The sequence below is a fragment of the Streptomyces sp. P9-2 genome, from assembly GCF_051903975.1.
Lineage (GTDB): Bacteria > Actinomycetota > Actinomycetes > Streptomycetales > Streptomycetaceae > Streptomyces > Streptomyces cellulosae.
Genome location: NZ_CP192633.1, coordinates 3116198 through 3229373, shown reverse-complemented (window position 1 = coordinate 3229373; position 113176 = coordinate 3116198). Strand labels below are relative to the sequence as shown.

The 113176-nt window shown below is 72.9% G+C and carries 103 protein-coding genes, 1 pseudogene and 1 riboswitch (1 of these 105 only partly in view); of the genes and pseudogenes, 53 read left to right on the top strand and 51 right to left on the bottom strand.

The window, feature by feature from the left end:
- The 5 genes from thiO to ACQY0Z_RS14775 all read left to right on the top strand — a co-directional run.
- Positions 1 to 176, top strand: the end of a protein-coding gene (gene thiO, locus ACQY0Z_RS14795; RefSeq protein WP_439812390.1) for a glycine oxidase ThiO. The gene continues 991 nt to the left of window position 1, outside the view; only the last 176 of its 1167 coding nucleotides appear in the window; the start codon falls outside the window, past its left edge; its stop codon occupies positions 174 to 176.
- Entirely contained in the window at positions 173 to 394 is a 222-nt protein-coding gene (thiS, locus tag ACQY0Z_RS14790) for a sulfur carrier protein ThiS (protein ID WP_093767983.1), read from the top strand. Before thiO ends, thiS begins: the two co-directional genes overlap by 4 nt.
- Before the next feature lie 2 nt (positions 395 to 396).
- Positions 397 to 1191, top strand: a complete 795-nt coding sequence (locus ACQY0Z_RS14785) for a thiazole synthase (RefSeq protein ID WP_254588068.1) — start codon at positions 397 to 399, stop codon at positions 1189 to 1191.
- 155 nt (positions 1192 to 1346) lie between these two features.
- Entirely contained in the window at positions 1347 to 3275 is a 1929-nt protein-coding gene (gene pknB, locus ACQY0Z_RS14780; protein WP_254588069.1) for a Stk1 family PASTA domain-containing Ser/Thr kinase, read from the top strand.
- A gap of 48 nt (positions 3276 to 3323) precedes the next feature.
- The gene (locus ACQY0Z_RS14775) at positions 3324 to 4202 is read left to right on the top strand and encodes a deoxyribonuclease IV (protein ID WP_439812389.1); all 879 of its coding nucleotides are present in this window, start codon (positions 3324 to 3326) and stop codon (positions 4200 to 4202) included.
- 12 nt (positions 4203 to 4214) lie between these two features.
- Here the strand turns inward: ACQY0Z_RS14775 and ACQY0Z_RS14770 are convergent, their stop codons facing one another.
- Positions 4215 to 4862, bottom strand: coding sequence for a sulfite oxidase-like oxidoreductase (locus ACQY0Z_RS14770; protein WP_254588071.1), 648 nt, complete (start codon positions 4860 to 4862; stop codon positions 4215 to 4217).
- 184 nt (positions 4863 to 5046) lie between these two features.
- On the opposite strand from ACQY0Z_RS14770, the gene bfr reads away from it, so the two are divergent.
- Positions 5047 to 5565, top strand: coding sequence for a bacterioferritin (bfr, locus tag ACQY0Z_RS14765; RefSeq protein ID WP_254588072.1), 519 nt, complete (start codon positions 5047 to 5049; stop codon positions 5563 to 5565).
- A 106-nt stretch (positions 5566 to 5671) separates the two neighbouring features.
- On the opposite strand, the gene ACQY0Z_RS14760 is transcribed toward bfr, so the two are convergent.
- Both ACQY0Z_RS14760 and ACQY0Z_RS14755 read right to left on the bottom strand, forming a co-directional pair.
- Complete coding sequence (locus tag ACQY0Z_RS14760; protein WP_189896777.1) at positions 5672 to 5911, bottom strand: (2Fe-2S)-binding protein; 240 nt, start codon at positions 5909 to 5911, stop codon at positions 5672 to 5674.
- Between the two features lie 163 nt (positions 5912 to 6074).
- On the bottom strand, positions 6075 to 7430 hold the full coding sequence (locus ACQY0Z_RS14755) for a class II 3-deoxy-7-phosphoheptulonate synthase (RefSeq protein WP_189896775.1): 1356 nt from the start codon (positions 7428 to 7430) through the stop codon (positions 6075 to 6077).
- 235 nt (positions 7431 to 7665) lie between these two features.
- Here ACQY0Z_RS14755 and ACQY0Z_RS14750 point away from each other — a divergent pair, with 235 nt between their 5' ends.
- A complete protein-coding gene (locus tag ACQY0Z_RS14750; protein ID WP_078493144.1) occupies positions 7666 to 7722 on the top strand; it encodes a trp operon leader peptide in 57 nt (18 codons plus the stop codon).
- Positions 7723 to 7828: 106 nt separating this feature from the next.
- Positions 7829 to 9709 carry an anthranilate synthase family protein gene (locus ACQY0Z_RS14745; RefSeq protein WP_439812388.1) on the top strand — a complete coding sequence of 627 codons (1881 nt, stop codon included), beginning with the start codon at positions 7829 to 7831 and terminating at the stop codon, positions 9707 to 9709.
- Here ACQY0Z_RS14745 and ACQY0Z_RS14740 read toward each other — a convergent pair.
- The 5 genes from ACQY0Z_RS14740 to ACQY0Z_RS14720 form a co-directional block, all read right to left on the bottom strand.
- A complete protein-coding gene (locus ACQY0Z_RS14740; protein WP_254588074.1) occupies positions 9661 to 10656 on the bottom strand; it encodes a 2-hydroxyacid dehydrogenase in 996 nt (331 codons plus the stop codon). The genes ACQY0Z_RS14745 and ACQY0Z_RS14740 overlap by 49 nt on opposite strands.
- Before the next feature lie 292 nt (positions 10657 to 10948).
- A complete protein-coding gene (locus tag ACQY0Z_RS14735; RefSeq protein ID WP_189896770.1) occupies positions 10949 to 11977 on the bottom strand; it encodes a 6-phosphofructokinase in 1029 nt (342 codons plus the stop codon).
- Positions 11978 to 12106: 129 nt separating this feature from the next.
- A complete protein-coding gene (locus ACQY0Z_RS14730; RefSeq protein WP_254587882.1) occupies positions 12107 to 12784 on the bottom strand; it encodes a response regulator in 678 nt (225 codons plus the stop codon).
- On the bottom strand, positions 12781 to 14019 hold the full coding sequence (gene macS, locus ACQY0Z_RS14725) for a MacS family sensor histidine kinase (RefSeq protein ID WP_254587883.1): 1239 nt from the start codon (positions 14017 to 14019) through the stop codon (positions 12781 to 12783). Before macS ends, ACQY0Z_RS14730 begins: the two co-directional genes overlap by 4 nt.
- Before the next feature lie 34 nt (positions 14020 to 14053).
- Positions 14054 to 14878, bottom strand: coding sequence for a 1-acyl-sn-glycerol-3-phosphate acyltransferase (locus tag ACQY0Z_RS14720; RefSeq protein WP_189896958.1), 825 nt, complete (start codon positions 14876 to 14878; stop codon positions 14054 to 14056).
- Positions 14879 to 15095: 217 nt separating this feature from the next.
- Between ACQY0Z_RS14720 and ACQY0Z_RS14715 the strand changes: the two genes are divergently transcribed.
- Positions 15096 to 15893 carry an alpha/beta hydrolase gene (locus tag ACQY0Z_RS14715; protein WP_381728032.1) on the top strand — a complete coding sequence of 266 codons (798 nt, stop codon included), beginning with the start codon at positions 15096 to 15098 and terminating at the stop codon, positions 15891 to 15893.
- Positions 15886 to 16488, top strand: coding sequence for a hypothetical protein (locus ACQY0Z_RS14710; RefSeq protein ID WP_189896763.1), 603 nt, complete (start codon positions 15886 to 15888; stop codon positions 16486 to 16488). Before ACQY0Z_RS14715 ends, ACQY0Z_RS14710 begins: the two co-directional genes overlap by 8 nt.
- A gap of 6 nt (positions 16489 to 16494) precedes the next feature.
- On the opposite strand, the gene ACQY0Z_RS14705 is transcribed toward ACQY0Z_RS14710, so the two are convergent.
- The 6 genes and pseudogenes from ACQY0Z_RS14705 to ACQY0Z_RS14680 form a co-directional block, all read right to left on the bottom strand.
- On the bottom strand, positions 16495 to 17253 hold the full coding sequence (locus ACQY0Z_RS14705) for an endonuclease/exonuclease/phosphatase family protein (protein ID WP_254587885.1): 759 nt from the start codon (positions 17251 to 17253) through the stop codon (positions 16495 to 16497).
- A 103-nt stretch (positions 17254 to 17356) separates the two neighbouring features.
- Entirely contained in the window at positions 17357 to 18310 is a 954-nt protein-coding gene (locus ACQY0Z_RS14700; protein ID WP_033272963.1) for an ROK family glucokinase, read from the bottom strand.
- Between the two features lie 115 nt (positions 18311 to 18425).
- Positions 18426 to 18860: pseudogene (locus ACQY0Z_RS14695) on the bottom strand (DUF5304 domain-containing protein); the annotation flags it as partial.
- A 514-nt stretch (positions 18861 to 19374) separates the two neighbouring features.
- A complete protein-coding gene (locus ACQY0Z_RS14690) occupies positions 19375 to 20529 on the bottom strand; it encodes an ArsA family ATPase (protein ID WP_439812387.1) in 1155 nt (384 codons plus the stop codon).
- Between the two features lie 186 nt (positions 20530 to 20715).
- Positions 20716 to 21159 carry an SRPBCC family protein gene (locus ACQY0Z_RS14685; protein WP_019521993.1) on the bottom strand — a complete coding sequence of 148 codons (444 nt, stop codon included), beginning with the start codon at positions 21157 to 21159 and terminating at the stop codon, positions 20716 to 20718.
- Positions 21160 to 21299: 140 nt separating this feature from the next.
- On the bottom strand, positions 21300 to 22097 hold the full coding sequence (locus ACQY0Z_RS14680) for a metallophosphoesterase family protein (protein WP_439812386.1): 798 nt from the start codon (positions 22095 to 22097) through the stop codon (positions 21300 to 21302).
- 295 nt (positions 22098 to 22392) lie between these two features.
- On the opposite strand from ACQY0Z_RS14680, the gene ACQY0Z_RS14675 reads away from it, so the two are divergent.
- Positions 22393 to 24189, top strand: coding sequence for an AMP-dependent synthetase/ligase (locus ACQY0Z_RS14675; protein WP_254587889.1), 1797 nt, complete (start codon positions 22393 to 22395; stop codon positions 24187 to 24189).
- A gap of 184 nt (positions 24190 to 24373) precedes the next feature.
- Here the strand turns inward: ACQY0Z_RS14675 and ACQY0Z_RS14670 are convergent, their stop codons facing one another.
- Positions 24374 to 25516 carry a glycosyltransferase family 4 protein gene (locus ACQY0Z_RS14670; protein ID WP_189896755.1) on the bottom strand — a complete coding sequence of 381 codons (1143 nt, stop codon included), beginning with the start codon at positions 25514 to 25516 and terminating at the stop codon, positions 24374 to 24376.
- Positions 25517 to 25637: 121 nt separating this feature from the next.
- Between ACQY0Z_RS14670 and ACQY0Z_RS14665 the strand changes: the two genes are divergently transcribed.
- Positions 25638 to 26882 (top strand): glycosyltransferase 87 family protein, encoded by a 1245-nt coding sequence (locus ACQY0Z_RS14665; protein WP_439812385.1) that lies wholly within the window; start codon positions 25638 to 25640, stop codon positions 26880 to 26882.
- Positions 26883 to 27264: 382 nt separating this feature from the next.
- Here ACQY0Z_RS14665 and ACQY0Z_RS14660 read toward each other — a convergent pair whose 3' ends face one another.
- From ACQY0Z_RS14660 to ACQY0Z_RS14640, 5 genes are all read right to left on the bottom strand, one after another.
- Positions 27265 to 28455, bottom strand: a complete 1191-nt coding sequence (locus ACQY0Z_RS14660) for a hypothetical protein (RefSeq protein ID WP_439812384.1) — start codon at positions 28453 to 28455, stop codon at positions 27265 to 27267.
- A gap of 33 nt (positions 28456 to 28488) precedes the next feature.
- A complete protein-coding gene (locus ACQY0Z_RS14655; protein ID WP_439812383.1) occupies positions 28489 to 29502 on the bottom strand; it encodes an NlpC/P60 family protein in 1014 nt (337 codons plus the stop codon).
- A gap of 211 nt (positions 29503 to 29713) precedes the next feature.
- The gene (locus ACQY0Z_RS14650) at positions 29714 to 30754 is read right to left on the bottom strand and encodes a C40 family peptidase (RefSeq protein ID WP_189896750.1); all 1041 of its coding nucleotides are present in this window, start codon (positions 30752 to 30754) and stop codon (positions 29714 to 29716) included.
- Between the two features lie 232 nt (positions 30755 to 30986).
- Positions 30987 to 32330 carry an NYN domain-containing protein gene (locus tag ACQY0Z_RS14645; protein ID WP_189896748.1) on the bottom strand — a complete coding sequence of 448 codons (1344 nt, stop codon included), beginning with the start codon at positions 32328 to 32330 and terminating at the stop codon, positions 30987 to 30989.
- A 103-nt stretch (positions 32331 to 32433) separates the two neighbouring features.
- Positions 32434 to 32673, bottom strand: coding sequence for a hypothetical protein (locus ACQY0Z_RS14640; protein ID WP_019522002.1), 240 nt, complete (start codon positions 32671 to 32673; stop codon positions 32434 to 32436).
- 155 nt (positions 32674 to 32828) lie between these two features.
- On the opposite strand from ACQY0Z_RS14640, the gene ACQY0Z_RS14635 reads away from it, so the two are divergent.
- The 7 genes from ACQY0Z_RS14635 (at position 32829) to ACQY0Z_RS14605 (ending at position 39030) form a co-directional block, all read left to right on the top strand.
- Complete coding sequence (locus tag ACQY0Z_RS14635; protein ID WP_189896746.1) at positions 32829 to 33566, top strand: rhomboid family intramembrane serine protease; 738 nt, start codon at positions 32829 to 32831, stop codon at positions 33564 to 33566.
- Positions 33563 to 33844, top strand: coding sequence for an Lrp/AsnC family transcriptional regulator (locus ACQY0Z_RS14630; protein WP_189896744.1), 282 nt, complete (start codon positions 33563 to 33565; stop codon positions 33842 to 33844). Before ACQY0Z_RS14635 ends, ACQY0Z_RS14630 begins: the two co-directional genes overlap by 4 nt.
- A 136-nt stretch (positions 33845 to 33980) precedes the next feature.
- A complete protein-coding gene (locus tag ACQY0Z_RS14625) occupies positions 33981 to 34274 on the top strand; it encodes a small secreted hydrophilic protein (RefSeq protein ID WP_189896743.1) in 294 nt (97 codons plus the stop codon).
- The gene (locus tag ACQY0Z_RS14620) at positions 34216 to 35703 is read left to right on the top strand and encodes a sensor histidine kinase (RefSeq protein WP_430541750.1); all 1488 of its coding nucleotides are present in this window, start codon (positions 34216 to 34218) and stop codon (positions 35701 to 35703) included. Before ACQY0Z_RS14625 ends, ACQY0Z_RS14620 begins: the two co-directional genes overlap by 59 nt.
- Complete coding sequence (locus tag ACQY0Z_RS14615) at positions 35700 to 36362, top strand: response regulator transcription factor (protein WP_189896740.1); 663 nt, start codon at positions 35700 to 35702, stop codon at positions 36360 to 36362. Before ACQY0Z_RS14620 ends, ACQY0Z_RS14615 begins: the two co-directional genes overlap by 4 nt.
- Before the next feature lie 74 nt (positions 36363 to 36436).
- Positions 36437 to 37852, top strand: a complete 1416-nt coding sequence (locus ACQY0Z_RS14610; RefSeq protein WP_439812382.1) for an SLC13 family permease — start codon at positions 36437 to 36439, stop codon at positions 37850 to 37852.
- A 14-nt stretch (positions 37853 to 37866) separates the two neighbouring features.
- Positions 37867 to 39030: a glycerate kinase family protein gene (locus ACQY0Z_RS14605; RefSeq protein WP_439812381.1), complete on the top strand. Its 1164-nt coding sequence runs from the start codon at positions 37867 to 37869 to the stop codon at positions 39028 to 39030.
- Between the two features lie 254 nt (positions 39031 to 39284).
- On the opposite strand, the gene ACQY0Z_RS14600 is transcribed toward ACQY0Z_RS14605, so the two are convergent.
- The 6 genes from ACQY0Z_RS14600 to ctaE form a co-directional block, all read right to left on the bottom strand.
- Positions 39285 to 40658 (bottom strand): aminotransferase class V-fold PLP-dependent enzyme, encoded by a 1374-nt coding sequence (locus tag ACQY0Z_RS14600; protein ID WP_439812380.1) that lies wholly within the window; start codon positions 40656 to 40658, stop codon positions 39285 to 39287.
- A gap of 178 nt (positions 40659 to 40836) precedes the next feature.
- A riboswitch (SAM riboswitch) is annotated at positions 40837 to 40953 on the bottom strand.
- Positions 40954 to 41025: 72 nt separating this feature from the next.
- The gene (gene trpD / locus ACQY0Z_RS14595; protein WP_189896733.1) at positions 41026 to 42090 is read right to left on the bottom strand and encodes an anthranilate phosphoribosyltransferase; all 1065 of its coding nucleotides are present in this window, start codon (positions 42088 to 42090) and stop codon (positions 41026 to 41028) included.
- Positions 42091 to 42238: 148 nt separating this feature from the next.
- Positions 42239 to 43876, bottom strand: a complete 1638-nt coding sequence (gene qcrB / locus ACQY0Z_RS14590; RefSeq protein WP_189896731.1) for a cytochrome bc1 complex cytochrome b subunit — start codon at positions 43874 to 43876, stop codon at positions 42239 to 42241.
- Complete coding sequence (gene qcrA, locus ACQY0Z_RS14585; protein ID WP_189896729.1) at positions 43873 to 44931, bottom strand: cytochrome bc1 complex Rieske iron-sulfur subunit; 1059 nt, start codon at positions 44929 to 44931, stop codon at positions 43873 to 43875. Before qcrA ends, qcrB begins: the two co-directional genes overlap by 4 nt.
- Complete coding sequence (gene qcrC, locus ACQY0Z_RS14580; RefSeq protein WP_254587072.1) at positions 44928 to 45740, bottom strand: cytochrome bc1 complex diheme cytochrome c subunit; 813 nt, start codon at positions 45738 to 45740, stop codon at positions 44928 to 44930. The genes qcrA and qcrC overlap by 4 nt, the downstream gene beginning before the upstream one ends.
- 81 nt (positions 45741 to 45821) lie before the next feature.
- Complete coding sequence (gene ctaE, locus ACQY0Z_RS14575) at positions 45822 to 46433, bottom strand: aa3-type cytochrome oxidase subunit III (RefSeq protein WP_031019600.1); 612 nt, start codon at positions 46431 to 46433, stop codon at positions 45822 to 45824.
- Positions 46434 to 46648: 215 nt separating this feature from the next.
- Here ctaE and ACQY0Z_RS14570 point away from each other — a divergent pair, with 215 nt between their 5' ends.
- Positions 46649 to 47050, top strand: coding sequence for a response regulator transcription factor (locus ACQY0Z_RS14570; protein WP_189896726.1), 402 nt, complete (start codon positions 46649 to 46651; stop codon positions 47048 to 47050).
- Between the two features lie 74 nt (positions 47051 to 47124).
- Here ACQY0Z_RS14570 and ACQY0Z_RS14565 read toward each other — a convergent pair whose 3' ends face one another.
- The 4 genes from ACQY0Z_RS14565 to ctaC all read right to left on the bottom strand — a co-directional run bounded on the left by ACQY0Z_RS14565 (position 47125) and on the right by ctaC (position 51662).
- Positions 47125 to 48411 carry a L,D-transpeptidase gene (locus ACQY0Z_RS14565; protein WP_189896724.1) on the bottom strand — a complete coding sequence of 429 codons (1287 nt, stop codon included), beginning with the start codon at positions 48409 to 48411 and terminating at the stop codon, positions 47125 to 47127.
- A gap of 130 nt (positions 48412 to 48541) precedes the next feature.
- The gene (locus tag ACQY0Z_RS14560; protein WP_189896723.1) at positions 48542 to 48940 is read right to left on the bottom strand and encodes a cytochrome c oxidase subunit 4; all 399 of its coding nucleotides are present in this window, start codon (positions 48938 to 48940) and stop codon (positions 48542 to 48544) included.
- A complete protein-coding gene (ctaD, locus tag ACQY0Z_RS14555) occupies positions 48937 to 50673 on the bottom strand; it encodes an aa3-type cytochrome oxidase subunit I (RefSeq protein WP_033272941.1) in 1737 nt (578 codons plus the stop codon). The genes ACQY0Z_RS14560 and ctaD overlap by 4 nt, the downstream gene beginning before the upstream one ends.
- Positions 50670 to 51662, bottom strand: a complete 993-nt coding sequence (ctaC, locus tag ACQY0Z_RS14550; RefSeq protein WP_019522014.1) for an aa3-type cytochrome oxidase subunit II — start codon at positions 51660 to 51662, stop codon at positions 50670 to 50672. The genes ctaD and ctaC overlap by 4 nt, the downstream gene beginning before the upstream one ends.
- Positions 51663 to 51936: 274 nt before the next feature.
- Between ctaC and ACQY0Z_RS14545 the strand changes: the two genes are divergently transcribed.
- Positions 51937 to 53325 carry a cysteine desulfurase/sulfurtransferase TusA family protein gene (locus ACQY0Z_RS14545; RefSeq protein ID WP_347225632.1) on the top strand — a complete coding sequence of 463 codons (1389 nt, stop codon included), beginning with the start codon at positions 51937 to 51939 and terminating at the stop codon, positions 53323 to 53325.
- Positions 53326 to 53338: 13 nt separating this feature from the next.
- Here the strand turns inward: ACQY0Z_RS14545 and ACQY0Z_RS14540 are convergent, their stop codons facing one another.
- Positions 53339 to 54313, bottom strand: coding sequence for a carbohydrate kinase family protein (locus tag ACQY0Z_RS14540; protein ID WP_189896719.1), 975 nt, complete (start codon positions 54311 to 54313; stop codon positions 53339 to 53341).
- A gap of 130 nt (positions 54314 to 54443) precedes the next feature.
- On the opposite strand from ACQY0Z_RS14540, the gene ACQY0Z_RS14535 reads away from it, so the two are divergent.
- Both ACQY0Z_RS14535 and ACQY0Z_RS14530 read left to right on the top strand, forming a co-directional pair.
- Positions 54444 to 54653, top strand: a complete 210-nt coding sequence (locus ACQY0Z_RS14535) for a hypothetical protein (RefSeq protein ID WP_189896717.1) — start codon at positions 54444 to 54446, stop codon at positions 54651 to 54653.
- A 143-nt stretch (positions 54654 to 54796) separates the two neighbouring features.
- Entirely contained in the window at positions 54797 to 57091 is a 2295-nt protein-coding gene (locus ACQY0Z_RS14530) for a hypothetical protein (RefSeq protein ID WP_439812379.1), read from the top strand.
- Positions 57092 to 57178: 87 nt separating this feature from the next.
- Here ACQY0Z_RS14530 and erpA read toward each other — a convergent pair whose 3' ends face one another.
- Complete coding sequence (gene erpA, locus ACQY0Z_RS14525; protein ID WP_019522019.1) at positions 57179 to 57535, bottom strand: iron-sulfur cluster insertion protein ErpA; 357 nt, start codon at positions 57533 to 57535, stop codon at positions 57179 to 57181.
- A 286-nt stretch (positions 57536 to 57821) separates the two neighbouring features.
- Here erpA and nadA point away from each other — a divergent pair, with 286 nt between their 5' ends.
- Complete coding sequence (gene nadA, locus ACQY0Z_RS14520) at positions 57822 to 59006, top strand: quinolinate synthase NadA (protein WP_254587075.1); 1185 nt, start codon at positions 57822 to 57824, stop codon at positions 59004 to 59006.
- Positions 59007 to 59517: 511 nt separating this feature from the next.
- Here nadA and ACQY0Z_RS14515 read toward each other — a convergent pair.
- The 5 genes from ACQY0Z_RS14515 to ACQY0Z_RS14495 all read right to left on the bottom strand — a co-directional run bounded on the left by ACQY0Z_RS14515 (position 59518) and on the right by ACQY0Z_RS14495 (position 65934).
- On the bottom strand, positions 59518 to 62637 hold the full coding sequence (locus ACQY0Z_RS14515; RefSeq protein ID WP_254587076.1) for an efflux RND transporter permease subunit: 3120 nt from the start codon (positions 62635 to 62637) through the stop codon (positions 59518 to 59520).
- Between the two features lie 155 nt (positions 62638 to 62792).
- Positions 62793 to 63479: a response regulator gene (locus ACQY0Z_RS14510; RefSeq protein ID WP_189896712.1), complete on the bottom strand. Its 687-nt coding sequence runs from the start codon at positions 63477 to 63479 to the stop codon at positions 62793 to 62795.
- Between the two features lie 22 nt (positions 63480 to 63501).
- Positions 63502 to 64725: a sensor histidine kinase gene (locus tag ACQY0Z_RS14505; RefSeq protein WP_254587077.1), complete on the bottom strand. Its 1224-nt coding sequence runs from the start codon at positions 64723 to 64725 to the stop codon at positions 63502 to 63504.
- 109 nt (positions 64726 to 64834) lie between these two features.
- On the bottom strand, positions 64835 to 65116 hold the full coding sequence (gene pspAA, locus ACQY0Z_RS14500) for a PspA-associated protein PspAA (RefSeq protein ID WP_189896709.1): 282 nt from the start codon (positions 65114 to 65116) through the stop codon (positions 64835 to 64837).
- Positions 65117 to 65136: 20 nt separating this feature from the next.
- Complete coding sequence (locus ACQY0Z_RS14495; protein ID WP_275981171.1) at positions 65137 to 65934, bottom strand: PspA/IM30 family protein; 798 nt, start codon at positions 65932 to 65934, stop codon at positions 65137 to 65139.
- Positions 65935 to 66242: 308 nt separating this feature from the next.
- Here ACQY0Z_RS14495 and ACQY0Z_RS14490 point away from each other — a divergent pair, with 308 nt between their 5' ends.
- Both ACQY0Z_RS14490 and ACQY0Z_RS14485 read left to right on the top strand, forming a co-directional pair.
- Complete coding sequence (locus tag ACQY0Z_RS14490; protein ID WP_337662794.1) at positions 66243 to 66842, top strand: DUF3043 domain-containing protein; 600 nt, start codon at positions 66243 to 66245, stop codon at positions 66840 to 66842.
- An 86-nt stretch (positions 66843 to 66928) separates the two neighbouring features.
- Positions 66929 to 67606, top strand: a complete 678-nt coding sequence (locus tag ACQY0Z_RS14485; protein ID WP_189896707.1) for a methyltransferase domain-containing protein — start codon at positions 66929 to 66931, stop codon at positions 67604 to 67606.
- 40 nt (positions 67607 to 67646) lie between these two features.
- On the opposite strand, the gene ACQY0Z_RS14480 is transcribed toward ACQY0Z_RS14485, so the two are convergent.
- Positions 67647 to 67895: a hypothetical protein gene (locus tag ACQY0Z_RS14480; RefSeq protein ID WP_189896706.1), complete on the bottom strand. Its 249-nt coding sequence runs from the start codon at positions 67893 to 67895 to the stop codon at positions 67647 to 67649.
- A gap of 116 nt (positions 67896 to 68011) precedes the next feature.
- Between ACQY0Z_RS14480 and ACQY0Z_RS14475 the strand changes: the two genes are divergently transcribed.
- Complete coding sequence (locus tag ACQY0Z_RS14475) at positions 68012 to 69211, top strand: bifunctional adenosylcobinamide kinase/adenosylcobinamide-phosphate guanylyltransferase (protein ID WP_019522029.1); 1200 nt, start codon at positions 68012 to 68014, stop codon at positions 69209 to 69211.
- 341 nt (positions 69212 to 69552) lie between these two features.
- On the opposite strand, the gene ACQY0Z_RS14470 is transcribed toward ACQY0Z_RS14475, so the two are convergent.
- Entirely contained in the window at positions 69553 to 70602 is a 1050-nt protein-coding gene (locus ACQY0Z_RS14470) for a class I SAM-dependent methyltransferase (RefSeq protein ID WP_439812378.1), read from the bottom strand.
- 223 nt (positions 70603 to 70825) lie between these two features.
- On the opposite strand from ACQY0Z_RS14470, the gene cobT reads away from it, so the two are divergent.
- Positions 70826 to 71890, top strand: a complete 1065-nt coding sequence (cobT, locus tag ACQY0Z_RS14465) for a nicotinate-nucleotide--dimethylbenzimidazole phosphoribosyltransferase (RefSeq protein WP_381728207.1) — start codon at positions 70826 to 70828, stop codon at positions 71888 to 71890.
- Positions 71891 to 72171: 281 nt separating this feature from the next.
- Here the strand turns inward: cobT and ACQY0Z_RS14460 are convergent, their stop codons facing one another.
- Positions 72172 to 72912, bottom strand: a complete 741-nt coding sequence (locus ACQY0Z_RS14460) for a hypothetical protein (protein ID WP_189896701.1) — start codon at positions 72910 to 72912, stop codon at positions 72172 to 72174.
- 60 nt (positions 72913 to 72972) lie between these two features.
- On the opposite strand from ACQY0Z_RS14460, the gene ACQY0Z_RS14455 reads away from it, so the two are divergent.
- Both ACQY0Z_RS14455 and ACQY0Z_RS14450 read left to right on the top strand, forming a co-directional pair.
- Complete coding sequence (locus tag ACQY0Z_RS14455; RefSeq protein WP_439812377.1) at positions 72973 to 73773, top strand: adenosylcobinamide-GDP ribazoletransferase; 801 nt, start codon at positions 72973 to 72975, stop codon at positions 73771 to 73773.
- An 84-nt stretch (positions 73774 to 73857) separates the two neighbouring features.
- Positions 73858 to 74463: an RDD family protein gene (locus ACQY0Z_RS14450; RefSeq protein WP_189896699.1), complete on the top strand. Its 606-nt coding sequence runs from the start codon at positions 73858 to 73860 to the stop codon at positions 74461 to 74463.
- Here ACQY0Z_RS14450 and ACQY0Z_RS14445 read toward each other — a convergent pair.
- Positions 74423 to 75226 carry an endo alpha-1,4 polygalactosaminidase gene (locus tag ACQY0Z_RS14445; protein WP_189896698.1) on the bottom strand — a complete coding sequence of 268 codons (804 nt, stop codon included), beginning with the start codon at positions 75224 to 75226 and terminating at the stop codon, positions 74423 to 74425. The genes ACQY0Z_RS14450 and ACQY0Z_RS14445 overlap by 41 nt on opposite strands.
- Before the next feature lie 290 nt (positions 75227 to 75516).
- Between ACQY0Z_RS14445 and ACQY0Z_RS14440 the strand changes: the two genes are divergently transcribed.
- The 7 genes from ACQY0Z_RS14440 (at position 75517) to ACQY0Z_RS14410 (ending at position 86348) form a co-directional block, all read left to right on the top strand.
- On the top strand, positions 75517 to 77055 hold the full coding sequence (locus tag ACQY0Z_RS14440) for a leucyl aminopeptidase (protein ID WP_189896696.1): 1539 nt from the start codon (positions 75517 to 75519) through the stop codon (positions 77053 to 77055).
- A 227-nt stretch (positions 77056 to 77282) separates the two neighbouring features.
- Entirely contained in the window at positions 77283 to 78671 is a 1389-nt protein-coding gene (gene lpdA, locus ACQY0Z_RS14435) for a dihydrolipoyl dehydrogenase (protein WP_189896695.1), read from the top strand.
- Positions 78672 to 78732: 61 nt separating this feature from the next.
- The gene (gene sucB, locus ACQY0Z_RS14430) at positions 78733 to 80514 is read left to right on the top strand and encodes a 2-oxoglutarate dehydrogenase, E2 component, dihydrolipoamide succinyltransferase (protein WP_439812376.1); all 1782 of its coding nucleotides are present in this window, start codon (positions 78733 to 78735) and stop codon (positions 80512 to 80514) included.
- Between the two features lie 217 nt (positions 80515 to 80731).
- Entirely contained in the window at positions 80732 to 81355 is a 624-nt protein-coding gene (locus tag ACQY0Z_RS14425) for a GntR family transcriptional regulator (protein WP_189896691.1), read from the top strand.
- Positions 81356 to 81854: 499 nt separating this feature from the next.
- Entirely contained in the window at positions 81855 to 84557 is a 2703-nt protein-coding gene (aceE, locus tag ACQY0Z_RS14420; protein ID WP_189896690.1) for a pyruvate dehydrogenase (acetyl-transferring), homodimeric type, read from the top strand.
- An 84-nt stretch (positions 84558 to 84641) separates the two neighbouring features.
- Positions 84642 to 85628 carry a helix-turn-helix transcriptional regulator gene (locus ACQY0Z_RS14415; protein WP_189896688.1) on the top strand — a complete coding sequence of 329 codons (987 nt, stop codon included), beginning with the start codon at positions 84642 to 84644 and terminating at the stop codon, positions 85626 to 85628.
- Positions 85629 to 85826: 198 nt separating this feature from the next.
- On the top strand, positions 85827 to 86348 hold the full coding sequence (locus ACQY0Z_RS14410) for a DUF4240 domain-containing protein (RefSeq protein ID WP_189896950.1): 522 nt from the start codon (positions 85827 to 85829) through the stop codon (positions 86346 to 86348).
- Between the two features lie 209 nt (positions 86349 to 86557).
- Here the strand turns inward: ACQY0Z_RS14410 and ACQY0Z_RS14405 are convergent, their stop codons facing one another.
- A complete protein-coding gene (locus ACQY0Z_RS14405) occupies positions 86558 to 87469 on the bottom strand; it encodes a peptidoglycan recognition protein family protein (protein WP_439812375.1) in 912 nt (303 codons plus the stop codon).
- Positions 87470 to 87680: 211 nt separating this feature from the next.
- Between ACQY0Z_RS14405 and ACQY0Z_RS14400 the strand changes: the two genes are divergently transcribed.
- Positions 87681 to 88865 (top strand): MarP family serine protease, encoded by a 1185-nt coding sequence (locus ACQY0Z_RS14400; RefSeq protein WP_254586143.1) that lies wholly within the window; start codon positions 87681 to 87683, stop codon positions 88863 to 88865.
- 36 nt (positions 88866 to 88901) lie between these two features.
- Here ACQY0Z_RS14400 and ACQY0Z_RS14395 read toward each other — a convergent pair whose 3' ends face one another.
- A complete protein-coding gene (locus ACQY0Z_RS14395; RefSeq protein WP_189896685.1) occupies positions 88902 to 89393 on the bottom strand; it encodes a GNAT family N-acetyltransferase in 492 nt (163 codons plus the stop codon).
- A gap of 73 nt (positions 89394 to 89466) precedes the next feature.
- Here ACQY0Z_RS14395 and ACQY0Z_RS14390 point away from each other — a divergent pair, with 73 nt between their 5' ends.
- Both ACQY0Z_RS14390 and ACQY0Z_RS14385 read left to right on the top strand, forming a co-directional pair.
- On the top strand, positions 89467 to 90405 hold the full coding sequence (locus ACQY0Z_RS14390) for a TIGR01777 family oxidoreductase (protein WP_189896683.1): 939 nt from the start codon (positions 89467 to 89469) through the stop codon (positions 90403 to 90405).
- 183 nt (positions 90406 to 90588) lie between these two features.
- A complete protein-coding gene (locus tag ACQY0Z_RS14385; RefSeq protein WP_189896681.1) occupies positions 90589 to 91995 on the top strand; it encodes an NAD(P)/FAD-dependent oxidoreductase in 1407 nt (468 codons plus the stop codon).
- A gap of 502 nt (positions 91996 to 92497) precedes the next feature.
- Here the strand turns inward: ACQY0Z_RS14385 and ACQY0Z_RS14380 are convergent.
- Complete coding sequence (locus ACQY0Z_RS14380; RefSeq protein WP_439812374.1) at positions 92498 to 93961, bottom strand: regulator; 1464 nt, start codon at positions 93959 to 93961, stop codon at positions 92498 to 92500.
- Between the two features lie 273 nt (positions 93962 to 94234).
- On the opposite strand from ACQY0Z_RS14380, the gene lipB reads away from it, so the two are divergent.
- The 4 genes from lipB (at position 94235) to ACQY0Z_RS14360 (ending at position 97347) form a co-directional block, all read left to right on the top strand.
- Positions 94235 to 95053, top strand: coding sequence for a lipoyl(octanoyl) transferase LipB (lipB, locus tag ACQY0Z_RS14375; protein ID WP_189896677.1), 819 nt, complete (start codon positions 94235 to 94237; stop codon positions 95051 to 95053).
- A gap of 72 nt (positions 95054 to 95125) precedes the next feature.
- A complete protein-coding gene (gene lipA / locus ACQY0Z_RS14370) occupies positions 95126 to 96091 on the top strand; it encodes a lipoyl synthase (RefSeq protein ID WP_189896676.1) in 966 nt (321 codons plus the stop codon).
- A gap of 269 nt (positions 96092 to 96360) precedes the next feature.
- Entirely contained in the window at positions 96361 to 96561 is a 201-nt protein-coding gene (locus ACQY0Z_RS14365; protein ID WP_189896674.1) for an SCO2195 family GlnR-regulated protein, read from the top strand.
- Positions 96562 to 96642: 81 nt separating this feature from the next.
- Positions 96643 to 97347: a DUF4191 domain-containing protein gene (locus ACQY0Z_RS14360; RefSeq protein WP_189896672.1), complete on the top strand. Its 705-nt coding sequence runs from the start codon at positions 96643 to 96645 to the stop codon at positions 97345 to 97347.
- A gap of 131 nt (positions 97348 to 97478) precedes the next feature.
- Here the strand turns inward: ACQY0Z_RS14360 and ACQY0Z_RS14355 are convergent, their stop codons facing one another.
- Complete coding sequence (locus tag ACQY0Z_RS14355; RefSeq protein ID WP_189896670.1) at positions 97479 to 97946, bottom strand: RDD family protein; 468 nt, start codon at positions 97944 to 97946, stop codon at positions 97479 to 97481.
- Positions 97947 to 98156: 210 nt separating this feature from the next.
- Here ACQY0Z_RS14355 and glnA point away from each other — a divergent pair, with 210 nt between their 5' ends.
- Both glnA and ACQY0Z_RS14345 read left to right on the top strand, forming a co-directional pair.
- Positions 98157 to 99566, top strand: a complete 1410-nt coding sequence (glnA, locus tag ACQY0Z_RS14350; protein ID WP_189896668.1) for a type I glutamate--ammonia ligase — start codon at positions 98157 to 98159, stop codon at positions 99564 to 99566.
- A gap of 156 nt (positions 99567 to 99722) precedes the next feature.
- On the top strand, positions 99723 to 99983 hold the full coding sequence (locus ACQY0Z_RS14345; RefSeq protein ID WP_189896666.1) for an SCO2583/SCO2584 N-terminal domain-containing protein: 261 nt from the start codon (positions 99723 to 99725) through the stop codon (positions 99981 to 99983).
- Positions 99984 to 99988: 5 nt separating this feature from the next.
- Here the strand turns inward: ACQY0Z_RS14345 and ACQY0Z_RS14340 are convergent, their stop codons facing one another.
- From ACQY0Z_RS14340 to ACQY0Z_RS14315, 6 genes are all read right to left on the bottom strand, one after another.
- Positions 99989 to 102541: an FtsX-like permease family protein gene (locus tag ACQY0Z_RS14340; protein WP_439812373.1), complete on the bottom strand. Its 2553-nt coding sequence runs from the start codon at positions 102539 to 102541 to the stop codon at positions 99989 to 99991.
- Positions 102538 to 103281, bottom strand: coding sequence for an ABC transporter ATP-binding protein (locus tag ACQY0Z_RS14335; protein ID WP_439812372.1), 744 nt, complete (start codon positions 103279 to 103281; stop codon positions 102538 to 102540). Before ACQY0Z_RS14335 ends, ACQY0Z_RS14340 begins: the two co-directional genes overlap by 4 nt.
- 23 nt (positions 103282 to 103304) lie before the next feature.
- Positions 103305 to 103748, bottom strand: coding sequence for a hypothetical protein (locus ACQY0Z_RS14330; protein WP_189896661.1), 444 nt, complete (start codon positions 103746 to 103748; stop codon positions 103305 to 103307).
- Between the two features lie 170 nt (positions 103749 to 103918).
- Positions 103919 to 104596, bottom strand: a complete 678-nt coding sequence (locus tag ACQY0Z_RS14325; RefSeq protein ID WP_254586138.1) for a response regulator — start codon at positions 104594 to 104596, stop codon at positions 103919 to 103921.
- A complete protein-coding gene (locus tag ACQY0Z_RS14320; RefSeq protein ID WP_439812371.1) occupies positions 104593 to 105855 on the bottom strand; it encodes a sensor histidine kinase in 1263 nt (420 codons plus the stop codon). Before ACQY0Z_RS14320 ends, ACQY0Z_RS14325 begins: the two co-directional genes overlap by 4 nt.
- Positions 105856 to 106025: 170 nt before the next feature.
- Complete coding sequence (locus ACQY0Z_RS14315; protein ID WP_254586136.1) at positions 106026 to 106340, bottom strand: hypothetical protein; 315 nt, start codon at positions 106338 to 106340, stop codon at positions 106026 to 106028.
- A gap of 233 nt (positions 106341 to 106573) precedes the next feature.
- Here ACQY0Z_RS14315 and ACQY0Z_RS14310 point away from each other — a divergent pair, with 233 nt between their 5' ends.
- The 7 genes from ACQY0Z_RS14310 to ACQY0Z_RS14280 all read left to right on the top strand — a co-directional run bounded on the left by ACQY0Z_RS14310 (position 106574) and on the right by ACQY0Z_RS14280 (position 113001).
- Positions 106574 to 106933: an ArsC/Spx/MgsR family protein gene (locus ACQY0Z_RS14310; protein WP_189896654.1), complete on the top strand. Its 360-nt coding sequence runs from the start codon at positions 106574 to 106576 to the stop codon at positions 106931 to 106933.
- 139 nt (positions 106934 to 107072) lie between these two features.
- Positions 107073 to 107768 (top strand): hypothetical protein, encoded by a 696-nt coding sequence (locus ACQY0Z_RS14305; RefSeq protein WP_189896652.1) that lies wholly within the window; start codon positions 107073 to 107075, stop codon positions 107766 to 107768.
- Between the two features lie 302 nt (positions 107769 to 108070).
- A complete protein-coding gene (gene glnII, locus ACQY0Z_RS14300; RefSeq protein WP_347226593.1) occupies positions 108071 to 109099 on the top strand; it encodes a glutamine synthetase in 1029 nt (342 codons plus the stop codon).
- A gap of 281 nt (positions 109100 to 109380) precedes the next feature.
- Positions 109381 to 109950, top strand: coding sequence for a winged helix-turn-helix domain-containing protein (locus ACQY0Z_RS14295; protein ID WP_189896648.1), 570 nt, complete (start codon positions 109381 to 109383; stop codon positions 109948 to 109950).
- A 68-nt stretch (positions 109951 to 110018) separates the two neighbouring features.
- The gene (locus ACQY0Z_RS14290) at positions 110019 to 111029 is read left to right on the top strand and encodes an NAD-dependent epimerase/dehydratase family protein (protein WP_439812370.1); all 1011 of its coding nucleotides are present in this window, start codon (positions 110019 to 110021) and stop codon (positions 111027 to 111029) included.
- Positions 111030 to 111097: 68 nt separating this feature from the next.
- On the top strand, positions 111098 to 112363 hold the full coding sequence (locus ACQY0Z_RS14285; protein ID WP_439812369.1) for a sensor histidine kinase: 1266 nt from the start codon (positions 111098 to 111100) through the stop codon (positions 112361 to 112363).
- Positions 112348 to 113001: a response regulator gene (locus ACQY0Z_RS14280; protein ID WP_381730151.1), complete on the top strand. Its 654-nt coding sequence runs from the start codon at positions 112348 to 112350 to the stop codon at positions 112999 to 113001. The genes ACQY0Z_RS14285 and ACQY0Z_RS14280 overlap by 16 nt, the downstream gene beginning before the upstream one ends.
- The last annotated feature ends 175 nt before the right edge of the window (positions 113002 to 113176 follow it).

Below are 113176 nucleotides of genomic sequence, written 5' to 3'. Positions count from 1 at the left end.
CCGGCCTCGACGGGCTGCTCCTCGCCACCGGGCACCACCGCAACGGCGTGCTGCTGACGCCCGTCACCGGTGACGCCATGGCGCGGGTGCTGACCACCGGCGAGCTGCCCGACGAGGCCCTCCCGTTCACCCCCCGGCGCTTCGGCGCCCCCGTCCTCGCGGAGCAGTCCGTATGAACGCCCCGGTCACCACGGTCACCGTCACCGTCAACGGCGAGCCCCGGGAGTTCCCGCCCGGCACGGCCCTCGACCTCGTCGTCAGGTCGCTCACCGCGGCGCCCTCCGGGGTGGCCGCAGCCCTCAACGAAACCGTCGTCCCGCGCGCGCAGTGGCCCGCCACCCCCCTGTCCGAAGGGGACCGGGTGGAGGTCCTGACCGCCGTCCAAGGAGGCTGACCATGGCCGACGATCCCCTTGTCCTCGGCGGCCGGACCTTCACGTCCCGGCTGATCATGGGCACCGGCGGGGCGCCGAGCCTCGACGTGCTGGAGCGGGCGCTGGTGGCGTCCGGCACGGAGCTGACGACCGTCGCGATGCGGCGGGTGGACCCCTCGGTGCAGGGGTCGGTGCTGTCGGTGCTGCGCAAGCTCGGCGTGGAGGTGCTGCCGAACACCGCCGGCTGCTTCACGGCAGGCGAGGCCGTGCTCACCGCGCGGCTGGCCCGGGAGGCCCTGGGCACGGACCTGGTGAAGCTGGAGGTCGTGGCCGACGAGCGCACCCTGCTGCCGGACCCGGTGGAACTGCTGGACGCGGCGGAGACGCTGGTCGACGACGGGTTCACGGTGCTGCCGTACACCAACGACGACCCGGTGCTGGCGCGGAAGCTGGAGGACGTGGGCTGTGCGGCCGTGATGCCGCTGGGTTCCCCGATCGGCTCGGGCCTCGGCATCCGCAACCCGCACAACTTCGAGCTGATCGTGGAGCGCGCGGGCGTGCCGGTGATCCTGGACGCGGGCGCCGGCACGGCGTCGGACGCGGCGCTGGCGATGGAGCTGGGCTGCGCGGGCGTGATGCTGGCGTCCGCCGTGACCCGCGCCCAGGAGCCGGTGCTGATGGCGTCCGCGATGCGGAGCGCGGTGGAGGCGGGACGGCTCGCGCGGCGGGCCGGGCGCATCCCCCGGCGTCTCTTCGCGCAGGCGTCCTCGCCGGTCGAGGGCCGGGCGGAGCTGGACCCGGAACGGCCCGCGTTCTGACGCCGGACGGCAGCGTTCCGGCCCGCCGCCGGACCCGCCTCCCGGCCCGCGCACCGACCGTGTTTCGGACGCGGTCGGGTAACACAGGTCACAGGTCCGCTCCAACGGCGGTTGAACGGGCCGGGGCTGTCACCGCGGACTCGTAGACTCGCTGCGTGGACACGACCCTTCAGGACCCGCTGGTCGGGCAGGTGCTCGACGGCCGCTACCGCGTCGAGGCGCGGATCGCCGTCGGCGGGATGGCCACGGTCTACCGGGCCCTGGACACCCGCCTCGACCGCATCCTCGCGCTCAAGGTGATGCACCCCTCGCTGGCGTCCGACGCCAGTTTCGTGGAGCGCTTCATCCGCGAGGCGAAGTCCGTCGCCCGGCTGGCCCATCCCAACGTCGTCCAGGTCTTCGACCAGGGCACCGACGGGGGGTACGTCTACCTGGCGATGGAGTACATCCCGGGCTGCACCCTGCGGGACGTGCTGCGGGAGCGCGGGGCGCTGCAGGCGCGGGCCGCGCTGGACATCCTGGAGCCGGTGCTGGCCGCGCTGGGCGCCGCCCATCGCGCGGGGTTCGTGCACCGCGACATGAAGCCGGAGAACGTGCTGATCGGGGACGACGGCCGGGTCAAGGTCGCCGACTTCGGCCTGGTCCGCTCGGTGGACACGGTCACCAACAGCACGGGCACGGTGCTGGGCACCGTGTCGTACCTGGCCCCGGAGCAGATAGAGCACGGAACCGCCGACCCCCGCGTCGACGTGTACGCCTGCGGCATCCTGCTCTACGAGATGCTGACCGGCGAGAAGCCGCACGACGGCGACTCGCCCGCGATCGTCCTCTACAAACACCTGCACGACGACGTGCCGCCGCCCTCCGAGGTGGTGCCGGGTCTGGCGCCCGCGCTGGACTCGCTGGTCGCGGCGGCGACCGCGCGCGACGCGGGGGCCCGCCCGGCCGACGCGGTGGCGCTCTTCGCCGTGACCCGCGAGGCACGCGCCCGGCTCACCGACGAGCAGCTGGACGCGCTGCCCCCGCAGGCGCTGTCCGCGGAGCACGACAACGCCGACGACCGCACCAGCGTCATCCCACGCTCGCTCACCGTGCCGCGCCCCCTCCCCGTGAACGAGGACGACGACGGCGCGGACCGTGTCCACCGCACCAGCCGCTTCCGGTCCCCTCCCCCGCTGCCGCCCCGGCGCCGCACGGCCGTGCGGCGCGGCCCCGCCGCGATCGTCGTGGCCGTGCTGCTGGTGCTCGGCCTGGGCGCGGGCATCTGGTACATCAACTCCGGCCAGTTCACCAAGGTCCCGCCGGTGCTGTCGAAGACCGAGCAGCAGGCCCGCGACCGGCTCGCCGAGGCCGGGCTCGACGTGGGCGAGGTCGAGGAGGAGTACAGCGACACCGTCGAGCGGGGCAAGGTCATCAGCACCGACCCGGCGGCGGGCGTCCGCGTCCGCGGCAGCGCCTCGGTGTCCCTGACCGTGTCCAAGGGTCCGCAGACCGTACGCGTGCCCGACCTGGACGGCTACGCGCTGGACAAGGCGCGGTCGCTGCTGGAGGACGAGGGCCTGAAGCCGGGCATGGTGACCCGCGAGTTCAGCGACTCCGTGCCCAGGAATGCGGTGATCTCCACCGAGCCGGGCAAGGGCACCAAGGTCCGCGCGGGCACGGCGGTGAAGCTGACCGTCAGCAAGGGCAGCCCCGTGGACGTGCCCGACGTCACCGGCGACGACCCGGAGGACGCGCGCGCCGAGCTGGAGGAGGCCGGGCTCGAGGTGGAGATCGCCGAGGAGCGGGTCCACTCCGAGCACGACGCCGGCAAGGTGGCCCGGCAGACCCCGGGCGCCGGCGGAGAGGCCGCGGAGGGCGACACCGTCACCCTCACCCTGTCCAAGGGCCCGGAGATGGTCGAGGTGCCGGACGTCGTCGGCGACAGCGTGGACGAGGCCCGCGAGAAGCTGGAGGGCGCCGGGTTCGGCGTGAAGGAGGACCGCGGCCTGCTGGGCCTGTTCGGCGACACCGTCAAGGACCAGTCGGTGGACGGCGGCGAGACCGCGCCCAAGGGCTCGACGATCACCCTCAAGATCAGGTGACGGAGGGGGCCGTCCGGGTGACACGCGCGGCCGTGACACCCTTGACGGGTGAAGAGTCACCCGTCCGGCCCCGCCCGCAACCCGATCGGCAGTCACGTCCCCGTGGCCGGCGGTCTGCACTCCGTCGGCCTGTCCTACGCCCGTGACCTGGGCGCGGAGACCGTGCAGGTCTTCGTCGCCAACCCGCGCGGCTGGGCCACCCCCGTCGGCAACCCCCTCCAGGACGAGGCGTTCCGCGCGGCCTGCGCCGAGGCGTCGATCCCGGCGTACGTGCACGCCCCCTACCTGATCAACTTCGGTTCGCACACCGAGGCGACCGTGGAACGGTCGGTGGAGTCCCTGCGGCACTCGCTGCGCCGAGGCCGGGAGATCGGCGCGCTCGGCGTGGTCGTGCACACCGGCAGCGCGACCGGTGGCCGTGACCGCGCGGTGGCGCTGAAGCAGGTACGGGAGCACATGCTGCCTCTGCTGGACGAGCTGACCCGCGACGACGACCCGTACCTGCTGCTGGAGCCGACCGCCGGCCAGGGGGCCTCGCTGTGCTCCCTGGTCGAGGACCTCGGCCCGTACGTCGAGCAGCTGGACGACCATCCGAAGCTCGGCGTCTGCCTGGACACCTGCCACGTCTTCGCGGCCGGGCACGACCTGGCGGGACCCGGCGGCGCGCACCGCACCCTGGACGAGCTGGCCGCGACCGTCGGCGCGGGACGGCTGAAGCTGATCCACGCCAACGATTCCAAGGACGTCGTCGGCGCCCACAAGGACCGGCACGCCAACATCGGCGCCGGTCACATCGGTGAGGACCCGTTCCGGGACCTGATGACGCACCCGGAGACCGCGGGTGTGCCGCTGGTGATCGAGACGCCCGGCGGCAAGGAGGGGCACGCGGCGGACGTGGAGCGGCTGAAGAAGCTCCGCGAGGGCTGAGAGCCCCGGGTCTCAGAGCTCGGGGCCGTCCCCGGGCTCCTCCTGGTAGGAGTAGCGCTGCTCCTTCCAGGGGTCGCCGACGTTGTGGTAGCCGCGCTCCTCCCAGAAGCCCCGGCGGTCGGCGGTCATGTACTCCACGCCGCGGACCCACTTGGGGCCCTTCCACGCGTACAGGTGCGGCACGATCAGACGCAGCGGGAAGCCGTGCTCGGCGGTGAGCAGCTCACCGTCCTTGTGGGTGGCGAACAGCGTGCGCTCGGACGTGAAGTCCTCCAGCCGCAGGTTGGAGCTGAAGCCGTACTCCGCCCACACCATCACATGGGTGACGTCCGGGGCGGGCGGGGCGATCTCCACCACCGTGCGCGCCGGGATCCCGCCCCACTCCGCGCCGACCATGCTGAACTTGGTCACGCAGTGCAGATCGGCCTCGACCGTCGTGTACGGCAGCGCCGTGAACTCCTCGTGGGTCCAGCGGTGCTTCTCGCCGTCGGCGGTGGCGCCGAAGACACGGAACTCCCAGCGCTCCGGGCGGAACTTGGGGACCGGCCCGTAGTGGGTGACCGGCCAGCCCTTCTGGAGCCGCTGTCCCGGCGGGAGCTGGAGATCCGCCGCTCCTCGTGTCGCGCGCTCCCCCGATTCGCGTTCCGCCGGCTGACCCATGTCTCCATCCTGACAGACCGGTGGCCATGCTCCTGAACCGGGCCCCGAACAATCGGCTATTCAGGGCCATAACGGACCAAGTGTGGGATTACTTACTAAGTCAAGACTTACTGGAAGATCTTCCGCGCCGATGCAATCATGCGCCCCGACCCGCACATTCCCCCACGCGGAAGGAGCCCGTGCCATGCAGGGCGATCCCGAGGTCATCGAGTTCCTCAACGAGCAGCTGACCGCCGAGCTCACGGCGATCAACCAGTACTTCCTGCACTCCAAGCTCCAGGACCACAAGGGCTGGCACAAGCTCGCCAAGTACACCCGCGACGAGTCCTTCGACGAGATGCGTCACGCCGAGCTGCTCACCGACCGGATCCTGCTGCTGGACGGCCTGCCGAACTACCAGCGGCTGTTCCACGTCCGCGTCGGGCAGACCGTCACCGAGATGTTCCAGGCCGACCGCGAGATCGAGCTCGAGGCGATCGACCGGCTCCGCCGCGGCGTCGAGGTCATGCGCAACAAGAACGACATCACCTCGGCCAACATCTTCGAGGCCATCCTGGCCGACGAGGAGCACCATATCGACTACCTGGACACCCAGCTGGAGCTGATCGACAAACTGGGCGAGGCGCTCTACCTGTCGACGGTGATCGAGCAGACCCAGCCCGACCCCTCGGGCCCCGGGACGCACGGCTTCAAGACGCCCTGACGGCGCCGGGGAACCTGCGGGGCGCGCCAGGGCCTTTCGTTCGGATCACCCCGGCGTCGGCCAAGACGCACCGCGTCCCACGGCCGGCCTGATCCAGACGAAAGAGCTAGGCGGCTTCCGGGACCTCCGGCGCGACGTCGGCCACGAGCGGCTGCCCGCCCTGGTCGATGACCTGCCGCCGGGGGCAGGCGCCGCGGCCGAGCAGCGCCTGGATGCGCCGGACGCAGCCGCCGCAGTCCGTGCCGGCCTTGCAGGCGGAGGCGATCTGCCGGGGCGTGCAGGCACCGGCTTCCGCGTGGCTCTTCACCTGTTCCTCGGTCACGCCGAAACAGCTGCAGACGAACACGCGGGTCACCTCCCGACGAAGATCTGGGTCGTGCCGTACCGACCCTCCGTCGGTGAGGCAAACCTAACCTTACCTACGCCCTTCGCGGGCACGAAAGGGGGGTGGGGCGCCGTCCCGTGTGAGACACGCCCCACCCCCGACTTCCATCAGCCGGCCCCGCCGGTCACTGGTCCCGGTACATCTCCGCGACCAGGAACGCCAGGTCGAGCGACTGGCTGCGGTTCAGCCGCGGGTCGCACGCCGTCTCGTAGCGCTGGTGCAGGTCGTCGACGAAGATCTCGTCGCCGCCGCCCACGCACTCGGTGACGTCGTCACCCGTGAGCTCCACATGGATGCCGCCCGGGTGGGTGCCCAGCTCCTTGTGGACCTCGAAGAAGCCCTTCACCTCGTCGAGCACGTCGTCGAAGCGGCGGGTCTTGTGGCCGGAGGCGGCCTCGAAGGTGTTGCCGTGCATCGGGTCCGTCACCCACGCCACGGTCGCGCCGGACGCGGTCACCTTCTCCACCAGCTCGGGGAGCTTGTCGCGGATCTTGTCCGCGCCCATCCGGACGATGAACGTCAGCCGGCCGGGCTCCCGCTCCGGGTCGAGGCGGTCGATGTACTGCAGCGCCTCCTCGGCCGTCGTGGTCGGGCCGAGCTTGATGCCGATCGGGTTGCGGATCCGCGAGGCGAACTCGATGTGCGCGTGGTCCAGCTGCCGGGTGCGCTCACCGATCCACACCATGTGCGCGGAGACGTCGTACAGCTGACCCGTGCGCGAGTCCACGCGGGTGAGCGCCGACTCGTAGTCGAGCAGCAGCGCCTCGTGCGACGAGAAGAACTCGACGGTCTTGAACTCCTCCGGCTCCGCGCCGCAGGCCCGCATGAAGTTCAGCGCCTGGTCGATCTCCCGCGCCAGCTGCTCGTAGCGCTGGCCGGACGGCGACGACTTCACGAAGTCCTGGTTCCAGGCGTGCACCTGGCGCAGGTCGGCGTAACCGCCGGTGGTGAAGGCCCGCACCAGGTTCAGCGTGGACGCCGACGCGTGGTACATCCGCTTCAGCCGCTCCGGGTCCGGGACCCGGGCCTCCTCGGTGAACTCGAAGCCGTTCACCGAGTCGCCCCGGTACGTCGGCAGCGTCACACCGTCACGGGTCTCGGTCGGCTTGGAGCGCGGCTTGGAGTACTGCCCGGCGATCCGCCCGACCTTCACGACCGGCACGGAGGCGGCGTAGGTGAGGACGGCGCCCATCTGGAGCAGCGTCTTGAGCTTCGCCCGGATGTGCTCGGCGGACACCGCGTCGAACGACTCGGCGCAGTCGCCGCCCTGAAGGAGGAACGCCTCGCCTCGGGCGACCGCCGCCATACGGGCTCGCAGCTGGTCGCACTCGCCGGCGAACACCAGCGGGGGATACGACTCGAGGTCCGCGATCACATCGCGCAGAGCCTCGGCATCCGGGTACTCGGGCTGCTGCGCCGCGGGCAGGTTTCGCCATGTCGCCTGTGCGGCGACGCTCAGAGAATCAGCGTTCACGGTCACGAGCTCCACAGTACGCGGTCGCTTCGGGTGCCTTTGGCCTCGCTCATCCAGTGAGACGGCCCCGTCCGGCCTCGCGGACCGGACCGGATCCGCCATCCCCGGGGGGCGGGGAGCACACCGCGCCGAGCTGAAGCAGCGTCTCGAGCTTCGGGCCATCCCGGCGTCGGCGGGGAGCGCCCTGGGCAACGACGCCGAGGCTCACGCGTCCCGGTTGTCATCGTGTAGCGTGCTGTCCATGTTCGCGCACTCGACCCGCACCTGGTGGTGGACCGCTCATCCGGCGGCCCACTGACTGCGCGTACGCACCGACTTCGCGAAGGCCGCCCGAGGGGCGGCCTTCGGTGGTTTCCGGGGCCGTTCCTCACCGCTCACGACAGCGACGAAACGAGGAACGCCCCATGGACCTGGCACGGCTCCCGCACGAGGACCGCCCCTTCGCCCTGCTGCGCCGCCGCACCCCCGGCCACGACCACGACACGGTGGAGCTGCTGATCGGGCCGGTCGCCTCCCGTGACCGCCTGGCCGACCTGCCCGACGAGGGTCTGGCGCTGGTGCCCTTCCGGCAGATCCGCGAGCGCGGCTTCGACGTCCGCGACGACGGCACCCCGCTGCTGGTGCTGACGCCCGAGGAGCGGCACGAGATCCCCCTCGACGAGGCCCTGGCGGCGCTTCCCGCGCACGACGTGCGGGTGGAGGGCGGCGGCTTCGACGTCGGCGACGAGGAGTACGCGCGGATCGTCGGCCGGGTCCTCGACGAGGAGATCGGCCGCGGCGAGGGCGCCAACTTCGTGATCCGCAGAACGTACGAGGGTGAGATCCCCGGGTTCGGGCGGGCCGACGCGCTCGCGTTGTTCCGGCGGCTGCTGGAGGGCGAGCGGGGCGCGTACTGGACGTTCGTCGTGCACACCGGAGAGCGCACGCTGGTGGGCGCGAGCCCCGAAGTGCATGTGCGCGCGTCCGGCGGGACCGTCGTGATGAACCCGATCAGCGGCACGTACCGCTACCCCGCCGAGGGCCCCACCCCCGAGCACCTGCTCCGCTTCCTCGCCGACGGCAAGGAGATCGAGGAGCTGTCGATGGTCGTCGACGAGGAGCTCAAGATGATGTGCACGGTCGGCGACCGGGGCGGCGTGGTGATCGGCCCCCGCCTGAAGGAGATGGCGCACCTCGCGCACACCGAGTACGAGCTGCGCGGCCGCTCCTCGCTGGACGTGCGCGAGGTGCTGCGGGAGACGATGTTCGCGGCGACCGTCACCGGCTCGCCGGTGCAGAACGCCTGCCGGGTGATCGAGCGGCACGAGGCCGGCGGACGCGGCTACTACGCGGGCGCGCTGGCCCTGATCGGCCGGGACGAGGGCGGCGCCCAGACGCTGGACTCCCCCATCCTGATCCGCACCGCCGACATCGACGCGGCCGGACGCCTGCGGGTGCCGGTCGGCGCCACGCTGGTGCGCGGCTCGGACCCGGCCGGGGAGGTCGCGGAGACGCACGCCAAGGCGGCCGGGGTGCTGGCCGCGCTGGGCGTACGCCCGGGACGCCCGCGCGCGGAGGCCGTACGGCCGAAGCTGGCGGAGGATCCGCGCGTGCGGGCCGCCCTCGACGGGCGCCGGGCCTCGCTCGCGCCGTTCTGGCTGCGGATGCAGGAGCGGTCGGACGCGCTCACCGGGCACGCGCTGGTGGTGGACGCGGAGGACACGTTCACCGCGATGCTCGCCCATGTGCTGCGGGCGGCCGGCCTGGAGGTCACCGTGCGCCGCTACGACGAGCCGGGACTGCGGGAGGCGGTCCTCGCGCACGAGGGTCCGCTGGTGCTGGGCCCCGGCCCCGGCGACCCCTCGGACACGGCCGACCCGAAGATGCGGTTCCTGCGCGGGCTGACCGCCGAGGTGATCGCCGGCAACCGGCACGGCGTGCTCGGCGTCTGCCTCGGCCATGAGCTGATCGCGGCCGAGCTGGGCCTGGACATCGTCCGCAAGGAGGTGCCGTACCAGGGGGCGCAGACGGAGATCGACCTGTTCGGACGGCCGGAGACGGTCGGCTTCTACAACAGCTTCGTGGCGACGTGCGACGACGAGGCCGCGCGGGAGCTGGCCGCCCACGGCGTCGAGGTGAGCCGCGCGGCGAACGGCGAGGTGCACGCGGTGCGGGGTCCCGGTTTCGCGGGCGTGCAGTTCCACCCCGAGTCGGTGCTGAGCCTGAACGGCGCGGCCGTGGTGCGGGAGCTGATGGGTCAGCTGCGCGGCACCAGCACGTTCTCGGAGCGGCGGCCGGCGGTGTAGTCGAGGACGTTCTCCACGGTCGTCGCGACGATCTGGCCGACCGCGTCCACGGTGTAGTACGCCTGGTGGGACGTGACCACGACGTTGGGGAAGGTGACGAGGCGGGCCAGGGTGTCGTCGTCGACGGCCTCCAGGGACTTGTCGAGGAAGAACAGGCCCGCCTCCGCCTCGTACACGTCCAGGCCGACGCCGGTGAAGCGGCCGGCGCGCAGCTCGTCGACGAGGGCGGCGGTGTCGACCAGGCCGCCCCGGCTGGAGTTCACCAGGATCGCGTCGTCCCGCATGGTCTTCAGCGCGGTCGCGTCGATGAGGTGCCGGGTCTCCGGCAGCAGCGGCACGTGCAGGCTGACCAGGTCGGACTCGGCGAGCAGCTGCTCCTTCGGGACGTACGTCATGCCCAGCTCGCGGCAGGCCGGGTTCTCAGCGACGTCCCAGCCGAGCAGCCGCATGCCGAAGCCGTGGGCGATGCGGGCGAACGCCTCTCCGATCTTCCCGGTGCCGAGGACGCCGGCGGTGCGGCCGTGCAGGTCGCGGCCCATGAGTCCGTTCAGGCGGAAGTCGAAGTCGCGGGTGCGGGTGGAGGCGCGGACGATACGGCGGTTGACCGCCATGGCGAGGGTCCAGGCGAACTCGGCGACCGAGTACGGGGAGTAGGAGGAGACGCGGGCGACGGTGATGCCGAGGCGTTCGGCGACGTCCAGGTCGACGTTGTTGAAGCCGGTGGAGCGCTGGGCGACCATCCGGGTCCCGCCGGTGGCGAGGTTGGAGAGGACGTCCGGGCCGAGGTCGCAGTTGACGCTGGTGGAGATGATCTCGTGGCCGGCGGCGATGGGTGCGGTGTCGTTGGTGAGGAAGACGTCGAGGGGGTGGACGGGGTGGTGGTTCGCGAAGGCGCGGGTGATGAGGGGCTTTTCGTCTGCCTGGACGCCGAAGGCGAGGATCTCCACGGGCCCCTCCGGGGGTTTGGGGTGGTTTGCTTCCCTGTTCCGTGAGGATACGGGGCCGTGGGTGGGGGTGCCTTGGGCCGGTTGGGTCCGTGCGCGGTGTCGGTGCGGGGGGTGTTGCGCAGCCCGGGGCTTGCGGGGTGCCGCCACGCCCACCCTCCCCCATGCTCGGCTTCGCTCAAGAGCGGGGCCCCCATCGCCCCTGCGGCACGATCGCCCGCGGCTGGGGTGGCGGGGCGCCCCTCAGGGGCGCGGGGAACTGCGCGATCAGCCTCGGACTGCCCGCGGCCGGGTGCTACCCGAAGAAGACCCCCACCTCCTCGTAGAGGGACGGCGGGACCGTCTTCAGGTGTGCCGTCGCGTCCGCCATCGGGACGCGGACGATGTCCGTGCCCTGGAGGGCGACCATCTTGCCGAAGTCCCCGTCGCGGACGCAGTCGATCGCGTGGAGACCGAAGCGGGTGGCGAGCCACCGGTCGTGGGCACTGGGCGTGCCGCCGCGCTGGACGTGCCCGAGGACCGTGGTCCTGGCCTCCTTCCCCGTGCGTTTCTCGATCTGCTTGGCGAGCCACTCGCCCACCCCGGACAGCCGGACGTGTCCGAACGCGTCCAGGGACTGGTCCTTGAGCACCATGTCGCCGTCGCGCGGCACCGCCCCCTCCGCGACGACCACGATGGGGGCGTACGAGGCGCGGAACCGGGAGGTCACCCACGCGCACACCTGGTCGACGTCGAAGGGGTGCTCGGGGATGAGGATGACGTTGGCGCCGCCGGCGAGGCCCGAGTGGAGGGCGATCCAGCCGGAGTGGCGGCCCATCACCTCGACGACCAGGACGCGCATGTGGGACTCGGCGGTGGTGTGCAGCCGGTCGATGGCCTCGGTGGCGATGCCGACGGCGGTGTCGAAGCCGAAGGTGTAGTCGGTGCCGGACAGGTCGTTGTCGATGGTCTTCGGCACGCCCACGCAGGGGACGCCGTACGCGTCGGCGAGGCGGGTGGCGACGCCGAGGGTGTCCTCGCCTCCGATGGTGACGAGGGCGTCCACGCCCAGCGCGGCGAGGTTGTCCTTGATCCTGCGGATGCCGTCCTGCTCGTTGAGGGGGTTGGTCCGTGAGGAGCCGAGGACGGTGCCGCCGCGGGGCAGGATGCCGCGGACGGCGGGGATGTCGAGGGGGACGGTGACGCCGTCGAGGGGACCGCGCCACCCGTCCCGGAACCCGGTGAACTCGTAGCCGTACTCCTGTACGCCCTTGCGGACGACGGCCCGGATGACGGCGTTGAGCCCGGGGCAGTCGCCGCCTCCGGTCAGTACTCCGACCCGCATGGAAGTGTCCCTTCGCCATGGCCGACGGAATGCCGTTCGTTCCCACCTGGCACGGTAAGGGTGACCGGGGTCACATCGACATGGCCGGGACGGTAAATACCGGAAAGAACAAGCGCGTTGGACGCGCTCCTACTCGTCGTCCAGGCCGCGCTCGATGGCGTACCGGACGAGTTCCACGCGGTTGTGGAGCTGGAGTTTTCCCAGGGTGTTCTGGACGTGGTTCTGCACGGTGCGGTGGGAGATGACGAGGCGTTCGGCGATCTGCTTGTAGCTCAGGCCCTTGGCGACCAGGCGCAGCACCTCGGTCTCGCGCTCGGTGAGCCGGGGCGCCTTCTGCTCCTCGCCGCCGGCGGCGGGCGCGGCCGGTTCGGAGGCGAGGCGGCGGTACTCGCCGAGGACCAGTCCGGCGAGGCCCGGGGTGAAGACCGGGTCGCCGTCGGCGGTGCGGCGCACGGCGTCGCGCAGTTCCTCGGTGGAGGCGGACTTCAGCAGATAGCCGGTGGCGCCGGACTTCACGGCCTCCAGGACGTCGGCGTGCTCGCCGCTGGCGGAGAGCACCAGCACGCGGACGGAGGGGTCGGCGGCGACGACCTCCTTGCACACCTGCACGCCGGGCTTGCCGGGGAGGTTGAGGTCGAGGACGAGGACGTCGGGTGCGGCGGCCTTGGCGCGGCGCACCGCCTGGTCGCCGTCGCCTGCCGTGGCGACGACCTCGAAGCCGGACTCGGAGAGGTCGCGGGCGACGGCGTCGCGCCACATCGGGTGGTCGTCGACCACCATCACCCTGATCGGTGTCGTCCCGGTCATCGCTGTTCCGCCTTCCCCCGTGGGTCGTTCGTCTGCTGCTGGTGCCTCGGCACCCGGAGTTCGACCTCCGTGCCCTGGCCGGGCACCGAGATCACGTCGGCGCTGCCGCCGAGATCGCGCAGCCGGCCCCGGATGGACAGGGCGACGCCGAGCCGTCCCTCCCCCTCGGCCTGGGCGAGGCGTCCCTCCGGGATGCCGGGGCCGTCGTCGCGGACGGTGACGATCACCTCGTCCGGTTCGTCCTCGACCAGGATCCAGGCGCGGGCCTGCTCCCCGGCGTGCCGGCGGACGTTGTCGAGGGCGGCGCCGACGGCGGCGGCCACCTCGCGCGCGGCCTCGCGGGCGAGCGTCACGGGCGCGCCGGGTTCGGCGAGGCTGACCCGGGCCCCGGCGTGCGGGGCGAGCAGGGACCGCAGGTCCACCGGCCCGTCGTGGTCCGGCTCGTCCTCCTCCACGCTTCGTACGACGGCGCCCTGGGCGGCGTCCTCACAGGCGCGGGAGACGGGGACGAGGCCGCCGGAGACCAGGGTGCGCAGCGCGACCTCCTGCTCGCCGGCCATGCGGCCCAGCTCGGCCGCCTCGCCGCCGATGACGGCGCCGCGCCGCTGCACCATCGCCAGGACCTGGAGCACGCCGTCGTGGATGTCGCGGGCGAGGCGCTCCCGTTCGCGGGTGGCGGCCTCGATCTCCAGCGCGCGGGCGAGGGTGCGCTCGGAGGCGCGGGCGACCTCGACGACGTAGCCGATGGCGATGGAGGCGACCCAGACGAGGACGACGTTGTGCACGGTGTCGCGGGCGGGGGTGCCGCGCTCGACGAGGTTGGCGACGGCGACGAGGGTGGAGGCGAGGGCCGCCCAGCGCCAGCCGCCCTTGACGGCGAAGGCGAGGACGGATCCCGCGGTCCATATGGACGGCAGGGTGGGTCCGCCGTCGTGGACGCGTTCGGCGGCGTCGGCGAGCGGGGTGATGAGGATGCCGGTGAGGGCGATGGTCAGGTCGGCGGCGAGGAACGGCTTGGTGCAGGCGGCGGCGCTCGCGACCTTGGGGAGGGTGGCGAGGGTCCACACGCCGAGCACGGCGAAGTAGGCGACGGCGAGCCAGGGGCGGGTGAAGCCGTCGTGGGCGGCGGCGAACAGGCCGATGGCGTAGATCATGGTCAGGACGCGGTAGCCGGTGAGCGCGCGCCACAGCGGCTGCTCGACCGACATGCGCATGACTCTGTCGCGCTGGGCCATGTCCCCCCCACTCCCCCGGTGCGTGCCGGGCCCGCTACCGCTCGGCCGGTCCCCCGGCCTGTCCCCGGTCCGTCTGCTCCAGGGACGCCCTGAGCTTCTCCGCCTGTTCCTTGTCGGCCCGGGCGACGGCGGCCCTGGCGGCCTTCTCCGCTTCCCGCTCGGCCTTCTCGGCTTCCTTCTCGGCCTTGGCCGCCTCGGCGAGCTGCCGCTTCATGGCGGTGGCGTACATGTCGACGTACTCCTGGCCGGACAGCTTCATGATCTCGTACATGACCTCGTCCGTCACCGCGCGGAGCACGAAGCGGTCGTGCTCCATGCCCTGGTAGCGGGTGAAGTCGAGGGGCTTGCCGATCCGGATGCCGGGGCGCATCAGCTTGGGCATGACCTGGCCCGGGGGCTGGATCTTCTCCGTGTCGATCATGGCGACCGGGACGACGGGCGCGCCGGTGGCGAGCGCCACGCGCGCCAGGCCGCCCGGCTTGCCGCGGTAGAGGCGGCCGTCGGGTGAGCGGGTGCCCTCGGGGTAGATCCCGAACAGCTCGCCGCGCTCCAGCACCTCTATGCCGCTCTTGATGGCGGCCTCGCCGGCGCCGCGTGCCCCGGAGCGGTCCACGGGGAGCTGGCCGACGCCCTTGAAGAAGGCCGCCGTCATCCTGCCCTTGACGCCCGGGGTGGTGAAGTACTCCGCCTTCGCGATGAAGGTGACCTTGCGGTCGAGCACCGCGGGGAGGAAGAAGGAGTCCGAGAACGACAGGTGGTTGCTGGCCAGAATGGCGGGGCCCTCGGCGGGGACGTTCTCCAGGCCTTCCACCCAGGGCCTGAAGGCGAGCTTCAGCGGCCCTCCGATGGCGACCTTCATCGTGCCGTACAACAACCGAGTGCCTCCTGTGCGTGTTGTTCAGACCATATCCCGGAGCGGTGCGGAAGGCCCCGACGGCCCTGGTCGGTGTCAGTGCGGTCGCGTACGGTGAAGGTCCTGCAATCCCTGTGCCGGTCCCGCGCCGGCCGAGACGACGTGCCGGACCGTCGACGTGTCCGGAAAAGTCCCAGGAAGTCCCAGGAACAGGAGGCCGAAGGTGCCGCTCCTGCCCGGAGCCGAGCCGTTCCGCCACGAGGGCGGGGAGACCGCCGTGCTCCTCTGCCACGGCTTCACCGGTTCGCCGCAGTCCATGCGCCCCTGGGCGCAGCATCTCGCCGATCGCGGTCTGACCGTGTCGCTGCCGCTGCTGCCCGGGCACGGCACCCGCTGGGAGGACCTGGGGGTGACCGGCTGGCAGGACTGGTACGCGGAGGTGGACCGCGAGCTGCGGCTGCTGCGGGACCGCTCCGCGCGGGTGTTCGTGGCCGGGCTGTCGATGGGCGGCGCGCTGGCGCTGCGGCTGGCGGCGCGGCACGGGGACGCGGTGAGCGGGGTGATGGTGGTCAACCCGGCGAACAAGGTGCACGGGGTGGCGGCGCACGCCCTTCCGGTGCTGCGTCATCTCGTGCCGGCGACGAAGGGCATCGCGAGCGACATCGCCAAGCCGGTGACAAGGGAGCTGGGGTACGACCGGGTGCCGCTGCACGCGGCGCACTCCCTGCGGAACTTCTTCCGGCTGGTCGACCGTGAGCTGCCGCAGGTCACGCAGCCGCTGCTGCTGATGCGGAGTCCGCAGGACCATGTGGTGCCGCCGGCGGACTCGGCGCGGATCCTGTCCCGGGTGTCGTCGGTCGACGTCACGGAGGTCCTGCTGGAACAGAGCTACCACGTGGCGACGTTGGACCACGACGCGGAGCTGATCTTCCGGGAGAGCACCGCGTTCATCGGCCGGCTCGCACCCGGCGCCGTCAGGGAGCCCGGTCTCGGCAAGGAAGGGACGACCGCAGGTGGCTGAGCACGACTCGGACCGTGAGGGCCGCGAGCCGGAGGAGAGGGGCGTCCCCTTCGACGAGGCCGCCGCGTGGGAGGCGATCGTCGCCGGGTACGGCGAGGAGCCGCCGGACCCGCCGGGCGCCAAGCCGTTCAAGTCGGTGGAGGACCTGGCGCTGCTGGAGTCCGAGACCAACGACGCGGACGACTCCGACGGGGTGGACGGCGCGGGGACCAAGGCGCCGCCGCGGAAGGCGGAGGAGGAGCCGCCGGCCAGGCCGCTGGGCGGCTCGGTGGCCTTCGCGCCGGGGGTCGGGCCGCGTGACTACAGCGTGGCGGAGCCGGCGGAGGAGGACCTCGACGAGAGCGACGAGGGGCATTTCGTGCCGCCGGAGCCGCCGCCGCTGCCGGAGGCGGACGTGACCTCCAAGTTCGCCTGGCTGGGGGTGCTGGGCGCCCCGGTGCTGCTTCTGCTGGCGATACTGCTGGGCTGGGAGATGACGTGGTGGCTGACCACCGCGTGCATCGGCGGTTTCCTGGGCGGCGCGGTCACGCTGGTGATGCGGATGCGCACGGACGACGAGGACGACGGGGACCCCGGCCGGGGCGCGGTGGTCTGACCCCGCTCACACGGCCGCCGGGACCTTGAGGGCGGCGAGGACGGGCAGGTGGTCGGTGGCCGCCCGCAGATCCGCCTCGGTGACGCCGGGCTGGTCGTACGGCACGCCGCAGCCCAGTACTTCGACGCCCTTGGTGACGAACAGGGCGTCGATGCGCTTGGGCGGTTCGGTGTGCGTCCAGGTGTGCTCGCCGCCCCAGGGCGCGGCGGTGCGGCAGTCGGTCAGGGTGCCGGCCAGCCGCCGGAAGGTGCGTCCGGCGGGCTCGTCGTTGAGGTCGCCGCCCGCGACGGCGTGCTCCACGCCCATCCCGGCCACCCGGTCGAGGAGCATCCCGCCCTGCTCGTACCGCTCGCCCTTGTCCAGCGAGAGATGGCAGCTGAGCACGCCGAGCCGGGCGCTGCCGAACCGTACGACGGCGGTGGCGAAGCCGCGCCGGTGCCGGCCGGGGGTGAGCGGCAGCAGCACGTCCTCGGTGCGTTCGACGCCGGCGCGCAGGGAGCACAGCAGGGCGGGCCCGGCGGCGGTGGCGCCGCCGGAGAGGATCACCAGCCCGGAGTCGGAGGCGAGCTTGGCGAGTTTCTTGCGCCAGCGGAAGAACCGCGGCGCCTCCTGGAGCAGCACCAGGTCGGGCGCGCAGGCGCCGATCACCCGGGCGAGGGCGGCGGTGTCGTCCTTCATGGAGCGGATGTTGTAGCTGAGCACCCGGACGACGGCCGACCCGTCGGCGTCGGTACGGGACCCTGGCAGCAGCTCGGTCGTCGCCATGCGGATCAAGATACGCCGCTGCCGCTACGGCGGCCCGGGAACGGCGACGCCCGCCGTTCCCCTCAAGGGGTCGGGCGGGCGCCGGCCGGGTGCCGATGGGCCGTCACATGACCGGGTCGGGCTCGCGGGCGAGGTCCGCCGCGCCGACCAGGCCGGCCTTGTTGCCGAGCTGGGCGCCGAGGACGTCGGCCACGGGGCGCCAGTTGCCGCCCACCAGCCAGCGGCGGTACGACTTGCGGATCGGGCCGAGGACCAGTTCGCCCTCGTCGGAGAGGCCGCCGCCGACGATGAACGCGGACGGGTCGAACAGGGAGGCCAGGTCGGCCAGGCCCGCGCCGACCCAGCGGGCCAGCTCGCGGTAGGAGTCGACGGCCACCCGGTCGCCCTGGCGGGCGGCCATGGAGACGTGCTTGCCCTCGATGCCCTCGGGGGTGCCGTCGCCGAGCGAGAGCAGCGTCTGGGCCTGCTCGGGGGTGGCGTTGGCGCGCTGCTTGGCGTAGCGGACGAGGGCGCGGCCGGAGGCGTACTGCTCCCAGCAGCCCTGCGAGCCGCAGCCGCACAGCAGGCCGTCCGGCACCATGCGGATGTGGCCGAACTCGGCGGCCACGCCGAAGTGGCCGCGGCGCAGTTTGTTGCCGATGATCACGCCGCCGCCGAGGCCGGTGCCGAGCGTGATGCAGATGACGTTGCGGTGGCCCTTGCCCGCGCCGAACTTGTACTCGCCCCAGGCCGCCGCGTTGGCGTCGTTCTCCACGACGACCGGGAGGCCCACGCGGGCCTCGACCTTCTCCTTGAGCGGCTCGTTGCGCCAGTGGATGTTGGGGGCGAAGTAGACCTCGGAACGCTGGCGGTTGACGTAACCGGCCGCGCCGATGCCCACGCCGACGATGTCGTGTCCGGCGCGCGCTCCTTCCACCGCGGAGGCGATGGCGTCCACGATCTCCTCGGGCGTGCCCGGGGTCGGCACCTTGTGGGTCGAGAGGATGGTGCCTTCCTCGTCGACCACGCCGGCCGCGATCTTCGTGCCGCCGATGTCGACGCCGATGGTGAGTCCCATGAATCCCTCAGTTTCGGTCGAGCCCCGCTACGCCAACGGTACCCGAGGCGACGGGCGCGCCGTCCCTGTGTCCGCAGGCCGGGCGGCCGGGAGCTCCGAGGGGTTCCGGGGGCGCTCAGTCCAGGTCGATGCGCTCGCCGGGGCCGGTGCCGGGGTCGTCTCCGGGGTCGCGGCGCTCCGACGGGTCGCGCGGCGGGGTGTCGCGCGCCGTCCAGCGGCGCTCCTGGTCCTGCACGGCGGATCGGTAGGCGGCGAGGAGTTCGCTGCCGGCGGCGGCGAGGTGGTCGAAGACGTCCGGGTTGCGTTCGATGACGGGTTCGACGGCGGCCTTCGCCTGCTGCACGACCTGGCGGACGACCTGCTGGGCGGCGGGCCCGGCGACCGCGCCGAGCAGCGGGGTCTGGAGGTCGGAGAGCTTGTCGGCGACCGCGTCGACGAGCCGCTTGAACTCCTCGGCGGCGGAGCCGGGGGGTGTGCCGTGGCGTGCGCGGCGGCGCGCCCGCTCGGCCTCGAGGTCCTCGGCGGCCGCGGTGGCCCAGGCGTCGGCGTGGACCTCGGAGGGTGCTTCGGCGGGCGCCTCGGCGCGGTCGTTCCGGGCGTTTCCGGTCCGGGCGTCGCCTGCCCGGGCGTCGTCGGTCCGGGCGTCGTCGGTCCGGGCGTCGCCGGCGCGAGCGTCGCCGGCGCGAGCGTCGCCTGCCCGAGCTTCGTCGGCCCGAGCGTCGCCTGCCCGGGCGTCGTCGGTCCGGGCGTCGCCTGCCCGAGCCTCGCCTGCCCGAGCTTCGTCGGCCCGAGCCTCGCCTGCCCGGGCGTCGCCTGCCCGAGCTTCGTCGGCCCGAGCATCGCCTGCCCGAGCATCGCCTGCCCGAGCTTCGTCGGTCCGAGCGTCGCCGGCGCGAGCGCCGCCTGCCCGAGCGTCGTCGGCCCGGGCGTCGTCGGTCCGCTTGCCGAAGGTCTCGTCCCCGGCCTCGTGCCCGGCGTCGTCGGGCGGGGGGAGCTGTTCGCACATGACGGACTCCTTGACTGCGGGTGGCCTTCTCGACGGTACCCGAACGGCCGTCGCGGCTTCAGCGGGTGCGCGGCCAGAGCTCCGGATCGGGCCGGAAGCGGACACGCAGCTCGCCCTCGCGCAGGGCGGCTCCGTCGACGGTGCAGCGGCGCAGCGCGGAGGGCAGCGGGACGACACGGCGGAACGGCCCGGCGGTGACGGTCAGTTCGTCGCCCCGGCGGACGAGGTCGACGGTGTCGCGGCGGGCACCGGGCAGGGGGAGGTGCCAGACCAGGACGCCGTCCTCGGCGATCCGGTCGGCGACCGGCCAGCGGACCGGGCCGGTGGCCTCGGGGGCGGCGGGCGCCGCGAGGGCGGCGAGGTCGTCGGCGCCGCGGGGGTCGCGGCCGAGGTGGGCGACGGGGTGCACGGTGTGCTCCTCGCGCCACTCGTCGAGCGTCTTGCGCTGCTGGGCGACGGGCCCGGCGAGCCAGCCGGCCGCCTCGCCCTCCGGCAGGACCCGGTTGGCGACGACCGCGTCCAGGCGCAGCCCGCGCAGGGCGACGCCGAGGGCCGCGCTGCGCAGGGCTTCGTCGCCCGCGGGTCCCGGTTCGGCGACCAGGCGTACGACGGTGCCGCGGTCGGCGAGGAGGGCCTCGACGGCGGCGAGCTGGAGGTCGAGGCGGGCTGCCGTCCCGTAGATCCACTCCGCGGGCATCGGGACGCCCGCGAGCCGTCCGAGCACCGGACGCAGGGCGCGGGCGGCCTGCCGTTCGGGCGGCAGCAGGCGGCGCAGGACGCGGCGGAGCTCCTCGGGCAGGGCGAGGAGGGCGAGCGCGCGGGGAGCGGCGGGCAGGTCGACGACGAGGAGGTCGTAGGCGTCCTCGGAGGCGGCGGCGTCCCGCAGGGCGCGCAGCACGGCGAGTTCCTCCGCGCCGGGGAGCGGGCCGGTCTCCTCGGGCACCAGGGGGGAGGCGCCGAGCAGGTCGAGCGCACCGCCCGCGCGCTCCTGCAGCGCGGCGAGGTCGGCCCGGAACCCCGCGTGGGGGTCGACCCGCCGGACGGTCAGCAGCTCGGGCACGTCCGCGTCGCCGAGCACCGGTCCCAGGGTGTCCCCCGGATCGGTCCCCAGCAGCAGCGTGCGGGCGCCCTCACGGGCGGCGGCGGACGCGGTGGCGGCTGCGATCGTGGTGCGGCCGCTGCCGCCGGGGCCGGTGATCAGGAGGGTGCGCATGAGGCCGAACGCTACCGGGACCTACCGTCCCGGGGCTCCGCCCCGGATCCCGCTCCCCACACGCCGGAGGAGCTGGATGCAGCCCGTCCGGCGTGCGAGGACGAGGCCCGCCAGGGCCGATCCGGCGCATCGTCCCGCGCGCCGGGGACGCGAGACGCCCAAGGGAAGCCGGACGCCGCGGGTGTCCTACTTCGCGCCGGACTCCACGCGCTTCTTCAGGCCCGCCAGCGCCCGGTCGATGATGACCTTCTCCGCCTTGCGCTTGATCATGCCGAGCATCGGGATCTTGACGTCGACCGTGAGGCGGTAGGTCACCTCGGTGGTGTCCGCGCCGGCGGGGGTGAGGACGTAGGAACCGTCGAGGGAGCGGAGCATCTGGGACTTCACCAGGGTCCAGGAGACCTCGTGCGGGCCGCTCCAGGTGTACGCCAGGGTCTGGTCGTCCTTGATCGCGCCGGCGTCCATGACCAGGCGGACCTGCTCGGCGCGGCCCTCCGCGTCGGTCTTGAGGACCTCCGCCTCCTTCACCTCTCCCGTCCACTCGGGATAGCGGGCGAAGTCGGAGATCACTCCCATCACGTCGGCCGGTGCCGCCTCGATGGTGATGCTCGAGCTGGTGTGTTCCGCCATCGCCGTGGCTCCTCCAGATGCGGGCCGGTAGGTCGTCCTCGCCGTGCGCGGGCCGGACGGCCCACGCACGTGCAGCGGAAGGCTACCGCGCACCGCCCGTACCGAGATCACCCGACCTGTGCGCAGGCGTCCGGGACGTCTCAGAACTCCAGCGCCCAGGGCCGGCCGGTGGACGCGAAGTGCCCCACGTTGACGCATTCGGTGGCGCCGATCCGCATCCGTCGCACCAGCGGCTGGTGGACGTGCCCGAACAGCGAATAGCGGGGGCGGGTGCGGCGGATCGCCTCCAGCAGCGCCGTGCTGCCCCGCTCGAAGCGGCGGGCGACGGTGTCGTAGACCAGCTCCGGGACCTCCGGCGGGATGTGCGTGCACAGCACGTCGACCTCGCCGACCGCCTCGATCTTCGCCGCGAACTCCTCGTCGTCGATCTCGTACGGCGTGCGCATCGGGGTGCGCAGGCCGCCGCCGACGAAGCCGAAGGTCCAGCCGCCGATCTCCACCCGCTGCCCGTCGAGCACGGTGGTGCCCGGCCCGGCGTACTCCCGCCACAGGGGCGGCACGTCGACGTTGCCGTAGGTGGCGTACGTCGGAGTGGGGAGGGCGGAGAACAGCTCCGCGTACTGTTTCCGCACCGCCGTCTCGATCACCGTCGCGCGGTCGACGCCGATGCCGGCCCACAGGCCGCGCTGGAAGTCGCGCGCCTCCTCGAAGCGGCGGGCGGTGCGCAGCTCCACGATGCGGTGGGCGTTCTCCGTGCCGAACAGGTCGGGGAAGATGCCGCGCGAGTGGTCGGCGTAGTCCAGGAACAGCACCAGGTCACCGAGGCAGACCAGGGCGTCGGCGCCGTCCTTGGCGCGCGCGAGGCCGGCCGCGTTGCCGTGAACGTCGCTGACCACGTGGACGCGGGTGCGCGGGCCGCCGCCGGGTGAGGATGCCATGGCGATCAAGCGTAATCGTGTGCGGCGAACGTGAACAACGGCGGCCCTACCTGCGGTTACTGGCTCGCCGGTTCAGCTGTGGACTACTGTGCGCAATGAAGCACCAACCTGTGTGACGCAGCGAACATCTGGCAGGGCCCCCTGTCGTGACAGCCATACCGGCGGGTAACGTCCGGGCAGTCCAGTCGTGCTCGGGATTTCAACCAATGAATTCGCGAGCACCCGCCCGAGCCTTGGACCGCACCGTCGCATCGCACAACGTCGTGGCGCCGGCGCCCTAAGAGGAGCAGCAGTCTTGCGCGAGTTCAGCCTTCCGGCCCTTTACGAGGTCCCTGCGGACGGCAATCTGACCGACATCGTCCGCAGAAACGCCGCGCAGCACCCTGACGTCGCCGTCATGGCCCGCAAGGTCGGCGGGACGTGGCAGGACGTGACGGCCGCCACCTTCCTCACGGAGGTGCGGGCCGCCGCCAAGGGCCTGATCGCGGCGGGCGTGCAGCCCGGCGACCGCGTCGGCCTGATGTCCCGTACCCGTTACGAGTGGACGCTGCTCGACTTCGCGATCTGGAGCGCCGGCGCGATCACCGTGCCGGTGTACGAGACCAGTTCGGCGGAGCAGGTGGCGTGGATCCTCGGCGACTCGGGCGCCACCGCCTGCCTGGTGGAGCTCGACGCCCACACGGCCACCGTGGAGTCCGTGCGCGACCGGCTGCCCGCGCTGAAGAACGTGTGGCAGATCGAGGGCGGCGGCCTGGAGGAGCTGGGCCGTCTCGGCACGGACGTCGCCGACGACACGGTCGAGGAGCGCTCCTCGGTCGCCAAGGCCGACGACCCGGCGACCATCGTCTACACCTCCGGCACCACCGGCCGCCCCAAGGGCTGCGTACTCACCCACCGCAGCTTCTTCGCGGAGTGCGGCAACATCGTGGAGCGGCTGCGTCCGCTGTTCCGCACCGGCGAGTGCTCCGTGCTGCTGTTCCTGCCGCTCGCGCACGTCTTCGGCCGGCTGGTGCAGATCGCGCCGATGATGGCGCCGATCAAGCTGGGCTGCGTCCCGGACATCAAGAACCTCACCGACGAGCTGGCCGCGTTCCGCCCGACGCTGATCCTCGGCGTGCCGCGCGTCTTCGAGAAGGTCTACAACTCGGCGCGCGCCAAGGCGCAGGCGGACGGCAAGGGCAAGATCTTCGACAAGGCCGCCGACGCCGCGATCGCCTGGAGCCAGGCGCTGGACTCCCCCTCGGGCCCGTCGTTCGGCCTGAAGGTCAAGCACAAGGTCTTCGACAAGCTGGTCTACAGCAAGCTCCGCGCGGTGCTGGGCGGACGCGGCGAGTACGCGATCTCCGGCGGCGCCCCGCTCGGCGAGCGCCTCGGCCACTTCTTCCGCGGCATCGGCTTCAGCGTGCTGGAGGGCTACGGCCTGACCGAGTCCTGCGCGGCCACCGCCTTCAACCCGTGGGACCGCCAGAAGATCGGCACGGTCGGCCAGCCGCTGCCCGGCTCGGTGGTGCGCATAGCGGACGACGGCGAGGTCCTGCTGCACGGCGAGCACCTGTTCAAGGAGTACTGGAACAACCCGGGAGCGACCGCCGAGGCGCTGGCCGACGGCTGGTTCCACACCGGGGACATCGGCACCCTGGACGAGGACGGCTATCTGCGGATCACCGGCCGGAAGAAGGAGATCCTGGTGACGGCCGGCGGCAAGAACGTCGCCCCGGCGGTCATCGAGGACCGCATCCGGGCGCACGCGCTGGTCGCGGAGTGCATGGTGGTCGGCGACGGGCGGCCGTTCGTGGGCGCGCTCGTCACCGTCGACGAGGAGTTCCTGGGCCGCTGGTGCGCGGAGCACGGCAAGCCGGAAGGGTCGACGGCGGCGTCGCTGTGCGACGACCCGGATCTGCTGGCGGCGATCCAGGAGGCCGTGGACGACGGGAACGCGGCGGTGTCGAAGGCGGAGTCGGTGCGGAAGTTCCGGGTGCTGCCGGCGCAGTTCACGGAGGAGTCGGGGCATCTGACGCCTTCGCTGAAGCTGAAGCGGAATGTTGTGGCGAAGGATTACGCGCACGAGATCGAGGCGATCTACGCGAAGTAGCGCCGACCGGGGTGCCTGGACCCGCCGTTGGCGGGTGCGGGTGCGTGGGGGTTGGTCGCGCAGTTCCCCGCGCCCCTGAGGGGCGGTTTCCGCCCGTCGCTCAAGTGCCGCGTCGCGGGGGCTTGTCGCGCAGTTCCCCGCGCCCCTGTAACGCGAGAGCCGCCCTTCGAGGGCGGCTCTCGCGTTACAGGAGTGTTTTCAGCTTGTCGGCGAGGAGGTCCCAGCGCCACTTCTCCTCGACCCATTCCCGGCCGCGGCGGCCCATGCGGTCGCGGAGTTCGGGGTCGGCGAGGAGGGTCGTGATGCGGTCCGCCGCTTCGGTGGGGGACGTGCCGGGGACCACCCAGCCTGTTTCTCCGTCGAGGACCGCGTCGGGGGCGCCGCCCGAGTCGCCGGCGACAACCGGGAGGCCCGTCGCGGAGGCTTCCAGGTAGACGATGCCGAGGCCCTCCACGTCCAGGCCGCCGCGGCGGGTCCGGCAGGGCATCGCGAAGACGTCGCCGGCGCCGTAGTGGGCGGGCAGCTCGGACCAGGGGACGGAACCCGTGAAGCGGACGGAGGCGGCGACGCCGGTGTCGGCGGCGAGGCGGCGCAGGTCCTTCTCGTAGGGGCCGCCGCCGACGATCAGCAGGACGGCGTCCGGCTCGGCGGCGAGGATCGCGGGCATCGCCCGGATCAGCGTGTCCTGGCCCTTGCGCGGCACGAGACGCGAGACGCACACGACCACCGGGCGGTCGGTCAGTCCGAGCCGGGCGCGCACCTCGTCGCCGCCGGAGCCGGGGTGGAAGGTCTTCTCGTCGACCCCGGGCGGCAGTTGCACCATGCGGGCGGCGGCCTCCGGGGTGAGGGCGCGGGCGATCCGGGAGCGGGTGTACTCGCCCAGGTAGGTGATCGTGTCCGTGGACTCCCCGATACGGCGCAGCAGCTGCCGTGCGGCGGGCAGCTGGGCCCAGCCGGCCTCGTGGCCGTGGGTGGTGGCCACGATCCGCTCGGCGCCCGCGCGGCGCAGCGCCGGGGCCATCAGGCCGAGCGGCGCCGCCGCCCCGAACCACACCGAGGTGCAGCCGTGCTCGCGCAGCAGCCCCACGGCCCGCCGGGTGGCGGCCGGGGTGGGCAGCAACATCGTCGTACGGTCGCGGACGACGGTGAACGGCTGCTCCGCGTCGAAGGCCGCGGTCGCCTCGACGCCCTCGCGGGTGCGCTTCCAGGTGGAGGCGTAGACGACGACGCGCTCCGGGTCCAGGCGCAGCGCCATGTTGTGCAGGAAGGCCTGGATGCCGCCGGGACGGGGCGGGAAGTCGTTGGTGACGATCAGGGTCTTGTGCATCGTCGCCGACCCTACCGAACGGTTGTCGCGCGTCCGCCACGGCGCTGCTCGGTGGCATGTGCACCGGCTTCCGGGACATCATGGCCCCTCATCGACCGCACACCGGACGGGCAGGAATCACGTGGAACCGACGGCCGCACGGGGGTCTCTGGCAGGGCTGCTGGGGATCTGGGGCGTGACGCGCGCGGCGCTGCTGCTGTGCGTGCTGAAGGTGGTGGTCTTCCCGGGCCCGGACGTCACCAGCGACGTGTCGGTGATCTACCGGGGCTGGTACGACGTCCTGGTCACCGGAACGTTTCCGCAGGACGACGTGACCTGGCAGTACCCGCCCGCCGCGGCCCTGGCGATCCTCTCCCCCGCCGTGCTGCCGTTCCTGGAGTACGCGACGGCCTTCTTCGTGCTGGCCCTGGCGGCCGACGCGGCGACGCTGACGCTGCTGCTGCGCGGGGCGCGCGGCGGGGGCCGTTCCCGGCGCGGGGCGTGGCTGTGGGTGGCGGGGGTGCCGCTGCTCGGTCCGACGGTGTACGCCCGCTACGACGTGATGGTGACGGCGGTCGCGGTGGCCGGGCTGCTGGCGGCCGGCCGGCACCCCCGGCTGGCGGGCGCGTTGATGGCGTTCGGTGCGCTGCTGAAGGTGTGGCCGGCGCTGCTGCTGCTCGCGGTGCGCAGGCGGGCCGCGTGGGTGTCGGCGGCGGTGACGGGCGTGGTGGTGGCCGGGCTGTTCGCGGCGACGATGCCGGGCGCGTTCGCGTTCCTGGGCTTCCAGCGGGACCGGGGCACGGAGGTGGAGTCGCTGGGGTCGCTGGTGTTCCATGTCGCCCGGCACCACGGCTGGGACGGTGAGGTGCTGCTGAACTACGGCTCGGTGGAGTTCCTCGGTCCGTACGTGAGCTGGGTGTCGACGGGGGCGCTGTTCCTGACCGGGGCCGCGCTGGCGTGGCTGGTGCTGTGGCGGCTGCTGGCGACCCGGTTCACGCCGCACACGGTGGCGGACGCGGCGTTCACGGCGGTCCTGCTGTTCACGGTCACCAGCCGGGTGATCAGTCCGCAGTACATGGTGTGGCTGGTCGGTGCGGGGGCGGTGTGCCTGTGCTTCCGCGAGAGCCGGATGGGCCGTCCGGCGGTCCTGGTCCTGGCGGCCTGCCCGGTGACGATGCTGGAGTTTCCGCTGTGGTTCGCGCACGTGGTGGCGAGCGACGCGCTGGGCATCACGTTGCTGGCCGTCCGTAACGGCCTTCTGGTGGCGGCGTCCCTCCTGGCAGCGGGCGCCTTGTGGCGGGCGACGGTGCCGGCCCGGAGGGAGATTCCCTCAGCACCGGGCCCGTCCTGGGCGGAACGCACGAGGGTGCCTTCGTACCGCCCCTGAAGGGGCGCGGGGAACTGCGCGACCGGCCACGGACGCCCCGCACCCGGCGTCGAAAGGGTGCCGCTGCGGCGCCCCCTGAAGGGGCGCGGGGAACTACGCGACCAGCCACAGACACCCCACACCCGGCGTCGAAAGGGTGCCGCTGCGGCGCCCCCTGAAGGGGCGCGGGGAACTACGCGACCAGCCACAGACACCCCACACCCGGCGTCGAAAGGGTGCCGCTGCGGCGCCCCCTGAAGGGGCGCGGGGAACTACGCGACCAGCCACAGACACCCCACACCCGGCGTCGAAAGGGTGCCGCTGCGGCGCCCCTGAAGGGGCGCGGGGAACTGCGCGACCAGCCCGAACCGGCCCGCACGCGCCGACGAAACCCCACCCCGCCTCACCGCAGCGCGCCCCGCACGAAGTCCCGCCACCGGAGTGTGAACTCCTCCGGCGTCACCCCCAGCACACGCTCCATCGCGTCCTCGACCGCCCCCTCCCGCCCCTCATGCGCCCCCACGGCGCGGTAGAACTCCCCCAGCTTCTCCTCCCCCCACCGCTCCGCGATCATCCGGCACGCCAGCCAGCTCCCCTCGTACGCCCGCGCCAGCCCCTCCGGGTCGCCGGTGAAGCCGAAGTCCTCGTCCTCGGGCAGCGCGGCCGGCACCTCCCCCCGTCCCACGGCGTGGGCCAGTTCCGGCGCGGCCTCGGCGGCGGTGCGGCCGGAGCCGCGATAACCGACCCAGTCGGCGTACCCCTCGGAGAGCCACAGCGGCGTCGAGGCCGACGTGTGGGCGCGGGTCGCGACATGCGCGGTCTCGTGCGTGAGGACGACCTGCCGCCCCGAGTCGCCCAGCATCCCGAAGGCGTCCGGATTCACGATCACCCGGTCCGCGGGCGCCCGGGGCCCGCCCCCCGTCGCCCCGGTGGTGACCGCCGCGATGCCCCGGTAGGAGGACGGGGGTGAGCCCAGGAGGCCCGCCATGCCCTCCAGGGTCTCCGGGACGAGGACGACGACACCGCGGGCCCACGCGGAGCCCCAGGCGTCGGAGACGGCGGGCACGGCGCGGTCGGCGAGGCGGGCGTAGTCCCGCAGGGTCTCCTCGGACTGCCCGACGCCGAGCACCAGGCTGCGTTCGCCCCGCACGGCCTGCGCGCGGCCCTGGTCCCAGAGCTGCTGGCCGGACTTCTCGGCGGGGCGGTCGGACTCCACCGACCAGTGCCCGTCACGGTCCCGGCTGAGGCTCAGGGTGCGGGCGGTGACGACCGGGGAGCGGTCGTGGCCGTCGACGCGGTAGCTGAGGTCGGCCGCGGCGGTGGCCCGGTCGCCGGTGCGGTCCAGGTCGGTGAGGCGGTAGGACCAGTCGGCGAGGGGCACCGCGCGCAGGTTGTCGAAGCCGTCGCGGGTGCCGGTGCGGGCGTAGGCGGCGGCGTCCCGGTCCAGGACGGCCTCGGCGCGCCGGTCGAGCAGGGACTGCACCTCCGCGCGGGCCGTGTCCACGGCAGGGCCGCCGCCGCACCCCACGAGGGCGGCGAGCAGCAGGCACAACGCCGCCACCGCCACCTGGGAAACCCGCGTTCGACCGGCCACCTGTCCGAGGGTACGGGCGCGGGCCCGTGGGAGTCAGACCCTGGTGACCGAGGACACCGGCATCATGCCGACCGGGTCGTAGCGCACGGGTGCGCCGGGGTACGGGGCGTGGATCACCTGGCCGTTGCCCATGTACATCGCGACGTGGGAGGCGTCGGCACGGTAGAGGACGAGGTCGCCGGGACGGGCCTCGGACAGCGGGACCTGCCGGCCGGCGTACCGCTGGGCCTGCGAGGTGCGCGGCAGGGCGACCCCGGCCTGCGCGTACGCCCACTGGGTGAGCCCGGAGCAGTCGAAGCCGGAGGGGCCGTTGGCGCCCCACACGTAGGGCCTGCCGAGGGCGGAGCGGGCGGCGGCGACGGCGGCGGCCGCGCGCCCGGAGGCGGGGGCCCCGCCGGGGCCGAGCAGGTCGGTGCGGCCGGAGCGGGAGGCGCGGTCCCAGGCGGCGCGTTCGCCGGCCGGGAGGGAGTTGAGGAGCCGGCGGGCCTCGGCGAGCTTGTGCTCCACGGTGCGTTTGTGGGCGGCGGCGGCCTTGCGGCTGCGTTCGAGGGCGCCGAGCCTCTTGGCGGCCTCGGCGCGGTCCTGGGACAGCGAGCGCAGGGTGCCGCGGAGCTTCCTCAGCTCGGCGGTCCGGTGGACGCCGAGCCGGTCGAGGACGGACGCCTTGCGGAGGTAGTCCTCCGGGTCCTCGGAGAGCAGCAGGGCGAGGGCGGGATCGAGGCCCCCGGAGCGGTACTGGGATCCTGCGAGCGAACCCAGCGCCTCCCGCATGGTGTTGACCCGCTGCTGCTTGCGGGCGATGCCGTCCTGCGCGTCGGCGATCTCCCGGCGCAGGGCGTCGGCGCGCTCGTCGGCCGCGTTGTAGGCCTCGGTGGCCTTCTCCGCCTCGCGGTAGAGGCGGTCGACCTCGGCCCGGGCGTCCTCCTGGGGCGCGGCCGTGGCCGGTACCGCGCCGAGGGCGGTGGCGGCCGCGGAGAGCAGGCCCAGGGCGAGGGCGGTGCTCCGCTCGGACCCTGAGGACGGTGCGGTACGGCGATGGGACCCCACGGGAAGTCGCGCTCCTTCCGCTGGCGGACAGGGAAACGCGGCAGACAGTAGCCGCAGGGGCCGCCCGCGGAGCTACGGCCAGGGCGGCACACACGGTGACGCCCCGCCGTTGACCTGGGTCGCGGCGGGGCGTGGAGGTGGTGCGGGTCCGCCGGGAATCCCCCGAACGGGGGCACCCGGCGTGGTGTCCGGTGAGGCGGACCCGGTGGGGTCAGACGCGGACGCCGAACATGAAGGGGCCGCCGATGGTGTTCATCGACTCGTAGCGCACGACGGTGCCGGTGCGGGGGGCGTGGATGATCTGGCCGTTGCCCGCGTAGAGGCCCACGTGGTGCAGGTCGTTGAAGAAGAACACCAGGTCGCCGACCTTGAGCTGGTCCACCGAGTAGATCTTGGTGCCGGCGCCGGTCTGGGCCTCGGAGGTACGCGGGATGCCGACGCCGGCCTGCGCGTACGCCCAGGAGGTCAGGCCCGAGCAGTCGAAGGAGGACGGGCCGGTGGCGCCGTAGACGTACGGGGTGCCGAGCTTGCTCTGCGCGGCGGCGAAGGCGGCGGCGGCGCGGCCGGAACCGGCCGGGACGTTGCCCGAGAGGGCGTCGCGCATGCTGTCGCGGGTGGCGCGGTTCTGCTCCTCGGCGAGCTGCGCCTTCTCCTCGGCGGTGAGGGTGTTCAGCAGCTTCTGCGCGGAGGCGAGCTTGCCCTGGACTTCCTTCTTCTTCTTGCCGAGTTCGGCCCGGGTGGAGGAGAGGTCCTTGAGCTTCTCGGCGGCCTCGGCGCGCTGCTGGGCCAGTTCGCGCTGCTTCTCCTGGATCTTCTTCAGCGAGTCGACCTGCTGGGCGCTCAACTGGTCCAGGGTGGACGCCTTGTCGAGGTAGTCGTCCGGGTCGGCGGAGAGGAAGAGCTGGACGGAGGGGTCGATGCCGCCGCTGCGGTACTGGGCGCTGGCCATCGAGCCGAGGCCGTCGCGCAGGTCGTTGAGCTCCTGCTGCCCCTTGGCGACGTTGTCCTGGATGGTGGAGATCTCCTTCTGGAGCTTCTCCTGCTTCTCCTTGGCCCCGTTGTACTTCTCGGTGGCCTGCTCCGCCTGCTCGTAGAGCTTGTCGACCTTGGCCTTGACCTCGTCCTTGCTCGGCTTCTCGCTGGGGGCCGCGTTGGCGGCCTGCGAGCTCATGACGACAGCAGCAGCGGCGGCGGTGGTGAGCACGGTCACGCGTGCGCGGCTCGGCTGCTTGGGACGACGGTGGGACGCCACGGAGACGAGCTCCTTCTCGGGAGAGTGATCGCGCGAGCGAGGGTTCGAAGGCAGACCCTAGTGATTCTCTTGTGATCAGTTCAAATCCCCGGGCACAAAATCTCCGCTACAGCGCGTTTATTACGTGACAACTCACCTGCAGTGACGCCATCTTGACGCTACGTTGCGTGACGGTTCCGTCAATTCAGGCATTGAGTCTGTACGTTGCACGAGGGACGGAAGTGCTCAGATACTAAGAAAGCCTTTTGAGGAGCACGGCGGACGCGACGGGGCGCGCGCCGGCGCGTGCGACCCCGTCGGCGACCTCGCGGTCGGTGGAGACGACGATGACGGGCCGCCCCGGCGGTTCGGCGCGCACGAGCTGGCGGATCAGCTCGTCGGCGGTGACGCCCGGCTTGGAGAACAGCACCCGCACCCCGCGCGGCGGCGCCAGCAGCACCGGCGCGGCCAGTTCGGCGCCGTCGAAGACGCAGGTGACCTCGGCGCCGGTCTGGGCGGCGAGCTGCGCGAGCTGGCCGAGGAGGCGCAGCCGCTGCTTCTCCAGGGGCATCTGCGGATAGCCGGTCTTGGTGACGTTGTAGCCGTCGACGACCAGATGGGCCTGCGGCAGGGCGAGGAGCTGGTCGAGGACGGCCGGGTCGTCCTCGGACAGTGCGCGGGCGGCGATGTCCTTGGGAGTCATCCGGCCCGGCTCCACGGCGTCCACGGTCTCCGCGGGCCGCACGGACACGGGAGGCAGCGCCAGTTCGCGCCGCAGCCCCTGGGCGGCGTCGAGGACGGTGTCGAGCAGCAGCCGTACGCGCATGTCCTCGACGCTGCGGCCCTCGCGGGCGGCGCGGCGGGCGGCCTCCAGGGCGGCCTCGGTCTCCCCGAGCCGGGCCTTGAGGCGCCGGGTCTCGCTCTCGGCGGCGGACACCTGGGCCTGGCCCTCGGCGCGCACCGCGTCCATCTCGCCGCGCAGCTTGCGCAGGGCGGCCTCGCCACGCTTGACGTCGGCGAGGGCGGACCGCAGCTTGCGGTGCAGGGAGTCGGTCTCCTTCTTCGCCGCGTCCAGCTCGGCGCGCAGCCGCTCGGTCTCGGAGCGGGTGTGCTCGCGGGCGCGGTCCAGTTCGGCGCGCAGCCGCTCCAGCTCGGCGCGCGTCTCCTCGTCGGCGCGCTCGGCGTCGGCGCGCTGCGCCTCCTCGCCTGCGGCGGTGACCAGCTTGACCCAGCCCGGCGGGCGGAGCACATAGGCCGCGGCCGCCACGTCGAGCGGGTCCGCGGCCGGGGGCGGGGAGCCGGAGTCGAGGGCGCCGGTCAGTTCCGGCTCGGCCTCTCTGAGCTTCTCCCCGATCCGCTGCCGGAACAGCGGATCGGTCTCCAGCGCCGCGGCCATCGCGTTCCCGGCGAACTTGGCGCGGCGGGTCGGGGTGAACCGGGCGTACTGCCGCAGCTGTGCGGGGAGCTCGGCGACGGTGAGCCCGCCGAAGCCGTCCGCGACGATCTGGACGACCCTGCGGCGCACCCCGTCGGGCAGCGGACGGTCGAGCACCTCGGCGGCGCCGTCCTGCGGCCCCCCGCCCGTGGTCTCCACCATCCGTCACACCCCCATGCCTGTGGCGGCCCCGTCCGCGGGGTCGCCTGTCAGCGGGGCCCTCGCCCGTGCTCGACTTCGCTCGAGCGGGAGGGACCCCCTTCTCTCAGGAGCCGGCGCCCGGCCTGTCCACGAGTTCCACCTGGTCCACGGCGTTGCACCAGCGGCACCGCACCGACTCGATCGTCTCATCGAGCACCTCGCGCTCCTCGACCTTGGGCTCGCCGGCCAGATCGAGGTGCACGTACTCGACGACCTTCGACGAGCGGGTGACGTCGAAGCGGGTGAGGTTGCCGCAGAGGGTGCAGCGCCACCGCGTCGAGTCCGTCGGCAGAGGAACCGTCATCGTGGCTGTTCGCCTTTCTCCAGTGTCCTTGACGCACCGGGCGGCCGGTGCGTGTGGCTCGTAACCCTACGGCCTGCCGGGGTCGCGCCGCCCGCCCGTCCACGGCGGCGAGGCGATCCGCCCGCCTGCGTCCGGTTACGTCATGCTCTGTACCCATGATCCGCAACTGGACCGCGGCGGCGGCCGGGGCGCTGAGGACCTCGCCCGCCCCGGTCACCCGCACCCTGATCGTGCTGTGCTGCCTGGTCTTCCTGATCGGGCCGGCCTCGGGGCTGCACCCGGCGCACGGCTCCGGGGACGAGCTGCTGGCCGCGCAGCGGGACTACTTCCGCCGCTGGGGCGTGATCCCCGCAGACCTGTTCGACGGGTCCCCCGCGGCCGCGCTCACCCCCGCCACGGCGCTCTTCGTGCACGGCAGCTGGGTTCATCTGCTGGGCAACATGCTGTTCCTCCACGTGTTCGGGCCGATGACCGAGGCACGGCTGGGCCGGGTGCGGTTCACCCTCTGCTACGCCGGCTGCGGCTACCTCGCCCTGCTGGGGTACGCGGCCGCCAACACCGGCTCCGAGCGGTCCCTGGTCGGGGCCTCGGGGGCGATCTCGGCGCTGCTCGGAGCGTTCCTCTTCCTGTTCCCCCGCGGGCGGGTCACCAGTCTCCTGCCGTTCGCCTTCTTCCTGCCGGTACGGCTGCCCGCGTGGGCGGTGCTGCCGTTCTGGGCGGCGCTCCAGTGGGCGGCGGCCGGGCGCTCCGCGGAGGGCGGGCCGGGGGTGGCGTACCTGGCGCACCTGGTCGGCTTCGCGCTGGGCTTCGGCTGCGCATGGGTGTGGCGCGACGGGGCGACTACAGTGAAGTCCGCCCCTGTTCCGGCCCCCGAGGGAGAGAACCAGCCGTGATCACCGCGATCGTCCTCATCAAGACCAGCGTGGACCGGATCCCCGAGATCGCGGAACAGATCGCCGCGCTGGACAGCGTCAGCGAGGTCTTCTCCGTCACCGGCACGTACGACCTGATCGCGATGGTGCGGGTGCGGCAGCATGATGATCTCGCCGAGGTGATTCCCGGCAAGATCAGCAAGATTCCCGGGGTCGAGGGCACGGACACGCATGTGGCGTTCCGGACGTACTCGCAGCATGACCTCGAGGCGGCCTTCGCCATCGGGTTGGACAACTGAGGTCTTTCCGGGGCGCCCCGAACCCCGCTCCTCGAACGCCGGAGGGGCTGATTCCAGCCCGTCCGGCGCCGCAAGATGAAAGGTTCTTCATCGGAGCCTCATCCTGGGCCACAGGTACGCGGCCGACGGTGAGGGCATGGCCTTCACCCGTCGCATGGCGGCCCTCGCCGCCGTCGTACTGATCCCCCTCGGCGTCGCCGCGACCAGCTTCGCGCTCGCCGACAGCCCCGAGCCGCCGAAGGTGCCCCCGCGGGTCGAGCTGGACAGCGGGTCGCCCGCGCCGCCGCCGTCGGACGCCCCGCCCGAGCCCACGCCCAGCGACGAGGTCGTCCCCCGGCCTCCGGTGACCGACGGACCGACGGACGACGACGATGACGACGACCACGGCCAGGACCCCGCGGACGACGGCCCCGACCGGGACGACGGCTGAGCGCAGCCGCAGGCGGCTGTCCGCCCGGGTCCGCATCCTGCTGTGGCTGCTGTTCGTGATGGCGGTGGCGCTCGCCTCGGTCGCGGCCACCACCCGCTCGTTCCTGCTGCGGGACGTCGACCACCGCAGCAACGGGCTGCTCGCGCAGGAGACCGGTGAGTTCGCCGCGTTCGAGGAGCGGGGTCTCGACCCGGAGACGGGGCGGCCGTTCACCGAGCCGGAGCGGCTGCTGAAGGTGTTCCTGGAGCGGCAGTACGCCGACCCCGACGAGGAGTTGATCGGGCTGGTGGCCCGGCCCGGCGGCGACCCCGCGCAGTTCATACAGCCCCGCGACCTGCCCGTCGCGCTGCCGCTGCACCGGGACGCCGACGCCCGGCGCCGTATCTTCGACTCCCCCGACCCGTCCGGGGTGCTGCACCGGCCCGAGGGCGAGATCCGGTGGGCGAAGGTGCCCGTGGCCCGGCAGGGCGGCGACGGCGACCCGGAGGCCGCGTTCGTCGTCGCCTTCCACCCCGAGCGTGAAGTGGCCCGCGTCGACGAGGTGTTCCGGGTGCTGCTCGCCATCTCCGGGGTGGCGCTGCTGCTGACCACCGGCATCGGCTGGGCGGTCGCCGGGCGCATTCTGCAGCCCGTACGGCTGGTGCGCACCGCCGCCGCGCAGCTCACCGAGCAGGACCTCACCCGCCGTATCCCGGTGCGCGGCCACGACGACATCGCCGCCCTCGCCGAGACGTTCAACGCCATGCTGGACCGGCTGGAGCGGGCCTTCGCCGCCCAGCGCCAGTTCGTCGACGACGCCGGACACGAGCTGCGCACCCCGATCACCATCGTGCGCGGCCATCTGGAGCTGATGGGCGACGACCCCGCCGAGCGCGAGGAGACCGTCCGCCTGGTCACCGACGAACTGGACCGGATGAGCCGCATCGTGGAGGACCTGCTGCTGCTCGCCAAGGCCGAACGGCCCGACTTCGTACGCCCCGAGCCGGTGCAGCTCGCCGAGCTCACCGCCGACGTCTTCGTCAAGGCGCGCACCCTCGGCGACCGCGACTGGCGGCTCACCGACACCGCCGACCGGGAGACCGAGCTGGACCCGCAGCGCATCACGCAGGCGATGGTGCAGCTCGCGCAGAACGCGGTGCAGCACACCACGCCCGGGCAGACCATCCGCATCGGATCCCGCGCGGACGGCTCCCGCGTCGAGCTGTACGTCGCCGACTCGGGCCCCGGCGTGCGCCCCCAGGACCGGGAGCTGATCTTCGAACGGTTCCGGCGCGGCACCTCACGGCGCGGGGCGCGCGGCTCCGGCGCCGGTCTCGGCCTGTCCATCGTCAAGGCCATCGCGGAGGGCCACGGCGGGCAGGTCCGGCTGCACGACACCGAGGGCGGCGGCGCCACCTTCGTACTCACCCTGGAAGAGGCCCGCGGATGAACCGGATCCTGATCGTCGAGGACGAGGAGCGCATCGCCTCCTTCGTGGAGAAGGGGCTGCGCGCCAACGGCTTCACCACCACCGTCGTCGGGGACGGCGAGGCCGGCTACGAGTACGCCCTGACCGGCGGTTTCGACCTGGTGGTGCTGGACATCGGGCTGCCCGGCCGGGACGGCTTCACCGTGCTGCGCGAGCTGCGTGAGGCGCGGGTGACGACGCCGGTGATCGTGCTGACCGCCCGGGACTCGGTACGGGACACCGTGGCCGGTCTGGAGGGCGGCGCCGACGACTGGATGACCAAGCCGTTCCGCTTCGAGGAGCTGCTGGCGCGGATCCGGCTGCGGCTGCGTACGGCGGCCAGGGCGCCGGAGGTGACCGTGCTGCGGTCCGGCTCGCTCAGCCTCGACCTGCGCACCCGGCGCGCCCGCGCGGACGGGCGGACGGTCGACCTGACGGCCCGTGAGTTCGTGCTGCTGGAGCTGTTCCTGAGGCATCCGGGTCAGGTGCTGTCCCGCGAGCAGATCCTCTCCCATGTGTGGGGCTACGACTTCGACCCGGGCTCCAACATCGTGGACGTGTACGTGCGGGCGCTGCGCAAGAAGCTGGGCGCGGACCAGGTGGAGACGGTCCGCGGGATGGGCTACCGCCTGCCGGCCTGACCCCGCGGCCCCCGTGAAGGTTCCTTCATGAGGGGCTCATCGGCGGCTCACCGCCCGGCGGGAGCGTCTATGGCGTGACCTTGACGATCCGTACGACCGTGGCGCTGTGCGCGGCCCTGTCGCTGAGCGCGGCGCTCGCCGTGCCCGGCGTCTTCCCCGGCCTCGGCGGCGACGCCCGTCTCACCCTCGCCGTGTTCGCGCTGGCGACCTGCGCGTGGATCGGCACGCCCGTCGACGACACCTACGTCGCGCTGGGCGCGGGCCTCGCGCTCACGGTGACCGGGGTGATCAGCAGCGACACCCTGTTCGGCACCCTCGGCGACTCGACCGTGTGGCTGCTGATCTGCGCGTTCGTGCTGGCCGCCGCGGTCACCCGGACCGGGCTCGCCGGGCGGGCGGCCGCCTTCCTGGTCGGCGGGGCACGCACAGTACGGCAGCTGACGCATCTGACGACGGCGGCGCTGGTGGTGACCGCGTTCGCGGTGCCGGCCACCTCGGGGCGGGCGGCGCTCGCGCTGCCGGTGTTCCTCGCCCTCGCCAAGGCGCTCGCCGGGCGGGGGCGGCTGGTGGTGATGCTGGCGCTGCTGTTCCCCACCGTGATCCTGCTGTCGGCGGTGGCGACGCTGATCGGGGCGGGCGCGCATCTGATCACCGTGTCCGTGCTGTGGGAGGCCACCGGGGAGCGGGTCGGCTTCACCGAATGGCTGCTGCTGGGGCTGCCGCTGGCGGTGGTGTCGTCCCATCTCGCCGCCGAGACGGTGCTGTTGACCGCCACCCGGCGCGCCGACCGCACCGGCCCCGTGCGGATCACCGCCGAGGAGATCCAGCGGCACAGCGACCGCCCGGTCACCGGCCCCTGGACGCAGGCGGAGAAGCGGTGCGCCCTGCTGCTGGGCACGGTGGTCACCCTGTGGTGCGGCGAACCCCTGCACCAGGTGTCCCCGGCCGTGGTCGCGCTGATCGGCGCGGTCGTCGCCGCCTCCCCGGCGCTGGGCACGGTCGGTCTGAAGGACGCGCTGAAGACGGTGCCGTGGTCGCTGCTGCTGTTCATGGCGGCGACCATGGCGATGGGCGTGGCACTCGCCGAGTCCGGGGCGGCCGCATGGCTGGTCGGCGGACTCCCGGCGCGGATCGGCCCGTTGCCCTTCCTGGCGGTCGTGATCGCCGTCAGCACGGCCGCCCATCTGGTCCTGCAGTCCCGTTCCGCGCGCTCCTCCGTGCTGGTGCCGCTGGTGGTCGCGGCGGCCGTGACGGCCGGGGTGAATCCGGTGGCGGCGGCGCTCGCCTCCACCGCCGCGGCCGGCTTCTGCCACACCCTGCCCGCCTCCGCCAAGCCGGTCGCGCTGTTCGCGGAGATACCCGGCATCCCCACCTACACCCCGCGTGACCTGCTCCGGCTGTCCGCCGTGCTGGCCCCGCTCACCGCCGCCCTCGTCCTGCTGTTCGCCGTCACCGTGTGGCCCGCCCTGGGCGTGCCGGTGACCCCCTGAGGAGTACCGCAACCATGCTGAAACGAGTCGTCGTCGCCCCGAGCGGCTTCAAGGAGTCCCTGTCCGCCCCCGCCGCGGCCGACGCCATCGCCGCGGGCGTCCGCCGGGTGCTGCCGGACGCCGAGATCGACCGCATCCCGCTGGTGGACGGCGGGGAGGGAACCGCCGCCGCGCTGGCCAGGGCGACCGGCGGCCGACTGGTCGCCCTGGCCGCCACCGGCCCTGTGGGCGAGCCGGTCGGCACCCACTTCGCGCTGCTCGGCGGCGGGCAGGACACGGCGGTGGTGGAGATGGCGGCGGTCGCCGGGCTCTCCCTGGTCCCCCGCACCCGGCGCGACCCGGGCGCCACCACGACGTACGGGGTCGGGGAGCTGATCCGTGCCGCGCTGGACGCGGGAGTGCGGCGGATCGTGGTCGGCTGCGGGGACTCGGGGACGTCGGACGGGGGTGCGGGGGCGTTGCAGGCGCTGGGGGTGCGGCTGCTGGACGGGGAGGGGGTGGAACTGCCTCTCGGAGGGCGTGAGTTGTGGCGGATCGCGCGGGTCGACGCGTCCGGGCTCGATCCTCGGCTCGGGGGTGTGGAGCTGGTCGTCGCCTGCAACCCGTACAACGTGCTGTGCGGGGAACGGGGCGTGGCGCGGGTGTTCGGGCCGCAGAAGGGGGCGACCCCGCGGCAGGTGGAGGAGCTGTCCGCCGGGCTGGAGAACTGGGCGCGGGTGCTGACCCGGGACCTCGCCGTCACCGGCGTCGACCTGCGGCTGGGGCGCGGCACGGGCGCCTCCGGCGGTCTGGGGGCGGGGCTGGCCTCGCTGGGCGCGGCGCTGGTGCCGCGGTTCCCTGTGCTGCTGGACCATCTCGGTCTGGACGAGCGGCTCGCCCGGGCCGACCTGGTGGTCACGGCGGAGGGGGCGCTGGACCGGCAGACGCCGCGGGGGAAGGTGCCGGGGGAGGTGGCCCGGCGGGCCAAGCTGGCGGGGCGGCCGGTGCTGGCGATCGCGGGGACGTTGGGGGAAGGGGCGGCGGAGGTGCCGGGGGTGGATGCGTGCCAGGGGATTCTGCCGGGGCCCATGGAGTTGGCGGAGGCGCTGGTCCGCGGCGCGGAGCTGTTGACGGACGCGACGGAGAGGGCGCTGAGGCTGATCGCCCTGGGTGCCCGACTCCCGGCCGGCCAGGCGTGAGTTCGCCCCCGCCGCCCCTTCCCGTCCCGTCCCTGGGGCTGCGCCCCAGACCCCCTGTCGGCCCTCCGGGCCTCGTCCTCAAACGCCGGACGGGCTGGAACCAGCCCTCCCGGACACACCTCAGCCCCTCCGGCGCTTGAGGAGCGGGGCCTGGGGTGGATCCCCGGATTCAGCCCCTCCGGCGCTTGAGGAGCGGGGTCCGGGGCAGAGCCCCGGGGTGGGGAGGGCAGGGGCGGCGGGGGCGGGACCCCCTCTTACGCCCGCCCGGACGGGTCCGGCACGCAGCGGCCCTCCACCGTCCGGTACTTCCACCGCGCCCCGTCCCGCACAAGCTCCCGCACCGCCCGCACGAACCGTGCGACATGCTCCTCCGGCGTCCCGGCCCCGAAGCTCACGCGGATCGCGTTCAACGCCCCCGCCTCCGGCGCCCCGCACTCCCCCGCGGCGCCCGTGTCGCCACCCAGCAGCCTCCGCACCAGCGGGTGCGCGCAGAACAACCCGTCCCGCACCCCGATCCCGTACTCGGCGGACAGCGCCGCCGCGAAGTGCGAGCTGTTCCACCCGTCGACCACGAACGACAGCACCCCCACCCGCGGAGCGTCGTCCCCGAACAGGGAGAGGAAGCGCACCTGAGGCACATCCGCCAGCCCCTCCCGCACCGCCCGCACCAGCACGTCCTCCCGCTCGGCCAGCGCGTCGAACCCCGCCTCGGTGAGCGCCTTGCAGGCGGAGGCGATGGCGTAGGCGCCGATGACGTTGGGCGAGCCGGCCTCGTGGCGGGCGGCGGTCTCGTGCCACTGGACGTCCACTCCCCCGTCCTCGCGCCGGGCGACCGTACGGCTGGCGCCGCCGCCGGCGAGGTACGGCTCGGCCGCGCGGAGCCAGTCGGCGCGGCCGGCCAGGACGCCGGAGCCGAACGGCGCGTACAGCTTGTGCCCGGAGAAGGCGACCCAGTCGACGTCCAGATCCCGGACGGACACCGCGCGGTGCGGGGCGAGCTGGGCGGCGTCCAGCACGATCCGGGCGCCGTGCGCGTGCGCGGCGGCGGCGAGTTCGCGGACCGGCCACAGCTCGCCGGTGACGTTGGAGGCGCCGGTGACGCAGACCAGGGCCGGGCCGTAGGGGTCGCGGTCGGCGAGGGCGCGCTCCAGGGCATCCACGGCCTGCGCGGGGCTGTCGGGGGCGTCGAGGAAGGTCACCCGGCCCGCCCGCCACCACGGCAGCAGCGCCGCGTGGTGCTCGGTCTCGAAGACGAAGACCTCGCAGCCCTCGGGGAGGGCGGCGGCGAGCAGGTTGAGGGAGTCGGTGGTGGAGCGCGTGAACACCAGTTGGTCGTCGGCGCGGCAGTCGAGGAACCCGGCGACGGTACGGCGGGCGTTCTCGAAGAGGTCGGTGGAGAGCTGGGAGAGGTAGCCGGCGCCGCGGTGGACGCTGCCGTAGTAGGGGGCGTAGGCGGCCACGTCGTCCCAGACGCGTTGGAGGGCGGGGGCGCTGGCGGCGTAGTCGAGGGCGGCGTAGGTGACCTCGCCGCCGGTGACGAGGGGGACGGCGACGTCCCGGCCGAGGACGGGCAGCGGGGCGCGGACGGACGGCTCGACGGCGACGGCGGGGGCGGCAGCAGCAGGCATGACGGAACTCCCGTAGGCAGGGGGGATCCTCGCGCGAGCGGGCGGCCGACGACGACGGCGCGCGCTCCAGCGCGGAGGTGAAGAGTGAAAGGGATGTGCGGAGGCGGGGCTCGGCGCCCTATCGCATTCGCTTGCTCACAGAAGACTCCTCGACGACCAGGACCCCTGGTGTGCGAGGGGTCCGCGCTTGCCGTGAGCCCTGCTGCTCACGGCCTGGTCTTCACCCGGGGCACCCCGCCACGGACGGAGGGTTGCCGGACAGCCGGCCGGGGCCTGATGGCTGTCACTCATGACCTGAGAGGGAACGTACGTGAGGTGGCGGCCGTCCCGCAACCCGTATCCGGATGGCGGGACGGCCGTACCGGGCCTACGCGTTGGTGACGGCGACCCAGCGGTCGAGGACGCGCCTGGCGGCGCCGGAGTCGATGGACTCGGCGGCCTTCTCCATGCCGGCGCGGATCTGCTCGGTGAGGGTGCCGCTGCCGGGCTCCAGGGCGACCAGCGCCGCCGCGGAGTTCAGCAGCACCGCGTCCCGTACGGGGCCGCGTTCGCCGTCGAGGAGGCGGCGGGCGACCTCGGCGTTGTAGGAGGCGTCGGCGCCGCGCAGCGCCTCCACGGGGACCAGCTCGATGCCGACGTCGCGCGGGTCGAAGGTCTCCTCGGTGACCTTGCCGTCGCGGACCACCCACACCCGGGAGGTGCCGGTGGTGGTCAGCTCGTCCAGGCCGTCGTCGCCGCGGAACACCAGCGAGGAGTGGCCGCGTCCGGCGAACACCCCGGCCATGATGGGCGCCATCCGGGCGTCGGCGACACCGACCGCCTGCGCCTTGACCTTCGCCGGGTTGGCGAGCGGGCCGAGGAAGTTGAACACGGTGCGGACGCCGAGCTGGCCTCGGGCGGCGGCCACATGGCGCAGCGCCGGGTGGAACCTCACCGCGAAGCAGAAGGTGATGCCGGCCTCCTCGGCGACCTCGGCGACCCGGCGCGGGGTGAGTTCGAGGTTGACGCCCAGCTTCTCGAGCACGTCGGAGGCGCCGGAGGCGGAGGACGCGGCGCGGTTGCCGTGCTTGACGACCTTCGCCCCGGTGCCGGCGACGACGATCGAGGACATCGTGGAGATGTTCACCGTCTTGGCGCCGTCGCCGCCGGTGCCGACGATGTCGACGGTGGCGCCGGGCACCTCGATGACGTTGGCGTGGTCGTAGAGGGCCCGCACGCAGCCGGTGATCTCGTCGACGGTCTCGCCCTTGGCCCGCAGCGACACCGCGAATCCGGCGATCTGCGCGTCGGTCGCCTCGCCGCGCATGATCAGGTCCATCGCCCAGGCGGCCTCGTCGGCGGTGAGGTCCCGGCCGTCGAGCAGGGTGTTCAGCAAAGCGGGCCAGGAGCGGCCCGCCGCGGTGTCGCCTCCAGCGGGGGTCACAGCGCTCATGGTCGCTCCTGACGGTCGTAGCGGGTCGTCGGGGACCGGAAAAGGTCCCGCACCCACCCTATCCAGCCCGGGACACCGCGAAGGGCCCCCGTCCGCAGAACGGACGGGGGCCCTTCGCCGTCGTGTGGCGACGTTGGAGCTGCAGAGATCAGTGGTGGCCGTGGCCGCTCGTGATCTCCTTGTACTCCTCGACGGTCGGCTTCGGGATCTGCGACTCCTCGCCGTAGAAGCCCTTGCTGAGCTTCGCGCGCAGCTTCTCGGTGGCCTTCACCTTGCGCCGGACGCCGTTCTCGTCGACCTCCGGGCCGAGCTCGAGCGGCTTGGGCTGCTCGTGCGCGGTGAGGGTGTACAGCTGCTCCTGGCTGAGCGGCTCGTGCACCTCGATGAACTCACCGTGCGGCAGGCGCTTGATGATGCCCGACTCGCGGCCGTGCAGCACCTTCTCCTTGTCCCGGCGCTGCAGGCCGAGGCAGATCCGCTTGGTGACGATGAACGCCACGACCGGGGCGACGAAGAACGCGATCCGGACGAACCAGGTGATGGCGTTGATCGACAGGTGGAAGTGCGTGGCCCAGATGTCGTTGCCGCCGCCGACGAGGAGCACGAAGTACAGCGTGATCCAGGCGACGCCGAACGCGGTGCGCGTCGGGGCGTTGCGCGGGCGGTCCAGGATGTGGTGCTCGCGCTTGTCGCCGGTGACCCAGGACTCGATGAACGGGTACACCGCGATGGCGACCAGGACCAGCGGGAAGATCAGCAGCGGGATGAACACGCCCAGGACGAGCGTGTGGCCCCAGAAGTTGATCTCCCAGCCCGGCATGACACGGATCAGGCCCTCGGAGAAGCCCATGTACCAGTCGGGCTGGGCGCCGGTGGAGACCATGTCCGGCCGGTAGGGGCCGATGTTCCAGATCGGGTTGATCGTGGCGATCGCCGAGACGGCCGCGAGCACACCGAAGACCAGGAAGAAGAAGCCTCCGGCCTTGGCCATGTACACCGGGAGCAGCGGCATGCCGACGACGTTCTTGTTGGTCTTGCCGGGGCCCGCGAACTGCGTGTGCTTGTGGTAGAAGACCAGGATCAGGTGCGCCACCACGAGGCCGAGCATGATGCCCGGCAGCAGCAGGACGTGGATCGAGAAGAACCTGGCCACGAAGTCGTCGCCGGGGAACTCGCCGCCGAAGAGGAAGAACGAGATGTACGTGCCGACGATCGGCACGGACAGGATCGCGCCCTCCATGAAGCGGATACCGGTGCCGGAGAGCAGGTCGTCCGGGAGCGAGTAGCCGGTGAAGCCGGTGAACATGCCGAGGACGAACAGCAGGAAGCCGAACAGCCAGTTGATCTCACGCGGCTTGCGGAACGCGCCGGTGAAGAACACGCGCATCATGTGCACGAACATGCCGGCCAGGAAGACCAGCGCGGCCCAGTGGTGGATCTGCCGGATCAGCAGACCGCCACGGACGTCGAAGCTGATGTCCAGCGTCGACTTGTAGGCCTCACTCATCAGCTGGCCCTGCAGCGGCACGTAGCTGCCGTGGTACTCCACCTCGTTCATCGACGGGTGGAAGAACAGCGTCAGGTACACACCCGTGAGGATGATGATGATGAAGCTGTAGAGGCAGATCTCACCCAGCATGAACGACCAGTGGTCGGGGAAGATCTTGCGCATGTTGGCCTTGGCCAGGGAGTAGATCCCCAGCCGGCCGTCGGCCCAGTCGGCGACCCGCTCGCCGGCCGGCGCCTTCCCGCGTGCGCGGGAATCGGTGCTCGTCGTAGTACTCATCCGCGCTCCCAGAAAGCAGGACCGACGGGCTCGTCGAAGTCACCGAGCGCTTCGAGGTAGCCCTCGTCGTTCACGCCGATGCGCAGCTGCGGCAGGGCGTGGCCGGCGGGTCCGAAGATGACCTTGGCCCCGTCGGAAAGGTCGAAGGTGGACTGGTGGCAGGGGCAGAGCGCGTGGTGCGTCTGCTGCTCGTACAGGGAGATCGGGCAACCGACGTGGGTGCAGATCTTCGAGTAGGCGAGGATCCCCTCGTGCGACCACTCCAGCGCGCGCTTGTCCTTGATGTCGTCCGGCTGGATGCGGACCAGCATCAGGGCGGCCTTGGCGATCTCGGTCTGGAAGCCGTGGTCGTGCTCCTCCAGGCCCTCGGGCTTGGCGAAGGTCAGCGAACCCACGATCAGGTCCGACGGGCGCAGCGGCTCGTTGGTGTTCATGTTGACGAGCAGCTTGCCCTTGGACCACAGGGTGTGGCGCAGCTTCGTGCCGGGCAGCGGGCCGAGGTCGCGCAGCAGGACCACGCCGGAGAGCGGGAACAGGGCCAGCGCGCCGAACATGGTGTTGCGGATCAGCTTCCGGCGGCCGAGCGCCGACTCCTTGGCGCCCTGGCGGAAGTCGTCCATGACCTTCGCGCGGACCTCGGGAGGGGCCTCGATCGGGTGACGCTCGTCGGCCAGCTCGTGGTCCGACATCAGCGTGCGGGCCCAGTGGACCGCGCCGGCGCCGATGCAGAACAGGGCCAGGCCGAGCGTCATGCCCAGCGCGAAGTTCAGCGCGCTGATGTGACCGATCGGCCAGATGTAGACCGACTTGTCGACCGGGATGGTCACGTACGAGGCGATGAAGCCGACGGTGGCCAGCATCGACACCGTGAACAGCAGGGCGACCGTACGCTCGGACCGCTTGGCGGCCCGCTCGTCGATGTCCTGCACCCGCGGCTCGTGGGGCGGGAGGCCCGGGTCGGCGAACGGGTTCTGCTCGTCCGCGAGCTTCACCGCGCCGTGGCTGGTGTCCTGCGCTGCGGGCAGGTTCTCTTCGGGAATGTCTTGGCTACTCATGACTTCTTGGCCTTTGCGGTCCGAGCGGCGACCCAGACGGCGACCGCGATCAGCGCACCGAGTCCGAAGATCCAGGCGAACAGACCTTCGGAGACGGGGCCGAGGCCGCCCAGCGACAGGCCGCCGGGGCTCTCGGTGTCCTCGCCGTTGACCGCGTCGAGGTACGCGATGATGTCCTTCTTGTTCTGCTCCGACAGCGTGGTGTCGGGGAAGGAGGGCATGTTCTGCGGGCCGGTGAGCATGGCCTCGTAGATGTGCTTGGGCGCGACGCCGTCCAGGCTGGGAGCGTACTTGCCGTGCGTGAGCGCACCGCCCTTGCCGGTGAAGTTGTGGCACTGCGCGCAGTTGTTGCGGAACAGCTCGCCGCCCTTGGCAGCGTCGGCGCCCTCGGGACCGTACTGCTCCTCGGTCGGGACGGCCGGGCCGGCGCCCAGGGAGGCGATGTACGCCGCCAGCTGGTCGATCTCGGCCTGCGAGTAGATGTTCTTCTTGCGCGGGATCTGCGCGCCCTGCGAGGTGGCGGCCGGCATACGGCCGGTGCCCACCTGGAAGTCGACCGCCGCGGCGCCCACGCCCACCAGGCTCGGGCCGTCGGACGTGCCCTGACCGCCGGTGCCGTGGCAGCTCGCGCAGCCGACGGTGTAAAGCTTCTTGCCCTCCTCGATGGTGAGGGACTGGGCGGTTTCGTCGGCCTGCGCCTTGTCCGCGGGTGCGAACACGGCGTACAGCCCCCCGGTGCATGCCAGCGCGAGGAGTAGGACGACGAGCGCCGCCAGCGGATGGCGTCGTCGTGCGGAGAGCTTTTTCACGGATTACCCCGGTGTCAGGATCTTCTGCGTCGATGCTTCTGTTGAGTGCGCTGTGGTCAGCGCGCGCGGATGAGGGCCCGCCTACTTGATCATGTAGATCGTGGCGAAGAGGCCGATCCAGACGACATCGACGAAGTGCCAGTAGTAGGACACGACGATGGCCGCGGTCGCCTGTTCGTGGGTGAACCTCCGGGCCGCGTAGGTGCGGCCCAGGACCAGGAGGAAGGCGATCAGGCCGCCCGTCACGTGCAGGCCGTGGAAGCCGGTGGTCAGGTAGAAGGCCGAGCCGTACGGGTCGGAGGAGAGGGACAGGCCCTCGTGCTTGACCAGCTCGGTGTACTCGAAGACCTGGCCGCCGATGAACACCGCGCCCATGATGAAGGTGACGATGAACCACATCCGGAGCTTCTTCACGTCACCGCGCTCGGCGGCGAAGACGCCGAGCTGGCAGGTGAGCGAGGAGAGCACCAGGATCGTGGTGTTCGTCGCCGAGAACGGGAAGTTCAGCAGGTCGGCCTTCTCCGACCAGAAGTCGGGTCCGGTCACCGATCGCAGGGTGAAGTACATCGCGAAGAGGGCCGCGAAGAACATCAGCTCGGAACTCAGCCAGATGATGGTTCCGACGCTGGTGAGGTTCGGTCGGTTGACCGACGGGTGCGCGTGCCCGGTGTCTACTGTCGTTGCTGTCGCCACGCCGACATTATGTCGGTCGCTTATCCCGCCCTCACTCCCGGGGGTGCCGTTCGGTGTGTTCGCCCCTCCTGGACTGCCCGTATGGCCCATGGGAGCCCCCTTCGAAGCCGTGTCCGAACCGGTGTTGACGGGCGGTCCGAGGGGGTAGCATCCGCGCCATCGGTACCCGAAGTTCCCGACAGAGCCGTGCCCTCTCTCTTACGCGTGGAGGAACAATGCAGGCGACCGCCACGGTGCTGGTCTACAGCGACGACGCCAACACCCGGGAGCAGGTGCGGCTCGCCACCGGGCGGCGGCCGGCACCGGACGTGCCCCTCGTGGAGTTCGTCGAGTGCGCGACGCCGGCGGCCGTGCTCACCGAGCTGGACCGGGGCGGCATCGACGTGTGCGTGCTGGACGGCGAGGCCGTGCCGATGGGCGGCATGGGGCTGTGCCGGCAGATCAAGGACGAGGTCTTCAACGCCCCTCCGGTGCTGCTGCTGATGGGCCGCCCGCAGGACGCCTGGCTGGCGACCTGGAGCCGCGCGGAGGCCGCGGTGACGCTCCCGGTGGAGCCGGTGGAGTTCGCGAACGCCCTGGCCTCGCTGCTGCGCCGGAAGGCGCTGGCGGGCGCCTGAGGCGTCCGCGCCGCCCCTCGTGGCCGTCGGGGCCGCCGGGCCGCCCGTGGGCGGTCGCGGCGGCCCTGCGCGCTTCACACGGCCGCGGGCCGCAGCCGCGCCACCTGCTGAGCGGTGTCCGGGGTCTTCCCGCTGCCCGTGAGGGCGCTGCCCTCGCGCCACTTGTCCCAGGTCACGTTCCAGTCGCCGAAGCCGTTGCCGAACGGCTCCATGGTGTCGCCCTCCGAGTTCACGACCTCCACCAGGTCGCCCTGGCGGAAGGTGTCGAAGAACCACTCGGCGTCGGCGGTGCTCATCCCGACGCAGCCGTGGCTCACGTTGGCGTAGCCCTGCGAGCCGACCGACCAGGGGGCGGCGTGCACGTACTCGCCGCTCCAGGTGACCCGGGTGGCGAAGTGCACGTCCAGGTCGTACGACTCGGAGGAGCCCTCGGCGATGCCGACGGTGGTGCTGCGCATGCGTACGAAGCGTTCCTTGGCGAGCACCACCTTGACGCCGTTGCGGGTCTCGAAGCCGGGCTTGCCGGTGGTGACGGGGATCTGCTTGATCTCCTCGCCGTTCTTGTAGACCGTGAGCTGGTGGGCGGCCGCGTCCGTGACGGCTATCACGCGGTCACCGGTGCGGATGGTGAGCGGCTTGGCCGCGTCGCCGCGCAGCCGGTCGCCGACCTTGATGCCCTCCAGGTTGGAGCGCACCCGGACGGTGGCGTCGGCCGGCCAGTACTCCTTGGGCCGGAAGTGCAGCTTCTTGTCGTCGACCCAGTACCAGGCGCCGGTGACGGAGGGCGTGGAGTCGACCTTCAGGCCGCGTTCCACGACGGCCCGCTGCGCCGGGTCCTTCACGGGTTCGCTGAGCTCCGCGACGAGCGGCTGTCCGACGCCGTACGTGCCCGCCTCGGGGCCGAAGGTGATGCCCAGGCGCTTGGCGGCGCCGGGCTTGCCGGTGGTGAAGGTGAGGACCTTGCGGCCGGGCCTGCCGTCCTCGTCCTCGGTGCTCACGCGGACCGTGTACTGCGCGGAGGCGGCCAGCGGGGTGGTGCTGTGCCAGCGGCTGCCGTCGGCGGCGAGTTCGCCCGCCAGGTGGCGTCCGGAGGCGTCCACGGCGACGACGTCGGTGATGCGCCCGTCGGAGTCCTCGGCGGTGATCTCGAGGGGCTTGTCGGGGTCGGCGGTCTTCCCCTCGTCGAGGGAGCCGCCGAAGGAGATCTGGTCCGCCGCGTCGTACGGCTCGGCGGACAGCGGGCTGCCGTCTGAGGAGCAGCCGGTGACGCCCGCGCCGAGGGCCGCCACCAGCAGCGCGCAGCCGGCGAGGCGGGCCCGCGTGGCGCCCGGGCCGGTGCGGGGGGACTCTGTGTCTCTCATGGCCTCACGCTAGGGAGCCGGGCGGTCCCCGGCTCACCGGGCGGCCCGAACGGGTGAGGCGGATGCGGCAGAAGCGGGAGCCCGGACCCTCCTGACGGAGTGTCCGGGCTCCCGGGTGCCTGGCGGCGTGCTACTGGGTGCGGTTCTCACCGCGGTAGTACTCGAAGACCCATCCCCACAGGCCGATCAGCAGGAGCGGCGCGGAGAAGTACATCAGCCACCAGCCGATCGCCACGCCCATGAAGGCGAAGGCGCCGCCCGCGGCCAGGGCCAGGGGCTGCCAGCTGTGCGGGCTGAAGAACCCGACCTCGCCGGCGTCGTCGGCGACGTCCGCCTCCTTGTTGTCCTGGGCGCCCACGTCGACCCGCCGGGCGGTGAAGCCCAGGTAGAAGCCGATCATGATGCTCAGGCCGAAGGACAGGACGAGGGCAGTGGTGCCGACCGGCTCCTTCGACCACAGGCCGTAGACCACGGCCATGGCCAGGAAGAAGAGGCTCAGCCACATGAACATCTTGCCCTGGATCTTCACTTGCCGGCCTCCTTGCCGCCGGAGAGGGCCTTCTCGCCGTGACCGGCGTTCTCGAGCTCGTCGAGCGCGGCGATCTCCGGGTGGTGCAGGTCGAACGCCGGGGATTCACTGCGGATCCGCGGCAGGGTGAGGAAGTTGTGCCGGGGCGGCGGGCAGGAGGTCGCCCACTCGAGGGAGCGGCCGTAGCCCCACGGGTCGTCGACCTCGACCGGCTTGCCGTACTTGGCGGTCTTCCACACGTTGTAGAAGAACGGCAGCAGCGACATGCCGAGGAGGAACGAGGCGATCGTCGAGACCGTGTTCAGGGCGGTGAAGCCGTCCGCGGCCAGGTAGTCCGCGTACCGGCGCGGCATGCCCTCGACGCCCAGCCAGTGCTGGACCAGGAAGGTGCCGTGGAAGCCGATGAACAGGGTCCAGAAGGTGATCTTGCCGAGCCGCTCGTCGAGCATCTTGCCCGTGAACTTGGGCCACCAGAAGTGGAAGCCGGCGAACATCGCGAACACCACGGTGCCGAACACCACGTAGTGGAAGTGCGCCACCACGAAGTACGAGTCGGAGACGTGGAAGTCCAGCGGCGGCGAGGCCAGGATGACGCCGGTCAGACCGCCGAAGGTGAACGTGATGAGGAAGCCCAGCGTCCACAGCATCGGCGTCTCGAAGGACAGGCTGCCCTTCCACATGGTGCCGATCCAGTTGAAGAACTTCACACCGGTCGGGACCGCGATCAGGAAGGTCATGAAGGAGAAGAACGGCAGCAGCACACCGCCCGTGACGTACATGTGGTGCGCCCACACCGTCACCGACAGACCCGCGATCGCGATGGTCGCGCCGATGAGGCCCATGTAGCCGAACATCGGCTTGCGGGAGAACACCGGGATGATCTCGGAGACGATGCCGAAGAACGGCAGCGCGATGATGTACACCTCGGGGTGACCGAAGAACCAGAAGAGGTGCTGCCAGAGCAGCGCTCCGCCGTTCGTCGAGTCGAAGATGTGCGCCCCGAACTTGCGGTCCGCCTCCAGGGCGAACAGCGCGGCGGCCAGCACCGGGAAGGCGAGCAGCACCAGCACACCGGTGAGCAGCACGTTCCAGGTGAAGATCGGCATGCGGAACATCGTCATGCCGGGGGCGCGCATGCAGATGATGGTGGTGATGAAGTTGACCGCGCCGAGGATGGTGCCGAAGCCGGACAGGGCGAGGCCCATGATCCACATGTCGGAGCCGATGCCCGGCGAGCGGACCGCGTCCGACAGCGGCGAGTAGGCGAACCAGCCGAAGCTGGCGGCGCCGTCCGGCGTCAGGAAGCCGCCGACCGCGATGAGCGAGCCGAACGAGTAGAGCCAGTAGGCGAACATGTTCAGCCGCGGGAACGCCACGTCGGGCGCGCCGATCTGCAGCGGCATGATCCAGTTCGCGAAGCCGGCGAACAGCGGCGTCGCGAACATCAGCAGCATGATCGTGCCGTGCATCGTGAACGCCTGGTTGAACTGCTCGTTCGACACGATCTGCAGGCCCGGGCGGGCCAGCTCGGCGCGCATCACCAGGGCCATCACGCCGCCGATGACGAAGAAGACGAACGACGTCACCAGGTACATCGTGCCGATCGTCTTGTGGTCCGTGGTCGTCAGCCACTTGACCACGACGCTGCCACGGTTCTGGCGCCTGACCGGCAGTTCGTCCTCGTAGTGGGACCCAGCTGCCGCGGCACCCTTGGGTTCGTTGAGGATGCTCACAGGATGTTCGACTCCCGGTTCTTCTCGGGGCCGGACTGCTCGATGCCCGCGGGCACGTAGCCCTTCTGCCCCTTCTTCGCGAGGTCCTTCAGGTGCTGCTCGTACCGCTCGGGGGAGACGACCTTCACGTTGAACAGCATCCGGGAGTGGTCGACGCCGCAGAGTTCGGCGCACTTGCCGAGGAAGGTGCCCTCACGGTTGGGGGTCACCTCGAAGGCGTTGGTGTGGCCCGGGATGACGTCCTGCTTCATCAGGAACGGCACCACCCAGAAGGAGTGGATGACGTCACGCGAGGTCAGCACGAAGCGGACCCGCTTGCCCTCGGGCAGCCACAGGGTGGGGCCCGGGTTGTTGGTCTGCGGGTTCCGGGTTCCGGGGATGCCGCAGTCGTAGACACCGCCGGCGTCGGCCGGGAAGGCCTCCTTGTAGCGGTCCGGAATCGCGTCGAGTTCCTTGGACGTCTTGGCGTCGCCCGTGGAACCCTCGACGTTCTCGACGTAGTTGAAGCACCAGCTCCACTGGAAGCCGACCACGTTCACCGTGACGTCGGGCTTCTTCTCGAGCTTCAGCAGCTCGGATTCGTCGCGCGCGGTGAAGTAGAAGAACACCGAGACGATGATGAGGGGGACCACCGTGTACAACGCCTCGATGGGCATGTTGTACCGGGTCTGCGGAGGTACCTCGACCTTGGTGCGGCTGCGCCGGTGGAAGAAAGCACTCCACAGGATCAGGCCCCACACCAGCACGCCGACGGCGAGCGCGGCCGCCCAGGACCCCTGCCACAGGGAGAGGATCCGGGGAGCCTCTTCCGTCGTGGGGGTGGGCATGCCAAGGCGGGGGAAGTCCTCCCATGTGCAACCGGTGGCGGTCGCCAGGACCAGGCCCGCGGTCAGTGCCTGCAGCAGCTTCCGCCGCATCGGGCGCCGCGGCTTGGGGGTACCGCCCACGCCTTCCAGGCCGTGGGGGAGGTCGGAGCCGTTGGGACTCACGTAGCGCCTTCCCGAGAGTCTCGCCCGCGCTGTTCGGCTGCGGCCTGGCCTTCTCGCTGGTCGGTCGCCGCCCTGCGTCGGGCAGGGGTTTGGATGTTTATGCGGACCAAACCCTAGCCGACGCCCTTCCGGGGTTCGCGGGGAGGGGTGCCGTACGCGCCGCGGGTTACATCGAGCGCCCCATCTTCCCGGGGTGCGGGCGTCGTGGCGGCTGCGGCGTCGTCGTGGTCGATCGCGCGGTTCCCCACGCCCCCGAGGGGGTTAGCGTTGGCGTGTGTCCTACTTCGACGCCGCTTCCGCCGCTCCTCTTCATCCCGTCGCCCGTCAGGCGCTGATGGCCTCTCTGGACGAAGGGTGGGCGGATCCGGCGCGGTTGTACAAGGAGGGGCGGCGGGCGCGGCTGTTGCTCGACGCCGCCCGGGAGGCGGCCGCGGAGGGGGTGGGGTGCCGGCCCGACGAGCTGGTGTTCACCCCGTCGGGGACGACGGCGGTGCACTCCGGGATCGCGGGGGCGCTGGCCGGGAGGCGGCGCACCGGGCGTCACCTGATCGTGTCAGCGGTCGAACACTCGTCTGTACTCCATGCGGCGGAAGTTCACCGGGACGGCGGCGGCACGGTCACCGAGGTCCCGGTGGACCGCACGGGCGCCGTACGCCCGTCCGAGTTCGCCGGGGCGCTGCGGCCGGACACCGCGCTGGCCTGTCTGCAGTCCGCCAACCATGAGGTGGGCACCCTGCAGCCGGTGGCCGAGGCGGCCGAGGCGTGCCGGGCCGCCGGGGTGCCGCTGCTGGTGGACGCGGCGCAGTCGCTGGGCTGGGGCCCGGTGGAGGGCGCCTGGTCGCTGCTCGCGGCGAGCGCCCACAAGTGGGGCGGGCCCTCGGGGGTGGGTCTGCTGGCCGTACGCAAGGGGGTGCGGTTCGCGCCCCAGGGGCCGCGGGACGAGCGGGAGTCGGGGCGGGTGCCCGGGTTCGAGAACCTCCCGGCGATCGTGGCCGCGGCGGCGTCGCTGCGGGCGGTGCGGGCGGAGGCCGCCCAGGAGGCGGCCCGGCTGCGGGAACTGACGGACAGGATCCGGGCGCGGGTGCCGGAGCTGGTGCCGGACGTGGAGGTGGTCGGGGACCCGGAGCGGCGGCTGCCGGGCGTGGTCACCTTCTCGTGTCTCTATGTCGACGGGGAGACCGTGCTGCACGAGCTGGACCGGGAGGGCTTCTCCGTGTCGTCCGGCTCGTCCTGCACCAGCAGCACGCTGACGCCCAGCCATGTGCTGAAGGCGATGGGGGTGCTCAGCGAGGGCAACGTCCGGGTGTCGCTGCCGCCGGGCACGAAGACGGAGGACGTGGAGCGCTTCCTCGACGTGCTGCCGGGCGTGGTCGCCGGGGTGCGGGAGAAGCTGGGCGCACCGGTGTCCCGTACGGAGGCCGTCACCGAGGAGCGGGAGGAGGCGCTGGTGGTGGACGCGCTGGGGCGGCGCTGCCCGATCCCGGTGATCGAGCTGGCCAAGGTGATCGGCGACGTGCCCGTGGGCGGCCTGGTGCGGGTCCTCGCCGACGACGAGGCGGCCCGGCTGGACATCCCCGCGTGGTGCGAGATGCGCGGCCAGGAGTACGTGGGCGAGCAGCCGGCGGACCGGGGCGCGGCCTATGTGGTCCGCCGGCTGTCGTGAGGTGTGACCGGGGTCAGCGCAGGTGCTCGCGCACCTCGGTGGCGGCGTCGTCGCCGTAGGCCTTGGTGAAGCGCTCCATGAAGTGGGCGCGGCGCAGCTGGTACTCCTGGGTGCCGACCGTCTCGATGACGAGGGTCGCCAGCATGCAGCCGACCTGCGCGGCGCGCTCGAGGGAGACGCCCCACGCGAGGCCGGACAGGAAGCCCGCGCGGAAGGCGTCGCCGACGCCGGTGGGGTCGGCCTTGCGCTCCTCGTCGGGGCAGGCGACCTCGACGGGCGGCTCGCCGGCCCGCTCGATGCGCACGCCGCGGGCGCCGAGGGTGGTGACGCGGTGGCCGACCTTGGAGAGGATCTCCTCGTCGGTCCAGCCGGTCTTCGTCTGGATGAGGCCCTTTTCGTACTCGTTGGAGAAGAGGTACGTGGCCCCCTCCAGCAGTATCCGGATCTCCTCCCCGTTCATGCGGGCGATCTGCTGGGAGAAGTCGGCGGCGAACGGGATGCCCCGCGAACGGCACTCCTCGGTGTGCCGGAGCATCGCCTCCGGGTCGTCGGCGCCGATGGACACCAGGTCGAGTCCGCCCACACGGTCGGCGACGGTCTTCAGCTCGATCAGACGGGCCTCGCTCATCGCGCCCGTGTAGAAGGAGCCGATCTGGTTGTGGTCGGAGTCCGTGGTGCACACGAAGCGGGCGGTGTGCAGCGTGTCCGAGATGCGGACGGAGTCGGTGTCGACGCCGTGCCGCTCCAGCCAGGCGCGGTACTCGTCGAAGTCGAACCCGGCAGCGCCGACCAGGATCGGGCGGGTGCCGAGCTGGCCCATGCCGAAGGCGATGTTCGCGGCCACCCCGCCGCGACGCACGTCGAGGTTGTCGACCAGGAAGGACAGCGAGACCGTGTGCAGCTGGTCCGCGACGAGCTGGTCGGCGAAGCGGCCGGGGAAGGTCATGAGGTGGTCGGTGGCGATGGAGCCGGTGACTGCGATGCGCACGGCGTGGATTCTCCTGGGGGAGGGGGGTTTGACACTTCACGCTACCGGGTGGGGACGGCCCGTAGAAGCAGCCGAAACTACCCGATAGTAGCTCTTTCTTCACGGCTGTCCGCGTGCATACGGTGCGGACATGACGAACATCAAGGTCCACAGCCCCGCTCCGGTCGACCTCGAGGGCGACCTGACCTCGCTGCGCGGCGACTGCGCCCGGATGGTCCCGCACTGGACGGCGCCCGAACGGACGGCGGCCCGGCCGGTGTCGCCCTCCCTGATCCACGGGGTGGATGTGCCGCCCGCCTCGGCGCGGATGCTCGACGCGATGTCCGACTACGGCGACTGAGCGAACGAGGGGAACCGCGCGCTCCCCCACTGCGTCCCATCGCTGTCCCCCGTGGAGGGGATGCGGGATACGAACCCTCGGCAGCCCCGGCGTGACCGGGCAGGGTCCGCATGGGACAGCTGTGCAGGCGAAGGAGCGATGCGGTGAACACCGAGCGACCCGACCACGACGACGAGCCGCGCCCCGTCTCGGGCGACGCGCCCGACACGGAGGGCGCCCGGCCGCGCACCGCCTCCCCGGAGGCGGCCGCATCCGATTCCGGCGCCGCGGGGACGCGGGGCGCGGACGAGAACGAAGAGGCTTCGCAGCCTGAGGGCGCCGAGGGCGCGGACGCCTCGGCGTCCGAGGCCGGAAGCCTCACACGCGCGGGTGACGCCGGACCGGCCGGTCGGCCGGAGGGGACGGAGCCGGGTACCGGCGCCTCCCGGCCCGGGGCGGGCGGGACCGCCGAGCACGGGCCCGCGGCGGCGCCCGACGGGACCACGGCATCCGCGGCCGGGTCCGACGAGCCCGGCCGGATCGACGCGCACGCCACACCGGCCGATGCGTCCGCGGCTTCGCGGCGGGCGACCCCGGAAGCGACCGGTCCGCAGGCCGCCGACAGCGACACACCTCGCACCGAGAAGGACGGACCCGAGCGGGCCGGCGCCCCCGCCACCGCCACGAACGAGTCCGCGCCCCCGCCGCCCGCGAAGCCGGAAGCGACCGGCCCACAGGCCACCGACAGCGACACACCTCGCACCGAGAAGGACGGACCCCAGCGGGCCGGCGCCCCCGCCACCGCCACGAACGAGTCCGCGCCCCCGCCGCCCGCGAAGCCGGAAGCGACCGGTCCGCGGGACGGGGACGCGCCCCGCGCCGGGGAGGCCGAGTCCGCGCGGGCGGACGCGTCCGCGGCCGAAGCCGCCGGCCCGGCCGCCGCGGGTGACGGTTCCGACGACCACGCCTACGCCGGCCCCGAACCCGTCGTCGGCGCCGGGCACGACGGGGACCCCGGGGCCGAGAGGCCCGTGCGGCGGCGGACGCCGGCGCTGGTGGCCTCCGTCGCCGCCGCCGTGCTGCTGGTCGGCGGCGGTGGGGCGTATCTCGCCGCCGGGGCGGCCGGGGACTCCGGGGGCGGTGCGACGCCGGGGGCGAACGGGGACGCCACTCCCCCGCCGCTCGCCCTGGACGGCTACTCCGAGAGCGGCCCGAACGGCATCGCGCCGGGCGAGCCCAACCCGTACGGCGCGACCTACCGCGCCGAGGGCGCCCTCCCCGACGGCCCGGACGCCGCGCCCGTGTTCCACGCGCGGGGCCAGGTCACCGAGGACCAGGTCGTCGCCCTGGCCGAGGCGCTGGGTGTCGAGGGCAAGCCGGTCGCCGAGGGCGGCTCCTGGCGCATCGGCGGCCAGGACGGCTCCGGCCCGACCCTGCGCGTCGACAAGCAGGCCCCCGGCGCCTGGACGTTCAGCCGGAACATCCCCCGCAGCGACAACTGCAAGGGCGCCACCTGCAAGGCCCCGACCGGCGCCAAGACGGCCGCGGTGAGCGAGGCCGCCGCGAAGAAGGCGGCCGCGCCGGTGCTGAAGGCGTTGGGCCAGGACGACGCCAAGCTGGACGCGAGCCAGGTCCTGGACGGCAGCCGCGTGGTGAACGCCGACCCGGAGATCGGCGGGCTGCCGACGTACGGCTGGACGACCGGGGTGGTCGTCGGGGCGAGCGGCGAGGTCGTGGGCGGCAGCGGACGGCTCGCGGAGCCGGTGAAGGGCGACGAGTACCCGGTGGTGAGCGCCCGCGAGGCGCTGGACGCGATGAACGGCGCGCCCGGCGCCGGCGACCGGGTGGAGATCAGCGGCTGTGCCAGTCCCGTACCGCTGGACGAGGGACAGCAGCAGGAGGAGCCGTGCGCCCCGGCGACGAAGCGGCAGCCGGCAGGCGACACGGTGTCGGTGGACGAGGCGGTGTTCGGGCTGGCCGCGCACTCGGTGGACGGGCGCCCCGCGCTGGTGCCGTCGTGGCTGTTCGAGGTGCGCCCGGCGGGCTCCGACAACCCGTTCACGGTGACGCACCCGGCGGTGGACCCGGAGTTCCTCGCCGGGCCGGCCGGGTCCGGGGAGCCGTCGGGCCCCGGTGACGAGCCGACGTCCGCGCCGGCCACCCGCGAGGTCGAGGTGGAGGGCTACCGGGCCGAGGGCGACGAACTGACCGTGACGTTCACGGGCGGCGTCTGCGCCGACTACGAGGCGGCGGCGAGCGAGAGCGGGGGCAAGGTCACCGTGCGGGTGACCGAGACGCCCTGGCCGGACAAGGTGTGCATCCTCATCGCCAAGCAGTACGAGCGGACGCTGAAGCTGGACGCCCCCCTCGGCGACCGCCAGGTGGTGACGTCGGACGGCGAGCCGGTGCCGCTGCACAAGGGCGGCGCCCGCCTGCCGGCACCTTCCGACGCCCGCTAGGCGGCATCGCGTACGACGAAGGCGGCGGTCCCGTGGTCACGGGGCCGCCGCCTTCGTCATGCGGTCCGCCGGACGGACCGGTGAGGCTCAGCTGAAGGAGTCGCCGCAGGCGCAGGAACCCGTGGCGTTCGGGTTGTCGATCGTGAAGCCCTGCTTCTCGATGGTGTCGACGAAGTCGATGGTGGCGCCGCCCAGGTACGGGGCGCTCATGCGGTCGGTGACGACCTTCACACCGCCGAAGTCCTTCACCACGTCGCCGTCGAGCGAGCGCTCGTCGAAGAAGAGCTGGTACCGCAGGCCGGAGCAGCCGCCGGGCTGGACGGCCACGCGCAGCGCGAGGTCGTCACGGCCTTCCTGGTCGAGCAGGGCCTTGACCTTGGACGCGGCGGCGTCGGTCAGGACGATGCCGTCGGTCACGGTGGTGGTCTCGTCCGATACGGACATCTACATCTCTCCCGGGTTGTACGGAGACTGCTTGCCGACGGTTGCAACCGACGGGGCCGCGGATTCATTCCGGGCCGGGTGCGTCTTTTCCTCGGCTCCCTCCTCATGCTCGCACACGCCGTGCGGAGCGGAAACCGTCGCTTGCCGGGGCTCGCCGGGAATGAACGGGCGGCCGCCGGGATTCACGTCACATGGACGCTATGGCCATCGTCAAAGTGACGTGAACCGGTTATGATAGATAGCGTCAATTCGACGAGAAGTCGCCAGAACAGAAAGGGTGCGTGTCGTGACCACCGCCCAGACCCAGGAGCTCGACGTCCAGCCGACTCCCCTCGCCCTGCTGCTCCTCGGCCGTGAGGCCGACCCGAGGAGCGAGCGCGGAGTGGAGTGCCCCGGCGACCTCCCCTCGCCGTCCGACCCGGACCTGGTGGAGCGCGCCCGCGCGGCCAAGGCGAAGCTCGGGGACAAGGTCTTCGTGCTCGGCCACCACTACCAGCGGGACGAGGTCATCCAGTTCGCCGACGTCACGGGCGACTCCTTCAAGCTGGCGCGGGACGCGGCCGCGCGCCCCCAGGCCGAGTACATCGTGTTCTGCGGTGTGCACTTCATGGCCGAGTCCGCCGACATCCTCACCGGCGACGACCAGAAGGTCGTCCTCCCCGACCTCGCGGCCGGCTGCTCCATGGCGGACATGGCCACCGCCGAGCAGGTCGCCGAGTGCTGGGACGTGCTGACCGAGGCCGGGATAGCCGAGCAGGTCGTCCCCGTCTCGTACATGAACTCCTCCGCCGACATCAAGGCCTTCACCGGTAAGCACGGCGGCACGATCTGCACCTCGTCGAACGCCAGGCGAGCCCTGGACTGGGCGTTCGAGCAGGGCGAGAAGGTCCTCTTCCTCCCCGACCAGCACCTGGGCCGCAACACGGCGGTGCGGGACATGGGGATGTCGCTGGAGGACTGCGTCGTCTACAACCCGCACAAGCCGAACGGCGGTCTGACCGCCGAGGAGCTGCGCGCCGCGAAGATGATCCTGTGGCGCGGCCACTGCTCGGTGCACGGCCGCTTCAGCCTAGACTCGGTGAACGAGGTCCGTGAGCGCATCCCGGGCGTCAACGTCCTGGTGCACCCCGAGTGCCGTCACGAGGTCGTCGCCGCCGCGGACCACGTCGGCTCGACCGAGTACATCATCAAGACGCTGGAGGCGGCCCCGGCCGGCTCCAAGTGGGCCATCGGCACCGAGCTGAACCTGGTCCGCCGCCTGGCGAACCGTTTCGCGTCCGAGGACAAGGAGATCGTGTTCCTCGACCGCACGGTCTGCTTCTGCTCGACCATGAACCGCATCGACCTCCCCCACCTGGTCTGGGCCCTGGAGTCCCTCGCCGAGGGCACCCTGGTCAACCGCATCCAGGTCGACAAGGAGACGGAGGCCTTCGCGAAGCTGGCCCTGGAACGCATGCTGGCGCTGCCGTAGCGGCCGCGAGGACCGTACGCACACGCGGGCCGGGGACGGGTGACCGTCCCCGGCCCGCGTGTCCGCGGAGCGGTCCGCCGCCGCGGACGGCGCGGCCGGGGGCGAGCACGGCCCCGGTGTGCTGCCGCTGCTGTCGCGCGCGCTCCTGACGACGTGGCAGGAACGGGAGGGAACCCCGGCTCACCCTCAAGGGACGACGGCGAGGGCAGCCCCTGCGGCTGGCAGATCGACGACCCGGACTGGCGGTCCGGCAGCTCCGTCTGCAGCTGGTCGAAGAAGCGCGGGTGCAGTCGGTCTACAAGAGGGACAAAAGCGGTGCCAAGGTGTTTATTTGGACCAAGACCGGGATGAGGGGCACCAAGATGCTCTGCGTCCGCAAGGTTCAGAAGCTCGACCTGAAGGGAGCGGGCGCCTTCGTCCGCAGCCACACCTGGAAGTGCTGACGAGCGGAAACGGAGGGCGCCCCCGTGGATTCCACGGGGGCGCCCCTGTCGTGCGGACGGACGGCGCGTCAGACCTGCGCCGGCGCCTCCTTGCCGGAGGCCGGCTCCGGGTGGGAGGCCGCCTCCCGCTTCGCCGCGCGCTTCAGGGCGCGGCGTTCCTTGCGGAGTTCCAGCATCGCGTAGAGCGTCGGGACCAGGAGCAGCGTGAGCAGGGTCGACGTGATCAGGCCGCCGATCACCACCACCGCGAGCGGCTGGGCGATGAAGCCGCCCTCGCCGGTGACGCCGAGCGCCATCGGGAGCAGGGCGAAGATCGTCGCCAGGGCCGTCATCAGGATGGGCCGCAGCCGGTGCCGGCCGCCCTCCAGGACGGCGTCGATGACGCCGTGACCCTGTGCGCGGTACTGGTTGATCAGGTCGATCAGCACGATCGCGTTGGTGACCACGATGCCGATCAGCATCAGCATGCCGATCATCGCCGGGACGCCCATCGGGGTGCCGGTGACCAGCAGCAGACCGATCGCGCCGGTCGCCGCGAACGGCACCGACACCAGCAGGATCAGCGGCTGGGCCAGCGAGCGGAACGTGCCGACCAGCAGCATGAACACGATCGCGATGGCGGCCAGCATGGCCAGGCCCAGGTTGACGAAGGCCTCGTCCTGGTCCTCGGTCACGCCGCCGATCTCGGCCGTCGCGCCCGCGGGCAGCGTCAGCTCGTTGATCTTCGACTGGAGCGCCGTGCCCACCGCGCCCGTGTTGTCGCCGACCGGGCGGGCGGTGACGGTGGCCGCGCGCTGGCCGTCGATCCGGGTCATGGAGACCGGGCCGTCCACCTGCCGGACGGTGGCGATGTCACCCAGCTTGACCGGGCCGAGACGCAGGTCGCGCAGCTCCTCGACGGTCGTGGCGGGCCGCGCCGAGCGGATCACGACGTCCCGCTCGGTGTCGTCGAGGACGGCCTTGGCGGCCGGGGTGCCCTTCACCGACTGGGCGACGGCCATGCCGAGGGTCTGGGCGTCGAAGCCGGCCGCGGCGGCCTTGTCGTTGGGCGTGACCGAGATGCGGGGCACGCTCTGCGCCAGGTCGCTGGTGACGTCGGTGACGTCGTCCAGGGTGGCCACCGCCTCGCGGACCTGCTCGGCCGCCTTGTTGAGCACCCGCGCGTCGGCCGCCTTGACGACCACGCTGAGGTCCTGGCTGCCGAAGCCGTCGCCGGCCGCCACCGTGGTGGTGCCGATGCCGTCGAGCCCGGCGAGGCCCTTCTCGATCTCGTCACGGACGTCGTCGGAGGACGCGGAGTCCTCCAGCATGACCTGGTAGCTCGCCTGGTTGGTGTCGGTGCCGCCGCCGAAGGCCGCCATGAAGCCGGACGAGCCGACGGTCACCTGGTGGTCCTTGACGCCCTCGGTGTCCGAGAGCAGCTTCTCGACCTTCTTCGCCTGCGCGTCGGTGGCGGCCAGGCTGGTGCCGGGCTCGAGCTTCTGCGTGACGGTGAGGACCTGCTGCTCGCCCGCGTCGAAGAAGTTGGTCTTCAGCAGCGGGGCCATGGCGAAGGTGGCGATCAGCACGACCACGGCGATGGCGACGCTGGTCAGCCGGCGCCGGGTGGCGAAGCGCAGCACGGGCACGTAGGCCCGCTGGAGGCGGCTCCTGGCCTCCTTCTCCTCGGCCTGCCTGCGGGCCTCCTCGGCGTCCTCCGGGGTGCCCTTCGGGGGCCGCAGGAACCAGTACGACAGCACCGGGACGACCGTCAGCGACACCAGCAGGGACGCCAGCAGCGCGGCGGTGACGGTGAGGCTGAAGGAGCCGAACAGCTCGCCCACCATGCCGCCGACCAGGCCGATCGGCAGGAACACGGCGACGGTGGTGAGGGTGGAGGAGGTGACCGCGCCGGCCACCTCACGCACCGCGTTCATGATCGCGGAGTGGCGTTCCTCGCCGTAGCCGAGGTGCCGCTTGATGTTCTCCAGGACGACGATGGAGTCGTCGACGACCCGGCCGACGGCGATGGTCAGGGCGCCCAGGGTCAGCATGTTGAGCGACAGGTCGCGGGTCCACAGCACGATCAGCGCGAGCACCACCGACAGCGGGATGGACACCGCGGTGACGAGGGTGGAGCGGACCGACGCGAGGAAGACGAGGATCACCAGCACGGCGAAGAGCAGGCCGAGCGCGCCCTCGGTGGTGAGGCCGTCGATGGCCTTGGAGACCGCGGGGCCCTGGTCGCTGACCACGGTGAGGGTGGCGCCGTCGCCGAGGTCCTTGCGCAGACCGGGCAGTTTCTTCTCGACGGCCTCGGAGACGGCGACGGCGCTGCCGTCGTGGTCCATGGTGGCCATCACGGCGAGGCTGGGCCTGCCGTTGGTGCGGGTCAGGGAGTCGGAGCGCGCCTCCTCCTGGCGGACCGTGGCCACGTCGCCGAGGCGGACGGGCTTGCCCTGGCCGGGGGCGGCGGTGACCATCAGGTCCTGGATCTGCCGGACGGAGGTGAAGCCGCCGCCGACCTGGACGGTGCGGTTGGCGCCGTTCTCGTCGAAGGAGCCGGCCGGGACGGTCGCGCCGCCGGCCTGGAGGGCCTGCGCGACCGACGCGCTGGTCAGGCCCGCCCTGGCGAGCTTCGCCTCGTCGGGGACGACGGTGACCTGGAGGTCGCGTACGCCGTCCACCAGGACCTGGCCGACGCCGTCGATGCTCTTCAGCGCGGGCACCACCGTGCGGTCCAGCTGGTCGGCGAGCGCCTGCTGGTCCTTGTCGGAGGTGACGGCGAGGACCACGGTCGGGATGTCGTCCGTGGATCCGGCGACGACCTGCGGGTCCACCCCGGACGGCAGCCGGGCGCCGGCCCGGTTGACGGCCTGCTGCACGTCGGCGACGAGCTGCTGGGTGTTGTTGCCGTAGTCGAAGGACGCCATGATCACGGCGTTGCCCTCGCTCGCCTTCGAGGTGATGCCGGAGATGCCGTCGACGGCCTCCAGGCTGTCCTCGACGGGTTCGACGACCTGCTTCTCCACCACGTCCGGGGAGGCGCCCTGGTAGGGCGCGATCACGGAGACCATGGGCAGTTCGATGGTGGGCAGGAGCTGCTGCTTGAGCTGGGGTATCGCGATCGCCCCGAAGACGAGCGCGATGATCGACATCAGTCCGATCAGCGCCCGTTGCGCGAGGCTGAATCTGGACAGCCAGGACATGGGTCAGGGTCTCTTTTCCGTCGCGGCGAAGTTACGGCAGACGGGCGCGCGCAGTGGGCGGCCCGCTCTACACCCTGAGCCATGACCCCGTGCCGATCCGTGGTCCCGAGGTCCGATTCTTCAGGCGGCCCCTACTCCCGCCGCAGTACTCGCGGCTACGCCTGGTCCGTCCTCGGACGGACGAGCCCGGACTCGTAGGCGATGACCACGAGCTGGGCCCGGTCGCGGGCGCCCAGCTTGGCCATGGCGCGGTTGACGTGGGTCTTCACGGTGAGCGGGCTGACCTCGAGGCGTTCGGCGATCTCGTCGTTGGAGTGGCCGCCGGCGACCTGGACCAGCACCTCCCGCTCCCGCACGGTGAGCGAGTCGAGCCGTTCGGCGCGCTCGGGGTCCTGGTCGGGGCCGGGGCCTTCCTGGGCGAGGAAGCGGGCGATCAGGCCTTTGGTGGCTTGCGGGGACAGCAGCGCCTCTCCCCCGGCGGCGATGCGCACGGCGTTGAGCATCTCGCCCGGCTCGGAGCCCTTGCCCAGGAAGCCGGAGGCGCCGGCCCGCAGCGACTGCACCACGTAGTCGTCGACCTCGAAGGTCGTCAGTATGACCACCCGCACCCCGTCGAGCGCGGGGTCGGCGCTGATCTCGCGGGTGGCGGCGAGACCGTCGGTGCCGGGCATGCGGATGTCCATGAGGACCACGTCGGGCCGGTGCTCGCGGGCCAGCCGGACGGCCTCGGCGCCGTCGGACGCCTCGCCCACGACCTCCATGTCCGGCTCGGAGTCGACGAGGACGCGGAAGGCGCTGCGCAGCAGGGCCTGGTCGTCGGCGAGCAGGACGCGGATCGTCATGCGGGCTCCAGCGGGACGTGGGTCACGGGCGGCCGCCGGGGGCGGCGGAGGTGCGGGGCTCGACGGGCAGGATCGCATGCACGCGGAAACCGCCGCCGTAGCGGGGGCCGGTGGTGAGGGTGCCGCGCAGGGCGGTGACGCGTTCCCGCATGCCGAGCAGTCCGTGCCCGCCGCCGGGGGCGGGGCCGTGTCCGTCGTCGCTGCCGTCGTCGAGCACGGTGACCTCGATGTGCGGTCCGACGCGTACGACGCTGACCTCGGCGCGCGCGTCGGTCCCGGCGTGCTTCTGCACGTTGGTCAGCGCCTCCTGGATGATCCGGTACGCGGCCAGGCCGACGGCGGCGGGCAGTTCGGTGCCCTGGTCGGCGCGGGCGACCTCGACGCGGAGTCCGGCGTTGCGGAAGGTGGCGGCGAGTTCGTCGAGGCGGTCGAGGCCCGGGGCGGGTTCGGTGGGCGCCTCGGGGTCGCCGGACTGGCGCAGCAGGCCGACGGTGGCGCGCAGTTCGCCGAGGGCGTGGCGGCTGGCCTCGCGTACGTGGGCGAGGGCCTCCTTGGCCTGGTCGGGACGCTTGTCCATGACATGGGCGGCGACGCCTGCCTGCACGTTGACCAGGGCGATGTGGTGGGCGACCACGTCGTGCAGGTCGCGGGCGATGCGCAGGCGTTCCTCGGCGACCCGGCGGCGGGCCTCTTCCTCGCGGGTGCGCTCGGCGCGTTCGGCGCGCTCCCGGATGGCCTGGACGAAGGCGCGGCGGCTGCGGACGGCGTCGCCCGCGGTGGCGCCGATGCCGGTCCAGGCGAGGATCGCCAGGTTCTCCTGCGCGTACCAGGGCAGGGGCCCGGCGGCCATGGCGGTGCCGGTGAGGACGGTCATGGTGAGCAGGCCGAGCCGCCAGGTGGTGGGGCGGTCGGTGGAGGCGGCGACGGTGTAGAGGGCGATCACCGCGCACATGGCGACGGGGGCGCGCGGGTCGCCGGTGACGGACTCGACGACGGAGAGGCCGCCCGCGACGCCGAGCACCGTGCGCGGGGCGCGGCGGCGGAAGACGAGCGCGGCGGCGCCGAGCGCCATCAGGACCAGGCTGAGCGGGTCCGGGGTGCGCAGGCCCCAGCTGACCCCGTCGGGGTCGTGCGGCTCGACGAAGGACCCGGCGACCATGCACAGCAGGACGCCGGCGGCCAGCACCGTGTCCACGGCGGCCGGATGGGCCCGCGCCCGGCAGCGGGCGCGTGTCAGGGTGCTCACGGCTGGTTGCGGTGACCGGGGCGGACGCCCGTGCGGCGCGGCCCCGGCTCCCCCCTCTCTGCGGACTGCCTTGTGACGGACGGCCGGACCCGGTTGTTCCGGGGACGTGTCAGGTCCCCGGGATGAGGCCGTCGTCGGTGAGGAGGTCGCGGACCTCCTCGAGGGTGGCGTCGGGGGACGGGAGGATGAGGTCGGACGGCTCCAGGGAGTCGTCCGGCAGCGGCTCGCCCAGCTCGTGCACCTTGTCCAGCAGGGCCTGGAGCGTGGCGCGGAAGCCGGGACCGTCGCCGTTCTCCATCTCGGCGAGCAGTTCCTCGTCGAGCTTGTTCAGCTCGGGCAGCCGGCTCTCCTCCAGGGTCAGCTGCCCCTCCCCCATGATCCGTACGATCATGTCGCCCTCCTCGGCGTGGGCTACTGCTTGTCGAAGCGCGGGGTGTCCTGCGGCTGCTGCTGGGACTGCGGCTGCGCCTGGCCCTGGCCCTGGCCGCCCTCGAGGGCCTGCCGGTCGCCGGAGGAGCCGCCGGCCAGCTCGGCCTTCATGCGCTGCAGTTCGAGCTCCACGTCCGTGCCGCCGGAGAGGCGGTCCAGCTCGGCCTGGATGTCGTCCTTGTGCATGCCGGACTGGTCGTCGAGGGCGCCGGAGGCGAGCAGCTCGTCGATCGCGCCGGCCCGCGCCTGGAGCTGGGCGGTCTTGTCCTCGGCGCGCTGGATGGCCAGGCCGACGTCGCCCATCTCCTCGGAGATGCCGGAGAACGCCTCGCCGATCCGGGTCTGCGCCTGGGCGGCGGTGTAGGTGGCCTTGATGGTCTCCTTCTTGGTGCGGAAGGCGTCCACCTTGGCCTGGAGGCGCTGCGCGGCCAGCGTCAGCTTCTCCTCCTCGCCCTGGAGCGTGGCGTGCTGGGTCTCCAGGTCGGTCACCTGCTGCTGGAGCGCGGCGCGGCGGGAGAGGGCCTCGCGGGCCAGGTCCTCGCGGCCCAGCGCGAGCGCCTTGCGGCCCTGGTCCTCCAGCTTCGACGACTGGGACTGGAGCTGGTTGAGCTGGAGCTCCAGGCGCTTGCGGCTGGTCGCCACGTCGGCGACACCCCGGCGGACCTTCTGGAGCAGCTCCAGCTGCTTCTGGTACGAGTAATCGAGGGTCTCGCGCGGGTCCTCGGCCCGGTCAAGGGCCTTGTTCGCCTTCGCGCGGAAGATCATCCCCATACGCTTCATGACACCGCTCATGGGCTTCGCGCGCCCCCTTCTGACGGACTCCAGCTCCAGTGACTGCCTCAGAACCCACAGTACGGGCCCTGCATCCATTACCGCACTGTTCGGGGAAGGATGCGCTCATCCCCAAGGACGACTGAGTACCCTCCTGATCCGGCGTAGGGAGTAGGTGCTTCCCGGGGTGCGGCCGGCGGTCGCCCCGCGAGGCCGCCGCTACGTCCCCATCTGTCCTAGGAGAGACGTCCGGTGTTGCCGGATCGTTCCCCGCGGGGCTGTGGTCCAACCCCGGCCACCCCGTACCCTTGGGTTTTGTGTTCCGTAGCCGTGCCAAGGAAGAGAAGGCACCGGGCGCCGACAAGGCGACGGTGACCGACTCCAATCAGCCCCGTCACCCCGAGGCCCCCAAGGGCCGCCCCACACCCAAGCGCAGCGTGGCCCAGTCGCAGCGCCGCAGCGTGGCCAACACGACGATGTCGCGCAAGGAGGCCGCCAAGCGTCAGCGCGAGGAGCGCCGTGCCGCACTGGAGCGTCAGCGCCAGGCGCTGGCCAGCGGCGACGAGCGGTACCTGCCCGCGCGCGACAAGGGGCCGGTGCGCCGCTTCGCCCGTGACTTCGTGGACTCGCGTTTCCACATCGCCGAGTGGTTCCTGCCGATGGCCGTGGTCATCCTCGTGCTGAGCATGGTGCAGGTGGCGCAGCTGCAGAACATCGCGCTGCTGCTGTGGCTGGTCGTCATCGTGATGATCGTGCTCGACTCGGTCGTGACGGGCTTCCGCCTGAAGAAGACGCTCGCCGAGCGCTTCCCCGGCGAGAACCGCCGCGGCGCGGTGGCCTACGCGCTGATGCGCACGCTCCAGATGCGCCGGCTGCGGCTGCCCAAGCCCCAGGTGAAGCGCGGGGAGCGGCCCTGAGCACCACCCCGTTCGCGCACGGTACGACGGCGCCGGGTCCGCTGGGCGGGCCCGGCCGTCTGCGTGACGTCGTCCGTGAGGAGCTGGTGGCCCGCCAGCTGGAGGAGCAGATGGTCGCGCGCTTCCCGGTGGGGAAGCGGCTGCGGGTGCTCGACGTGGGCATGGGCCGGGGCGCGCAGGCGCTGCGGCTGGCCCGGGCCGGCCATCAGGTGACGGGCGTGGAGCAGGACGCGGCGTCGATAGCGGCGGTCCGGGAGGCGTTCGCCGGGGAGCCGGAGGGCATCCGGGAGCGGATGCGGATCATCGAGGGGCAGGCCGGGGACACCGGTGTGCATTTCCTGCCGGGCAGTTTCGACGTCGTGCTCTGTCATGGCGTGCTCATGGACGACGTGGAGGAGCCCGACGCGCTGCTCGCGGGCGTGGCCCGGATGCTGGCGCCGGGCGGGATGCTGTCGCTGCTCGTGCGCAACGGCGACGCGGCGGCGATGCGGGCGGGTCTGTCCGGCGACTGGGCGGGGGCGCTGGCGGCGTTCTGCCCGCCGACGGCGTCGTACGGGCTGAAGCGGCTGACGTCGACGCTCGCGGGGATCGGGGCGCCGCTGCACACCTGGTACGGCGTGCGGGTCTTCACGGACACGGCGGCGGACGGCGCGGTGGCGCCGGACGACCTGGACGCGGTGCTGGCGGTCGAGGACCGGGCCGGGCGCACGGACCCGTACCGGGGGGTCGCGGCGCTGCTGCACCTGTGCGGGGTCCGGGGCTGAGGGCTCAGCCCCGGAGAACCCGGGTTCCGGCAGTCTCCGCTCAGGCTCCTTCGCCGGCGTTCTCGGCCTCCGCCGCGGTGGTCTCGTCCGCGTGCAGGCTCATCGGGCCGTAGATCTCGGTGTCGTCCTCCAGCAGGCGCACCTGGTCGGCGCCGCCCTCCAGAAGGGCCTTCCAGTTCTCCCCGATCCAGGACTCGGCGTCCCCCTGCGTGGTGAACTCCTCCGGCGCCACCGCGGGCTCGACCTGCGTCCCGTCGGCCTTCTCGAACCGCCACGTCCATGCCGCCATGTACGCCTCCCAAGCGTGTGAGCTCACTGCACAGCAGAAGCCGGATCTTGGTCCGGCTCCTGACCAAGAGCGTAGTCGGACGGGCATCGGCTGTGGGGAAAGGCGAGAATCGGGGCGTGGAACTCACTCTGCTCGGCACCGGCGCCCCGGCGGGACTGCCCCGCCCCGACTGTCCCTGTGCGGCGTGCGCGTGCGCGCTGGGACCGGACGCGCGGGCGGCGACCTCGCTGCTGGTGGACGGCGCGCTGCTGCTCGACCTGACCCCCGGCGCGGCCTTCGCCGCGGCCCGCGCGGGGCGTTCGCTGGGCGGGGTGCGCCAGGTGCTGCTGTCGCATCCGCACGACGGGCCCGCGGTGGAGGTGCCGGCCGGGCTGCCGCAGCCGGGGCGGGTGCCGGACGGGCGTGAGCTGGCGCTGCTGACGGGGCATCGGGTGCGGGCGGTGGCGCTGGACGCGCCCGGCACCGGGTACGCGGTGACCGGCCCCGACGGGCAGCGGCTGCTGTACCTGCCGCCGGGCGGCGCACCGGCCGGCCTGGAGGCGCCGGCCGAGCCCTACGCGATGGTCGTGCTGGACGTGGTGGGCCGCCCGGACGCGCTGGCGCGGCTGCGGGCGACGGGCGCGGTGGTGCCGACGACGGACGTGATCGCGGTGCACCTGGACCACGACGTGCCGCCGGGCCCCGAGGTACGGCGCAGGCTCGCGGCGGCGGGGGCGCGCGCCGTGCCGGACGGGACGACGCTGGAGGTCGGCGCGTACGAGGACGTGCCCGACGTGCCGCGCCGCACCCTGGTGCTGGGCGGGGCGCGGTCCGGCAAGTCGGTGGAGGCGGAACGGCGTCTGGAGTCCTTCCCCGAGGTGCTGTACGTGGCGACGGGCGGCTCGCGCAACGGGGACACGGAGTGGGCGGCGCGGGTGTCCGCGCACCAGGAGCGGCGGCCGGGGTCCTGGCGGACCGTGGAGACCTGCGACCTGGTGCCCCTGCTCAAGGACGACGGCCCGCCGCTGCTCGTGGACTGTCTGTCGCTGTGGCTGACGGACGCGATGGACGCGGTGGGCGCCTGGGACGACGCGGAGTGGGCGGACGGCGGCGAACGCGCCCTCCGTGACCGCGTGCGGGCCCTCACGGACGCGGTCCGCGAGACCCGCCGCACGGTGGTCGCGGTCTCCAACGAGGTCGGCTCCGGCATCGTCCCCGCCACCGCGTCCGGCCGCCGCTACCGCGACGAACTGGGCCGCCTGAACACGGCGTTCGCGACGGAGTGCGAGCAGGTGCTGCTGGTGGTGGCGGGGCAGGCGCTGGTGCTGCGGGGCTGACGCCGCCGGCCTCCGGGAGCGGGGCGGCACCCGGCCCGCACCGGTGACGGGTGTCAGGCGCGCGGCGGGGCGGGCTGCCCGGGCGCGGTGCGAGTCGGCCTGGGGCCCTTGTGCCCGTGCGGCCCGGAGTTGCCCGGCATCGGTCCCCTGGAGGCGGCCGGGCGGATCCCGCGGCCGCCCCTTCGGCACCCCCGGGCCCACGGGCCGGCGCCTGACAGTGGGCGACGTCGCCCGCGTGGCACGGCGACGGGCGGGCCTGCGCCGCCGCTCGTGCTCGGGCCCCCGGGGTGCGAGCCACCGGGTGGGTCCGGGGCCGTTCGTCCCGGGTGGGGCGGCGCCGCTCAGTGGTTCGGTTTGCGGGCGATCACTCGGTAGCTGTTGGCGAGTGGGGTGTGGCGGGCCAGGGGGGAGAGGGCCAGGTCGGCCAGGGCCCCGGCGATCACCAGGGGGGTGCCGGCGCGCAGCAGGGCGGTGCGCAGGCGCTGGTCGGCCGGGGAGGGCGGGATCGCCCGCCAGGGGGTGTCCGGGGCGGGGAGGGCGTGGGAGAGGGCGAGGGCGGTGAGGCCGGCCAGGTCGTGGGGGACGTGGGCGGCGCGGTGGCCGGCGGTGACGATCTCGCAGCCGCGCGCCTCAAGTTCCTCGCGGAGGTTGCGGCGGGGCAGCAGGTGCAGCCGGCGGGGCTGGTCGTAGGGCAGCCACCAGCGGCCGAACAGGGCGGCGTACACGCAGCGCGGGTCGAGGGTCTCGATCAGCAGGTGCCCGCCGGGGCGGAGGGCGTCGAGGGCGGCGTGGAGTTCGGCGCGCGGGTCGGTGGTGCGCTCCAGGTGGTGCAGCAGGCTGACCACGTCGTAGCGGCCGGCCACCCGGGCCAGCACCCCGGGGTCGGTGAGCGGCCCCACGTGGGCCTCCTCGATCCGGCCGAACTCACGGGCGCGTTCGACGCGGGTGGTGAGGTCGGTGCCGTCGAAGGCGGTGTACGGGAAGAACTCCCGTGCGGTGTCCGGGAACCGGGCGAGTCCCGTGCCGACGTCCAGCCAGCTCTCCGGTTCGCCGTACGGCAGCATCGCGCGGGCCGTGGCGCGGCGGCGCCGGCGTACGGAGTGCAGGGCGAGGACCCGTTCGGTGGCCGGGTCGCGGGGGGCGCCGCGCACCGCGCGCCGGTAGAAGGCCAGGCCCTCGGGGGTGAGCCGGGGGTTCTGGAAGGTGTGGCCGCAGTCGCGGCACTCGTCGACGGTGAACAGACCGGGCCGGTGCCGGCGCAGGTCCCCCGTTCTCAGCCGGGTGCGCAGCCGCGCGGAACCGCACCAGGGGCAGTCGGGGCGGCGCGGTTCGTGCACGCGGGCGGAGCCGTGCGGGGCGGGGAACGCGGTGTCGGGGGCGGTGGCGGACATGGGCGGCTCCCGGCGTGAGGTCGTACGGCACGCGGGTGGCGCGACGTGCGGGGACGGTCGGGGACGGACGGAGGGATCTCCGCGCATTCCCGAGCAAAACGTTACGTACGGGAGGGCCTCACGGGGTGGATCACGGCCGGGGTGGCGTGGTGGGGGTGAGGGCGCGAACGCGGGGACGACCGGCGCTCCGGGGTGTTCGACGGGGGCCGGTACTGTTCGGCGAATGAGCTCGCTTAATCTCGACGACTTCACCGATCTGATCGAGCGTCCGGACGGCGGGGTGCGCCGTGACGCGGAGGAGCACCGGGCCCGTCTGGTGGTGCCTCCCGGGTCGCTGGGCCGCCTGGACGACCTGGGTGAGTGGCTGGCCGCGGCGCAGTCCTCGGTGCCGGTGCGGCCGGTGGAGCGGCCGCGGGTGGTGCTGTTCGCGGGCGACCACGGGATCGCGGAGCGGGACGTGTCCGCGCGTCCGGCGGGCACCGCCGTGGAGCTGGTGCGGGACGTGCTGGAGGGTGGCCGGCCGGTGTCGGTGCTGGCGCGCCGGCTGGACGTGCCGGTGCGGGTGGTCGACATGGCGCTGGACTGCGACCCTGAGTCGCTGCCCGAGGACGTCGTACGCCACCGGGTGCGGCGCGGCAGCGGGGCGATCGACGTCGAGGACGCGCTGACGCCGGAGGAGGCGGAGGCGGCGTTCCGCGCGGGGATGGCCGTGGCGGACGAGGAGGCCGACTCCGGTACGGACCTGGTGGTGCTGGGCGACATCAGCGTCGGTGGTACGACCGCGGCGGGTGTGCTGGTCGCGGCGCTGTGCGGCACGGACGCGTCGGTGGTGACCGGGCGGGGAGGCCTGCCGATCGACGACCTGGCGTGGATGCGCAAGTGCGCGGCGATCCGGGACGCGTTGCGGCGGGCGCGGCCGGTGCTGGGGGATCAGCTGCGGCTGCTGGAGACGGTGGGCGGGGCGGATCTCACCGCCATGACCGGTTTCCTGCTGCAGAGCGCGGTGCGGAAGGTGCCGGTGCTGCTGGACGGGGTGGTGACGGCCGCGTGCGCGCTGGTGGCCCAGCGGGTGGCGTTCCGGGCGCCGGACTGGTGGCTGGCGTCGCACGCGAGCGGGGAGCCGGGGCAGGCGAAGGCGTTGGACCGGATGGCGTTGGAGCCGGTGCTGCCGCAGGGGGTTGCGGTGGGGGAGGGTGCGGGGGCGTTGCTGGCGTTGCCGTTGGTGCAGGCGGCTGCGGCGCTGGCCTCCGAGTTGCCTGTGCGGCCGGAGACCGCGAAGGACGCGTGAGCCCCTTCGGGGCGCGGGAGAGTAACGCCCCTGGGGCGCGGGGAGGTGGTGCGCCCTTCCGGGACGCGGGAGAGTAACGCCCTGGGGGGGCGCGGGGAACTGCGCGAACGGGACTGGCCCCAGGGCGCCTTCGAAGCCCAGGGAGGGACCCTCACGCCTCGGGGGCTTCGCCCCCGAACCCCCTTCGCGCAGTTCCCCGCGCCCCTGGGGCGATGGTCCCTCCGCGCGTCCTCAGGGGCGGGTGGCCTGTGCTGCCGTTCGCGCAGTTCCCCGCGCCCCTTTCAGGGGCGGTCCGGCTTGCCGCCGAGCCAGTCCTGGATCGCCCGCGCCGGGCGCGACCAGCGGCGGTCGTGGTGATACGCCCGCAGCAGCGCCTTCGCCCGGGCCCGGTGGCGCCGGCGGTAGAAGCGGCGGGCCCACGGGGAGCCCGGGCGGGCCAGGCGGAGGGACGCGACGAGCGCCACCGCCGGCACGATCACGCCGAACACCGCCAGCCGCACCTTCCCCTTGCTCAGCGCGATCAGCGCGAAGCCGAAGTTGAGCGCGATCCCCGTCAGCACCCCGGCACGGTTGTGGACTTCGTCCTCGGAAAGGTCGTTGACGCCGAACGGCGCGAACCCGGCCAGCAGCAGCACGACCACCGCCGCCGTCAGCACCACCATCTCCACGCTCTTGCGTCCGGCCTCGGACCAGTACACGTCGTCCAGATGCAGGATCAGCGCGAACTCGTCCAGCACCAGCCCCGCCCCGGTCCCGAACAGCACCGCGCTGAGGTACGGGCCCAGCCCGTGCCCCCCGCTCGCCACCGCGCCGAAGCCGCCGACGACGGTGAGGATGACGCCGGGCACCACATGATGGATGTGCACCGAGCCCGCGGTGACGTTGCCGAAGGGCCCTTTGCCGGCCCGGATCAGGCGGGTGATGATCCGCGTGATCACGAAGGTGAGGACGAACGCGGCCAGGGCGAGGAGCAGCGGGAGCTTGCCCGGCTCGATGATGTTCCGCTCCAGCCACTGTCCCATATGCGTACTTTATTCACGGCCGCACCCGGCGCCCTGGTGACCGCCGGGTAATCTGCGCCGGTGCCCGAGCCCTCCCCCGCGTCCCCCGCCTCCGCCGCCGACGGCCTCCGTTTCGCCTTCGGCACCCTCACCGTGCTCCCTGCCGGGCCGACCCGCTGGGACCGTCCGGCCGCGAAGGCCGGCATGCTCTGCGCGCCCGTCGTCGGTCTCACCGCGGGGGTGCTCGCCGCCGCGACCGGGCTGGTGTTCCTGGCACTCGGGGCGGGACCGCTGCTCGCCGCCGTGGCGTCCGTCGCCGTGCCGGCCGCGCTGACCCGGGGGCTGCACCTGGACGGACTGGCCGACACGGCGGACGGGCTGGGCAGCGGCAAGCCCGCCGAGGACGCGCTGCGGATCATGAAGCAGTCGGACGTCGGACCGTTCGGGGTGCTCACCCTGGTGCTCGTGCTGCTGGCGCAGGTGGCCGCGCTGGCGCAGGCGTACGGCGGTTCCTGGGCGCGGGGCGCGCTGGCCGCCGTGGTGTCGGCGGTCGCGGCACGGGCCGCCCTCACCCTGGCGGCGCGCACCGGCGTGCCGGCCGCCCGGCCGGAGGGGCTGGGCGCGGCGGTCGCGGGCGTGGTGCCGGTGCGGGGCGCGGTGGCCGTCGTGCTCCTGGCGGCCGGGCTGCTCGCGGGCGCGGGCGCGGCGCTGGGGGCGTACGACGCGGTGCGCGCCGTGCTCGCGGTGGTGGCGGCGGCCGGGGCGGCCGAACTGCTGCTGCGGCGCTGCGTACGGCGGTTCGGCGGGGTGACCGGCGACGTGTTCGGCGGGGTCGCGGAGACGGCGGCGACGACCGCGCTCGTCGTCATGTCACTGGGCTGAAACGATCGTCGTATCTCCCTGTGGACGCGCCTGCCCCGCCCCTACCCTGTGGGGTCGAATCGGCGGACAAACGGGGGACGTTCCATGTCGGCATTTCGTCGTGCCACGGCCTGGTTGATCGACTTCGCGCTGGTGGCGGCGCTGGCCTCGCTGCTGGCGGTGCTCACCTTCAACCGGATGTCCGCGCTGGTGACCGACGTGCCCGAACTGGCCGCGCGCGGCGGCTTCGACCTGCTCACCTCGCGCGGGGACGTGCTGGACGCGTCCGCCGGCCTCGGCACCTCGCTGTGGGACAAGTCGGTCGGGTACGTGCAGCAGGCGTTCGGGCTGCTGGTCGTCGCGGCCTTCCTCTACCAGTGGGCGTGCCTCGCCCTCGCCGGGCGGACCGTCGGCAAGGCCCTCACCGGACTGAAGGTCACCCCGCGCACACCGCGCAGGGCGGCGCTGCGCGCGGCGGTGACCACGGCCACCGACGTCGCCGTGTACGCGGTGGCGTGCGTGCTGCTGGTCGAGGGCGAGATCGTGCTGTCGGTGCTGGTGTGGCTGGTCGCGGTGGCGCTGTTCCTGCTGAACGCGCTGCCGGTGCTGGGCGGGCGGCGCCGCTCGCTCGCCGACCGGGTCGCCGGGACCTCGGTGGCGTGCGTGGAGCTCAGCAGGTTCGCCGCCACGCGTCGAGTGAGTACCTCTTGAGCAGCGAACTCAGCTTCAGGCGGCGGGAGTCGGCGCAGAAGCGTGAGGTGGGCAGCTCGTACTCGGCGTGGAAGACGGCCTTGCCCGCCTCGACGAACGGGGTGAGCTCCTCGCATTCGCCGTACTGGGCGCACTGCTCGTTGACCGCGAAGTCGAAGTCGCCGACCAGTTCCGGGATCTGGTCCAGGTCGTTCTTCAGGCCGACGGCCATGCCGCGCTCGTGCGCGAGCCGGGCGATCAGCCGGTTGTAGCGGAGCTGGTCGGCGGCGGTCAGCGGGAAGCCGGTGCGGTTGCGGTAGCCGTCCATGTTGTCCGGCTCCACCGCGTCGAAGCCCTTGTCCCGGCACATGTCGAGGCGTTCGGCCATCAGCGGCTCCAGGACGTCGGTGCGGCGGATGTCGAGCCAGCGCTCGCCCTCCCAGCCGTTGCCCCGGCCGATGACGGACCTCGGGAAGTCGTCCGCGTCGGGGCGGAAGTCCTCCCAGGCCCCGGTGGACAGGTAGCAGACGACCTTGCGGCCGTCACGGTGCAGCGCGTCGACGGTCTCCTTCGAGTGGTGGAAGCCGTCGATGTCGTACACGGGGACGTCGACGGAGGTGTCCAGGCGGCCGGTGAGCTGCCACTGCCAGTCAAGGCCCGGCCGCGGCCGCCACCACTCCCCCGACGGCTCCGGCGACGGCCCCGCCTCCGTGCCGCCGGGACTGCCGGAACACCCCGTCAGCACCAGGGCCAGCAGCACCACAAGTACGCGCGCTCTTCTCACCGGACGCTCCCCCGCCTCACGGCCGCCGCACTCCGCGGCACGCCAACACCCCCATGATCGCGCGGGCATCCCCGGCACGTCGCGGGGCACCCGCCGCGCCGGGGCGGGCGCGCACCGGCCATGAGTGCGGGCGCACACGCGCGTAGGCTCGGGGCCGGAGTGTTCGCCGCACCGGGGGAGGCCCCGACGGGATCGCACCCGGACGTCACGATTAGGGTCGGCTGCCGGGCCCGGTCGACCCACACCCTTCGGCCACTGAAACTTCACATCGGAAGCGAGAATTCACCACCGTGACTGCTCTGACTCTCAGCACCGCCGCGGTCGCCGGCCTGCGCGCCGACGCGATCGTGATCGGTGTCGCCAAGGGTTCCGCGTCCAAGCCCGGAGGACCCGTCGTCGCACCGGGCGCCGAGGCCGTGGACCAGGCGTACGACGGCAACCTGGCCGGTGTCCTGGAGACCCTCGGCGCGTCCGGTGCCGAGGGCGAGGTGACCAAGCTCCCCGCGCCGGCCGGCTTCAAGGCCCCGCTCGTCGTGGCGGTGGGCCTCGGCGCCCGGCCCGAGGGGGACTCCGGCTACGACGCCGAGGCGCTGCGCAAGGCGGCCGGCGCGGCCGCCCGCGCCCTCGCCGGCACGAAGAAGGCCGCGTTCGCGCTGCCCCTGGCGGACGCCGCCGACGCCGGCGCGGTCGCCGAGGGCGTGCTGCTCGGCGCGTACTCCTTCGACGTCTACAAGGACCAGGGCGACGCGAAGAACGGCAAGAACGGCAAGGCCCCGCTCGCCGAGGCCGCGCTGCTCGGCGGCAAGCCCCGCGACAAGGCGTACAAGGCGGCCGTCGAGCGCGCCGTCGCCGTGTCCGAGGAACTCAACCGGGCCCGTGACCTGATCAACACCCCGCCGAACGACCTCAACCCCGAGGCGTTCGCGGCGGTCGCGCAGGCGGCGGCGAAGGAGCACGGCATCAAGGTGCAGGTGCTCGACGAGAAGGCGCTCGTCAAGGGCGGCTACGGCGGCATCCTCGGCGTCGGCGCCGGCTCCGCGTCCGGTCCGCGCCTGGTGAAGCTGTCGTACACCTCGTCCAGGGCGAAGAAGCACCTCGCGCTGGTCGGCAAGGGCATCACGTACGACTCGGGCGGCATCTCGCTGAAGCCGGCCGGTCACAACGAGACGATGAAGTGCGACATGAGCGGCGCCGCCGCCGTGTTCGCCGCGGTCGTCGCCGCCGCGCGTCTCGGCCTCGAGGTCAACGTCACCGGCTGGCTGGCGCTGGCCGAGAACATGCCCTCCGGCTCGGCGACCCGCCCGGGCGACGTGCTGCGCATGTACAGCGGCAAGACCGTCGAGGTGCTCAACACCGACGCCGAGGGCCGTCTCGTCCTGGCGGACGCGCTGTGGGCGGCCTCGGAGGAGCGGCCGGACGCCATCGTCGACGTCGCGACGCTCACCGGCGCGATGATGCTGGCGCTGGGCAGCCGCACCTTCGGCATCATGGCCAACGACGACGACTTCCGCGCCGCCGTGCACGAGGCCGCCGAGGAGGCGGGCGAGCCGGCCTGGCCGATGCCGCTGCCGGACCACCTGCGCAAGGGCATGGAGTCCTCGACCGCCGACATCGCCAACATGGGCGAGCGGATGGGCGGCGGCCTGGTCGCGGGACTGTTCCTGCGCGAGTTCGTCGGCGAGGGCATCACCTGGGCGCACCTCGACATCGCGGGCCCCGCCTTCAACGAGGGCGGCCCCTTCGGCTACACCCCCAAGGGCGGCACGGGTTCCGCGGTGCGCACCCTGGTCCGGCTCGCGGAGCGGGCCGCCGCGGGCGAGCTGGGCTGACACGTCCTCGGGTGACGGGCCTCGTACGCGGGTGCGACGGGGCCCCGTCACCGGGGAGTGGGACGTCTCACACCACGGCCCGGCGTCTCGTACGGCCTCGACAAGTGCGAGGATAGGGCTCGGCAGGACAGGGCCCCACTCAAGGGCCGAGAACATAGAGCGGCCGGACACCAGCCGCCGACCGGTCACTGGAGACCGGCGTGGCGCACATGCATGGAGGACGTGACGTGGCGAACGACGCCAGCACCGTTTTCGACCTAGTGATCCTCGGCGGTGGCAGCGGTGGGTACGCCGCGGCCCTGCGCGGGGCGCAGCTGGGCCTGGACGTCGCCCTGATCGAGAAGGGCAAGGTCGGCGGTACCTGCCTGCACAACGGATGCATCCCCACCAAGGCCCTGCTGCACGCGGGTGAGATCGCCGACCAGGCCCGCGAGAGCGAGCAGTTCGGTGTGAAGGCCACCTTCGAGGGCATCGACATCGCTGCCGTCCACAAGTACAAGGACGACGTGATCGCCGGCCTGTACAAGGGTCTTCAGGGGCTGATCGCCTCCCGCAAGATCACCTACATCGAGGGTGAGGGCCGGCTGTCCTCCCCCACCTCCGTCGACGTGAACGGCCAGCGTGTCCAGGGCCGCCACGTCCTGCTGGCGACCGGCTCCGTGCCGAAGTCGCTGCCGGGCCTGGAGATCGACGGCGACCGGATCATCTCCTCCGACCACGCCCTGGTCCTGGACCGCGTGCCCAAGTCCGCGATCGTCCTGGGCGGCGGCGTCATCGGGGTCGAGTTCGCGTCCGCGTGGAAGTCGTTCGGCACCGACGTCACGATCATCGAGGGCATGAAGCACCTCGTCCCGGTCGAGGACGAGAACAGTTCCAAGCTGCTCGAGCGCGCGTTCCGCAAGCGCGGTATCAAGTTCAACCTGGGCACCTTCTTCGAGAAGGCCGAGTACACCCAGGACGGCGTCAAGGTCACCCTGGCGGACGGCAAGACGTTCGAGGCCGAGGTCCTGCTCGTCGCCGTCGGCCGCGGCCCGGTCTCGCAGGGCCTGGGCTACGAGGAGGCCGGGGTCGCCATGGACCGCGGCTACGTCCTGGTCGACGAGTACATGCGTACCAACGTGCCCACCATCTCCGCCGTCGGCGACCTGGTCCCGACGCTCCAGCTCGCGCACGTCGGCTTCGCCGAGGGCATCCTGGTGGCGGAGCGCCTGGCCGGTCTCAAGACCGTCCCGGTCGACTACGACGGCGTGCCGCGGGTGACGTACTGCCACCCCGAGGTCGCCTCCGTCGGCATCACCGAGGCCAAGGCCAAGGAGATCTACGGCGCGGACAAGGTCGTCGCTCTGAAGTACAACCTCGCGGGCAACGGCAAGAGCAAGATCCTGAAGACCGCGGGCGAGATCAAGCTCGTCCAGGTCAAGGACGGTGCGGTGGTCGGCGTCCACATGGTCGGCGACCGTATGGGCGAGCAGGTCGGCGAGGCGCAGCTGATCTACAACTGGGAGGCCCTGCCGGCCGAGGTGGCCCAGCTGGTCCACGCCCACCCGACGCAGAACGAGGCGCTCGGCGAGGCCCACCTGGCCCTGGCCGGCAAGCCCCTCCACTCCCACGACTGAGCCATCGGTCACCGGGCGCGACGACACAGACTTCCGCACTTTTAAAGGAGCAACCGAAACCATGGCGGTTTCCGTAACCCTTCCGGCGCTCGGCGAGAGCGTCACCGAGGGCACTGTCACCCGCTGGCTGAAGGCCGAGGGCGAGCGCGTCGAGGCCGACGAGCCGCTGCTCGAGGTGTCGACCGACAAGGTCGACACCGAGATCCCGGCCCCTGCCTCCGGCGTGCTGTCCTCCATCAAGGTCGCCGAGGACGAGACGGTCGAGGTCGGCGCCGAGCTGGCCCTGATCGACGACGGCAGCGGCGCCCCCGCGGCCACCGAGGCCCCGGCCGCCGAGCAGGCCGCCCCGCCGGCCCCCGCGCCGGAGCCGCAGGCCCAGCCGTCCACCGAGCAGGCCGCCCCGGCCCCCGCCCCCACCGCCGAGGCCTCGGCCGGCGGCGGTTCCGCGCAGGGCACCGACGTGGTGCTGCCGGCGCTCGGCGAGTCCGTCACCGAGGGCACCGTCACCCGCTGGCTGAAGTCCGTGGGCGACACCGTCGAGGCCGACGAGCCGCTGCTCGAGGTGTCCACCGACAAGGTCGACACCGAGATCCCCGCCCCCGCGTCCGGCACCCTGCTGGAGATCGTGGTCGGCGAGGACGAGACCGCCGAGGTCGGCGCGAAGCTCGCCGTCATCGGCGAGGCCGGCGCCGCTCCGGCCGCCGCCCCCGCGCAGGAGGCCCCGGCCGCCCCGGCGCAGCCCGAGCCCGCCCCGGCCCCGGAGCCCACCCCGGCCCCGCCCGCCCCGGCCCCGCAGCAGGCCGCCCCGGCCCCGGCCCCCCAGCCGGCCGCCCCGGCTCCCGCTCCCGCCCCGGCTCCGGCCGCTCCCGCCCCGCAGGCTCCCGCGGCCCCGGCCGCCGCGCAGGCCACGGACGACGGCGCCTACGTGACCCCGCTGGTGCGCAAGCTCGCCGCCGAGAACGGCGTCGACCTGTCCACCGTCAAGGGCACCGGCGTCGGCGGCCGTATCCGCAAGCAGGACGTGCTCGCCGCCGCCGAGGCCGCCAAGGCCGCCGCCGCTGCCCCGGCACCGGCCGCCGCTCCCGCGGCCGCCAAGAGGACCCCGGTCCTCGAGGCGTCCCCGCTGCGCGGCCAGACCGTGAAGATGCCGCGGATCCGCAAGGTCATCGGCGACAACATGGTCAAGGCCCTGCACGAGCAGGCCCAGCTGTCCTCGGTCGTCGAGGTCGACGTCACCCGTCTGATGAAGCTGCGCGCCCGCGCCAAGGACGCGTTCGCGGCCCGTGAGGGCGTCAAGCTCTCCCCGATGCCGTTCTTCGTCAAGGCCGCGGCCCAGGCGCTGAAGGCCCACCCGGTCATCAACGCCAAGATCAACGAGGCCGAGGGGACCATCACCTACTTCGACACCGAGAACATCGGTATCGCGGTGGACTCCGAGAAGGGCCTGATGACCCCGGTCATCAAGAACGCCGGCGGTCTGAACCTCGCCGGTATCGCCAAGGCCACGGCGGAGCTGGCGGGCAAGGTACGCGGCAACAAGATCACCCCGGACGAGCTGTCCGGCGCGACCTTCACCATCTCCAACACGGGTTCGCGCGGTGCGCTCTTCGACACGATCATCGTGCCGCCGGGCCAGGTCGCGATCCTCGGCATCGGCGCCACGGTCAAGCGTCCGGCCGTCGTGGAGACCGAGGACGGTCCCGTCATCGGCATCCGCGACATGACGTACCTGACCCTCTCCTACGACCACCGTCTGGTGGACGGCGCCGACGCCGCCCGCTACCTGACGGCGGTCAAGGCGATCCTGGAGGCGGGCGAGTTCGAGGTCGAGCTCGGTCTGTGAACCGGGCGGTGACCCCGGGCCGCTGATCCGGTCCCTCGGTGCCCCCGTCCGGAAGCCCTCACGGCTTCCGGACGGGGGCACCGTCACATGGGGCGTGTAAGTCTCGTCTCACCTGGGCGAAAGCGCCCCCGCGCGCCCTACCCCGGCGGTCTCCCGGCCGTATTGTCTATTCGTCAAAGCCCCCCGGGGGCCCGCGGGCCCCGCTAAGGAGCCCGTCATGACCGCGCCCGTCGTCCACTCGCTGCGCGAGCAGATCCGCGAGCACATCCTGGAAGGGATCATCAGCGGGCGCTGGAAGCCGGGCGAGCGGATCGTGGAGCGGCGCATCGCGACCGAGCTGGAGGTCAGCCAGACGCCCGTGCGGGAGGCGCTGCGCGAGCTGGAGTCGCTGCGGCTGATCGAGTCGGCGCCGAACAAGGGCGTGCGGGTGCGGAACCTGACGGCGGCCGACCTGGAGGAGAGCTACCCGGTCCGGGCCGGCCTGGAGGCGATCGCGGCGGAGCTGGCGGCGGCGCGGCTGGCGGAGGACTGCTCGGCGCTGGAGCCGCATGTCGCGGCGCTGTACGAGGCGGACCGCGCCGCGGACGGGACGGCGCAGGTGCGGCACACGGTGGGGTTCCATCGGGAGCTGGTGCGGGCTGCGGGGAACTCGGTGCTGCTGCACACGTGGGAGGGGCTGGGGATCGAGGTGTTCACGGCGCTGTCGATACGGTGGCTCGGAACGGTGCAGCAGTCCTACGCGGAGGAGCACGAGGAACTGGTCGCGGCCTTCCGCCGCCGGGATCCGCGCATCGCGGAGCTGGTGAAGTCGCATGTGCTGGGGTGTGCGCCGCGGGCCTAGGGAGTCTCGCCCCCGCCGCCCCTACCCGTCCCGTCCCTGAGGGCTCCGCCCCCAGACCCCCGTTCGCGCCCAGGCGGCGGAGCCGCCCCTGAAGGGGCGCGGGGAACTGCGCGACCAGCCACAAACAACCCGCGGCCGCCACCAAACCGCATCCAGACCCCCGTTGCGCCCACGCGGCGGAGCCGCCCCTGAAGGGGCGCGGGGAACTGCGCGACCAGCCACAAACAACCCGCGGCCGCAGGTGCACGTCCGCGCGACACCCCCCTCACCTGCGCAAACGCGCCCAAATCCCGTCACCGCGTGCCACCGCCGGAGGCACCCCGTGCCGACTTTCTCCGGATCAAGCGATTTTGCCCCCCAACCCTTTGATCGATCATCGATCACGGAGTTATTGTCACCTGCGGACTTCCACCGAAGTCCGCAGCCCTGTCCTGCCAAAGACAAAGGGCACCCCCGAACCCTTCTGAGGGCACCCCCTTCGACTGAGGAAGGCGGCGACATGACCGACCCCAACGCCATCCAGCCGAGCGAGCTCGACCAGCTCCCGGACCGCGACCCCGAGGAGACCGCCGAGTGGCAGGCCTCCCTGGACGCCGTGACCGCGGCGGCCGGGCCGCACCGTGCCGCGTACCTGATGCGGCGCACGCTGGAGCGTGCCGAGGGCGCCGGCGTCGCGCTGCCCAAGCTGCTCGAGACCGACTACGTCAACACCATCCCCACCGCGGCCGAGCCCGCCGTGGACGGCGACGAGGCGCTGGAGCAGCGCATCACCGCCTGGAACCGGTGGAACGCGGCGGCGATGGTGACCCGCGGCAGCAAGTACGGCGTGGGCGGCCACATCGCCACCTTCGCCTCGGCCGCGTGGCTCTACGAGACCGGCTTCAACCACTTCTTCCGCGGCAAGGAGGGGGACGGCTCCGGCGACCAGCTCTACATCCAGGGCCACGCCTCCCCCGGCATCTACGCCCGCGCGTTCCTCGACGGCCGCATCAGCGAGGAGCAGCTGGACAACTTCCGCCGTGAGGCGGGCGGCAACGGCCTGCCGTCCTACCCGCACCCCCGGCGCCTGCCCTGGCTGTGGGAGTTCCCCACCGTGTCGATGGGCCTCGGCCCGATCTCCGCGATCTACCAGGCGCGCTTCAACCGCTATCTGACCAGCCGCGGCATCAAGGACGTCTCCGACTCCCACGTGTGGGCGTTCCTCGGCGACGGCGAGATGGACGAGCCCGAGTCGACGACCGCGCTCACCCTCGCCGCCCGCGAGCAGCTGGACAACCTGACCTTCGTCGTCAACTGCAACCTGCAGCGCCTCGACGGCCCGGTCCGCGCCAACTTCAAGATCGTGCAGGAGCTGGAGGCCCAGTTCCGCGGCGCCGGCTGGAACGTGATCAAGACCCTGTGGGGCACCGCCTGGGACGAGCTGTTCCAGCTCGACACCACGGGCGCCCTGGTGCGCCGCCTGCGCGAGGTGCCGGACGCGCAGGTGCAGACGTACCAGACGCGTGACGCCGCCTACATCCGCGAGGACTTCTTCGGCAAGGACCCGGCGCTCGCCGAGATGGCGAAGCTGCTGAGCGACGACAAGATCCTCGAGTGCTTCCACTTCTCGCGCGGCGGCCACGAGTCCCGCAAGGTCTACGCCGCGTACAAGGCCGCGCTCTCCCACAAGGGCGCGCCGACCGTGATCCTGGCGCAGACCGTCAAGGGCCACACCCTCGGTGAGGGCTTCGCGTCGAAGAACGCCAACCACCAGATGAAGAAGCTCACGGTGGACGAGTTCAAGGCGATGCGCGACCGCCTGGAGCTGCCGATCCCGGACTCGCGGTTCGTCGACGGCGTGGTGCCCTACGCGCACCCGGGCGCCGACTCCCCCGAGGTCCGCTACCTCCAGGAGCGCCGCGCCGCCCTCGGCGGCCCCGCCCCGGCCCGCCGGGTGCACCCGGTCGCGCCGCTGCCGCAGCCGGCCGAGAAGGCGTTCACCGCGTTCGACAAGGGCTCCGGCTCGCAGAACGTGGCCACCACGATGGCGTTCGTCCGCCTGGTCAAGGACCTGGTCCGCGACAAGGAGACGGGGAAGCGCTGGGTGCCGATCGTCCCCGACGAGGCGCGCACCTTCGGCATGGAGAGCCTCTTCCCGTCCCTCGGCATCTACTCGCCGATGGGCCAGACGTACGAGCCGGTCGACCGCGACCAGCTGATGTACTACAAGGAAGCCAAGAACGGCCAGATCTTCAACGAGGGGATCACCGAGGCCGGCGCCATGGCCGAGTTCATCGCCGCGTCGACGTCGTACTCGACGCACGGCGAGACGATGATCCCGTTCTACATCTACTACTCGATGTTCGGCTGGCAGCGCACCGGCGACCAGATGTGGCAGCTCGGCGACCAGCTCGGCCGCGGCTTCCTGGTCGGCGCCACCGCGGGCCGCACCACGCTGACCGGTGAGGGCCTCCAGCACGCCGACGGCCACTCCCCCGTCATCGCGGCGACCAACCCGGCCGCCCTGACGTACGACCCGGCGTTCGCCTACGAGGTCGCGGTCATCGTCAAGGAGGGTCTGCGCCGGATGTTCGGCGAGGCGAAGCCGGACGAGGACCAGAACGTCTTCTACTACCTGACGGTCTACAACGAGCCGCTGCCGCAGCCCGCGAAGCCGCAGGTGGCGGGCGTCGACGAGGGCATCGTCAAGGGCCTGTACCGCTTCAACACGGCGGAGTCCGCGGGCCTGTCCCCCGCCGCCAACGCCCCGCGCATCCAGCTGCTGGGCTCCGGCACGGCGATCCACTGGGCGCTGAAGGCGCAGCGGCTGCTCGCCGAGGAGTGGGGCGTGTCCGCCGACGTGTGGTCCGCGACCTCGTGGACCGAGCTGCGGCGCGACGCGATGGAGGCCGACGAGGCCCTGCTGCGCGGCGAGGACCGGACGCCGTACGTCCGGCAGGCGCTGCAGGGCGCCGAGGGCCCCGTCCTCGCGGTCTCGGACTACATGCGCCAGGTCCCGGACCAGATCGCGCAGTGGGTCGAGCAGGACTACACCTCGCTGGGCGCCGACGGCTTCGGTCTGTCGGACACCCGCGAGGCCGCCCGCCGCCACTTCGGCGTGGACGCCGAGTCCATCGTCGTCGCCGCCCTGGCCCAGCTCGCCCGCCGCGGCGAGGTGAAGGCCACCGCGGTGAAGGAGGCCCGGGAGAAGTACGGCCTGTAAGGCGGAAGTTCGCGGGGAGGCCCCCGTCGTCACGCGTGTGCGCGTGGCGGCGGGGGCCTCTCGCGTGATGGGCATGATGGGCTCATGCGTGCTGCCCGGTTGATCAAGATGGTGCTGCTGCTGCAGTCCCGGCCCTCCATGACCGCCGCCGAGCTGGCCCGGGAGCTGGAGGTGTCGGAGCGCACGGTCACGCGTGACGCGCAGGCGCTGTCCGAGGCGGGCGTGCCGGTGTACGCGGACCGGGGGCGGATCGGCGGCTACCGGCTGGTCGGCGGGTACCGGACCCGGCTGACGGGGCTGGCCCGCGGCGAGGCGGAGGCGCTGTTCCTGTCGGGGGTGCCGGGCGCGCTGCGCGAGATGGGCCTCGAGGACGCGGCCTCGGCGGCCCGGCTGAAGGTGTCGGCGGCGCTGCTGCCGTCGCTGCGGGACGCCTCGCGGACGGCGGCGCAGCGGTTCCATCTGGACGCGCCGAACTGGTTCCGGGAGCCCGAGACGCCGGCGCTGCTGCCGGCCGTGGCGGACGCGGTGTGGGACGACCGGCGGATCACCGCCCGCTACCGGCGCGGGTCCGGGGAGCGGCGGCAGGAGGTGGAGCGGGAGCTGGAGCCGTACGGACTCGTGCTGAAGGCGGGTGTCTGGTACCTGTGCGCGCGGGTCGCGGGGCGGGACTCCTTCCGGGTGTACCGGATCGACCGGTTCACGGCGGTGGAGCCGGGCGAGGAGCGGTTCGAGCGGGCGGAGGACTTCGATCTGCCGGCGTTCTGGGAGGAGCGGGCGGAGCAGTTCGCGCGGTCTCTTCTGCGGGCGGAGGTGGTGGTGCGGCTGTCTGCGGAGGGGGTGCGGAGGCTGCCGTACGCGGTGGACGCGGGGGTGGCTCGGGAGGTGCTGGCGGGGGTGGCTGCGCCTGGGGTCGGGGAGTGGGTGACCGTCACCTTGCCGGTGGAGTCGGAGGAGGTGGCTCGGGGGCAGTTGGCTTCGTTGGGGGCGGAGGTGGAGGTGGTGGCGCCGGCTTCTCTGCGGGAGTTCTTCGCCGCCGAGGCGGAGAGGGTGGTGCGGTTGTACCGGGGGTGAGCTGGGGTGGGGTGCGGGCAGGGTTTTCGCCCCCTCCGCCCCTTCCCGTCCCGTCCCTCGGGGGCTTCGCCCCCCCGAGCCCCCATCTTCGCGCAGTTCCCCGCGCCTCTTCAGGGCGCTGGGGGGCTTCGCCCCCGGACCCCCTTTTGCGCAGTTCCCCGCGCCCCCGGCGGGGCGCGGGTTGATGCTTGTCTCGTGATGGATGAGACGGAGTTCTGGGCGTTGGTGGACGGGGCTCGGGAGGATGCCGAGGGGGATCCCGAGGAGCAGGCCGATCTGCTCGTGGAGCGGCTCGTGCGGCTGGATCCCGAGGCCGTGCTGGACTTCGCCCGTCACTTCGAGGCGCGCTACCAGCGTGCTTACCGCTGGGACCTGTGGGGCGCCGCGTGGGTGCTGCTGGACGGGTGCAGCGACGACGCCTTCGACTTCTTCCGGTGCTGGCTCATCGGCCAGGGCCGTGAGGTGTTCGAGGGCGCGCTGCACGACCCGGACGCGCTCGCCGACCTGCTCGACGACTTCGACGAGGAGATCGACGGCGACGGTGAGGACCTGGGCTACGCGGCCGACGAGGCGTACGAGCAGCTCACCGGTCTGGTGATGCCCGACCTCGGCCTCCCTCCGGCCCCCGCGGAGCCGGAGGGCACGCCGCTCGACTTCGAGAACGAGGCCCTGCTCGCCGCGCGCTATCCGCGGCTGTGGGAGAGGTTCCGCGGGGACTGAGCCGCGGGGCGCGGGCGCCGGGCGCCCGTCACAGACGCCGGTGGGGGCTCTGCGCGTGGCGCAGGGGGGCCGCGTTGGCCTGCATGAGGGCGGAGGCCGTGGAGGCGGCGGGGCCGAGGACGACGGCCGCCGCGGCGACCAGGGCGGTCCAGGGGCGGCGCAGGGCGTCCGCCCAGGTGGTACTTCGGTCAGGGGTGTCGCTCATGGGCTCAGCTCTTCGTTCCGTGCGCGTCGTCTTCCACGGTGACGCGCTGTGTGTCGGTGCCGGTGTCCCGGCCGGGGCCGGTTGCGGCGTCGCGGCCCTGGAGGCGGGCCGCGAGGTCCCTGATCTCCGGGAGCCGCGCGTGCAGCGCGGCGCCCGGGCAGTCGGTCATGTAGCCGTCGCTGTGTCCGGCGACGGCGGGCAGGGTGGCGGCGGTGCCGGCCTTGTAGCGGCTGCCGCCGTTGCTGGAGACCAGCCGCACCTCGGAGCGCGGGTCGGTGCCGGAGGGGCCGAGCTTCCAGGCGGTCACGGCGGCGATGGAGCGCAGCATCGCGTCGGGCACCTCGACGCCCTCGGTGAAGGTGCCGAGGGCGGCGATGCCCGCGGTGCGGTGGTTGAAGCCCTGGGTGTGGGCGCCGGTGACGGGCCGGTCGGCGCCGCCGGCGCGGCCCTCGTACACGGTGCCGCAGCGGTCGACGACGAAGTTGTAGCCGAGGTCGTCCCAGTCGCGGCCCTGGGTCTGCCCCTCGTACAGCGCCCGGATGATGCCGGAGGCGTCGGCGCAGTCGTACCCGTTGGGCGAGTCGGTGTGGTGGATGAACACGGCGACGACCTGGTCGTCGTAGCGCGGCGGGGGCTGGTCGCGGGCCGCGTCGCCGATCCATGCCGCGCGCGGCACGATGTCCGGCCGGGGGGCGTGGAAGGCGGGCGCGGGGCGTGCGGCGGCCTGGGCGTCGGAGGACTCGGCGGCCCGTTCGACGCCGTAGGCGCTCAGCACCAGCACGACGGCGGCGGCCGCGCCCGGCACGAAGCCGAGGGGGACGGTGACCGTTCTCGGCAGCCGCGTGGAGCCGGGCCGGCCGGGTATCCGGGCCGGGCGGGGCTTCCGCGCGCCGCGCGGTCTCCTGGGGACACGCATGGTCCCACTGTGGGACGGGCCACGGCGGCGCGCGACGTCTGCTCCGCCAGTCGGTGGACGGCCGGTGGAACCATCGTCCCGGTGCGTGACGTTTTCCCCAGTGCACGCGCGCCTCACGGGCGGCTGTCCCGCGTCCGGCGGGCGCGTGGCTGATCACGTGGCCCCCGGGCCCCGTACTGAGGGTCGTGGTCCCGAGAGAAAGGCGGCGTGCGTGGATCTGCTCGACATCCTGCTGATGCTGGTCGTCCTGGCCTATGCGGCGTCCGGTTACCGGCGCGGACTGGTCGCCGGCTGTGTGTCCCTGGCCGGTTTCGTGGGCGGCGCGGTCGTCGGCGTGTGGATCCTGCCGTGGGTGATGGACCTGGTGACGCCGGGGACCACGCGGGCGACGGTGACCGCCGTGTTCACGGTGCTGCTGCCGGCCGTGGTGGGGCACGAGCTGGCGGGGCGGCTGGGGCTGCGGCTGCGCCGGGAGCTGGACCGGGGCCCGCTGCGGGTGGCGGACGGGGCCGGCGGCGCCGCGGCGAACGCGGTGGCGGTGCTGATCGTGGCGTGGGTGGCGGCGAGCGTGCTGGGCGCGTCCTCGTCGCCGCTGGTGACGTCGGCGATCCGGGACTCGCGGCTGCTGGGCGCGGTGCAGGACGCCATGCCGGACACCACGCCCGCCTGGTTCTCCCGGGCGACGTCGGCGCTGACGGAGGCGGGTTTCCCGCAGGTGTTCAACCCGTTCGAGAGCGAGTCGACCGCGGAGGTGGCCGCGCCGACCGGGGACAACGTGACGCCGGCCGCCACACTCGCGGCGCAGCGCAGCACGGTGAAGGTGGAGGGCGTGGCCGGCACGCAGGGGCGTGAGGGCAGCGGGTTCGTGTACGCGCGGGAGCACGTGATGACCAACGCGCACGTGGTGGCGGGCATCGACGAGCCGACCGTGCGGGTGGGCGGCGTCGGGCGGACGTACGAGGCGCGGGTGGTGCTGTTCGACGCGCAGACCGACGTGGCCGTGCTGTACGTGCCGGACCTGGTGGCGCCGGTGCTGGCGTTCGACGACGACGCGGAGCGGGGCGCGGCGGCGGTGGTGGCGGGCTATCCGCAGGACGGCGACCTGAACCTGCAGGCGGCGACGGTCGCGGGACGGGTGCAGGCGCGCGGGCAGAACATCTACAACGACGCGCCGGTCACCCGGGAGATCTACTCGATCCGCTCCACGGTCCGCCCGGGCAACTCGGGCGGACCGCTGCTGACCACCGACGGGCGGGTGTTCGGGGTGGTGTTCGCGCGTTCCACGTCGGACGCGGAGACGGGGTACGTGCTGACGGCGGACGAGGTCGCCGACGAGGCCGCGCGGGCGGCGACGGCGACCACGCCGGTGGACACGGGGCAGCCGGTGCTGTCGTAGGGCGCGCCGAGGGCGCTCTCGTAGGGCGGGCCCGCGTCAGACGAGGCTGCGGCCCATCATGACGTCGTCGACGTAGCGCCCTCCGACGTGGAACTCGCCGGGCAGCACGCCCTCGGCCACGAAGCCCTCGGACTCGTACAGGGTGCGGGCCACGGTGTTGGGGCCGAGGACCCGCAGGGTGATCCGGCGGGCTCCCCGGCGGCGGGCCTCCTCGACGGCGGCCCGTACCAGGGCGCGGCCGGTCCCCTTGCCGCGGGCCTCCTCGGCGACGGCGAGACCGCGGATCTGCTGGACGTGCGCGTTGGTCGGCATCGGGGTGGGGTGGCCGAGGCGGACGTAGCCCACGACCCGTCCGTCGTGCTCGGCGACGAGGTGGGCGTCCGGGCCGCAGGTCGGGTGGAAGAAGGGCTCGTCGGGTGCGGGCGGCTCGGGCCGCACCTCGTGCAGCGGCGACCAGGACTCGCGGTCCAGGCGGGCCAGGGCGGGTTCGTCGTCGGGGCGGGCGGGACGTACGAGTGGCTGCGGCATGCGCGTCACTCTAGGACGCACCGCCTGCCGTGCTCACCGTGATTTCCCACGTGGCCGGGGCAGGATGGACGCCATGGAACATGCGCGGATCGCGGTGGCCGGGGCGTCCGGACTGATCGGCTCTGCCCTGGTGCGGTCGCTGACGGCGGACGGGCACACGGTGCTGCGGCTGGTGCGCCGGGAGCCCCGGTCGGCGGACGAGATCCGCTGGGACCCCGACCGCGGGACGGTGGACGAGGCGGGGCTCGCCGGGTGCGACGCGGTGGTGAACCTGGCGGGCGCCGGGGTGGGCGACCGGCGCTGGACGGACGCGTACAAGGAGCTGATCCGCTCCAGCCGGGTGCGGGGCACGACCGCGCTCGCCGAGGCGGTCGCCGCGCTCCCCGAGGACGCCCGGCCGCGGGTGTTCCTCAACGGCAGCGCGATCGGTTACTACGGCGAGACCGGCGACCGCGCGGTGGACGAGAGCGCGCCTCCGGGCCAGGGGTTCCTGCCGCAGGTCTGCGTGGAGTGGGAGGCCGCGGCGGCGCCGGCCCGGGAGGCGGGCGTGCGGACGGTGTTCGCGCGGACGGGGCTCGTGGTGGCGCCCGGGGGCGGGGCGTGGGGGAGGCTGTTCCCGCTGTTCCGCGCCGGCCTGGGCGGGCGGCTGGGCGACGGGCGGCAGTACTGGTCGTACATCGCGCTGCACGACGAGGTGGCGGCGTTGCGGCATCTCCTGGGGACCGAGGGGCTGTCGGGGCCGTTCAACCTCACCGCGCCCGAGCCGCTGACGAACCGTGAGATCACCGCCGCGATGGCGCGGGTGCTGCGCCGTCCCGCCGTGTTCGCGGTGCCTGCGCCGGTGCTGCGGGCGGTGCTGGGCGAGATGGCGGGGGACGTGCTGGGCAGTGCGCGGGTGCTGCCGACGCGGCTGCTGGAGTCGGGGTTCCGCTTCGCCTTCCCGCGGATCGAAGGGGCGGTCAGGGCGGCGCTGCAGGGGGCGGCGGACCAGGAGTCGGGCGACCTCTTCTGATCCCCTTGCACCGCGCCGTGCCCGCCGGGGGCGCGTATGCGACCGTCGTGCGCCCGTGCACTGTGCGTGCGCGCCTGACCCGACGGCGGAGTGCGGACCTAACCTCGAGCCGAACTCGGGTATCCCTGGGGCCTGTTGAGGGCATGACGTCTCCAGCGCCCACGCAACCTCGAGGAGGGGCACGTGCCAGAGCCCACGTACCAGGCGGACGTCGTCGTCGTGGGAGCCGGGGTGGCCGGACTCTCCGCGGCACGTCGACTGACCAGCGCAGGAGTCTCCACCGTCGTCCTGGAGGCCGCCCATGAGGTGGGAGGCCGCACGGCGACCGAGAAGGTCGACGGCTTCCGCCTCGACAGAGTCGGCCGGCTGCTGTCCACGGCCAGTGCCGAACTGCACGTCACCCCAGGGCTGGAGGACCTGGTGCTGCGGCCCTTCGCCCCCGGCGTCCTGCTGCACAGCGACGGACGGCATCATCGCGCCGGCGTGCAGCCGGGCACCCGGCGCGCACGTGGCGCACGGAGCGCGAGGGGCGCACTTCACGCGGTGCGCGCCCTGGCGAGCGCCCCTCTGCCGGGGCCGCGCAGGCCGGCCGCGGTGCCCGGACGGCAGGTGTCCGTGCCCCGTCACCGGGGCGGCGCCCCGCTGGGCACGGCACTGGACCAGGCGCGGCTGGGCGCCGCCCTGAACCGGCTGGCGGGCACGTCGGTGGAGCGGCTGCTGGCCCGCCCGGAGACGACCGCCGCCGAGGCGCTGCACGGCAGGGGGCTGCCCGCCCGCACCGTCGACGGCTTCCTGCGCCCGCTGCTGGCCGCGCTGTTGTGCGACCCGGAGCTCACCACGTCCAGCAGGTCGGCGGACCTCGCGCTGCGGGACTTCGCGAGCGGGCGGCTGTGCCTGCCGGAGGGCGGGGCGGAGGCGCTGCCGCAGCTGCTGGCGCGGTCGCTGCCGGCGGGCACGGTGCACACCGGGGTCCGGGTCACCTCGGTCTCCACGACCTCGGTGACCACCGCGGAGCACGGGGAGTTCCGGTGCGCGGCCGTGCTGGTCGCGACCGGCGCGCGGGACGCGGCGGAGCTGCTGCCGGGGCTGCGGGTGCCGGACTTCCACCCGGTGACGGTGGTGCACCACACCACCGACGAGCCGCCGGGCACGGACGCCTCGCTGCTGCTGGACGCGGACCGGGGCGGGCCGGTGGCGCACACGGCGGTCGTCAGCGCGGTCGACCCGTCGCGCGCCCCGGCCGGCCGCACGCTGGTGACCTCCACGGTCCTCGGGCCGGCCACGGCGGACACCGACACGGCCGTGCGGACGCACCTGGCACGGCTGTACGGGGTGCCGACGGCCCGCTGGGAGACGCTGGCGGTACGGCACACCGCGGACGCGGTGCCGGCGATGCGCCCGCCGCACGACCTGCACCGTCCGGTGCGGCTCCTGGCCGGCCTGTACGTCTGCGGCGACCACCGCGACAGCGGTGCGGTGGCGGGCGCCCTCCGCTCCGCGGACCGCGCGGCGACGGCGCTCCTGACCGACCTGGGCGTGGCCCGCCCGATGCACACGGCGGATCCGCTGCCCACGGCGAAGGCCGCCTGACCTTTCAGACCGGCACCCGCCGACGGTGAGAACACCCTCGGCGGGTGCCTTCCAACACGGCCGCCGGCCGCGGGCTGTCCGTGGCCGGCCGCGCAGTTCCCCGCGCCCCTGACGGGCGCTTGCGCCCCCGCCGACTGCGGGCATTCGTGCCTCCCCCGGTGCCTCAAGGGCCTGGGAGGTACCCCCAGGGCGATGGGGGCACCTCCCGCTCGCGCGAAGCCGAGAGTGGGGGAGGGTGGGCGCAGCCGTACCTCTGCAGCGCCGGGTGCGGGACGTCCGTGGCCGATCGCGCAGTTCCCAACGTCCCTGAGGGACGCCGCAACTGCGGGCAGTCGTGCCCCCGGGGCGGCACGGGTGGGCGCAGGCGGCACCCTGTCGGCGCCAGGTGCGCGAACGCCCGCCGGGCGCGGGTGGTCCGTGGCGGAGCGCGCAGTTCCCCGCGCCCCTGACGGGCGACACCGGCACGTCGTCGGCGCCGAGGTGCGCAACGGCCCCCTCACGTTCAGGCGAACGTGGTCGCCACCTTGTCCCGGTACGTCCGCACAGGCCCCGCGTCGCGGTAAGGCTCCAACCGCCGCTCGAAGTCCCGTACGTACTCCACCGCCCGCACCGACCGCATCTCCGCCGCCTGCGCGGCAGCCTCCGCCGCCAGCTGGCAGGCCTGGTCCAGCTCCCCCAGCCCGAGCCGCGCGGTGGCGAGAACGACCCGGCAGAACAGCCGGCTCCGCGCATACCCCGGCCCCCGCAACTGCAGCGACCGCTCCGCGTGCTGAGCGGCCGCCCGGAACTGCTGGAGATCCCGGTGGCAGTGCCCGAACTCGTCGGCCAGCTGCGCCTCGTCGAAGAACCGCGCCCAGTGCGGCACCTCGTCCCCCGGCCGCGCCGCGTCCAGCGCGCGCTCCGCCCGCACCAGCGCGGCCGTGCAGGCCCGTACCTCCCCCAGCACCCCGTGCCCGCGCGCCTCGGCCGCGTGCAGCAGGGCCTGGACGGCGGGCGGCGCCGAGCCGCCCACACCCTGCTGGGCGACCCGGGCGAGCTGCACGGCCTCCCGTCCGTGGCCGAGGTAGACGGCCTGGCGGCTCATGGTGACCAGCACGTAGGCCCCGTACGCCCGGTCCCCCGCCGCCTGCGCCAGCCGCAGCGCCTGGACGAAGTACCGCTGGGCGAGCCCGTGCGCGGCGATGTCGTACGAGGTCCAGCCGGCCAGCCGGGTCAGGTCGGCCGCGGAGGCGAAGAGCCGGCGGCCCATCTGCTCGCCGTAGGTGCCGCGCAGCATCGGCTCCAGTTCGTGCTCCAGGTAGCGCACGAGGGCCTGGCGGGCGTGCCCGCCGCCGTAGGCGTCGTCGAGGGTGCGGAACAGCTCGCCGACGGAGCGCAGCGCGGCGATGTCGCCGCCGGTGACGCGGTAGCCGGGCGCGCGGTCGGCCGCCCCGCGCCGGCGGGCGGCGATCTCGGCCGGCGTCACGGGCCGTACCGCGGGGCGGCCCTGGGCGGGCACCCGTACCGGCTCGGCGCGGGCGACCTTCTCGTCGGGCCGTCCGATCAGCCAGTCGCGGCTGGGCACCACCAGGCCCGCCGAGGTGAACGCGATCTTCCGCAGCTCGGCGTGGCTGCCGGAGTCCTTGCGCCACAGCCCGCTGACGATGTCGACGGCCTCCTCGGGGGTGGCCGCGAACTCCAGGCCCGCGTAGACCGGCGCGCAGGCGTCGAGGCCGAGGTCCTGGGCGGTGAGCCGGCGGCCGAGGCGCCGGGTGAAGACCTCGGCGATCAGGGCCGGGGTCGTCCCGCGCGGCTGCTGTCCGCGCAGCCAGCGGGTGACGGAGGTCTTGTCATATCTCAGGTCGAGCCCGTGTTCGAGACCGAGCTGGTCCACGCGACGGGCGAGTCCCGCGTTGGAGAACCCCGCTTCTGCGATGAGCGCGGCGAGCTGTCGGTTGGGGGTGCGCTGCGCGGGTCGTTCCGTCATCTGCGGTGCGGTCTCCTGCCTTCCGGCTGTTGCTCTGTCCGGATTGCCTGTGAGCAGCCCTTATGGCCTCGTGGTCGGCGCGAATGTAGCGGAGAGTGAGCACCCGATCGCAGAGATCAACGGCCATTCATCCGATCGTGTGAGGATTGGTCCGAAGCTGACGACTGAGGGCGGGCAGCCCTGGTGACTGCCGACAGCGGGAGGTCCGTCGAACGGTCGTACAGTGGCGTGGGCGTGTTTCGCGCCTGACGACCTTCGAGGGAGGCGTTTGCCGTGGGTGAGTTGCGGTTCGTCCGGATGGGCTTCGGCGACGAGGCGGTCGACTACCAGGTGGCCTGGGACGAGCAGCGCCGGGTGCACGCCGCGCGGTTCGCCGACGAGGTGCCCGACACCGTGCTCCTGCTGGAGCACCCGCCGGTCTACACCGCCGGGCGGCGCACCGAGGAGAGCGAACGGCCCCTCGACGGCACCCCCGTCATCGACGTGGACCGCGGCGGCAAGATCACCTGGCACGGCCCCGGCCAGCTGGTCGGCTACCCGATCCAGAAGCTGCCCCGCCCGGTGGACGTGGTCGCCCATGTGCGGCGCCTGGAGGAGGCCCTGATCCGCACCTGCGCGGAGTTCGGCCTGGAGACCACCCGGGTCGAGGGCCGCAGCGGGGTCTGGGTCCTCGGCGACCCGGTCGAGCGGCGCCCCTCCCTCGGCGGGCTCTCCCTGGACTTCGACCCGCGGCTGCACGACGAGGAGTTCGACCCCCGGCTCAACGGCCCGGAGTACGCCCCGTCCAACGCCGGCCAGCGCCGCGAGGACCGCAAGATCGCCGCCATCGGCATCCGGGTCGCCAAGGGCGTCACCATGCACGGTTTCGCACTGAACGTGAACCCCGACAACAAGTGGTTCGACAAGATCATCCCGTGCGGCATCCGGGACGCGGGCGTCGCCTCCCTGGCGAACGAGCTGGGCCGCGACGTCACGATCGAGGAGGTGCTGCCCGTCGTGGAGCGCCACCTGAAGGACGTCCTGGAGAACGCCGACCTGAAGCCCCGCGTGGTCGAGAAGGCCCCCGCGGCCGTCACCACGTCCGGCGTCTGAGGGCCCTCCGGGCTTTCACATCCACGGGCGTACGCTTGACGACGCCGAAGAATCAATCGCTAGGAGCCGGTCGTGTCCGCAGTCGCACCCGACGGACGCAAGATGCTGCGCCTGGAGGTCCGCAACAGCCAGACCCCCATCGAGCGCAAGCCCGAGTGGATCAAGACCCGGGCGAAAATGGGCCCCGAGTACTCCAAGATGCAGAACCTGGTCAAGAGCGAGGGTCTGCACACCGTCTGCCAGGAAGCCGGCTGTCCCAACATCTACGAGTGCTGGGAGGACCGCGAGGCGACCTTCCTCATCGGCGGCGACCAGTGCACCCGGCGCTGCGACTTCTGCCAGATCGACACCGGCAAGCCCGAGGCCCTGGACCGGGACGAGCCGCGCCGCGTCGGCGAGTCGGTCGTCACGATGGACCTGAACTACGCCACGATCACCGGCGTCGCCCGCGACGACCTGGAGGACGGCGGCGCCTGGCTGTACGCGGAGACCGTGCGCCAGATCCACGCGCAGACGGCGGACCGCGCCGAGGGCCGCACCAAGGTCGAGCTCCTGGCCCCCGACTTCAACGCCGTCCCCGAGCAGCTCGCGGAGGTCTTCTCCTCCCGCCCCGAGGTGTTCGCGCACAACGTGGAGACGGTCCCCCGCATCTTCAAGCGCATCCGCCCCGGCTTCCGCTACGAGCGCTCCCTGAAGGTCATCACCGAGGCCCGCGACTACGGCCTGGTCACCAAGTCCAACCTGATCCTCGGCATGGGCGAGACCCGCGAGGAGGTCAGCGAGGCGCTGAAGCAGCTGCACGACGCGGGCTGCGAGCTGGTCACCATCACCCAGTACCTGCGCCCCTCCGTGCGCCACCACCCCGTGGAGCGCTGGGTGAAGCCGCAGGAGTTCGTGGAGCTGAAGGAGGAGGCCGAGCAGATCGGCTTCTCCGGTGTGATGTCCGGGCCGCTGGTCCGTTCCTCGTACCGCGCGGGGCGGCTGTACCAAATGGCGATCGAGAAGCGCGGCGCGTTCGTGGCCTCCCAGGCGGTCTGAGCACGCCGGTGCGGGGCCTGCCCCGCTTCCCCGTCGTCATGCTGTGAATTCACGCACAAGGCCCTACCCGCGGGTAGTGGCCGAGAGAACGCGGTCCCGGCCGTCCTCCCAGTTGAGGGCACAGGCCGGGGCCGCGTCGGCGTCCCGGGCCCCGTCGCGAAGGCTTCATGCCTGTTTGACCGGTCGGTCACGCCCTGGTAACACCAGGCAGTGACCCTGGTATCACCGCACGCCACCATTGCCCGCCGGCATCGAGGGAGACCGTCACCATGCAGGCCGCGCCCGTCCGCGCCACCGCCATCCCGTCCCTCACCACCGCTCTGCGCGCCGTCGAGTCCCTGCTGATGAGCGGCGGCCAGCGCACCGCACGGCGCAACGCCTGGACGTCCGTGCTGGAGGACCGCCGCCGCGCCAAGGACCGGGTCGAGGCGCAGCGCGTCCTCGACCAGAGCCTCGTCACCCGCCTCTGAGCCCCGGCCCGCCCCGCCCGCTCAGGACCGACCCCGGCACTGCCGTCGAAGGCGCTGCGGGGGACACGTAGACTTCATGCCATGGCGAGGAAGGAAACCGCAGCGGACGCTGCGAACCCCGGGCGACTGAAGCAGATCGCCCTGACCTACAAGATGACCCGCAGGGCCGACAAGAAGATCGGTCTTGTACTCGCGGCTGTCGGAATCGTCACCTTCGGTGTCTTCCTCGCGATCGGTTTCTTGATCGGGCACCCCATCTATCTCGGCCTTCTGGGCTTCCTGCTCGCCTTCCTCGCGACGGCGATCGTGTTCGGCCGCCGTGCCGAACGGGCTGCCTTCGGTCAGATGGAGGGACAGCCGGGCGCCGCCGCGGCGGTGCTCGACAACATCGGCCGAGGCTGGACGACGACCCCGGCGGTCGCGATGAACCGCAACCAGGACGTGGTGCACCGCGCGGTCGGCAAGGCCGGCATCGTGCTGGTCGCCGAGGGCAACCCGAACCGGGTGAAGAGCCTGCTGGCCGCCGAGAAGAAGCGGATGAACCGCATCGTCGCGGACGTGCCCGTGCACGACCTGATCGTGGGCACCGGCGAGGGACAGGTGGAGCTGAAGAAGCTCCGCACCACCATGCTGAAGCTGCCGCGCGTCCTCACCGGCCCGCAGGTCACCGCGACCAACGACCGGCTGCGCGCGCTGGGCGACCTGATGAGCAACATGCCGCTGCCGAAGGGGCCGATGCCGAAGGGTATGAAGCTGCCGAAGGGCGGCGGTCAGCGGGGCCGCTGAGCCCCGCAGGCCACGACGCACGAGGAAGGGCGCCGGGAATCCCAGGATTCCCGGCGCCCTTCCTCGGGCCGTCGCGCGCCTCTCCTCGTGCCGTGTGCGCGCCTCTGCTCGTGCCGTCGCGCGCCTCGGTCTCAGACGCGGATCTCGACCGTGCGGGCCAGCCGGTCGTGCAGGCCGCGGCCGTCGCGGTCCCAGACGAGCGCGGGGACGGCCAGGCACAGCAGCACCGAGCGGAGCAGACCGCGCAGCGGCCGCACCGTGCCGGTGTCGAGGGCGACCACGCGCAGTCCGAAGAGCCGCTTGCCGGGCGTGAAGCCGAGGGTGCCGACGGTGAGCACGCTCAGCACCAGGAACACCAGCAGCGCCCAGTTGCCGGTGCGGGCGTCGTAGCCGTCGGTGAACAGACCGTATGCGATCAGAAGGCACAGGCCCCAGTCCACGGCGAGGGCGCCGATCCTGCGGCCGGGGCGTGCGATCGAGCCCGGTCCGTGTTCCGGCAGCCCCAGCTGCTCGCCCCGGTAACCGAAGTCGGCACCGGCCTCTTCCATGGCCGCGCGGGGGCCGGACAGCCATGATCCGATTGCTTGCCTGTTGTCCACCCGTCCACGGTACTGCGACCGGATATGACCGGGAGACGGCGGGGTATGCCGGAGCTACCGTGAAAGAGGCGCCGGTTAACTTGTGCGAAACAAACGGGTCACGCCCGAGAAATGACCCGTCCCTAGGGTCGAGTGCAGCGTGTGCCCCCCGCACTGGCCGCACGAACGATCTACCACCCCGGCGGGACGGTCGGGAGTAGGAGGAGCTGGATGTTCCAGAACGCCGACGAGGCCAAGAAGTTCATCGCGGACGAGGACGTCAAGTTCATCGACGTCCGCTTCTGCGACCTGCCGGGAGTGATGCAGCACTTCACGATCCCGGCGTCGGCCTTCGACCCGGCCGAGGAGCTGGCCTTCGACGGCTCCTCGATCCGCGGCTTCCAGGCCATCCACGAGTCCGACATGGCGCTGCTGCCCGACCTGTCCACCGCGCGGGTCGACCCCTTCCGCCGTGACAAGACGGTCAACATCAACTTCTTCATCCACGACCCGATCACGGGCGAGCAGTACTCCCGTGACCCGCGCAACGTGGCGAAGAAGGCCGAGGCGTACCTGGCCTCCACGGGCATCGCCGACACCGCGTTCTTCGGCCCCGAGGCCGAGTTCTACGTGTTCGACAGCGTGCGCTTCAAGACCTCGGAGAACGAGTCCTTCTACCACATCGACTCCGAGGCGGGCGCCTGGAACACCGGTGCGCTGGAGGACAACCGCGGTTACAAGGTCCGCTACAAGGGCGGTTACTTCCCGGTCCCGCCGGTCGACCACTTCGCCGACCTGCGCGCCGAGATCTCCCTGGAGCTCGAGCGGGCCGGCCTGCAGGTCGAGCGCCAGCACCACGAGGTGGGCACCGCCGGCCAGGCCGAGATCAACTACAAGTTCAACACGCTGCTCGCGGCCGCCGACGACCTGCAGCTCTTCAAGTACATCGTGAAGAACGTCGCCTGGCGCAACGGCAAGACGGCGACCTTCATGCCGAAGCCGATCTTCGGTGACAACGGCTCGGGCATGCACGTCCACCAGTCGCTGTGGGCGGGCGGCGAGCCGCTCTTCTACGACGAGCAGGGCTACGCCGGCCTGTCGGACACCGCCCGCTACTACATCGGCGGCATCCTCAAGCACGCGCCGTCGCTGCTGGCCTTCACCAACCCGACGGTGAACTCGTACCACCGTCTGGTGCCGGGCTTCGAGGCGCCGATCAACCTGGTGTACTCGCAGCGCAACCGCTCCGCGGCCATGCGTATCCCGATCACCGGCTCGAACCCGAAGGCCAAGCGCGTCGAGTTCCGCGCGCCCGACTCCTCCGGCAACCCGTACCTGGCCTTCTCGGCGCTGCTGCTGGCCGGCCTGGACGGCATCAAGAACAAGATCGAGCCGGCCGAGCCGATCGACAAGGACCTCTACGAGCTGGCTCCCGAGGAGCACGCGAACGTGGCCCAGGTCCCGACCTCCCTCGGCGCGGTCCTGGACCGCCTCGAGGCCGACCACGAGTTCCTCCTCCAGGGCGACGTCTTCACGCCGGACCTGATCGAGACGTGGATCGACTACAAGCGCCAGAACGAGATCGCGCCGCTCCAGCTGCGTCCGCACCCGCACGAGTTCGAGCTGTACTTCGACGTGTGACCGGACTCCCGCGCGTCCGACGCGTCGGTTCTCCCGCCGCCCCCGTCCCTGGTCCGTCCAGGGGCGGGGGCGGTCGCGTTGGCCGGAATGCTTCCTTCCAAGTACAGGGGGAGGGATGCTTGGAGTGACACGGTTGTTCGAGAGAAGGTCACGGGGATGTCCGAGCGGGACGACGAGGAGCGCGAGTTCGATCTGCGGTGGGCGGAGGGGGCCACGCACAAGGAGCCCTCGGCCCGCGCGCGGATGCTGGCCGCCCGCTGGAAGGAGAACCCTCCCGGACCGGTGCCGTTCCGTGCCGAGCCCGAGCACCGGGGGGCGGCGGGGCGCCACCGCTCGTGGGTGTCGACGGTCCTGGTGCTCGGCTGTGTCCTCGCGGTGATCCTTCTGCTCGGGTACGCAGACGTCGGCCCCTACTGACCCGTTCAGTCGCCCTGGGCGACGGCGACCGTCGGCGGGGTGCGGGAGGCCCGCAGGGCGGGGAGCGTGCCCGCCGCCGCGGTCACCAGGACGAGGGCGGCGAGGACCGTCGCCAGCTGCCCCGCCGGCACGGTGAACGGTGCGCTCACCTCGGCGGCCCGCACCACCAGCCATGAGTACGGCAGGCCCAGTGCCAGGCCGAGGATTCCGCCCAGCACGCCGTGGAGGGCGCACTCCAGGGTGACCATGCGGTGCACGGCCGCCCCGCCCAGGCCCAGGGCCCGCAGCAGTCCGAACTCCCGCCGGCGCTCGACCACGGTGAGGCTCGCCGTGGTGGCGACGCCCGCGACCGCGACCAGGACGGTCAGGCAGAGGAGCAGCACCACGGTGGTGGCCGTCGTGCGCAGGTCGTCGTCGGAGCCGGGGCGGGTGGCCGCGTCCTCGGCGACGACCCGGCCGTCCCCGCGTTCCGGTCCGGTGAGGGTCTCGGTGACGGCCCGGTGGGCGCGGGCGCGGCCCTCGGCGCCGTCCGTCGCGGCGTCGGCGGTGATCAGGGTGGGCGCGGGGCCCGCCCCCAGGCGTGTGAGGTCGGCCGGGGTCACGAAGAAGTTGCCGCCGTAGGGTCCGGCGCCGGGCAGGGTCGCCGCCACGGTGAGCCGTACGGAACGGCCCTCGGACGTCAGCGTCACACGGTCCCCCGCCTCCACGCCCAGGCGGTGCGCGTGCTCGGCGTCCACGACGACCCGCGCGGGGCCGAGTTCGCCGAGGGCGCCGGTGCGGGCGGTCAGGCCGGTCCCGGAGCGGACGGTGGTGAGGTCCAGGTCGGACACGGTCGCGGTGCGGCCGTCCTCGGCCACCTCCGCCGTACGGAACGCCCTCACGTCGGCCAGTTCGGGGCGGGCGGCGAGGTCGGCGGCGAGCGTCCGGTCCAGCGTGCCGCCCTCCCCCGCGTACAGGCGGAAGTCCGCGGGCGCCTCCAGCGTCCGCTTGTACCGCTCGTAGGTGTCCAGGCTCGCGAGGCAGGTCAGGGTCGAGCCGACCAGGCAGACGCCGAGCGCCACCACGACCGAGACCGAGGCGGCCCGCCCCGGCGCTCCCCCGACGCCCGCGACGGCCAGCCGCCCGGCCGCGCCCGTGCGGCGCAGCGGCACCGCGAGGGCCGACAGCACCGGCCGCACCAGCAGGGGGCCCAGGGCGATCAGGGCGAGGAAGGCGAGTCCGCCGGAGACCACCACGAGGGTCAGTGCCGCGAACCGGTCGTACGCCGTGTCGCCCGGCTCGGGCAGCCCCGCGTACTGCTGCCACGCGAGGAGTACGGCGCCCGCCGCGCACAGCACGCCCAGCACGGTCCGCCCGGTGCCGCTCACCGTGCTCTCCCCCGACGTGGCGGTGCGCAGCGCCTGGAGCGGGGAGACGCGGGAGGCGGTGAGGGACGGGGCGAGGACCGCCAGGACCGCGAGGAGTCCGGTGCCGAGCACCGTGAGGGCGGCCTGCGGCAGCGGGAGCGCGGCGGGGGCGGACAGGTCGTGTCCCAAGTGGCGGGCCACCGGCGGGACGAGACGGGCGCAGCCCCAGGCGGCGAGCACGCCGGCCGCGCCGGCCACCAGGCCGACCACCGCGCCTTCGGCGACGAGGGCCGCCGCGAGCCGCCTGGACGTGGCGCCGACGGCGCGCAGCAGCGCCAACTGCCGTACGCGGCGGGCGAAGACGATGCGGAAGGTGGAGGTGGCGACGAGCACGGCCGCGCCGACCGCGACGGCGAGGAACACGCCGGCCAGTTCCAGGGTGTCGCCCGCCTCCGCGACGGCCGCGCGGGCCTCCTCGTCGCGCACCTCGTCCCCGGACCGTACGACCGCGCCGGGCACGGCCTGCCGGATCCGCTCCGCCGCCTCCGTGGCCGCGGCGGGGGTGTCCGTGCGGACGTCGACGCGGGAGTAGCCCGGTATGCCGAGCAGCCGCAGCAGGTCGGGGCCGGGCGCGTACCCGGTGGGTTCGGCGGTGCCGGTGGCGGCGGAGCGGACGACGCCGGTGACCTCGACCGGGACGTGCAGGGTGCTCTCGCCGTCGGACGCGGGGAGCAGCAGGGTGAGCGTCGAGCCGGGGGTGAGTCCGTACGCCTCGGCGGCATGGGTGTCGACGGCGAGTTGGCGCGGGCCGGACGGGTAGCTGCCCTCGACCGGCCGCACCCGCGCCAGGGCGCCGGAGCCGGGGTCCGCGGCGAGGGCGAGGTAGCGTTCGGCGGCGCTTCCGCCGACCGGGGCTCCGCCGTCGACCCGGCCGACGGCCTCGGCGACCCCGGGCGCCGACCGGATCGCGTCCGGACCGGCCCTGCCGATGTCCGCCGCGTCCTTCCCCGTGACGACCAGCGACACCGCGTCGGGGGTGCCGCGGAACCGGTCGACGACGGTGGCGGTGACGATCTGCTGGGTCATGACGGCCCCGAAGACCACGAACGCGGCGATCAGCAGGGACACCCCGGTGGCCGCGAACCGGCCCGGCCTGCGCAGGAGTTCGGCCAGCTGGGAGCCCAGGACGGTCGCGCGCCAGGGGCCTGTCATCGCCGCCCCCGCGGGGTGTCGTCGGGGGTGGTGTGCTCGTCCCCCACCACGCGTCCGTCGGCGAGGGTCAGCACGCGGTCCGCGTAGCGGGTGGCGGCCGGGTCGTGGGTGACCATCACGACGGTCTGGCCGAGTTCGTCGACGGCCCGGCGCAGCATGGTGAGCACCTCGGCGCCGGCCTGGGAGTCGAGGTTGCCGGTGGGTTCGTCGGCGAACACCACGGCGGGGCGGGCGACCAGCGCGCGGGCGACGGCGACCCGCTGCTGCTGCCCGCCGGACAGTTCGGCGGGGCGGTGGGACAGCCGGTGGGCGATGCCGAGGACCTCGCACAGGTGGTCCACCCGTTCGCGGTCGGGGCGGCGGCCGGCCATGGTGACGGGCAGCACGAAGTTCTCGTACGCGGTCAGCTGCGGCAGCAGGTTGAACGACTGGAAGACGAACCCGACGCGCTTGCGGCGCACCCGGGTCAGCTGCCGGTCGGTCAGCCCGGTGAGCTCCGTGCCGTCGAGGACGACGCTGCCGGAGGTGACGGTGTCGAGTCCGGCGACGCAGTGCATCAGGGTCGACTTGCCGGACCCGGAGGCGCCGACGACGGCGGTGAACCGGGCGCGGCGGACGGCGACGGACACCCCGTCGAGGGCGCGGACCTCGTCGGCGCCCTGGCGGTAGGTCTTCACCAGGGCGGTGGTGGTGATGACGTCGTCGGGTGCGGGGCCGCGCGCGGCGGCGTGAGCGGTCATGGCTACGTGTTCCCCCGGGCCGGTCAGGAGCCGAGCGGGGGCAGGGTGAGGGTGACGCCGGAGTCCACGCAGTGGCCCCGCGCGTCCTCCTGGAGGTTCTTCACGTCCTTCGCGGACGGCGCCTGGGCGGGGTTCTTCGCGGTCTCCAGGGCCCAGCCCTCGTAGCGGGAGATCTTCGCCCCGAGGTAGCCGTCCTCCATCGTGGCGCGGCGCTCGTCGCCGGTCTCCTTCCACCACTGCTCCGCCTCCGGCGCCGGTCCGGCGGCGGTCCTCGCGCCCTCGGTGACGATGCGCTGCGCCAGCCGGCAGTCCTCGGCGGACGCCTGGCTCAGCTCCTGCCGGTCCTGCCACCAGTACGCGCCCCCGGCGGCCAGGGCGGCGACGACCGCTCCGGCGACGGCGCCGAGGATCAGGCGGTTGCGCGTGCGGTTCCGCTTCGTCGTGGGCGTGCTGGTGATGGTGGCCATGGGGTCCCTCCCGTGTCGTCCCGGCCGCGTTCTGCGGCACTGAGAAGTCTGGGATTCGGGGGCCTTCGGCGGATCGGCCACGGATCCGAGATCGGAGGGGGTTCATCCGGTACGCCGGGCGGGGCGCCGTCTGCCCCTGAGGGGGCAGACGGCCGGGGGCTTCTGCCCCCTCAGGGGGAGGAGGGGCGCACCAGGCCGGACTCGTAGGCGAAGACGACGGCCTGGGCGCGGTCCCGCAGATGCAGCTTGGCCATGAGGTTGCCCAGATGCGTCTTCACCGTGGCCTCCGCGACGTACAGTTCGGCGGCGATCTCGGCGTTGGACAGGCCGCGGGCGACCAGGCCGAGCACGTCCCGTTCCCGGCCGGTGAGCAGACCGAGGCGCTCCGACTGGCCGTTGGCCGGGGCGAGCCGGTCCGAGACGCGGTCGAGGAGCAGCCGGGTGATGCGCGGGGCGATCACGGACTCGCCGGCGGCGAGGACGCGGATGGCGTGGACGACCTGGTCGGCGGGGGCGTTCTTCAGCAGGAAGCCGTCGGCGCCGGCGCGCAGGGCGGCGAAGGCGTCCTCGTCGTCGTCGAAGGTGGTGAGGACCAGGACACCGGGCGGGGCCTCGCGGCGCATCAACTGCTCGGTGGCCTGGATGCCGTCCATGACCGGCATGCGGACGTCCATGATGACGACGTCCGCGTCGACCGTGTCGAGCAGGTCGAGGGCCTGCTGCCCGTTCTCCGCCTCGCCGACGACCTCGATGTCGTCCTGGCCCGCCAGCACCATGGAGAAGCCGGCCCGGATGAGCGGCTGGTCGTCCACCACGGCCACCCGGATCGGCCTGTCGGTCCCCGTCATCGCTCCGTCCCCACCGAATCCCTCACCGTGTTCTTCGTCCGCACGGGCATCGACGCCCGTACGTGCCAGCCGCTGCCGAGCCGAGGACCCGCCTCGAAGGCTCCCCCGGCGAGTTCCACCCGTTCGCGCATCCCCACCAGACCGTTGCCCCCGGACTCACCGACGGGGGCCCGGCCCGCGAGGGCGCCCGCGCCGTCGTCGGTCACGTCGATCAGCAGGGTGCCGTCCTCCTCGCGGACGCGGATGTCGACGCGCGCCCCCGCACCGGCGTGCCGGAGGGTGTTGGTGAGGCACTCCTGCACGATGCGGAACGCCGTCATCTCCTCCGTCGGCGACAGCTGTCCCTCGCCCACCTCGACGGAGAGGTCCACGGTCAGCCCGGCGGTCCGCGCGCGGTCCGCGACGACGTCGATCTCGTCGAGGGTGACGAGCCGCCGCTCCTCCCCCGCGCCCTGGGTCTCGGACCGGCCCTCGCGCAGCACCCGCACGATGCGGTGCATGTCGTCGATGGCGTCCCGGCCGGTCGCGGCGATGGTCCTCAGCGCGGACTCCGCCTGGTCGGGCGACGTGCGCAGCACGGTCCCCGCGCCGTCGGCCTGGAGGATCATCACGGCCAGGCTGTGCGCCACCACGTCGTGCAACTCGCGGGCGATCTGGGCCCGTTCCCGGGCGGCGGCGAGCCGGGCGCGCTGCTCCTGCTCCCGCTCGGCGTGCCGGGCGCGGGCGGCCTGGCTCTCGCCGTAGAGGCGGCGGGTGTGCAGGGCGAAGGCGGTGAGCCAGACCGTGAGCGTCAGGCCCCAGAAGATCAGCAGGGTCTGGCCGTCGCCGAATCCGTCGAGGCCCAGGAACGGCACACCGAACGAGGCCACCGCCGTCGCCAGCAGCACCGCGCCGCCCGCCGCGTACGGCATCCAGGGGGTCCGGGAGTGGTGGACGGCCGACATCATGGCGAACAGCACGGCCATGTCGTACGCGGCCGGCGCGTACGTCGGCGGAGAGCTGAGGTTCGGGTCGTGCAGCAGGAACTGCACGAAGGCCAGCGCCATGACGACCGCCATCACCGCGCCGGGGCGCGTCCGGCGGGCCAGCAGGGCCAGGGCCATCAGGGCGCCCAGCAGCAGGTCGTGGTCGCCGGCGTAGCCGTACGCCGCGACCAGGACCGCCAGGGCGAGCGCGATGTCGACCGCGCGGCCGAGGACGCGTGCGTACCGGCCGGACGGCGTGATCCACGGACCCGGGACCGTGCTCTCCTCGGTCAACCGTCCCGCCTCTCTCCTCCACCGGGCACGGCCGGGCAAGTACCGTGCGGGCGACGTGACTTCGGAGTGGCGCCACTCCGCCGCCGCCCATACTGCCTCAGCCCGCGCCGGAGCGGGGACGACGGTGCCGGGCGCCCCCGCGCGGGAGACGCCCGGCACCGGACGTGAGCTCAGCGGCTGTAGCGCATCAGCGCCCGCACCATGTGGCACGTGGTGTCCGACGGCGGGTGGACGCCGATCAGCTCGGCGGCGCCGCGGATCGTGTCGTCGGGCGCCTGGCTCGGGTGGTACACGCCGGAGTCGAGCAGGGCGATGGCGAGGCGCATCGCCTTCAGACGGCGGTTGTGGGTGATGTACCACTCCCGCGGGCGGCCCGGCGGCAGCGGGCTCTTCTCCACCGGGGCGCAGGGCAGTTCGAGCAGGACGGGTCGCTTCGCGGTGGACTGGACGGGCAGGGGCTTCGGCTTGAGTGCGGCAGCGGGCACGGGCATCCTCCTGTCGCGGTCGGGGCCGTCGTCCAAGGTCCACGGCGACCTCGGCGATTCCCTCGAACACTGCTTCCATTCTACGGGCCCCCACTGACAGTCGGCAGGCCTGCTTCGGCCATCAAATGCGCAGGTGAGATTGGGTTTTGGGACATCGGGGCGGGTGATGCGCGAGGGACACGCGGGCGGCCCCTCAATTCGAACAAGCAGGGGTGCGGCGTACGGTGTGCCCCATGGAGATCTGGATCAACCCCGCCTGTTCCAAGTGCCGCAGCGCGATCAGCGTGCTGGACGCCGAAGGGGCGGACTACACCGTCCGCCGCTACCTGGAGGACGTGCCGAGCGAGGACGAGATCCGGGAGGTGCTGGAGCGGCTCGGTCTGGAGCCGTGGGACATCACCCGGACGCAGGAGGCGGCGGCCAAGGAGCTGGGGCTCAAGGAGTGGCCGCGGGACGCCGGGGCGCGGGACCGCTGGATCGCGGCGCTGGCCGCGCACCCGAAGCTGATCCAGCGGCCCGTCATCACGGCGGACGACGGCTCGGCGGTGGTGGCCCGCACGGAGGACGCGGTACGGGACGCGCTGTCCCGCTGACGCACGCCGTCCCGCCGACACCCCAGCTCAACAGTCCTGTGACGCAGACCACTTGGGCGACTTGGGTCCGCCGTTGAGCAAGGGCGTTCGGTATCTCGTACATAGCGGCGTACGCTCCCCCGATCCATTGGAGGCGCGCATGTCGCGCAGGAGAAGTCTCGGCCCGAAGAAGAAGCTCGCTCTGCTGCTGAGCGCGGCCACGGTGGCGGGCGGCGGCGCCTTCGTCATGGCGACCACGTCCAACGCCAGCCCGCCCGCCGCCACCACCAAGTCGGCGGCCGACTCGACGGTGTGCCAGGGGCTGGCCACCGCGCTCGGCAACAACGAGCGGTTCGTCGCGGGCCAGCGGGCCAACCCGGACGCCCAGTCCGAGGCGCGGATCGCCAACCGCGAGGCCGTCATCGCGCAGATCAAGGTCCAGCAGGAGGCGTCCGGGTGCACGGTGGGGGAGTCGGCTCAGGGCTCCCAGCCGGCGCAGCCGGAGCAGCCCGCCCCGTCGCAGCCCGCCGCGGGCGGTCAGGAAGGACAGGCGGGGCAGGAGGAGCAGGCGGGCCAGGGCGGTCAGGCCGGCGGCGGCGCCGCGGCCGGTGAGCAGGTGTGCAACGGCTCGACCGTCACCCTGTCCGGCGAGGCCGGCGCCCCGGCCGCGTCCAGCAACCAGTTCCCGGCCGGCACCAAGCTGAAGGTCACCAACCTGGACAACAACAAGTCCACGACGGTGGAGGTCACCTCGGTGTCCGGCAGCTGTGTGCTGCTGAACAACGCCGCCTTCGAGCAGGTCCGCGAGCCGGGCAAGTTCCTGATCCGCCGGGCCGTGATCGAGAAGGTGGGGTGAGGTCCACACGCGCGTGAGGTGCCGGGGGCCCGCCGCTCAGGAAGGGAGCGGCGGGCCTTCACGCGTCGTCACACGCCGTCACGCCTATTCACGCCCCATCGCATACACCCGGCCACCCTCCCCCGCGCCCTCACGGAGTGGCGCCGGGCACACGGGCTGCCGGTAACACGGGGTTCACACCTGGGCAATGGACGGGAAACCGCCTGTTGACAAGCTGCGGGGCATCGACGGCGGCGCCCCAGTGCCGCAGCGCCGCAGGCATCCGCACCAAGCGCCCAGACCCACCCCGAAGGATGTGGACCGTGAGCTTCAAGGCCGAGTACATCTGGATCGACGGCACCGAGCCGACCGCCAAGCTGCGTTCCAAGACGAAGATCCTGGGCGACGACGCGAAGGGCGCCGAGCTGCCGATCTGGGGCTTCGACGGGTCCTCCACCAACCAAGCCAAGGGGCACGCCTCCGACTGCGTGCTCAAGCCGGTCTTCGTCTGTCCTGACCCGATCCGCGGCGGTGACGACGTCCTGGTGCTGTGCGAGGTCCTGAACACGGACATGACCCCGCACGAGTCCAACACCCGCGCCGCGCTGGCCGAGGTGGCCGAGAAGTTCGCCGCGCAGGAGCCGATCTTCGGCATCGAGCAGGAGTACACGTTCTTCAAGGACGCCTACCCGCTGGGCTTCCCCAAGGGCGGCTTCCCGGCCCCCCAGGGCGGCTACTACTGCGGTGTCGGCTCCGACGAGATCTTCGGCCGTGACGTCGTCGAGGCGCACCTGGACAACTGCCTGAAGGCGGGCCTCGGCATCTCCGGCATCAACGCCGAGGTCATGCCCGGCCAGTGGGAGTTCCAGGTCGGCCCGCTGTCCCCGCTGGAGGTCTCCGACCAGCTGTGGGTGGCCCGCTGGCTGCTCTACCGCACCGCCGAGGACTTCGGCGTCGCCGCCACCCTCGACCCCAAGCCGGTCAAGGGCGACTGGAACGGCGCCGGCGCGCACACCAACTTCTCCACCAAGGCGATGCGCGAGTCCTACGACGCGATCATCACCGCCGCCGAGTCGCTGGGCGAGGGCTCCAAGCCGCTGGACCACGTCAAGAACTACGGCGCCGGCATCGACGACCGCCTCACCGGCCTGCACGAGACCGCCCCGTGGAACGAGTACTCCTACGGCGTCTCCGACCGCGGCGCCTCGGTCCGCATCCCGTGGCAGGTCGAGAAGGACGGCAAGGGCTACATCGAGGACCGCCGCCCCAACGCCAACGTCGACCCGTACGTGGTGACGCGTCTGCTGGTCGACACCTGCTGCACCGCGCTGGAGAAGGCCGGCCAGGTCTGATCCGCACCGCACGACTCCCGAGGGGCGCCCGCCGGACGGTGGGCGCCCCTCGCGCCGTCTGCTTCAATGGACCCATGGCCGGCTTCCGCACCCACCACGCGACGGGTCGACGTGACCTGGAGCCGTTCTGGCCTTCCCGTCAGCACCACGACTTCGACCGGGTGTGTTGTCGCGCGACGAACGCGCCGGCCCTGTAACGCCCGGATCATTTCCCGGCCTTCGGCCGCCGCGCACCGTGTACGTCCCTCGACGAACCCTTCGCGCGAAAGAGCTGACGTCCCATGGCGACCACCCCTTCCCTCTCCTCCCCCGTTCCCGCCGCCCCCGTCCCGCCCGCCCGTGCCCGGCTGCGTGCCGTCGACCGGGACGACGTGGCGGCCGTGGCCCAACTCCTGCCGCCCGGCGCCACCCTGCTGCCCGCACCGCCGGACGCCGTGCCCGTGCTGCCCGGCCGGCCGCCGATGGTCGGCTACCTGGTGCTGGTCCCCGCCGACCGGCAGCCGCCCTTCCCGCAGGCCGCGCCCGCTCCCGCACCCGCCGACGCGGCCAGGGACACCGACGCGCTGATCCGGGTCGACCCGGTGCGCCGCACCGCCGAGGTCGGCGGGCGTCAACTCGATCTGACATACCTGGAGTTCGAGCTGCTCGCGCATCTCGTGGCGCACCCGGACCGGGTCCACACCCGGGACCGGCTGGTGTCCACGGTGTGGGGGTACGGCCATGTCGGCGACGGGCGGACCGTCGACGTCCACATCGCGCGGCTGCGCCGCAAGCTCGGCCCGGAGTTCCGTGACGCCATCCGCACCGTGCGCCGCGTGGGCTACAAGTACGTGCCGCCCGTGCGGCGCTGAACCCGGTCCGGTCTGCCGACAGCAGAGCGCCCTTCCCCCGTGCCGTCCGCCGGGGCAGAGTCGCCGGTATGAGACTTCTGGTGCTGGGTGGTACGGAGTTCGCGGGCCGGGCGGTCGTCGACGCGGCGCTCGCGCGGGGCTGGGAGGTGACCGTCTTCCACCGGGGACGGCACGCGGCGCCGGACGGCGTGCGCCCGCTGCTGGGCGACCGGACGGCGGTGGACGGCCTGGCGGCGCTCGACGAGGACCCGGGCACCTGGGACGTCGTCGTCGACACCTGGTCGTCCGCCCCGCGCGCGGTGCGGGACACGGCGCGGCTGCTGCGGGACCGCGCCGGGCGGTACGTGTACGTGTCGACCCGCTCGGTGTACGCGTGGGCGCCGCCCGCCGGGTACGGCGAGGACGCGCCCGTGGTGGAGGGCGCCTCCCCGTACGCCGGACCGACGGACTACGCGCGGGACAAACGGGGCGGGGAGCTGGCCGTGGAGGAGGCGTTCGGCGCGGACCGGTCGCTGCTGGTGCGGTCCGGGCTGCTGCTCGGGCCGTACGAGAACGTGGGCCGGCTGCCCTGGTGGCTGAACCGCATGGCGCGCGGCGGTCCGGTGCTCGCCCCCGGCCCGCGGGACCTGCCCCTGCAGTACGTCGACGTCCGCGACCAGGCGGAGTGGATCCTGGACGCGGCCGGGCGGGGTCTCGGCGGGCCGTACAACCTCACCTCGCCGTCGGGGCACGCCACCATGGGCGAGCTCCTCGAGGCCTGCGTCCAGGTGACCGGGGGTCCGGCCGAGCTGCGGTGGACGGCGCCCGAGGTGATCCTCGACGCCGGGGTGGAGCCGTGGACCGAGCTGCCGGTATGGGTGCCGCCGCACACCGGCCTGCACGACACCCTGCACGCGGCGGACGTCTCCCGGGCGGTCGCCACCGGGCTGCGCTGCCGCCCGGTCCTGGAGACCGTCGCCGACACCTGGGCCTGGCTGCGGCAGATCGGCGGCACGGCCCCGCAGCGCCCGGACCGCACGTCCAAAGGGCTGGACCCGGAGACCGAGGCGAAGGTGCTGGCCGCGGCCTCGGGGGTGTAGGTGGCCCCACCCCCGGAGCGGGGGCCGGGCCCAGTGTGCGGACGGCCGGCGACGGCGAGACTGGGCCCATGACGACCGGGGCGGACGGACACGGCAGGGCGGGCGCGGCACGGGGCTTCCCGCTCGCGGCGGTACGAGGGCTGGCGCTGGCGCCGGTGTCGCTGCCGGGCGCGGTGGTGTGCTTCGTGACGGCCGTGGTGTCGATCGGCCTGATCCCCGTCGGCGTCGGCATCGTCACCACCCCGTACGTGCTGAAGGGCGTGCGGGCGTTCGCGGACCTGCGGCGGGTGCTGGCGGCCGAGTGGGCCGGGGTGCGTATCCCGCGCGTGTACAGGCCGCTGCCGAAGGACGCGAACCCGTGGGGGCGGACGTTCGGGATGCTGGGCGATCCGGCGACCTGGCGTGACCTGCTGTGGCTGCTCGTCGACATGACGGCCGGGTTCGCCACCGCGGTGCTGACGGCCGCCCTGCTCCTCTACCCGCTGGAGGGGATCGCGGTGGCGGCCGGGCTGTGGCGGGTGCTGCCGGACCCGTGGTGGTACGGCTTCGTGCCGGTGTCCGGGCAGGCGACCGCGCCGGCCGCCGGAGCGCTCGCCCTGGCGCTGCTCGCGGCCGGGCACTTCACCGCCGTACGGGTGCTGCGCGCGCACTTCCTGCTCGCGCGGGCCGTGCTGGCGCCGGGCGGGAGCGAGCTGGCCGAGCGGGTGCGGGTGCTGACCGAGACCCGGCGGGACGCGGTGGACGCGTCCGCCGCCGAACTGCGGCGCATCGAGCGGGACCTGCACGACGGGGCGCAGGCGCGTCTGGTCGCCGTCGGCATGGACCTGGGGACGGTCGAGGCGCTCGTCGAGCGGGACCCGGCGCGGGCGCGGGAACTGCTGGCGCGGGCCCGGCAGTCCTCCGCGGAGGCGCTGACCGAGCTGCGGGAGCTGGTGCGGGGCATCCATCCGCCGGTGCTGGCCGAGCGGGGGCTCGGGGACGCGGTGCGGGCGCTGGCGCTGCGGCTGCCGGTGGCCACGGAGGTGAACGTGTCGCTGCCCGGGCGGGCCGAGGCGCCGGTGGAGTCGGCCGCGTACTTCGCCGTGAGCGAGGTGCTCGCCAACGCGGTGAAGCACTCCGGCGCGGACCGGATCTGGGTGGACGTGCACCACGCGGAGGGCCGGCTGCGGGGCACCGTCACGGACAACGGGCGGGGCGGCGCGGTGGTGGGGTCCGGTTCGGGGCTGGCCGGGGTGGAGCGCAGGCTCGGTACCTTCGACGGGGTCCTGGCCGTCAGCAGTCCCGCGGGCGGCCCCACCCTGGTCACCGTGGAGATCCCGTGCGCGTTGTCCTAGCCGAAGACCTCTTCCTGCTGCGCGACGGCCTCGTCCGGCTGCTCGAGGCGCACGGCTTCGAGATCGCGGCGGCGGTGGCGTCCGGGCCCGAGCTGACCCGGGCGCTGGCCGAGGAGGAGCCGGACGTGGCGGTGGTCGACGTGCGGCTGCCGCCGACGCAGACCGACGAGGGGCTGCAGTGCGCGCTGGAGGCCCGGCGCAGGCGGCCCGGGATGCCGGTGCTGGTGCTGTCCCAACACGTGGAACGGCTGTACGCGCGGGAGCTGCTGGCGGACGGGGCCGGCGGGGTGGGCTATCTGCTGAAGGACCGGGTGTTCGACGCGGAGCAGTTCACCGACGCGGTGCGGCGGGTGGCGGCGGGCGGCACGGCGATGGACCCGCAGGTGATCCAGCAGCTGCTGGCCCGGCGGTCCGCCGAGGACCGGCCGCTGGAGCGGCTGACGCCCCGGGAGCGGGAGGTGCTGGAGCTGATGGCGCAGGGGCGGACCAACGCGGCCGTCGCGGCGCGGCTGGTGGTGACGGAACGGGCCGTCGCCAAGCACACCGCGAACATCTTCGCGAAACTGGGCCTGGAGGTGTCGGACGACGACAACCGCCGCGTGCTGGCGGTTCTCGCGTATCTCGACCACGGCCGGTGAAACCGGACGCCGTGATTCACCCCGGGTGGGGTACCCGCAACTCCCGGTATTCACAAGCCTGTTGAAACCTACGGGACCGCACTGACTTCGCACCGATTCCTGTGACGGGTGAACACCCGTGGGACGGGGCGCGTACTCATGGGCGCCGCTTCCCCTCACGGGCGCCTCGATGCCC

Bases quoted from the DNA above. Each gene is read 5' to 3' on its own strand.
- ACQY0Z_RS14285 (WP_439812369.1), top strand. From the start codon at position 111,098: ATGACGACCGGGGCGGACGGACACGGCAGGGCGGGCGCGGCACGGGGC.
- ACQY0Z_RS14720 (WP_189896958.1), bottom strand. From the start codon at position 14,878: ATGAAGGTCGCCATCGGAGGGCCGCTGAAGCTCGCCTTCAGGCCCTGG.
- ACQY0Z_RS14390 (WP_189896683.1), top strand. From the start codon at position 89,467: ATGGAACATGCGCGGATCGCGGTGGCCGGGGCGTCCGGACTGATCGGC.
- ACQY0Z_RS14340 (WP_439812373.1), bottom strand. From the start codon at position 102,541: ATGACAGGCCCCTGGCGCGCGACCGTCCTGGGCTCCCAGCTGGCCGAA.
- ACQY0Z_RS14360 (WP_189896672.1), top strand. From the start codon at position 96,643: ATGGCGAGGAAGGAAACCGCAGCGGACGCTGCGAACCCCGGGCGACTG.
- ACQY0Z_RS14615 (WP_189896740.1), top strand. From the start codon at position 35,700: ATGAACCGGATCCTGATCGTCGAGGACGAGGAGCGCATCGCCTCCTTC.
- ACQY0Z_RS14295 (WP_189896648.1), top strand. From the start codon at position 109,381: ATGGCGACCACCCCTTCCCTCTCCTCCCCCGTTCCCGCCGCCCCCGTC.
- ACQY0Z_RS14645 (WP_189896748.1), bottom strand. From the start codon at position 32,330: ATGGTGGAGACCACGGGCGGGGGGCCGCAGGACGGCGCCGCCGAGGTG.
- ACQY0Z_RS14735 (WP_189896770.1), bottom strand. From the start codon at position 11,977: ATGCGGGTCGGAGTACTGACCGGAGGCGGCGACTGCCCCGGGCTCAAC.
- ACQY0Z_RS14335 (WP_439812372.1), bottom strand. From the start codon at position 103,281: ATGACCGCTCACGCCGCCGCGCGCGGCCCCGCACCCGACGACGTCATC.
- ACQY0Z_RS14470 (WP_439812378.1), bottom strand. From the start codon at position 70,602: ATGTCCGCCACCGCCCCCGACACCGCGTTCCCCGCCCCGCACGGCTCC.
- ACQY0Z_RS14330 (WP_189896661.1), bottom strand. From the start codon at position 103,748: ATGGCCACCATCACCAGCACGCCCACGACGAAGCGGAACCGCACGCGC.
- ACQY0Z_RS14405 (WP_439812375.1), bottom strand. From the start codon at position 87,469: ATGCGTGTCCCCAGGAGACCGCGCGGCGCGCGGAAGCCCCGCCCGGCC.
- ACQY0Z_RS14635 (WP_189896746.1), top strand. From the start codon at position 32,829: ATGATCCGCAACTGGACCGCGGCGGCGGCCGGGGCGCTGAGGACCTCG.
- ACQY0Z_RS14325 (WP_254586138.1), bottom strand. From the start codon at position 104,596: ATGACGGGGACCGACAGGCCGATCCGGGTGGCCGTGGTGGACGACCAG.
- ACQY0Z_RS14480 (WP_189896706.1), bottom strand. From the start codon at position 67,895: ATGGCGGCATGGACGTGGCGGTTCGAGAAGGCCGACGGGACGCAGGTC.
- ACQY0Z_RS14305 (WP_189896652.1), top strand. From the start codon at position 107,073: ATGTCGCGCAGGAGAAGTCTCGGCCCGAAGAAGAAGCTCGCTCTGCTG.
- ACQY0Z_RS14570 (WP_189896726.1), top strand. From the start codon at position 46,649: ATGCAGGCGACCGCCACGGTGCTGGTCTACAGCGACGACGCCAACACC.
- ACQY0Z_RS14365 (WP_189896674.1), top strand. From the start codon at position 96,361: ATGCAGGCCGCGCCCGTCCGCGCCACCGCCATCCCGTCCCTCACCACC.
- ACQY0Z_RS14730 (WP_254587882.1), bottom strand. From the start codon at position 12,784: ATGACCGGGACGACACCGATCAGGGTGATGGTGGTCGACGACCACCCG.
- thiS (WP_093767983.1), top strand. From the start codon at position 173: ATGAACGCCCCGGTCACCACGGTCACCGTCACCGTCAACGGCGAGCCC.
- sucB (WP_439812376.1), top strand. From the start codon at position 78,733: ATGGCGGTTTCCGTAACCCTTCCGGCGCTCGGCGAGAGCGTCACCGAG.
- ACQY0Z_RS14670 (WP_189896755.1), bottom strand. From the start codon at position 25,516: ATGCACAAGACCCTGATCGTCACCAACGACTTCCCGCCCCGTCCCGGC.
- ACQY0Z_RS14685 (WP_019521993.1), bottom strand. From the start codon at position 21,159: ATGGCGGAACACACCAGCTCGAGCATCACCATCGAGGCGGCACCGGCC.
- ACQY0Z_RS14745 (WP_439812388.1), top strand. From the start codon at position 7,829: ATGGACCTGGCACGGCTCCCGCACGAGGACCGCCCCTTCGCCCTGCTG.
- erpA (WP_019522019.1), bottom strand. From the start codon at position 57,535: ATGTCCGTATCGGACGAGACCACCACCGTGACCGACGGCATCGTCCTG.
- ACQY0Z_RS14700 (WP_033272963.1), bottom strand. From the start codon at position 18,310: ATGGGACTCACCATCGGCGTCGACATCGGCGGCACGAAGATCGCGGCC.
- bfr (WP_254588072.1), top strand. From the start codon at position 5,047: ATGCAGGGCGATCCCGAGGTCATCGAGTTCCTCAACGAGCAGCTGACC.
- ACQY0Z_RS14380 (WP_439812374.1), bottom strand. From the start codon at position 93,961: ATGACGGAACGACCCGCGCAGCGCACCCCCAACCGACAGCTCGCCGCG.
- ACQY0Z_RS14460 (WP_189896701.1), bottom strand. From the start codon at position 72,912: ATGGGACAGTGGCTGGAGCGGAACATCATCGAGCCGGGCAAGCTCCCG.
- ACQY0Z_RS14510 (WP_189896712.1), bottom strand. From the start codon at position 63,479: ATGACGATCCGCGTCCTGCTCGCCGACGACCAGGCCCTGCTGCGCAGC.
- qcrA (WP_189896729.1), bottom strand. From the start codon at position 44,931: ATGAGTAGCCAAGACATTCCCGAAGAGAACCTGCCCGCAGCGCAGGAC.
- ACQY0Z_RS14565 (WP_189896724.1), bottom strand. From the start codon at position 48,411: ATGAGAGACACAGAGTCCCCCCGCACCGGCCCGGGCGCCACGCGGGCC.
- ACQY0Z_RS14310 (WP_189896654.1), top strand. From the start codon at position 106,574: ATGGAGATCTGGATCAACCCCGCCTGTTCCAAGTGCCGCAGCGCGATC.
- ACQY0Z_RS14450 (WP_189896699.1), top strand. From the start codon at position 73,858: ATGTCGGCATTTCGTCGTGCCACGGCCTGGTTGATCGACTTCGCGCTG.
- trpD (WP_189896733.1), bottom strand. From the start codon at position 42,090: ATGAGCGCTGTGACCCCCGCTGGAGGCGACACCGCGGCGGGCCGCTCC.
- ACQY0Z_RS14515 (WP_254587076.1), bottom strand. From the start codon at position 62,637: ATGTCCTGGCTGTCCAGATTCAGCCTCGCGCAACGGGCGCTGATCGGA.
- macS (WP_254587883.1), bottom strand. From the start codon at position 14,019: ATGGCCCAGCGCGACAGAGTCATGCGCATGTCGGTCGAGCAGCCGCTG.
- ACQY0Z_RS14395 (WP_189896685.1), bottom strand. From the start codon at position 89,393: ATGCCGCAGCCACTCGTACGTCCCGCCCGCCCCGACGACGAACCCGCC.
- ACQY0Z_RS14640 (WP_019522002.1), bottom strand. From the start codon at position 32,673: ATGACGGTTCCTCTGCCGACGGACTCGACGCGGTGGCGCTGCACCCTC.
- cobT (WP_381728207.1), top strand. From the start codon at position 70,826: ATGAGCTCGCTTAATCTCGACGACTTCACCGATCTGATCGAGCGTCCG.
- ACQY0Z_RS14535 (WP_189896717.1), top strand. From the start codon at position 54,444: ATGACGAACATCAAGGTCCACAGCCCCGCTCCGGTCGACCTCGAGGGC.
- qcrB (WP_189896731.1), bottom strand. From the start codon at position 43,876: ATGAGTACTACGACGAGCACCGATTCCCGCGCACGCGGGAAGGCGCCG.
- glnA (WP_189896668.1), top strand. From the start codon at position 98,157: ATGTTCCAGAACGCCGACGAGGCCAAGAAGTTCATCGCGGACGAGGAC.
- pspAA (WP_189896709.1), bottom strand. From the start codon at position 65,116: ATGATCGTACGGATCATGGGGGAGGGGCAGCTGACCCTGGAGGAGAGC.
- ACQY0Z_RS14690 (WP_439812387.1), bottom strand. From the start codon at position 20,529: ATGCGCACCCTCCTGATCACCGGCCCCGGCGGCAGCGGCCGCACCACG.
- ACQY0Z_RS14425 (WP_189896691.1), top strand. From the start codon at position 80,732: ATGACCGCGCCCGTCGTCCACTCGCTGCGCGAGCAGATCCGCGAGCAC.
- aceE (WP_189896690.1), top strand. From the start codon at position 81,855: ATGACCGACCCCAACGCCATCCAGCCGAGCGAGCTCGACCAGCTCCCG.
- ACQY0Z_RS14770 (WP_254588071.1), bottom strand. From the start codon at position 4,862: ATGGGTCAGCCGGCGGAACGCGAATCGGGGGAGCGCGCGACACGAGGA.
- ACQY0Z_RS14290 (WP_439812370.1), top strand. From the start codon at position 110,019: ATGAGACTTCTGGTGCTGGGTGGTACGGAGTTCGCGGGCCGGGCGGTC.
- ACQY0Z_RS14600 (WP_439812380.1), bottom strand. From the start codon at position 40,658: ATGCCTGCTGCTGCCGCCCCCGCCGTCGCCGTCGAGCCGTCCGTCCGC.
- ACQY0Z_RS14410 (WP_189896950.1), top strand. From the start codon at position 85,827: ATGGATGAGACGGAGTTCTGGGCGTTGGTGGACGGGGCTCGGGAGGAT.
- ACQY0Z_RS14680 (WP_439812386.1), bottom strand. From the start codon at position 22,097: ATGGCATCCTCACCCGGCGGCGGCCCGCGCACCCGCGTCCACGTGGTC.
- ACQY0Z_RS14415 (WP_189896688.1), top strand. From the start codon at position 84,642: ATGCGTGCTGCCCGGTTGATCAAGATGGTGCTGCTGCTGCAGTCCCGG.
- ACQY0Z_RS14345 (WP_189896666.1), top strand. From the start codon at position 99,723: ATGTCCGAGCGGGACGACGAGGAGCGCGAGTTCGATCTGCGGTGGGCG.
- ACQY0Z_RS14705 (WP_254587885.1), bottom strand. From the start codon at position 17,253: ATGGCGACGACCGAGCTGCTGCCAGGGTCCCGTACCGACGCCGACGGG.
- ACQY0Z_RS14785 (WP_254588068.1), top strand. From the start codon at position 397: ATGGCCGACGATCCCCTTGTCCTCGGCGGCCGGACCTTCACGTCCCGG.
- ACQY0Z_RS14625 (WP_189896743.1), top strand. From the start codon at position 33,981: ATGGCCTTCACCCGTCGCATGGCGGCCCTCGCCGCCGTCGTACTGATC.
- ACQY0Z_RS14495 (WP_275981171.1), bottom strand. From the start codon at position 65,934: ATGAAGCGTATGGGGATGATCTTCCGCGCGAAGGCGAACAAGGCCCTT.
- ACQY0Z_RS14620 (WP_430541750.1), top strand. From the start codon at position 34,216: ATGACGACGACCACGGCCAGGACCCCGCGGACGACGGCCCCGACCGGG.
- ACQY0Z_RS14605 (WP_439812381.1), top strand. From the start codon at position 37,867: ATGCTGAAACGAGTCGTCGTCGCCCCGAGCGGCTTCAAGGAGTCCCTG.